Below are 115,343 nucleotides of genomic sequence, written 5' to 3'. Positions count from 1 at the left end.
TACCTTTAATTTTTTCGTAGTTTTCTTCAATAGCATCTAACAGACTAAGGTCGTTTTTAACCTCTTCATTAAGCCAATATCCAATAGCCTCATGATCCATCGAGAATTTAGCGGAGATAGCTCCGGTGATATCTTGGAAAAATTGGTAGTCCATATGCAGTCCCTCTACTCTTGCGTTATTGAACCTAGTATAACGCGAGTCAAACCGCTTTGTTGAGAGGTATTACCAACAGAAAAAATAAAATTGAGTAAAGCACCGATTTCAACACATAAGCTACGTAATTCACTTAATATTAAATAAGAAAATAATTAAAATATTCATAATTAAAACAATAGGAGCTCTAATGATCAATCGCTTAGACCATATAGTGCTAACCACAACTAACCTTGATGCCTGCATTGACTTTTACCAACGGGTGTTAAAAATGGAAGTTATTACCTTTGGTGAACAGCGTTATGCGTTATGTTTTGGACAGCAAAAAATCAATATCCACCAATATGGAAAAGAATTTGAACCCAAAGCCCACTTGCCTGTACCAGGTGCGCTCGATTTATGTTTTATTAGCGATATACCGCTGTGTGATGTGCAAAAGCATATTGAACAACAAGGTGTAAAAATTATCGAAGGGCCAGTTAATCGGACTGGTGCAACTGGAGCAATTAGATCTATTTACTTACGTGATGTCGATTTAAATTTAATCGAAATTTCTGAATATATTTAGCAAATACACCCAATTAAAAAGGCCCCTAACATTAGGAGCCTCCGTTATTAATATTACCTTATTACACCGCTGTTTGGAAAATCACGCCATCCGCTTTTTCGGTATATTGTGATAACTGGTCAAAGTTCAGGTAACGGTATGTATCCGCCGCTGTTTCATCGACCTTATCCATAAACTGCAGATATTCTGCTGGCGTTGGTAAACGACCTAACAAAGAAGCTACCGCTGCCAGTTCTGCTGATGCGAGGTAAACATTCGCACCTGTTCCTAAACGGTTAGGGAAGTTACGCGTTGAAGTGGAAACGACCGTCGCTCCGTCAGCTACACGCGCCTGGTTACCCATACACAATGAACACCCTGGAACTTCAATACGTGCACCACTCTTACCAAACACGCTGTAGTAACCTTCTTCGGTTAATTGCGCTGCGTCCATCTTAGTTGGCGGCGCAACCCATAAACGTGTTGGTAATTGGCCTTTGTGGGAATCCAATAACTTACCTGCTGCACGGAAGTGGCCAATGTTTGTCATACAAGAACCGATGAAGACCTCATCAATTTTCTCGTTTTGCACATCAGACAATAAACGTGCATCATCTGGGTCATTTGGTGCACACAGAATTGGCTCTTTGATATCATTGAGGTTAATTTCAATCACTGCCGCGTATTCCGCATCTGCATCACCTTCCAGCAGTTGTGGGTCCGCTAACCAGCTTTCCATTCCTTTGATACGGCGTTCGATAGTACGGCGATCACCATAACCTTCGGCTATCATCCACTTTAATAGAACGATATTCGATTGCAGGTATTCGATAATTGGCGCTTTATCTAATTTGATAGTACAACCCGCCGCTGAACGCTCTGCTGACGCATCCGCTAATTCAAACGCTTGTTCGACTTTCAGCTCAGGTAAGCCTTCAATTTCTAAGATACGGCCAGAGAAAATGTTTTTCTTACCTTTTTTCTCTACGGTCAATAGGCCGTCTTTGATTGCATATAGTGGAATTGCATGGACGAGGTCACGTAAAGTGATACCCGGCTGCATTTCACCTTTAAAGCGAACCAATACTGACTCAGGCATATCCAGTGGCATAACACCTGTCGCCGCAGCAAATGCGACTAAACCTGAACCCGCAGGGAATGAAATACCAATTGGGAAACGCGTATGTGAGTCACCACCTGTACCAACGGTATCTGGCAGTAACATACGGTTTAACCATGAGTGGATAATACCATCTCCCGGACGAAGAGAAACACCGCCACGGTTCATGATAAAATCAGGTAAGGTATGGTGTGTTGTCACATCAACAGGTTTTGGATACGCTGCTGTATGGCAGAATGACTGCATGACTAAATCTGCTGAGAAACCAAGGCAAGCTAGGTCTTTCAGTTCATCACGGGTCATCGGCCCGGTTGTATCTTGTGAACCTACAGAGGTCATTTTTGGCTCACAATATTCGCCAGGGCGAATACCTGGGCGACCGCAAGCACGACCAACCATTTTTTGTGCTAATGAGAAACCACGATTGCTTTGTGCAACGGATTTCGCGTGACGGAATACATCTGTCGCTTCTAAGCCCAGTGATTCACGTGCTTTATTGGTTAAGCCACGGCCGATAATCAGCGGAATACGACCACCTGCACGCACTTCGTCAATCAACACATCTGTTTTTAATTCAAATGTTTCTAGCAGTTCGCCCGTTTCGTGGTTACGAACTTCACCTTTAAATGGATAGATATCAATCACATCGCCCATATTCAGTTTAGAAACATCCACTTCAATCGGTAATGCGCCCGCATCTTCCATCGTATTAAAGAAGATTGGTGCAATTTTGCCGCCTAATACCACCCCACCGCCACGTTTATTTGGCACAAATGGGATATCGTCACCCATAAACCACAGCACGGAGTTAGTGGCTGATTTACGAGAAGAACCGGTACCGACGACGTCACCCACGTAAGCTAATGGGAAGCCTTTTTTATTTAATGCATCAATTTGCTTGATTGGACCAACATTACCCGCATCGTCTGGTTCAATACCATCGCGTGCGTTTTTCAGCATTGCTAACGCGTGTAATGGGATATCTGGACGTGACCATGCATCAGGCGCTGGCGATAAGTCATCTGTGTTAGTTTCACCCGTAACTTTGAACACAGTTACGGTCATTTTTTCAGCTAACGCAGGACGCTCTTTGAACCACTCGGCATCCGCCCATGATTCAATAACTTGTTTAGCGTGAACATTTCCCGCTTTCGCTTTTTCTTCTACGTCGTAGAAGTTATCAAACATCAGTAAGGTGTGGGAAAGTGCTTTAGCGGCGATTGGCGCCAGTTTTTCGTCATCCAACGCTTCAATTAGTGCGTGAATGTTATATCCACCCTGCATAGTACCTAACAGTTCAATGGCTTTTTCAGGGGAGATAAGAGAAGAGGAAGTTTCGCCTTTAGCTATCGCGGCTAAAAATCCAGCTTTTACGTACGCTGCTTCATCAACACCAGGAGGGACGCGGTTGGTCAGCAGGTCTAACAGGAAATCTTCTTCACCTTTGGGTGGGTTTTTGAGTAACTCTACCAGTGCAGCTACTTGTGACGCATCTAATGGCTTAGGGACAATCCCTTGAGCGGCACGCTCGGCTACGTGCTTACGGTATTCTTCTAGCACGACGTTCTCCTCGCTTCTTTGTTATTTATATACCCGGCTCTCTGCACCATACTGACAAAATTATCATCCGGTGCCAGGTCAGAGGAATTTGCTCGCATAATCTCAATGGCGGTAAAATTATGCCCAGCTTCGGGCGATCAGCATAGCAGAATTTAAACGTAATGTTAATTCATTCACAAGAAAGCAACATTTAACTACTAACTTTACGCCTTAACACTTCATTACTGGCTATTTTTCAGCTTAAGATACTATTAATCATCGTAAAACGCCGAAAAAACCATACGTTTTATAATGCATTTTAAAATTTAAAGCACCCTAATTAGTGCCTTTTTTCATCAGCTATCACAAATTATATTTTTTATCGCAATTTTATTTATATTACTAATTGATAAGGTAAATCATTGCGATTGGTTTTAATTTATTTAAATGTTTTAATGGATTTTACTTCCCTTTTAAACCAATTAAATTGCCAAATGGGTCTTCAAGTTGGCACATTCGATTGTTACCATCTATTAACATTGGCCCGCGATACAGTTTTGCCCCTAGTTGAGTGAAATGCTCAAAAGCCAAATCAAAATCATCGACTTGCCAATACAATACAGTCCCTTTTTTACCCTCACTGACTTTTTTATCCGCTTGCACCACTTCTATCGTGAAGTCTCCGACATGCAGTAAGGTAAAATCAAATTCAGGCAAGTATTCTGCCTTTGCTTGTGGGAAAGCTTGCTGATACCAAGCCAATCCCGCTTGAACATCAGGTACATGAATTAAAATTGCAGTAGGTTTTAGTTCCATAGCGCTTTCTTATTGATATGTATTATTTTGTTTTATCTACACGAATGATTGAAAGTTAGTAGATGTAGATAAGGTGTAAACAATAGCCAAACCAGCGTTTGCTTACACCTTTAGTATCATCAAGTCAGATCATATTGCGTGTTTTTCTGATAAATAACGAAGAATGGCTGATATATTTTTTAAGTTATACTTTATAAGTAATTCATTTTCTTTAGCTTTACATAGCATCTCATAATCAGCTTCTAACTGCCCAATATCTAACTGAGTAGGCTCATTGTAAATATCATAAATAGATTCAGAAGGCACATTCCAATAAAAATCTGCATCTAAGTCTATATTATCCATTCCCTGTACTTTCATCTCTTTGAAAATGGCTACTATAGCCTCTTCCAGTAGACTCAGTTCTATTTTCATATTTTAACCTTTACCATTCTTAATTTCATTTATGTTCTTTTCAAATGTTTTAATTTATATTTCTAAACATTTAGTTAGTCATCAATAATATTAATTTCTTTATCAATTAACCGACCAAAATCTTCACTTTGTGAAATTACTGTGATGGTTTTCTGTATTAATTCCTCAATACTAGCTTGGAGCTGTTCTGGAATTAAACATTCAACATCGTCCAATTCGCAACCTAGGTTAATTATCCCTATTAATTTTTCATCTGAACCCATTTGTTCGAGTAGTTTAGCCAAATAAGGTTTGAAAACAAATCATTCTGCCTCATCAATCGATATCAAATTTTTATCTAATGCAGTTAATACACCTAAAGTTAATAAGCTTATAAATTTGCTCGTCTGTTTATCACTAATACTATAATTAAGCCTAGTCACCTCTTACTCCAACCACATTTAATTTTCACATTAATGACTCTGCCACTTTGGTTCCCCCACGCTAAAAATGGAGGAACCAACCTGCTTATGCGGAAATTAAACTAAAGGTTCTAAACGTAAAAGATGATCTTTAGCTTTCTCTATCAATAATAAAAATTCACTGTAATTAAATTCTAAAAAATCCGAGTCAGGATAAATAATAATTTTTACCTCTTTCTTATCTTCAGACAGTGAAATTTCCCCCCACTGAACATCATTAAAAGAGAGCTCAGCATATAAATCATCTCGGCTTAAAGAACTTCCAACACTGTATTCCAACATAAAATCCCCCCATCAATCATTTGCAAACATTATGGCTCTCTAAAACCAATAAATTTCTTACCATCTATACTAAATCTTAATACCCGACCATCAGGTGATTTAGCATCAATCACTTCAATTCTTTTCCTATTTTCATAAATAGTTCTAGGTCTTATTATTACATTTGGATTATCTAATATTTCATCGATTAATGCTCTAGCTTCCTGATTCAATACTGAAGCTTTTTGGTTGGAATATGAGTATGCAGAGCCTTCCCTACCCCCATGCTTTTGGAGCGTTCTGCCAGCATTTGTTAAACCATTGCGATTGATTTCTGATGCTGCTTGCTTTAGTTCTTCTTTAGAAGGAAGACCATTATTTTTTATAGAGAACTCATCAGGTTCCCACCCCTCCGGTCCTCCTGCCCTAGAGCCCCCTACCTTTACTTTATCTGAATTTGATAACTCTTTTCCAACATTTGGATTTTTTGCTGCTTTATCTAAATCATTTGAGCAGCTCATGCCAAAAGAGCAATCAAACGTTTCCGCTAGGCCATCACGTATTGCCTAAGGTAGCCACTCCCCCTCCAGACTGTTGATTATACGGCTAGCTGAGGGGGAGTAAAGCGGCTAAGGAGATCCCTGCACAGAACTGGACTCTCTCTTTAATTACTTTAAACTACAAAACCATCAACCCAACCATCTCTATCTAGAACTTCTTCACTAATACTAAACCCATCAGGGTAATCTATGAATCCAGGTTGATTAGATACCTTGTCTTGAGCCTTTTGAGCAAGTTCAAAACTTGAATAAATTCCAATGAATTACCTTTTCCGTATTTAGCATCTAGTAACCTTTCGGCAAATTTATTGCCATTTTCACCCACTAATAGTTTTTCTCCTTTAGCCCAACTAGGTACATCTTTAGCTCCTTCTTTACCACTAATTCCCGGTTTAGGTACCTGTGGTTTTTCTGAAAGAAGAGCTATATCGTCTAACTTAAAGGTGTCTATCAAGTCGGTGGCTATTCAGTTTAAATAAATTAAAGATGCCTTACAGGCAGTTGATTATCTGGATAATTAAGCAATTCTTTGTATATGAGAGGAACGAACTTAAACCAGCTCAGATAGAAAATTTAGGATCCCATATATTTTCCGGATTCATCTTTCCATAAAATCGCTGGCATTTCATAAAAATAGAAGTTCAAGTCGTCATCATCTTTTGCTTTAGCATTTTCAGGCCAGTGCTGTTCAAGATAATTAACAATTTCTTGACTATTAGCATTCCAATACGGAACAACTCTACCTAAAGGGTCATCTGGAGAACAAAATTTAATTACTTGCTCATCTAATAACGCTTTTATCATAGAGAAAAATATAATCCTATGTTCATAGAAAGATTTGTTTGGATTCCAACCAACGATTGAACCAAACAACCCTGATAGCCATAGCCCTTTTGCATCACTAATAATTTCATCAAAATGCACAACTTTTTCCATATTAGAGGATAACCTGTTAATTGCAGCCTCAAAACTAGCCTTCCACGACTTTAATTTCTCTATCAACCAGCCGCCCAAAGGTTTCACTTTGTGAAATTACGGTGATGCTTTTCTGTATTAACTCATCAATGCTCGCTTGGAGCCGTTCTGGAATTAAACATTCCATAGATAGAATCTGCCCTTGATGGTTCTACGTCCATTCTACTGTCCCATCTTTAAGTATCCAAACGGCTCCGCCAGGGCATTCTTCATCAAAAAACCAAAACTGATCAATTAATTGCTCTTCTGTTTCTGGAAATGCAGTATAGAAGCACTGTAATTGTTCATCTATTGAACCACTTAAAAATTTACCATACTTAGCTAATTTTAACTTTCCATCACGTAGTAACTTGTCTAAGAACCAAAAAAATATTTTTTTCCTTTCCTGAAAAGGAAAATTATCATACATAGCATGGAGCGAAGGAAGCATATCTGGCGTGAGATACGCCCATAACCCATCAAGGGCTTGGGTTTCAGCGTATTCAGCAATAGTTTTATATTCAATATTTGATATCATCTTATTTATTACCTAAACTTGATCTCTGCGTTTCTTCCAAGACCGTTCTCTACTTGGCGTAAAGTTGGATTATTTCTTATTTGGACTGTCCAGCGAGCACCTGTTTGTGCTGCCGAACTAGATACGCTCCTAAGGGTTATCATTGTACCATCAGTTAGTTTGGCAGTATAAATACCATCTTTTACCTTAGTTAGGGGTTGAGCAGCTAATTGTTCAGCATAATTATATATCTGTTGGCCTGTTAAGTTTTGACTATCATAAATCCTCGTTGAATAACGATTTCCTCCTACACCTTGTTTAATTGTTTGACCGTCAATAGTTATAGTCTGAGAAGGCGAGTCTTTATCATAAACCCTCGCTAATTCTTCAAAATTCTTTTGTTGCTGTTTGCCGTTTGTGTAGCTTGCGTATTTAAACCAACGCCATGAGATAATGTAGGAACATTCGGTGTGGGAACGGCAAATACACTACTTTGGGCTATTTTCAGCTTATTTAATTCATTTAAATTAAACTGAATTTTATCCGTGATACTTTTATGTTGTCTCTTAATTTCGAGCAATTGATTTCTAGCATCACGGTCAGCTCGCTTATTAACCGCATCTATATATAGATCTATATTATCAAAAGGAAATCTCGGTATACCGGGTATATTATCGTCAAAATCCTCTGCGAGGAGCCTGTCCCTATCTTCAATTGTGCGAAATTTAAAGATTGCTGAAATTTTTAAATTTGAGGAGTCTGAAGATTGAAAATGCCATTTGTATGTACAAGGATATTTTTGTGGATCAATGATAAATTTCCAGCCAGGCGATTTTTCAATCTCCGCAATATCCTTTCTTAAGGTAATTAAATTATTTTCAATTGATATTTGTTTAGATTTTAAATCATTTTTAATTGTAGTAGAATAATCTTGAAAAGCATCGATTTTGTGATTATTAACATCATCATGGATATCAGCTAGTTTTATATTATCATAAAGATTTTCATGTAAAATACTTTTTAATTTTTCATACCTCCCAGTTAAATCAATATCTTCATGAGCATTATCATAATTATTAAAACAATCATTGAAATGCGGTCTAGGGTTACTTCCCCATACCGTTATTGTACCTAGGTCTGTCACACCATCCATAAACTAACTTCCTTATTAGTTATAAAAAACAGAATAAAGAAATTAGAATTTAATATTTTTATAGTCAACTAACCGTTATCATTAATAAAGATTCGACCATTTAAAATTAAAAGCGTATTACTTATAAAATGATTAATATCTATTTTAATCAATAATAGAAAAGAAACATGTGACTAATTGTTTATATTCACAAAAACAAAAAAAGCCAATGAGTTTCCACATTGGCTTCAATTCGCTTTAGTGATAAACAGCATACTAGAGATACTATTTATCTATGCGATTAAAGAAAATTATTTTTTCTTTTTCGCTTTTGCGTTTGGTAAATCAGTAATGCTACCTTCGTAAATCTCAGCAGCCATACCGAATATTCCCTAAGGTAGCCACTACCCCTCACGTTCCAAACCAGACAACTAATCATCCCGTTAGCTGACAGCGAGTAAGACCGTTAATTCAGATCCCTGTGTAGAGCAAGGATTTTTACTCATTCAGTAAAAATTCATTGTTTCTTTAATGTATCTCTGGCTTCAATCAATATTGAAATTAGATCATCTAAAGGCATTTTAGCTGTAAAACCGTGGGATAAATCTGAACCAAATAGTTCAATTTCTAAATTATCTACACCTTTATCTTGATTAATTTCTGCAACCCGCTCCCAATTTAATTGAACCTCTAACGTTAGATTCTCATATTCCATTGGACTTGAAAAAAATAGTTCTAATTTATTATCTTTCATTTTATTGCCTTCTTTGGGTCTAGCACAGTATTAAATGAGCCATCCGCATTATATCTAACGCCTTTTCCACTAGGCAAACGATATTCAAACGCACCACCACCTAAATCGTTTCGAACTACTTTAGGATCTTTAAAGATTTCTCGGATGAAATTTTCGGCAGCAGCATTTTTTTGCGCTGGATTACCATTTAAGGGTTCAAAAACGCCACTGGGTCTAGCCGCATGCTTGTCCCATGCTCTCACAGCTGAGGATAAGCACGATTGTAGTGTACTAAAGAAGCAGTGGTCAAAACCAGAAAGTATACAATGGGTTCCCCCCAACCGAGGTAAACCAAACCCCAGCCCACAACTCATGTTAAGCGGCAAGTGATTGAGTGAGTTTGGGTTTAAGGTGAGTAACCACATACCCTCACTCACCAAGCCGGACAGTTGATCATCCGGTTGGCTGAGAGCGAGTAAAATGATTGAGGTAAGAGACTAAAATTTGTTGGCATAGTGGCTCTTTAAATAGCCACTATGCCATTATTTTTTATAGATCTTTGTACCTATCAGGAAGGTATTTTCTATGTTCCATTGATTTCATTAAATTTTTTAGATCTGTCAAGTAATGTGATAACTCTTGTTTATTTGAACATTCCGTTTTTTCATATATTTGCTCATCAGATAAATGAGTTAAAACGTAATTTAAGCAATCTGTATAAATTACAACTTCCGATTCAGATAAACGAATATCAAATAAAGTTACATCCGCTTCTGGTATGTAATTAATTTTTAGTATATCCATCCTACCACCTCACATAATCAGAAAATTTTTCTTTAAATTCATCTGGTTTTTCATTACTAGGTCTATTCCATCGCCCATCTCTAGTACGTTGAGCCGTATTTCTATCACTATTTTTAAATGACGAGACCACTTCTCCATCAGGCTCAATTAGATGTATTCTTCCGTCATTACCTTTTACAACCCAACGACCATCATCTTGTATTAAGATATCTGAAGGCCTCGATTTTTGAACATCATTAATGACTGAACTGACTGGACGCCCCTCTTTATTTCTGATTCCCGCATGTTCACCTTGTGTAATCTTGTTTAAATAGGCGAGGTTATCTAAAGATAGAGTATCAGGAATAGATGTTCCAGGCAGTTTTTCGATCGGTTCTGGAAGCTGGTTTCCACCCGTATCAATTTTTCCTTGTTCGGGTATTTGGTTTCCGCTTGTATCCGTCCGGCCTTGCTCAGGTATTTGGTCGCCACCAGTATGAAATTTCTCAACATTTGAATTATTTGCTGCTTTATCTATATCATTTGAACAACTCATGCCAAAAGAGCAATCAAACGTTTCCGCTAGGCCATCACGAATATTACCTAATGCCTTTTCGATACCTTTTGCAATACTGCTATCTTCTGTTTGTGTTACTTGTGAATTTGAACCAACACCATGAGGTAATGTAGGAACATTCGGAGACGGAATAGCAAATATACTACTTTGAGTAAAGTTGAGTTTATTCAAATTCTCTGTATTAACATCAATGGCATTAATTAATCTGCTATGTAAATATTTAACAGAAGTAATACTTTCTCTTGCCGACTTATCAAGTATCTCTCCATCTCCATCTCCATCTCCATATTTATAATTGTCATTCAAACTGTCTAGATAGGTATTCTCATTATACCCAATTAAAAAGCTATCTAGCTCAGCTGAGGTTTTATACTCTTTGCTGATTAATCTGCCAGATATCATTATCTCTTGTACAAAAGGGTATTTCTCTGGATTATTTAAAAACTTTCATTCATTAAATCCTTCAACTTTTTCCAAAAATAATTTTTGTTTCTCGATATGCTCTTTAATTATTTCCTTTTTAGTCTCAATATTTTCTTTTGATGATAAATCAACCTTTCCATTTTTATCTAATAAAGACTCAATATCTATAGGAGTAGCCATGTATTCACAATATGACATGTAATCCATAAAATCATTTAGAGCGTGATACCATTCAGGTGAAACGTCATGTCTATAACTTTCAAGACAACTATTATATCCTTCATAATATCCATCACCAAAATATAAAGCGGTATTATCCTCAACAGGTAATCGAGTTCCTATTACAGTCATTGAATCCACATGACTCATATTTGTCATAATCTAATTTCCTTATTAGCATTAAAATATTGCAATAAGGAAAATAAAATTTAATTTTTTTATAGTCAACTAAGTGGTATCATTCAAATAATACAAAAAATCAGAATTAAATAATAATATTAAAAAGTATTTAATTACTTAGTTAATGACTAAAAATAAGAATTAGTAGATTAAATAAAGTTCTCCCTTTATTTTTAAATAAATATAAAAAAGCCAACGTGTTTCCACATTGGCTTCAATTCGCTTTGGTGATAAACAGCATACTAGAGATACTGTTTATCTGTGCGATTAAAGAAAATTATTTTTTCTTTTTCGCTTTTGCGTTTGGTAAATCAGTAATGCTACCTTCGTAAATTTCAGCAGCCATACCGATTGATTCATACAGTGTTGGGTGAGCATGGATAGTTAATGCTAAATCTTCAGCATCACAACCCATTTCAATTGCTAGGCCGATTTCGCCCAGTAATTCACCACCGTTCACACCGACAACAGCCCCACCGATAACACGGTTAGATTGTTTGTCGAAAATCAGCTTAGTCATACCTTCGGCGCAATCAGATGCAATTGCACGGCCTGATGCTGCCCATGGGAAAGTCGCAACTTCGTAGCTGATATTTTGTTCTTTCGCTTCTTTCTCAGTTAAACCAACCCATGCAACTTCTGGCTCAGTATAAGCGATTGATGGGATCACTTTCGGGTCAAAGTAATGTTTCAGACCAGAGATAACTTCTGCGGCAACGTGCCCCTCGTGAACACCTTTGTGAGCCAACATTGGCTGGCCAACGATATCACCGATAGCGAAGATATGAGGAACGTTAGTGCGCATTTGCTTATCGACATGGATAAAGCCACGGTCATCAACTTCAACGCCAGCTTTGCCTGCATCCAAGTTTTTACCATTAGGAACACGGCCGATTGCCACTAATACAGCATCGTAACGTTGCGGCTCTGCGGAAGCTTTTTTGCCTTCCATAGAAACGTAGATACCGTCTTCTTTCGCTTCAACGGCTGTTACTTTAGTTTCTAACAGAAGATTGAATTTTTTACTGATTTGTTTGGTGAATACTTTAACCACATCTTTGTCAGCCGCTGGGATGACTTGGTCAAACATTTCAACCACATCGATTTGAGAACCCAGTGCATGATACACAGTTCCCATTTCTAAACCGATGATACCCCCACCCATAACCAGCAGACGCTCAGGAACTTCTTTCAGTTCTAATGCATCGGTTGAGTCCCAAATACGTGGGTCTTCATGTGGAATGAATGGTAATTGAATTGGACGGGAACCCGCAGCAATAATTGCGTTATCGAAATTGATAGTTGTGCTACCGTTTTCACCTTCAACAACCAGCGTGTTGGCACCTGTGAATTTACCGAAGCCGTTAACTACGTTAACTTTACGGCCTTTAGCCATACCAGCCAGACCACCCGTCAGCTGATTAATCACTTTTTCTTTCCATAAGCGAACTTTGGAAATGTCAGTTTTTGGCTCACCAAAAACGATGCCGTGTTCTGCTAAAGCTTTTGCTTCTTCGATCACTTTTGCAACATGGAGTAAAGCTTTAGAAGGAATACAACCAACGTTTAAACAAACACCACCAAGGGTTGAATAACGTTCTACTAAAACAGTTTCTAAACCTAAGTCAGCGCAACGGAAAGCCGCAGAATAGCCTGCAGGGCCTGCACCAAGCACAACGACTTGGGCTTTAATTTCAGTACTCATCATGACCTCTTTTTGTTTTGTCCAGCGGTACTGCTGAATAAACGATCTTCCACTGGAAAAGTACACACCGAGAGCAGTTTACAGAATTGTTAACACCCTGAAAAGGCTCATTTCGTGATGTAACTCCCAACCTTTCGTAGCAGCAGCAAAAAATTCTGCCTCAGCCTAAATAAAACAGACCGGCCTATTCGCCGGTCTTATTATTTACATCACTAAACGGCGAATATCGCTCATTAATTGCCCTACTAGGGTGATGAAGCGAGCTCCATCAGCACCATCGATTACACGATGGTCAAAGGACAGTGACATTGGCAGGATTAGGCGAGGAACAAATTCGCTACCATTCCAAACAGGTTTCATTGAAGAACGTGACAGTCCCATAATTGCAACTTCTGGTGCATTCACGATAGGTGCAAAACCGGTAGTTCCGATACCACCAAGGCTTGAAATCGTGAAGCAACCACCTTGCATATCAGACGCAGTCAGTTTACCTGCACGCGCTTTCTTAGAAACTTCCATCAGTTCGCGAGATAGCTCTAAAATGCCTTTTTTGTTAACGTCTTTGAAGACAGGAACAACTAAGCCATTTGGAGTATCTACGGCAATACCGATGTTAATATATTTTTTCAGGAACAGACGCTGTGCATCTTCAGAAATGGAGCTATTAAAGCGTGGCATTTCTTCCAGAGCACGAGCAACAGCTTTCATGACAAAAACTAATGGTGTGATTTTCACATCCAGTTTTTTCTTCTCAGCTTCTTTGTTTTGTTGCTTACGGAATTCTTCAACTTCAGTGGTATCCACTTCTTCCATCAGCGTAACGTGCGGGATCATTACCCAGTTACGGCTCAGGTTAGCACCAGAGATTTTTTGGATACGACCCAGTTCAACTTCTTCAACTTCACCGAATTTACTGTAATCCACTTTCGGCCATGGCAGCATACCTGGTAAACCACCACCCGCAGCTGCAGGAGCTTCCGCACGTTTTACGGCATCTTTCACGTAAGCTTGAACGTCTTCACGCAGGATACGGCCCTTACGACCTGTACCTTTAACTTTCGCTAAGTTAACACCAAATTCACGCGCTAAGCGGCGAATAACCGGTGTTGCATGGATATATGCGTCGTTTTCAACAAATTCAGTTTTGCTGTCAGTTGCTTTCGCTGGCGCTGCTTGTGCAGGAGCTGCCGCTGGAGCCGGAGCAGACGGTTGAGCTGCTGGAGCCGCTGCAGGCGCTGCACCTGCCACTTCAAAAGTCATGATCAGCGAGCCAGTTTTCACTTTATCGCCAGTCGCAATCTTGATTTCTTTAACTGTTCCAGCAAATGGCGCAGGAACTTCCATTGACGCTTTGTCACCTTCAACGGTAATGATTGATTGCTCAGCAGAAACGGTATCACCCACTTTTACCATGACTTCAGTGACTTCAACTTCATCACCACCGATATCTGGAACGTTAACATCTTTAATTGCTGATGCTGCTGGAGCCGCTGGTGCAGCAGCTTGTGCAGCTGGAGCCGCCGCAGGTGCTGCGCCTGCAACTTCAAAGACCATAATCAATGAGCCGGTTTTAACTTTATCACCGGTTGCAATTTTGATTTCTTTAACCGTTCCAGCAAATGGTGCAGGAACTTCCATTGAAGCTTTGTCACCTTCAACAGTAATTAAAGATTGCTCAGCTTCTACTTTGTCACCGACTTTAACCATAATTTCAGTAACTTCAACTTCATCGCCACCGATATCTGGAACAGCAACATCTTTAGATGCAGCTGCGCTTGGCGCTGCCGCTGGAGCTGTAGGGGCTTCTGCAGGAGCAGGCGCTGCTGCACCCGCCTCCGCTTCGAATACCATGATTAATTTGCCTGTTGTCACTTTATCGCCAACAGCAATTTTAATTTCTTTTACCACACCCGCTTGTGGAGATGGGACTTCCATAGAAGCCTTATCACCTTCAACGGTAATAAGCGATTGCTCAGCTTCTACTTTGTCGCCAACTTTAACCATCACTTCGGTGACTTCAACTTCATCAGCACCGATATCAGGCACTTGGATTTCAATAGACATTGATTTTTACCTCTTATGCCAAACGTGGGTTAACTTTATCTGGGTTGATGTTGTATTTTTTAATCGCTTCTTCAACGACTTTTACATCAATCTCACCACGTTTAGCTAATTCACCTAACGCTGCAACGATCACATAGGATGTATCCACTTCAAAGTGGTGACGCAGGTTTTCACGACTGTCTGAACGACCGAAACCATCTGTACCCAGAACACGGTAATCACTTGCAGGAACATAAGTACGAACTTGTTCTGCAAACAGTTTCATATAGTCAGTTGATGCAACTGCTGGTGCATCATTCATAACTTGAGCAATGTATGGAACACGTGGTGCTTCAGATGGGTGCAGCATGTTCCAACGCTCACAATCTTGGCCATCACGTGCTAATTCAGTGAATGAAGTCACGCTATAGACATCAGAACCGATTCCATACTCAGCAGACAAGATGTCAGCGGCTTCACGCACGTGGCGCATCATTGAACCTGAACCTAACAGCTGAACTTTACCTTTGCTACCTTCAACAGAAGCCAGTTTATAGATACCTTTACGGATACCTTCTTCTACGCCTTCTGGCATTGCTGGCATGTGGTAGTTTTCATTCAGCGTCGTGATGTAGTAGTAAACGTTTTCTTGTTTCTCACCGTACATACGCTCTAAGCCGTCTTGCATGATCACCGCAACTTCGTAAGCGAAAGCTGGGTCATAAGAAATACAGTTAGGGATAGTCAGTGATTGAATATGGCTATGGCCATCTTCATGCTGTAGACCTTCACCATTCAGGGTTGTACGGCCGGAAGTACCACCAATTAAGAAACCGCGTGCTTGTTGGTCACCCGCTGCCCACATCAAGTCACCAATACGTTGGAAACCAAACATTGAGTAGTAGATATAGAATGGGATCATCGGCAAGTTGTTAGTGCTGTATGATGTCGCAGCCGCTAACCAAGAAGAACCTGCTCCCAGCTCATTGATACCTTCTTGCAGAATTTGACCTTTAGAGTCTTCTTTATAGTAAGCAACTTGCTCACGGTCTTGCGGAGTATATTGCTGGCCTTTAGGGCTATAGATACCGATTTGACGGAATAGACCTTCCATACCAAATGTACGTGCTTCATCAGCGATGATTGGTACTAAACGCTCTTTGATCGATTTGTTTTTCAACATAACGTTCAACGCACGAACGAACGCGATAGTTGTTGAAATTTCTTTAGATTGCTCTTCCAATAATTGGCTGAAATCTGCCAGTGCAGGGATATCCAGTTTTTCGTCAAAGGTTGAACGACGAGCTGGCAAATAACCACCTAACGCTTGACGGCGCTCATGCAGATATTTGTACTCTTCGGAATCTTTTTCAAACGTAATGTATGGCAGTTTTTCAATTTGCTCATCAGCAACGGGTACATTGAATTGATCACGGAAATGACGAACGCCATCCATGTTCATTTTCTTCACTTGGTGAGCAATGTTTTTACCTTCTGCAGTTTCGCCCATACCATAACCTTTGATGGTTTGCGCTAAAATAACAGTTGGTTTGCCTTTAGTTTCTTGTGCTTTTTTGAATGCAGCATACACTTTCTTCGGATCGTGACCACCACGGTTCAGTGCCCAAATTTCATCATCAGTCATATCTTTAACTAATGCTGCAGTTTCTGGGTAACGATTAAAGAAGTGTTCACGAACGTATGCACCGTCACGTGATTTAAAGGTTTGGTAGTCGCCGTCTAAGGTTTCGTTCATTAGTTGAACAAGTTTACCACTTGTATCTTTACGCAGTAATTCATCCCAACGGTCGCCCCACATAACTTTGATAACTTGCCAGCCAGCACCATTAAAGATACCTTCTAGTTCATTAACAATTTTACCATTACCTGTAACTGGTCCATCTAAACGTTGCAGGTTACAGTTGATAACAAATACTAAGTTATCTAATTTATCGCGAGTTGCGATAGTAATTGCACCTTTAGACTCTGGCTCATCCATCTCACCATCACCAAGGAATGCATATACGCGCTGAGCTGATGTATCTTTCAGTCCGCGGTTATCAAGGTATTTCAGGAATTTCGCTTGATAAATAGCATTAATTGGACCCAGACCCATTGATACAGTAGGGAACTGCCAGAAATCAGGCATTAATTTAGGGTGTGGATAAGAAGACAGACCATTTCCACCAATTTCTTGACGGAAGTTGTTCATTTGCTCTTCAGTTAAGCGGCCTTCCAAGAACGCACGTGCGTAAATACCTGGAGAGATGTGGCCTTGGAAGAAGACTAAGTCCCCGCCGTCATTGTTATTATGCGCACGGAAGAAGTGGTTAAAGCACACTTCATATAAAGTTGCTGATGACTGGAAAGAAGCCATATGGCCACCCAGTTCTAAGTCTTTTTTGGAAGCGCGTAAAACAGTCATCACTGCGTTCCAACGAATTGCAGAGCGAATACGGCGCTCTAAATCCATGTTACCAGGGTATGCCGGCTCATCTTCAACAGCAATTGTGTTGATGTAATCAGAATGACCAGATGCACCAGCGGCAATATTAACACCGCCTTTACGCGCTTCGCTTAATACCTGTTCGATAATAAACTGAGCACGATCAACACCTTCTTCACGGATGACCGATTCAATCGCCTGTAGCCAGTCGCGAGTTTCAATCGGATCCACGTCATTTTTTAACATATCTGACATGGTGTATTCCTTATCTGTTATCTATTTTATATGTTTATGTGGAGCCTATCTTCCTGCTATTTTCCCAGTCGCTATAAAACAGCGGGAAGATAGGCCCTGATGTAGTTGCCGCTTTAACTCTCAATTAGAGTATTCACAATAATATAGACGCAGCAGTCAGGATCTATATTATCAATTCAAATCAGGATGTTGCTGTAACCGACGTAAAGAACGTTCTCTGCGAGTTTGCTCTCGGCTAATATCCAACAGTAAATCTTCGATAAAGGCTAAATGGCGATGAGAAGCTTCACGTGCTTTTTCTGGTTCTCTTGCCATTATAGCGGCAAAAATTTGTGCTCGATGTTCACTAACTGCTTTATACATTTCTTTACGGGTATATAAGAACTCAAAGTTCTGACGAATATTTTGTTCTAACATCGGGATCATACAACGCAATAGATGTAGCAAAACGACGTTATGAGCAGCTTCAGTGACAATTAATTGATATTGTAATACTGCATCTGACTCTGCTTCTAATCCGCCATTTTCTTGCGCTGTCTTAATTAATTCATAGCTTTGGCGAATCCGTTCGAGATCTTCATCTGTACCACGGAGTGCCGCGTAATACGCAGCAATACCTTCAAGGGCATGACGAGTTTCAAGAAGATCGAATTGAGATTCTGGATTGCCTTCAAGTAGCTGAGCTAAAGGGTCACTAAAGCTTTGCCACATTTTCTTTTGCACGAATGTTCCGCCACCTTGGCGGCGAGATAAAAGGCCTTTCGCCTCTAATGTTTGAATTGCTTCACGCACTGATGGTCGAGATACGTCAAACTGTTTTGCAAGTTCGCGTTCAGGAGGCAGCTTTTCGCCAGGGCGTAATATCCCTTCGAAAATAAGATGTTCGAGACGCTGCTCTATTACATCTGATAACTTTGGTTGGCGAATTTTACCGTAAGTCATAATCTGCCATATTCATGAGTGAGTAATTATTGATTACGTATTACCCAGTGTTAATTGGTAATACCAATTTATTTATGGGTTAATAAAGTAACAAAGTATTCACTATCTGTCCATAAAGACCTTGCGCTAAATCATAAAATCCTGCAAATCTTAACAATTTTTTTTAAAATTTAGCATGAATTGATAACTTAATATGCAATTTGATATGACATATTTTAACATTAAAAACGATTTTTTATGCTAAAATGCAAAAACTGAACCGTTAAAGCAAGCAATATAATGAATTTAAATTTAAAATAAGTGCATTTAAAATCAAATCAACTCATTAATTGCAGTCTCTACTCGTTTGGAACACAACAGCGTTAATGAAATGTTAAAATTGCAAGTGATTTTAAATTTAACTCAAATTTTATTGATTAAATTACACTCAAGCCTATCTATTATTTTAGAATAAAATTGATGTCGAAAATAAAATAGCACTGTAATGTTTCAATTTATAGGTGGCACGGAAAATGCGATAAGGTTTCGAGATTCGATTAGCTAGGAGCTACAAAATATTTCGTTGTAACCCATTAAATAGTTAAATCAATGCCAAAATACAATTTGGTAACGAGTGAGTCAGATGTTAGTCACCTATTTAACGCATTAACGTAAATAGGTGACTAATGTATAGGTCTCATCAATAACACTAAGATTAATGAGCCCAGTTAAGGCACCCTGAGTGTATTAACCGGATCACTTACCTATTCTTATCAATAAAACGCATAGACAAATCCATGGCTTTAATATGTTTGGTTAGCGCCCCAACAGAAATAAAATCAACCCCTGTTTCTGCGAACTCTTTTATCGTTTCTAATGTGACATCGCCAGAAACTTCAAGTGCCGCTTTTTCTGCCGTTAACACTACCGCTTCTTTCATCATAACTGGAGTAAAATTATCCAACATAATGATATCAGCATTCGCTTTTAAAGCTCGTAATAGCTCATCTAAGCTTTCTACTTCAATTTCAATTGGGACATCCGGATGGGCGCTACGCGCTAATTCAACAGCTCGCTCGACTGAACCTGCGGATATAATATGGTTTTCTTTTATTAAGTAAGCATCAGATAAACCTAGACGATGATTAAACCCTCCCCCCATCAATACCGCATATTTTAAAGCGGTTCTTAAACCAGGGATAGTTTTACGGGTATCAAGTAACTTCGCTCTTGTACCTGTGATTTGTTTTACATATTCGGCAGTTATACTTGAAACAGAAGAAAGCGTTTGAATGAAATTCAAAGAGGTGCGTTCACCTGTTAATAAAATTTGTGATGGGCCATGCATCTCACAGAGAACTTGGTTAGGGGTAACGGTTTCACCATCTTGAACTTTCCAATCAATGTTGACTTGCCCACCAAGTTGAAGAAAAACTTCATCTAACCATTGTTTCCCACAGAAAACGCCATGTTCACGAGTAATAATTCGAGCACTCGCTTGTGTGCCTACATTTAACAGCTGACCAGTAATATCTTTTTTATAATCAACAGATTGACCTAAATCTTCTTTCAAAGCAACACTGACCATAAAAGGAATGTCAACCTGCAACCGCTCAAGAAGCATTTTACGTCTTTGTTGTTCATCATATCGCCGTATAGTCATTTTAACTCCAAAATATGCACTCGCTTTGTTTCATCTATGCTAATCTTTTCGTTCGCAGATAACGAGTGTTAACAAAAAAGAAAAGAGAATACTATGGATAACGATATGAAAATACATAATGGTTGGCTAAATAATGTGACTCATATCCCTTCTCCACATCATGATGAGCGCCCCTCTAATACCATACCTTCTCTTCTAATTATTCATAATATCAGCCTTCCTCCAGGACAATTTGGTGGCCCTTATATAAACCAATTATTTACAGGGACTTTAAACCCTGATGAACACCCATTTTTTAATGAAATCAGACATCTTCGAGTTTCAGCTCATTGCCTAATACGCCGTGATGGTGCAATCATTCAATATGTCCCCTTTCATTTACGGGCTTGGCACGCTGGGCAGTCTTCCTACCAAGGCCAAGAAAAATGTAACGACTTTTCTATTGGTATTGAGCTAGAAGGCACTGATTTTGAACCATTTACAGAAGAACAATATCAATCCCTTACTTATTTAACTAATTTACTTATACTTGAATACCCACTAATTAAAAATAATATTACTGGTCATAGTAATATAGCTCCTGGTCGTAAAACGGATCCTGGCCCATTTTTTGATTGGGGATATTATAAGAATAAATTAAACAATTATTAACTTTATAATTATTAGCGGATAATATCTTTATTCAATTTACCCGCTAATGAAAAATATATAAACTTATCTTCTCTTAATTTATAACTGAACTCCAGCTTCTATTTTTTCTTTATTATTTTTTTGCGAAGCTGCTCGAAGAAAAATAAAACCCCACGCACATTTCAATAAAAAATCACAAATCGTTTCGCACTACCTTTTTTAAACTCTAATTTTAACTTAAAAATACAATTATGATGAAACCTCACTTAACAACGGAGGTTTTATTTATGAATCAACAAGGATTTTCACTCATTGAAATTATGGTAGTAATTGCAATTATATCAATTCTAAGTGCTATTGCTATCCCTGGCTATCAAAGCTATATGCAAAAAGCAGCAATTACTGATGTACTCCAGACTGTTATCCCATATAAAAACAGTGTTGAAATATGTAGCTTTAATCGAGGGAGTTTATCACAATGTAATGGAGGTAATGATGATATCCCTACCAATATAACTGGAAAATACATTAGTAAAATAGAAGTTAAATCTGGAGTTATTACATTTTCTACTGACAAATCATTATCAGGCTTAAAAGTCACATTAACACCAACCCTTCCTAGCATAGGCACCCCCTTTAATTGGACAGTTGTTTGCGAAAACAAAGATAATGCCAAATTGAAGTCATTATGTAATAAAACCTTTGTGTTTTAACTGGAAGTATTTATATGAACATGACTAAAAACGAGCAATTTATTTATAAAGAACTTAAGAGTATATGTGATAGAAATTACATTATAATCATCGATTATAATCAAAAACGGTTATCTATAGCTGTTGTTAAAAAACCAGATGACAACTTGATCGCCACATTAAAATTTATTGCTAGTGTCCCTGTATGCTATGATATTTGGCCAAAAGAAAAAATAGACCATTATTTTAATAATACAATACATGAAATAAAGGAGGAAGAAAATAGTTATCAATCTCCAGAACCCGAACTATTAAGCACTTCATCTCCTGCGATTAGTTTTGTTGAGGAGCTATTAAAAACAGCGGTTCATAAACGCTCATCAGATATACACCTTGAGCCGACTAAGCAAGGGTTAAAAATTCGATTACGTGTCGATGGAAAGTTATATTTTATTCCTTCTCCACCTTACGAAATTAATAGTGAAATTATTGCTCGTATAAAAATATTGGCAAAAATGAATATCGCGGAGAAAAGACTTCCACAAGATGGCCAAATGAGTTGGTACTTTGATGGACAAAACTATAGCATCCGTCTTTCGAGTATTCCGACAATTCATGGGGAAAAATTGGTCTTACGTATTTTAAATACACAATTAAAATATTCTTTAGAGCACATAGGGATGTGCTCTTCCCTTCTAGAGTTATTAAAAGAGTATTTAAATCGTCCACAAGGATTAATTTTAGTCACAGGGCCGACAGGAAGCGGTAAAACAGTAACTCTTTATAGCTACTTAGAATATTTAAATCAATCCTCAAGAAATATAACAACCATTGAAGACCCAATTGAAATTCCATTACAAGGAATCAACCAAACTCAAGTCAATGAAAAATATAAACTTAATTTTTCTTCTATTTTAAGGGCGCTACTGCGACAAGACCCTGATGTCATTATGATCGGTGAGATTCGTGATGAAGAAACAGCTAAGATCGCGACTCGAGCAGCGCAAACTGGCCATCTAGTTTTGTCGACATTGCATACCAATTGTACATTCAGTGCAATAGAGAGAATGAACCAATTAGGAGTAGAAAATAGTCAACTTAAATCATGTTTGAAAATGGTTATTGCACAAAGATTAGTAAGAAAACTTTGCCCTCACTGCAAAGAAAAAACACCTAAGAAAACTAAATTACACAATAACTGTGTAATTAATGAATGGTCCTCAAAGGGGTGTGAGCTATGTTTTTCTGGTTTTATGGGAAGAACCGCTGTTTATGAATATATAGATCAAAGCAATATTAGCGAAATACTGACAAAAAATACATTAGAAAATCAAAGTAATTTTGTTAACCTTTTTAATGCAGGAATAGAGCTTGTTGAAATGAGTGAGACAACTCTCCAAGAAATCTATTCTATCATCGGAAATGGAGTAAATTAACATGTTTATTTATTCATATATCGCCATTGATTTTAACAATCAATTAACATGCAGCACATTAATAGCAAAAAGCAAAAAACATGCATTCATCAACATATCTGAAAGAAATTTAATTCCTGTACAAATAAAGTTAAAAACATTATTTTCATTAGACAAAAAGAATATTAATTATCGAATTCATTTCTTCCACCAGTTATCTTTATTATCATCATCAGGTATTAATCTCGTACAATGCTTAAAAATATTACATACCAACTGCCAACTTCCTTTTTGGATTGATATTATTGAAAACTCGATAGTTCATATAGAAAAAGGAGAGAAGTTTTCACAGTATTTGAAGAAGCACCCAACAATATTTAATGATACTATAATAAGCATTGTTACCATTGCCGAAAAAACAGGGCAATACGAACAAAGTTTTAGTACAATCAATTCAATATTGGAACATAATAATAAAGTGTCTTTAATCATCAGTAAATCGATACGATACCCAATAATTCTTTCTTCATTTTCAATAATGTTATTAATCATTATGATGGTCTATGTAGTTCCTCAATTTGAAAACATCTATCAAAATACCAGACACGAATTACCACTCGTTACAAAAATCATAACCTTTATTTCAAGCTTTCTAAGAGAGTACTTAGTTTACTTATTTTCTTTTCTTTTACTTTCTCTCCCTCTCGTATTTAAATTCAAAGAAAAAACATTATCTTTATTAAAAAACACAATAATTCACCTACCGATATTCAAAAAATCATTACAACTCCATAACTTAAGCTTGTATTTTTTAACGATGCACTCAACAATTAACGTAGGGTTATCATTATCCGAATGTTTAAAATGCACAATTCAAACTATCAATAACCATCAATATAAAAAAGACTGTGAACACGTGCATATATCGGTACATAAAGGAGAGTTACTGTCCCATGCTATGAAGAAAACCAAGTTCTTTCCTGATTTATCTGTACAGCTAATGTCTATTGCAGAAGAATCTGGAAAAATACACTACTTTTCAAAGTATTTATTCAAATATTATTCAGAGCAATATATTTTTATTACTGAAAAAAATCTAAAAAATATTGAACCTATTTTACTCCTTTTAATTGCCATCCTAGTAGGTATGATCATGTTAGCAATGTATCTACCGATATTTAATTTAGGTAATGTTATAACTGAACTATAAATAATTTCATGTGGATATGAATATTACATTTTATCCTAACAACTTTATATAATATTTTTTTAAACTATTCACAGTATATTACTTTGGATGAAGACAAATGATTTATTTCAGTGTAATCTATTTTTTTCAACGAGTAAATGAATAATCATATGCCTTATATAGTTGCTTTAACAGGTGGTATTGGAAGTGGTAAAACAACAGTTGCAAACGAGTTTGCTAGACTTGGAGTCCCCCTAGTTGATGCCGATGTGATTGCACGACAGGTTGTTGAGCCTAACAGCCCAGCCCTTGAAAGCATTAGATATCACTTCGGTGAAGATATTATTCTTCCCAACGGGTGCCTAGATAGGCAACGCTTACGAGACATTATTTTTTCTAAGCCCGATGAAAAAAAGTGGCTGAATGCTCTACTTCATCCATTGATTCAACAAGAAACGCAAAAACAATTTCAACAAATAGATTACCCTTATGTATTATGGGTAGTCCCTTTATTAATTGAAAATAATATTCATCATTTGGCTGATAGGGTATTAGTTGTTGATGTTACTGTCGAAGAACAAATTCAACGAACCCTAAAAAGAGATAAGACCAGTTTAGAACAAGTAACTAATATACTTAATGCACAAGTTAGTCGTGAAAAACGACTTAATCATGCCAACGATATAATAACAAACCATACTCATGGCACGGATCTCTCTGACAAGGTAGCAATTCTTCATAACCAGTACTTAACACTAGCAAGAATAAAAAAATAGGAATTAAAATGGGCGAATTAATTACAACAAATTTAATTACTTATGAATACCCAATGAATGAAAAAATTCGTTCGTGGTTGCGCCTTGAAACACTTTTATCTCAAATTTATGAGTTAAGTAATATTACCTCCTACTCTACTGGTATTGCTTTTTTTCGCTCAGTTTCAGAATTAATTGAAATCCTAGATAGAGGAGAGGTTCGTTCTGAGCTTATAAAAGAACTAGAAAAACAACGAACTCGGCTATCTAATTGGGCAGAAGCTCCTAACGCTGATAACCAATTAATATCTACATTACTAAAACAATTATCAGAAACAACATCCAATTTAATGTCCGCAGCACGCTTTGGCCACCATCTACGTACAGATAAAATTATTAGTATGGTACGGCAACGTTTGAGTATTCCTGGTGGCTGTTGTAGTTTCGACCTACCGACTTTACAACTTTGGTTAAATATTCCACAAAATGAACGAGACAAGGTCATTAGTGGCTGGTTGCAAAGCCTCGACCCACTCAATGATGCATTGCAAACTGTTCTAACACTAATTCGGCAAAATGGAATCTTTGAACAAAAAGAGTCTCATAATGGTTTTTATCAAGACAACGTAGAAGGTAAAGAACTGCTACGCATCAAGTTAACTGCAGAACACTTGGTATACCCACAAATCTCTGGCCACAAAACACGATTCGCACTACGTTTTCTACATATCGACAGTGAGAATGGTATACTCCCCGATATTATTAATTTTGAGTTATCCTGTTGCTAGCTAGAGAAATATTTTTATGAGTGAAATCATTGAAGTTAATTGCCCTACATGTAAAAAAATAGTTGTTTGGAATGAAAATAGCCCGTTCCGGCCATTTTGTAGTAAGCGTTGTCAACTTATTGACCTTGGTGAATGGGCTAGTGAAGAAAAACGAATTGCGAGTCAAGGGGATATTTCTGACAGCGATGACTGGAGTGAACAACCAGATAAATAATGTATAAGTCGTGACATCGTAAATTAAGTGGAAAATATATTATTGTGTATTTTCCACTTAATATCATTATCAGCTATTATGTTGTTCACTTCTCTGTGTTAATAAATCAACAATGATACGGTTTGCTGGGGGAAATTCTTCAGCTTTAAGCTCATGCTGAGAAACCCAACACGAATCCTGCCCTTCTCTACCATACGGTTCATTTTCCCATGAAGATACCATAAAAAAATAGAGTGTAATGAAACGGTCATCAAACTCATGGTCAACCCGATGAAATAACTCGTTCTTAGTCACTACAATTCCAACTTCTTCTTCAAGTTCGCGAATTAAAGCGGCTTCAGGTGATTCATTAACTTCAAGTTTCCCACCGGGAAATTCCCAAAAACCAGCCATATGCGTGCCTTCTGGTCGTTTAGTAATAAAAATTTTTTGCTCGGGGTTACGAATAATCCCAGCCGCGATATGCAAATGTTTTTTTTCCATAATTTTTTCGTCAAAAAGGCGGGTTACCCCGCCTTTTTTATATTAATGAGTTAATAGTAAATTAATTTAAACGGCCATGGCATTGCTTGTATTTTTTACCCGAACCACAAGGACAAGGGTCATTACGGCCAATTTTGTGACCTTGGGTTGCAATTTTAGCTTCGGTTTCAGTCATTAAAGATTCAGCGCCCGCTTCATGGCTTAATTGTTGCCTCTTCGCTAAACGCTCAGCTTCTTCACGACGCTGTTGTTCTAATGCTTCAACCTCTTCAGGTAAACGAACTTGTACCTTAGATAAAGTACTAATCACTTCATATTTCAATGCTTCAAGCATGTTAGCAAACATACTGAAAGATTCACGTTTGTATTCTTGCTTAGGATCTTTTTGCGCATAACCACGCAAATGAATACCTTGACGTAAGTAATCCATTGACGCTAAGTGCTCTTTCCATAACGTGTCTAATGTTTGCAACATGACACCTTTTTCGAAATTACGCATCGCTTCCGCGCCAACAATTTCTTCTTTATGATCATAAACTTCAATCGCTTTTGCCATAATACGTTCACGTAATGTTTCTTCGTGTAACTCTGGCTCTTTATCTAACCACTCTTTGATTGGTAAATCGAGGTCAAAATCATTGACTAAACGCTGATGTAGCCCTTCGATATCCCACATTTCTTCAAGTGATTGAGGTGGAATATAGGCATCCATCGTTGTGGTTAATACATCTTCACGAATGCTATCAACCGTTTCTTTAATATCACCGCCATCCAGTAGTTCATTACGCTGAGTATAAATCGCACGACGTTGGTCACTAGCAACATCATCATACTCAAGTAATTGTTTACGGATATCAAAGTTACGGCTTTCAACTTTACGTTGCGCATTAGCAATAGCCTTGGTCACCCATGGGTGTTCAATCGCTTCACCCGGCTTCATACCTAACTTTTTCATCATGCCAGTAACGCGGTCTGAAGCAAAAATACGCATCAGCGCATCTTCCATTGATAAGTAAAAACGAGATGAACCCGCATCCCCTTGACGACCGGCACGACCACGTAACTGGTTATCGATACGACGTGACTCATGACGTTCTGTACCAATAATATGTAAACCACCTGCTGCTAAAACAGCGTCATGACGAACTTTCCAGTTTGCTTTGATTTCATCAATTTGCTCTTGAGTTGGCTCTTCTAATGCAGCAACCTCAGTTTGCCAGCTACCACCTAGCATGATGTCAGTACCACGACCGGCCATATTAGTTGCGATCGTTACAGCTCCAGCTTGACCCGCATTCGCAATGATGTCAGCTTCCATTGCATGGAATTTTGCATTCAAAACATTATGAGCAATTTTAGCTTTTTTCAACGCATTCGAAATCAATTCGGATTTTTCGATTGAAATTGTACCAACAAGAACGGGTTGCCCATTGGCAGTTCTTTCACGAATATCTTCAATAATTGCTGCAAACTTATCAGCTTCGTTCATATAAACGAGGTCAGGTAAATCTTTACGCACCATTGGGCGGTTAGTTGGGATAACAATTGTATCGAGTTTATAAATTGAGCTAAATTCAAAAGCTTCGGTATCCGCAGTCCCCGTCATACCTGCAAGTTTTTCATATAAACGGAAATAGTTCTGGAAAGTAATTGAAGCCAAGGTTTGGTTTTCGTTTTGAATTTCAACGCCTTCTTTCGCTTCTACTGCTTGGTGTAAGCCGTCAGACCAACGACGCCCTTCCATTGTACGGCCAGTGTGTTCATCAACAATAACAATTTGACCGTCTTTTACAATATAATCAACGTCTAAGGTAAATAGCGCATGAGCACGTAAGCCCGCCATCACATGGTGCATTAACATGATGTTAGAAGGTGAATATAAAGACTCTCCTTCATCCATTAAACCTTCTTTTGCTAGAAGCTCTTCGATTAACATCAGTCCACGTTCAGTTATAGTCACTTGACGCGATTTTTCATCGACAGAAAAATGGCCTTCCCCTTGGAAAGTATCTGAATCTTCTTTCTCTTGACGTTGAAGATATGGAATAAGTTTATCAACTTTTTGGTACAGTTCAGAACTGTCTTCTGCAGGACCTGAAATAATCAGTGGTGTACGCGCTTCATCGATAAGAATGGAGTCAACCTCATCCACCAAAGCATAATGCAATTTACGCTGAACACGCTCTTCAGGGCTAAACGCCATGTTGTCACGTAGGTAGTCGAAACCAAATTCATTATTAGTACCGTAAGTAATATCTGCCGCATATGCTTCACGTTTTGCAGGCGGGGCCATACCTGGCAGGTTGATACCCACAGTTAAGCCTAAGAATTCAAATAATGGACGGTTATTTTCAGCATCACGTTTGGCTAAGTAATCATTCACCGTAACTACGTGAACCCCTTTACCACTTAATGCGTTGATATAAGCAGGTAATGTTGCTGTTAAAGTTTTACCTTCCCCTGTACGCATCTCTGCGATACAGCGTTCGTTTAGTACCATTCCACCGATAAGCTGTACATCAAAGTGGCGCATACCAAATACACGTTTACTTGCTTCACGAACAGTTGCAAATGCCTCAGGAATGATACTTTCTAAACTTTCACCTTTCGTTAAACGCTCACGAAATTCCACCGTTTTTGCTTTTAACTCATCATCAGATAACTTTTCGAAATCGGGTTCAAGACGGTTAATTTTTTCAACTTCTTTACGTAAACGGCGCAACGTACGGTCATTACGGCTACCAAAAACCTTGGTCAAAATCTTTGTTAACATATTTTAATCTCTAATAATCAATTAATTACTTTAAATTTTTATAAATTTTATGGCGTAAAACAGCACAGCGATGAGCTGTTTTACCATGAATGAAGATTAAACTGTTAACGGGCCGGCACGAATGCCGTGTACTTGAGCAATCCAAATTGCAGGTTGATAGGCAATAATATGGGGATAGTTATAATGACTAAATTGAATAACACTTTCATCCCACTGAAGTGAACGCTGTGCTAACATGGCATACAGCGTGTCTAACATCAGCTGTGGGGCAATAAGCTGTTCAGTCTCTTCTGTTGCAGCGTTTACATCATCGTCTTCTGTCGCCGAAAAAGCAAAAGTTAGCTGCCGAATAACGTTTCTTACCGCATGTTGCTGCCAGTAATTTACTGAATAAGATGACGATGATGACGAAGAGCGTTGGGAATTCTGTTGAGCAAATAAATTGTCAAAAGCATTCACAGCTTGGCTTTGGCGATTAACTGGGGAAGAGTTAACCTGTGTGTGTTGAGATTCTGATAACGCATTTAAAATTGTAGGCAAGCCGACACCCGTGGCAACCACACCTAATAGCAGGTGGGACCAAAAGTATTTTCTTCCGAGTTGTCGCCAAAAATTTAAAATGCCCATCAAACTCTTATATAATGAATAAGTGACAAAATTATTATTTGTAATTCGTTGTTTCATTCTCAGCCGGAGCTAAAAATGAGAGATAGTCATCCACAAGCACTTTTTGATGTTCTTGAAGGATCATTGGCAACATCATCGAACACTTTACAAACTATTCAACGTAATGCAAAAGCGATTATCAAACTGAATCGTGCTGTAAAAGGGTTACTGCCGGCTGAAATCAAACTCATGTGCCGTGTTGCAAACTATCGTAATAATGTTATGGTCATTGAAGTGGCAAACGCCAGTTGGATGACCCGACTTAATTACGAAAAACTCAATCTTCTTTCTGCATTAAGAACGTCCATTCTACCATCTTTATCTTCTATCGACATCAGAATCAATCCCGATCTTATGCGAAAATCGAGGCAAAATAGCTCAGTAACTAAGCAAACAGTCTCAATAAGTCAAAAAATGAACGAACGCCAGATAAGCACACAAACCGCACAAGCACTTTTGAAATTAGCAGAGAATAGCCCGAAGGGATTAAAAGAAAGATTTGAGCGGCTGGCTGCACTAGCCGGAGAGAGTACTAGTGCAACCAACAGAAAGGGCTAACTTCGATTAGCTTTCGAAGATAGCTGCATAATCACGTCTTATGCAAACACCGCTGAAGGTGCTTTGAATGCGACAGGCAATTGAGCTTCGTCTTCAAATGTGACGAGATCCCAAGCTGATTCTTTCGCTAAAACTGCTTGTAACAGCTTGTTATTCAGTGCGTGGCCTGATTTAAACGCGGTGAAAGCGCCAATAATGTTATGTCCACACATGAATAAATCACCAATTGCATCCAACATTTTGTGACGAACGAATTCATCTTCAAAACGTAAACCATCTTCGTTAAGAACTTTATAGTCATCAACAACGATGGCGCAGTCAAAACTACCGCCTAAGCACAAGCCTTTTGATTGCAGATATTCAATATCACGCATAAAGCCAAAAGTACGCGCACGGCTAATTTGATTTACAAATGATTCCGCTGAGAAATCAAGTGAGTAGCGTTGTGTGCTACTATCAATCGCTGGGTGCTGAAAATCAATTGTGAAATCAAGGCTAAACCCATTATAAGGTCGCATTTCAGCCCATTTATCACCATCTTCAACACGTACTGTTTCTTTTATACGTAAAAATTTCTTAGCACAATTTAATTCTTCAATACCGCCATCAAGCAGTAAGAATACAAATGGTGCGGCACTGCCATCCATAATAGGAATTTCAGGCGCATTGACTTCAATAACAATGTTATCGATACCTAACCCTGCTAAGGCAGCATTCAAATGCTCAACAGTCGAAATACGCACGTTATCTTCGTTAACTAAGCAAGTACATAACATGGTGTCACGAACTGATTTCGCATCTGCCGGAAAATCAACCGGTGGATTAAGGTCAGTACGACGGTAGATGACCCCGGTATTGGCCGGCGCTGGACGTAATGTAAGCGTAACTTTCTTGCCGGTATGTAAACCAACACCAGTCGCTGTAATAATACGTTTTAGTGTCCGTTGTTTGATCATCGTATTTTTCTCGCAATGTTATAAGTCCTACTGATCATCATACAAGATAATCAGTAGGAAATTTTAGCACAAAAAGCGGAGAAACCAATATAAATAAAATTAATCGGCCTGCTTACGCAAGAACGCAGGAATATCAAGATAATCTGGTTCTTTATTTGTTTGCGTATTTTGGTCATTGACCGCTTTAGCCGCTGGCTTCTCTTCTGTTAATGAAGACATGCTATTTTGCATTTGCTGATAGCGCTGTTCCATTGACGCCTGCTGAGACATCTTGTTGCTAACTAGAGTAATTTCTGGACGTTTGTCCATACCAATACCTGTAGCAACAACAGTGACACGCAGTTCTTCGTGCATTTCTGGGTCAAGAGATGTACCGATTACCACAGTTGCATTATCAGATGCGAAGGCACGGATAGTGTTACCCACCGTTTCAAACTCATCCAAGCGCAGGTCGAAACCAGCTGTAATGTTAACCAACACACCACGTGCACCAGACAGGTCGATATCTTCAAGAAGTGGACTAGAAATAGCCATTTCTGCCGCTTCTTCTGCTCTATCTTCACCACGAGCAACACCTGACCCCATCATTGCGTAGCCCATTTCTGACATCACAGTACGTACGTCAGCAAAGTCTACGTTCATTAAACCTGGGCGTGTAATCAGTTCAGCGATACCTTGTACTGCACCTTTTAGTACGTCATTTGCCGCACCAAAAGCATCCAGTAATGAGATACCACGACCAAGTACTTTCAATAATTTATCATTTGGGATAGTGATCAGTGAGTCAACATGTTTTGACAACTCAGTGATACCTGCCTCTGCAAATGCCATGCGCTTTTTACCTTCGAAATTAAAAGGTTTAGTCACGACAGCAACTGTCAGAATACCCAATTCTTTGGCAACCTCGGCAACGACCGGAGCTGCACCAGTCCCTGTACCGCCACCCATACCTGCTGCGATAAAGACCATATCCGCGCCATCTAAAGCATTACGCAGCGCCTCACGGTCTTCTTCAGCGGCATTACGGCCAACTTCAGGGTTTGCACCTGCACCCAGACCTTTGGTAATACCGGTACCGATCTGGATAGTTTGTCCAACTGCGGTTTTACGCAGCGCTTGTGCATCTGTATTGACAGCGAAGAATTCAACGCCTTCAATACGTTCACGCACCATGTGTTCAACGGCGTTACCGCCGCCGCCGCCAACGCCGATGACTTTAATCACCGCATCGTTGGTTAGCTCCATTGGTTCAAACATAATGTCTCTCCGTTTTGTGCTTACTACTTTTGAAGCTAATAATATGCTTCTTTATCAAAATTAAAATTCTTTTCTCAGCCAACTGGTGATTTTACTAAACCATCCACTAACTGATGCACGTTTTTCTACTTCGGTATCATCGCCTAAATGGCTTTCTTTACCGTAATGCAGAAGCCCTACTGCTGTTGAATAATATGGCTCCTGCGCATAATCCGTTAACCCTGTGATGTTGAGCGGTGTACCAATTCGCACTTGCGTATGGAACACTTTTTGCGCACATTCGACTAGACCATCAATTTGTGCGGCCCCACCAGTCAACACGATACCAGCTGCCAAATGGTGTTTGACACCTTGTTGGCGTAACTGTTCCTGTAAATTTAAAATTTCTTCATTTACTAAGTTTAACAGCTCAGTATACCTTGGCTCTATCACTTCTGCTAAGGTTTGACGCTGTAAGCTTCTTGGTGGTCGCCCACCAACACTTGGTACTTCCACGGTCTCGTCTTTACTCACGATAGAACCGACTGCACACCCATGACGCACTTTGATGGCTTCTGCATCACTGGGTGGTGTTCCAAACGCATAAGCGATGTCGCTTGTCACCACATTGCCTGCATACGGGATGACTTTTGTATGGCGCAAAGCTCCGCCAGTGTAAACCGCCATATCCATAGTGCCGCCACCGATATCAACGACACATACACCTAATTCACGCTCATCTTCCGTTAAAACGCTATAACTTGCAGCGAGACCGGCAAAAATAAGCTGGTCAACTTTTAACCCACAACGTTCAACGGCTTTAACAATATTTTTTGCCATATCGTTATGGCAGGTGATCAAATGGACTTTGGCTTGCATACGTACACCGGATAAACCAACCGGGTTTTTAATCCCTTCTTGGTAATCTATTGCAAATTCTTGCGGTATCACGTGCAAAATTCTGTGCTCATCGCGAACACGTACCGATTTTGCTGTATGCACAACACTGTCAACATCTTCTTGCGTCACTTCTTCTTCTGAAACTGGCACCATACCAATCTCATTTTGGCAACTGACGTGCTTACCCGATAGTGCAAGGTAAACTGATGAAATTTGGCAGTCGGCCATGAGTTCTGCCTGGTCAATGGCTCTTTGTACACATTTTACCACTGATTCAAGGTCGTTTACGCCACCTTTGTCCATTCCACGAGATGGACAACTTCCCACCCCAATAATATTAACCATACCATCGGGCAGAATTTCGCCAACAAGGGCTGATACCTTGGAAGTTCCAATTTCAAGGCCTACCACTAATTTTCTGTCCGTTGCTTTAATCATTTTTTCTGCCTAATTTTTGTTATTAGTCATCGTCTTTATTGTAGCTCCGGTGGAGCATCAACCAACAGTGGCGCCCAGCCCACCGCAGCACCACTGGAATAACGTAAGTCAACATAGTCAACGCGTTTATCCGTTGTTTGCTGCAAAAGCGGATACAGTTCAAGGAACCTATTTAACCGCTCTGACACATCTTTCTTACCCAATTCGATTCTAACATCGTTGTCTAAAATAATTTGCCATGCATTTCTGGCTGTCATCGATAGCGATTTTAGCTTTAGATTATGTGCAGCTAATGTGTTCTTAAAGACTGCGAACTCTTTAAGAACCTCTTTTTGGCTACCTTGTGGCCCATAAAGCAACACATAATCGCCTTTACCATTTTCACTAACCGGTAAGTTAAATACCCGACCTTGTTCATCCACCATGTTTTGGTCGTTCCACCTAGCGAATGGGCGGTATTCAACAATATGAATTTTCAATTCATCTGGCCATTGTTTACGCACAGTCACTTGGCGTACCCATGGCATCATGCTTATTTGCTTCTGGATAGCGTTGACATCGACGGTCATAAACGTCCCCGGCTGCCCTAGCGCTAAAATAGCCTTTCTAACATCATCATTTTTGGTGTAATGGCGCTCACCCGTTAACACTAACTTGGACATCGGCAGCCGATCCGCATCTTTCATCCAAGTCATTACCATCCAACCACTCCAGATGATAGTGCCAACCACAAATAGGAAGAAAAATAACCCACCTAAAAATGCACCATTACTAGGTCCTCCTGAACGAGGATCCTCATCGTTCTTTTGATTATGATGCCTAACATTTAGTGCTGCTTGTGACATATCAACGAGCCAATCTCAAAATTTGCACAACTAACTGTGAAAAACTCATACCTGCCTGACGAGCAGCCATCGGTACTAGGCTATGGCTTGTCATACCTGGCGATGTATTAACTTCCAACAGATAAAATTGGCCATCGCTGCCTTGCATTACATCAACTCGCCCCCAGCCTTCACAACCAACAACTTGGTAAGCTTTCAGCGCTAAGTCTGCGAGTTCTGACTCAAGCTGTTCATCTAAACCACTCGGGCAAAAATATTGAGTTTCATCAGATAAATATTTCGCTTCGTAGTCATAAAAAATACCTGGTGGTTGAATACGAATTGACGGTAGAGTGTTGCCTCCTAACACCGCGACCGTGAACTCAGGACCACTCAGCCATTTTTCAATTAACAACGTTTCATCAAATTGAAACGCAAGATCCAGTGCAGCAGGCAATGCCTCTAAGTTATCAACTTTACTCATACCAACACTGGAGCCTTCAAGGCTTGGCTTCACGATAAGAGGTAATCCGAGAAATTGCACTTTAGCGACAATTTGCTCATAAGAAGCCTGCTTATACTGCTGCTTTGTTAAGTAAACATACGGCGATACACTTAACCCTGCACCTTGCCATAATTGTTTTGTTCTCAACTTATCCATGCTAAGTGCTGAAGCCATAACACCACTGCCGGTATAAGGCAGATTTAGTGTTTCTAACAGCCCCTGTAATGTACCGTCTTCACCACCGCGGCCATGTAACGCAATAAAAACTTTATTGAAACCTGCATCTTTCAATGTTTCTACAGGGAAATCTTGAGGGTCGATAGGATGTGCATCAATACCTGCTTGGCGTAGCCCTGCCAGCACAGCATTTCCTGACTGAAGTGAAACTTCACGTTCAGCAGATGAGCCTCCTAATAGAACCGCAACTTTCTCTGTCATTTTTATTCCTCAATCATCGGTGGCTGTAATTTTGCTTCTGCTAGGCTTTTGGCTATTTTACCAATATTTCCTGCGCCTTGAACTAAAATTAAATCATTTTCATCAAGAGTTTGAGCTAAAATATGTGGAATTTGTTCAATATCTGCAACATAAATAGGATCAATCTGACCACGACCACGAATTGAGCGGCACAATGAGCGGCTATCCGCACCCGGCACATGCTTTTCGCCCGCTGAATATACGTCTAACATTAGCAGCACATCAACCTGCCCCAAAACATTCACAAAATCATCGTATAAGTCACGAGTACGGGTATAACGATGCGGTTGGAATACCATAACAATGCGTTTATCTGGCCAACCCGCTCTCGCAGCTTTAATCGTTGCATCCACTTCTGTTGGGTGGTGGCCATAGTCATCGACTAGCATCACTTCACCCTCTTTGCCATTCACATTACGCAGAGGGAAATTCCCTAAGAAATCAAAGCGGCGCCCCGTACCTTGAAACTCAACTAGTGCAGATAAAATATGTAAATCGTCAATACCTTCTTCTGTGGCAACAGCTACTGCGGCTGTCGCATTGAGCGCATTGTGACGTCCCGGTGCATTTAGAACCACAGTCAGCTCTGGCATATTTTCACGAGCAATGGTGAAAAAGCCTTGATTTCCTTTTTGCTCATATTGCGTAATACGCACATCAGCATCTTCACTAAAACCATAAGTAGTAATGTAGCGACCAATTTTAGGTAGCAACGAACGAATGACAGGATCATCAATACACATTACTGCACGCCCGTAGAACGGCAGATTATGCAAGAAATTAATAAATGTATTCGTTAAATTATCGAAGTCGCCTTGGTAAGTATCCATATGGTCAGCTTCGATATTTGTCACGACCGCAACTAACGGTTGCAAATGTAAAAACGATGCATCGCTTTCATCGGCTTCTGCAATCAAGTAACGGCTACTACCTAAACGTGCGTGTGTTCCTGCTGATTTAACTAACCCCCCATTCACAAATGTGGGGTCAAGACCTGCTTGTGCATAAATCCCAGAAATCATTGCTGTAGTGGTCGTTTTCCCGTGGGTACCTGCAACGGCAATACCATGACGGTAACGCATTAATTCAGCCAACATTTCCGCACGACGAATAACAGGAATACGCAATTCTTTGGCGGCTTGAATTTCAGGGTTCTCACTCGAGATAGCCGTTGATACGACAACAACACTCGCGTCTTCAACGTTCTCTGGGCGGTGATTAAAGTAAATCGTTGCCCCTAATGCGGTTAATTGTTGAGTCACTGCATTCGGTGCTAAATCTGAACCACTAATTTCATAGCCTTCATTTGCCAACACTTCAGCGATACCACCCATGCCAGCACCGCCGATGCCGACAAAATGGATGTGCCTAACTCTTCTCATTTCTGGCACTGATGTTCTTAATTTCGCTAATTGTTGTGTATTCACTATATTTCTTCGCTTCTAATTAATTCGATATCAATTATGGCTAATATTATTTAGCCACTTCGCAAATCACGGTAGCAACTCGCTCAGTTGCGTCTGTAATTGCACAGCTATGCGCTTTTTCGGCCATTGAGAGTAATTCGTTTCTATCCCATTGTTCTAATAAGCTCGCCACAGCATCTGCGGTAAATTGTGATTGTTCTAAAATTTTAGCCGCTCCCGCTTTTTCTAGCGGTAATGCATTCCAATATTGTTGACGATCTTTATGTTGAAAAGGCACAAAAATAGCCGGTAAACCTGCGGCTGCAATTTCACTTACGGTTAGTGCGCCAGACCGACAAACAACAATATCTGCCCATGCGTAAGCTTGCGCCATATCATCAATAAATTCAGTAACTTTATACTCAGAATTGACTGAAACTTGCATGTGCTCATTATACAATGCTTCTGTCGATTCCTTACTGCCTTTTCCCGCTTGATGCCAGATATTTAACTGTTTGCCTACTTTTTCAGCAACCAGAGGCATCACTTGATTTAAAATCCGTGCCCCTTGGCTACCACCGACAACCAATACGCGTATAGCGCCTTCTCGGCCTGCTAAACGTTCCTGTGGTGCAGGTAGAGCCAAAACATCTTCCCGTACTGGATTCCCTACAACTGGTGCGTCAGGAAATGCCCCCGGAAAGGCTTGTAATACTCTTTTTGCAATTCGAGATAGCCATTTATTCGTTAACCCTGCAATACCATTTTGTTCATGAAGCACCACGGGTACACCACATTGCCATGCCGCAATACCACCGGGCCCCGAAACATAGCCTCCCATGCCTAATACAGCATCTGGCTGATAACGCTTGATAATTGTTTTTGCTTGGCGAATTGCTTTATAAATACGCCATGGCGCCCCCAGTTGGGCGGCAATGCCTTTACCCCTGAGGCCAGAAATTTGAATAAATTCAATATCGATACCGTGTTTAGGCACTAATGTTGCTTCCATTCGGTCAGCCGTGCCTAACCAACGGATTTCCCACCCTTGAGCCTGCAAATAATGTGCCACGGCTAAACCTGGAAAAACATGTCCTCCAGTTCCACCTGCCATGACGAGTAATTTCTTTGCCTGACTCATTTAGTGCTCCTTACAAACGCCTGCGCTTTTTCAAGGCGTGTTTCAAAATCAATTCTCAGTAATATCGCAATGGCAGCAGCCATTACCAGTAAACTCGAACCACCATAACTAATTAATGGCAATGTTAACCCTTTTGTCGGTAACATACCGGATGCAGCCCCAACGTTAACTAAGGCTTGGAAGGTAAACCAAATACCAATTGAACAAGCTAAATAACCACCGAATAATTGGTTTGACATCAATGCGCGACGGCCAATCATCATTGCTCTAAATGCCAACATAAAGACCATCAGCAGAACCAATACAACGCCAAAGTACCCGAGCTCCTCAGCTAAAACCGAGAAAATAAAGTCTGTGTGTGCTTCTGGCAAATACTCTAATTTTTGTACTGAATTACCAAGCCCTTGCCCAAACACTTCACCACGACCAAAAGCCATTAAAGATTGGGTTAGCTGATAACCACTGCCAAACGGGTCATCCCACGGGTTCAAAAACGATGTAACACGACGTAAGCGGTACGGCTCGAACCAAATCAAAGCCAATACCCCCACTGCGCAAGCGGCAATACCAATAATAAACGGCGCTAACCTTGCGCCCGCTAAAAATAACAATCCCAGAGTGGTAACCACTAATACGATAACGGTCCCTAAGTCAGGCTGTAATAAAAGCAATGACGCCATAACAATCAAAATACACATCGGTTTAATAAAGCCAAGAAAACGGGTTCTGACTTCATCGGATTTACGCACCAAGTAACTGGACACATAGCAAAACAACGTAAATTTCGAAATTTCTGCTGGTTGAATTTTTACCAAACCGATGTCTATCCAGCGTGATGCCCCGTTAACTGAACTTCCTGCAACCAGCACCACCACTAGCATGCCAAGTGAAACCATCAAAAAAATGAAATTGTACTTTTCCCAAACTGCCATCGGGATACGCATGACACCCAACGCTAAAATAAATGCGATAACGATATACACCACATCACGCTTAGCGAAATAGAACGGGTCTTCTGTTAAGCGTTGGCCAACTGGCATGGAAGCGGATGTGACCATGATAAAACCCACTGCGGCTAAACCGAATGCCAACCACACTAATGTACGGTCGTAAAGCGTTGAGCCTGAAATCACGCCATTTTTTTCACCAATGACCCAATTTTTTAAACGCATCGCACCCGGTATCGTCATTAACCTAACTCCTGGGCTAATTGAGCAAAGACAGTTCCACGCTGCTCAAAACTTTTAAACTGATCCAAACTGGCACATGCAGGGGATAACAGCACCATGTCCCCCGCTTTTAATTGTGGCGCAATTTGGCGTAAGCTTTGTTCCATAGTCTCAGTCAATACTGATTTTTCAGGTGCCATATAAGCTAATGTTTTCCCATCGCGACCAAAGCAATATAAGCGGTAGTTATCAGCAGCAATATATTGTTTTAATGGTGAAAAATCAGCTGACTTGCCATCCCCACCTAATAATAAATAGATATTGCCATCCACATGTAACCCATTTAACGCCGCTTCTGTACTTCCAACATTTGTGGCTTTAGAGTCATTAATCCAGCGAACACCGTTATTGAATAACACTAATTCGAAACGATGTGCTAACCCCTTATATTCTTTCAATACTTGAAGGCAAGCTGGACGAGGAATATCCACTGCATCCGCCAATGCTAACGCGGCTAACGCATTAAGGTAATTGTGTTGGCCGGTTAAGTGCATTTCATTGACATCTAATAGCTCTTTTCCTTGGGCCACTAACACCCGTTTTTGGGTATCAAAGAAATAATCACCACTATTTAAGCCAAAGCTAATGCATTCATCCAAAGTATGATTAGCGGGTAAGGTCAGTATATCTTGTACGTTAACAATGCAGTTTTGAGCATTGTGATAAATTTTTAATTTCGCTTCACGGTACTGTTCTAGACCTAATGGATATCTATCCATATGATCTTCACTAATATTTAAGACTGTCGCGGCGGTCGCTTCTAGGCTTGAGGTGGTTTCTAATTGGAAGCTGGAAAGTTCTAAAACGTACAGATTATGCCCTGCATTGAGTAATGAAAGTGCTGGCGTACCAATGTTGCCACCTACACCAACTGAAATACCCGCTGCTTTAGCCATTTCTCCAACCAATGACGTGACAGTGCTTTTACCATTTGAACCTGTAATCGCGACAATCGGTGCATCTGCTTCACGGCAAAATAATTCGATATCACCCACAATTTCGATGCCATTTTCTGCGGCCTGCTGTAATTGAGGGGTCGCTAACGCGATTCCTGGACTAGCAACAATTAAATCGGCGGCCTGTAACCAGCTATTATTCAAACTACCACTATGGCACTCTACATTTTCTGGGAGTTTATCTACACCAGGCGGTACTGCACGGGTATCCATAACGCGAGGCACCACGCCGCGCTCAAGGAAAAAGTGAACGCAAGATAGGCCGGTGATCCCCAGCCCAATAATAACGACGTTCTTACCCTGATAATCAACCATCTTAACGCACCTTCAAGGTTGCCAGCCCAATCAGGACTAGCATTAACGAGATAATCCAGAAACGCACGATAACACGTGGTTCTGGCCAACCCTTCAATTCATAATGGTGGTGAATTGGTGCCATACGGAAAATACGTTGTCCACGCAATTTAAATGAACCGACTTGTAAAATAACTGACAGCGTCTCAACGACGAACACACCGCCCATAATCACTAATAAAAACTCTTGGCGCAGTAATACCGCAATAGTCCCTAGTGCACCGCCAAGCGCCAATGAGCCGACATCGCCCATAAATACTTGCGCTGGGTATGTGTTAAACCATAAGAAGCCTAACCCTGCCCCCACAATGGCAGTACAGACAATCACCAGTTCACCTGCATGGGGTAAAAATGGAATATGTAAGTAACTGGCAAAGTTGACGTTACCTGTTGCCCATGCCACTAATGCAAAACCTGCGGCAACAAATACCGTTGGCATGATAGCTAAGCCATCCAAGCCATCGGTTAGGTTTACTGCGTTACTGGTTCCAACAATCACAAAATAGGTCAGCAAAATATACAACATGCCCAGTTGTGGCATTACGTCTTTAAAAAATGGTACAACTAACTGAGTTGCTGGGGTATCTTTACCAATCGCGTACATGGAAAAGGCAACAATTAACGCAATCACGGATTGCCAGAAATATTTCCAACGCGCGATTAAGCCACGAGTGTCTTTACGAACCACTTTCCGGTAGTCGTCAACAAAACCGACAATGCCATACCCAACTAGCACGAGTAGTACACACCAAACGTAAGGGTTGTCTAATCGAGCCCATAACAATGTTGAAACGGTAATTGAAAATAAGATCAATAACCCGCCCATAGTTGGGGTCCCACGCTTACTAAAGTGAGACTCAGGGCCTTCGTTACGAACGACTTGACCAATTTGCATTTTCTGCAGGTAAGCAATTAAATGAGGCCCCATCCACAGAGCAATGGCGAGTGCCGTCAGCAAACCGACAATGGCCCTGAACGTCAAATAAGAAAAGACGTTCAGAACAGAAAACTTGTGGACTAACATTTCGGCAAGCCAGACTAACATTCGAAGCACTCCTTCAATGCATTCACAACATCTTCCATCGCGGAGCTGCGTGAACCTTTAACTAAAATAGAAACAACGTCCTTCTGCTGCGCTAGCGGAATTAGTCGGGTTAATAAATCTGCTTTCACTGTGAAGTGCTCACCACACTCACTAAATTGGCTGATCAACTCACTTAACTGACCAACACTGAATACCTTATCTAAACCCGCCTGCTTAGCGGCAACACCTACACGTTGGTGGCAATCTTCGGCATAATCACCCAGTTCCCCCATATCCCCTACCACTAAGATGCGGTAACCCGGCATTTTTTCGAGGACCTGAATTGCTGCGATCATTGAGCCATCATTGGCGTTATAAGTGTCATCTAATACCACTTTGTGTTCACTCAAGCGCACAGGGTATAAACGCCCAGGTACCGCTTGCGTTTTTGCTATGCCGTTTTTGATATCTTCTAGGCTAGCGCCGACAGAAATCGCCAATGCACTTGCCGCTAACACATTAGCAATGTTATGCCGCCCTGGTAATGGCAAGGTGATATCGACACTACCAACAGGGGTATGTAACACAAAATCTGTTGTTAGCTGTTTCACTTGAATATCAGAAGGATAGAAATCCGCTTTTGCTTGTGAAGTTAGCGAGTAATACCAAACAGTTTGGCGTGGCTGAAACTGCCATTTTTCACTGTAGCTATCAAGGTTAACAATTGCGGTTCCTTCTTCTGGAACACCTTGGTAAATTTCACCTTTGGCTGTCGCAACCCCTTCCGGTGAACCAAAGCCCGCTAAGTGCGCAGCAAATAAATTGTTAACTAACGCCGCTTCTGGTTTAACAATATTGGTTGTGTAGGCGATTTCATTTGGGTGATTAGCACCCATTTCTATCACAGCGAATTCATCATCATTTGTTAAACGAAATAGTGTCAAAGGCACACCAATATCGTTGTTTAAATTACCGGCGGTATATAAGGTTTTACCGCGCTCAGATAAAATGGATGCGGTCATTTCTTTAACAGATGTTTTGCCCGAAGAGCCCGTCAAGCCAACGATTCGAGCTCTGCTCTGCTGACGAACCCATGCAGCCAATTGGCCCATCGCAATACGCGAGTCTTTCACGATAACTTGAGGGCAATCTACATTCAGCTTGCGCTCAACAAGTAACGCTTTAGCTCCCGCAACCACCACTTGTTGTGCGAAATCATGGGCGTCAAAGCGTTCACCTTTTAAGGCAATAAATAGGCAATTTTCAGCAATTTTGCGGCTATCGGTACTAACAGAGCTAATCAAAACATTGGTATCTGGAGCAGACTCAATCTGCCCTTGGGTAATCTGTGCCAGCTGAGCGAGTGTTAAAGAGATCATGCGATTACCCCCAACAAACGTGCCACCGTTAAACGGTCGGAGTAATCTAGCTTGCGCTGACCAATAATTTGATAATCTTCATGACCTTTGCCGGCAATCACAATCACATCATCAGGAGATGCCTGCAAAATGGTGTTTGTCACTGCTTCTGGACGACCTGGAATGGCCAAGGCACGGCTGGAATCTAATAGTCCAGCCATGATGTCATTAATAATGTCGATAGGGTCTTCGCTGCGCGGGTTGTCATCTGTGATCACGATTTTATCTGCATATTCTTCTGCTGCGGCTCCCATCAGAGGGCGCTTACCTTTGTCACGGTCACCACCGCAACCAAATACACACCATAATTGCCCTTTGCAATGTAAGCGTGCTGCCGCTAAGGCTTTTTCTAAGGCATCAGGAGTATGCGCATAATCAACAACAACTGTCGGTTTATTCGGTGCACTAAACACTTCCATACGGCCGCAAACTGGTGACAATGAAGATGTAGCAGCCAGCAGTTTGTTTAACGGATAATCCATCATCAGCAAAGTTGCCATTGCCACTAATAAGTTGCTGACATTAAATGCTCCCATCAATGGGCTTTCAAAGTCACCATTTCCCCATGAGGAATCAAAATGGATAGTAGCGCCTTTGTCGTGGTATTCCACTTCCGTTGCTTTTAACCATGGACCTTGCCAATCTTGAGGAATTTTGTTTTCCATGGTCACCGCGCACGCTTGTGGTAAACGCTGCAGCCACTTCAAACCAATCGCATCATCCGCATTGATAATTTGCGATTTTGTATTATGTGTGGAAAACAATAGCCATTTCGCGGCTTCATAGCTTTCCATATCGCCGTGATAATCAAGGTGATCACGGCTTAAATTAGTGAACACAGCAGCATCGAACTGTAAGTCTGCGACACGGCCTTGTACTAATCCATGGGAAGAAACTTCCATCGCTGTTAATGTTGCTTTTTGGTTCAATAACTGGGTCAATTCAAGTTGAATATCTACCGCAGAGCCCGTGGTATTTTCGCTTGGTGACACATGGCCTAATAGGCCATTACCCACGGTTCCCATTACTGCACTAGTTTCCCCTAGCCCTTGAGCCCACTGAGCAATTAATTGTGTGGTGGTGGTTTTACCGTTAGTCCCCGTCACACCAACGAGTTTCATTCTTGCAGAAGGTTGGTGGTAAAACTCACCGGCCAGTGCAGATAAACGGTTATTCAGGTCATTCAAATAAATAACAGGTACGCCATGAACGAAACGAATTTCGCCTTCAACGGCTTCACCTTCCGCCTCTGCTATTACAGCGGAAACCCCTTGAGCAATCGCTTGAGGAATATAGTGTCGCCCATCCGATTGATGACCTTTTATTGCAATAAACAGATCGCCCGCGGCAGCCTTTCGACTGTCTAGCGTCATCTCACGCAGTGAGATTGGAGTTGTGCTCACACCAAAGGGTGAGAGTAGATCACAAAGATTACGATCTGCCACTTTTAACCTCTTTTTGACTATTTACGATTTCATTTTGTTCGTCTGGTTGCAATGCGTCGGGTTCAACGTTCATCAACCGCAAGACCCCACCCATGATTGAGCCAAATACGGGGGCAGAAACCGCACCACCATAGTATTTACCTGCACTTGGCTCATTGATAAGCACAACTAACGCATAGCGTGGATTACTCGCAGGCGCAACACCTGCGGCATAAGCTAAATATTTATTAACATAGCGCCCTTCAGGGCCCACTTTTTTTGCTGTACCGGTTTTAATGGCAATGCGATAGCCTTTAATGGCTGCTCGAGCTCCCCCGCCGCCGGGTAGAGCTACACTCTCCATCATATGCACCACAGTACGCATAATTGGCTCAGGAAAAACACGCGTCCCTGGCACGGGAGGGTCAACTTTAGTGATTGATAGAGGCCGGTAAATACCGAAACTCCCTATCGTTGCATAGGCTCGCGCTAACTGTAACGGTGTTACCATTTGCCCGTAGCCAAAAGAAAAGGTGGCCCTTTCTAAATCAGACCACCGTGTTTTTTTACTTGGAAAGATGCCACTACTTTCCCCGACTAACCCCAGATTAGTCGGCTTGCCAAACCCAAAGCGGCTATACACATCCACCAGCTCAGTGGCAGGCATCGCTAACGCAAGTTTTGAAACACCTACGTTACTCGACTTCTGTAAAATCCCAGTAATAGTTAGCTCAGCGTATCGTGCTACGTCTTTGATCTCATGACCACTAATACGATACGGATAAGTATTAATTACTGAGTTTTCTTTAATAATTTTGTTATGTAGCGCACTCATTACCACCATAGGTTTTACTGTTGAGCCCGGCTCAAAAATATCCGTAATGGCGCGGTTACGCATCGCATCCATTGATGTACCCGTTAAATTATTTGGGTTATAGGATGGGCTATTCGCCATTGCTAAAATTTCACCGGTATGAACATCAACTAAAATTGCCACACCCGATTCCGCTTTATTTTCCTGCACGCCACGTGTTAATTCACGGTAAACAATGGATTGAATACGTTCATCAATGCTTAATGTCAGATTATGTGCAGCTTGGCTGTCAATAGACGAAATGGTTTCAATCACTCGCCCATTACGGTCTTTACGGACTGTACGTTCACCCGGCGCACCTTTTAACCAACGGTCAAAGCTTTTTTCGACGCCTTCAATCCCTTCACCATCAATGTTTGTTACCCCCAGTAAGTGAGCGGTAACTGGGCCTGATGGGTAATAACGACGAGATTCTTTGCGTAAGTAAATACCCGGTATTTTTAATTTTTTAACGTAATCACCAATAGATGGGTTAACTTGGCGCGCTAAATACACAAAACGGCCTCTTGGATTGGCCGATATTTTGCTCGTAATTTGTTCTAATGGAATTTCAAGTGCGTCTGCCAGTGCTTTCCAGTGTTCGTCATTGCTTATTCCCCCTTTTTCAAATACCTCTTTGGGGTCTGCCCAGATCGCATTGACTGGCACACTCACGGCAAGTTGCCGCCCTTCTCGGTCGCTAATCATACCTCGTGATGTCGCAACTTCTTGCACTCGTAAAGAGCGCATATCGCCTTCTTTCACCAGTTTCTCTGGCGCAATAATTTGCAGATAAGCCACCCGCGTTAGCAACCCTGCTAACGCTAAGACAATGCATCCGCACAGCAAAATAAAGCGCCAGCGGACAAAGCTGGTACTCTCTTCTTGTTTCTTATTTTTCGCTGTTTTTGGTGCTTTCATTAGGAACCTTTTTATTGCTTAGAAACAATAATTTTTTCTTGTGATGGTTCAACTTGCACCATCTGTAATTTTTCAACCGATAAACGTTCTATTCGGCTATGGCTCGCAAGGGCGTTTTCTTCAAGGATCAAATTACGCCATTCAATATCTAACAAGTCTTTTTCTTCATACAACTTATCTTTTGCGGCCGTTAGTAAACGCGTTTCATGTGCCGTCGTTACCACAAAAACAGCACTGATAATAATTGCCACTAATAAAATCAAAGGAACGATGCCATAACGAAATAAATCACGCCCAATGACGCGAGCTAGGCTGTGCCTTTCTGGAACCATTATTCCGCCGCCTTCTCAGCAAACCGCAACACAGAACTACGTGCGCGTGGATTTTCATCAATTTCGTTTTCCGAAGGTTTCATCTTACCTAGGTCACGTAACTGCGCTGCACCTAACTCTTTAATCTGCGCTTCAGTAAGAGGAATACCTGCTGGCACCGATGGACCTTTACAATTTTTGCGAATAAACCGTTTTACTAACCTGTCTTCCAACGAATGGAAACTGATAACTGATAAACGCCCTTGTGGTGCTAAAACGTTCATTGCGCCTTCTAACGCTTTTTCTATTTCTTCCAATTCACTGTTAATATAAATTCGAATGGCTTGGAAGCTACGCGTCGCTGGGTGCTTATGTCGGTCTTTCATTGGACTAACTTTTGCAATTAATTCAGCAAGATGCCGTGTGCGTGTTAACGGTTCTTCTTCCGGGTTATGATTACGCTCAACAATCGCTCTCGCAATTCGTTTCGCAAAACGCTCTTCACCAAAAGTTTTTAAAACCCAAGCTATGTCATCCGCTTCTGCGTCCATCAACCATTGCTGTGCAGATTGCCCTTTGGTTGGGTCCATCCTCATATCTAACGGCCCGTCACGCATAAAGGAAAAACCGCGTTCAGGGTCATCTAACTGGGGTGAAGAAACGCCTAAATCCAGCAGTACGCCATCAATTTGCCCGACTAACCCTTCTTCTTCCACATACTCTGCAATCGCAGAAAATGGGCCATGTTTAATCTTAAAACGAGGGTCATCAATAGTTTGAGCCGCTTTTATTGCCTCTGGGTCACGGTCTATGGCGATTAAACGACCATTTTCGCCAAGCTGACTTAATATCAACCTTGAATGACCACCACGACCAAATGTGCCATCAATGTAGATACCGTTAGGTTTAATGTTTAAGCCATTAACGGCTTCATCCAGTAATACTGTTACGTGTTTAAATTGCTGTTGCGTCATTATTAAAGTGACAAATCCTGTAAGCGGGCTGAAAGTGGTTCATTGGTAAGGCGCTCAGCGGCAATATCATCTTCCACTTGCTGATACCAAGTTTGTTCATCCCAAAGTTCAAATTTATTAATCTGGCCAACCAACATGACCTCTTTGGTTAGCCCTGCGTGTTGACGCAATGTACTGGCTAACAAAAGACGCCCCGCGTTGTCCATTTGGCATTCACTTGCATGGCCCAATAACAGCCGTTGCACGCGTCGTTCAGCAGGGTTCATCGTCGATAACCGAGAAAGCTTTTCTTCGATAATCTCCCACTCAGGTAAGGTATAAAGCAGCAGACATGGCTGGTGAAGGTCAATGGTACAAACCATTTGCCCTTTCGATTCCTCGTTCAGCATTCCTCGATAACGAGTCGGCACGGTTAGACGCCCTTTGCTGTCGAGATTAACCAGTGTTGCCCCACGAAACATACCCGATTAAACCCCTTTTATTTCCAAGCCACCCACTTTACCCCACAATTCACCACATATAAAGTTTACGAATGGTATGAAAACGTTGTCAAGCCAGTCGCACTCAGCTTTAGCTTTATTTACAGAACAATTCAGAAAAAATAAGGGTAGGTAAAATATGACTTGGAAAGAAAATGTGAAATAACAAGTTGATATAATTAATATATTTTATAAAGTGCAACTTAAATAAGCGAGATCACTCTAGATTGCTGCAAAATCATACAAATCATTATAAATTCAACTTAAGTCTCATTTTTAATCAGTATATCTTGTACCGGTTATTTACTTTTATTGAGTCCCCAAATAATCATTAATATCTAACAATGGTAAAAATACCCCGAAAGAAAAATAAAACCATTAAATATCAACATAATAAATAACTGTTTTAATAAACAGTATTTAATTTTAAATATTTATCGCACAAATCAGTAATACATCTACAATAAATTTATATTAATTTAATCATCCGATTTAGCTTTCATTTTAAAATCAGCAATAAATATCTTAAGATAAATCCTAAAGTTAAATATTTACCTACTTTTAGCTTATAAAAAAAAGCCCCTACAAGATAGGGGCCGTTATATTACTCATTATTGTGACCAACATCACTCATTATCGTGTAAATATTCACTGTTCGATTAAAGTTAAGTCTATTTTACTACTGCTTACGACCTAAACTTCCACGACGGCATAAATCACGGCGAATACGAGTAATACCAGGTTCTGGTTTTTGCTTTTCATCAAGGCTGGCAAGTACTAATTCTAAAATACGTTCAGCGATATCCCTATGGCGTTGTGCAAGGGAAAGCACTGGGCACTCGAGAAAATCTAATAACTCATTATCACCAAATGTGGCAATGACCATGTGTTCAGGTAAACGACCACTACGTTTCAACGCAACATCTAATACACCTTGTAGTAAGGAAAATGATGTTGTAAATAACGCGTCAGGCATCTCGTTACCGCTATCAAGCCAATGTGCAAAAACCTCTGCTGCTGAATCGCGTTCATAGCTATTTGCATACAGATAATCAATCTTGCGCGGGTCTTCATGCCATGCTTTACGGAAACCTTGCTCGCGTAAATAGCTGACAGACAGTTCAGGTAACGCCCCCAAATACAATACGGATTCAGCATTAAACTTGCGTAGTTCTGCTGAAATCATGAAAGCATCTTCTTGGTCATCACCAACGACACTAATAAAATGCTCTTTTTCAAGGGCTCTATCAAGTGCGATAATCGGTAAAGAACGGTTCGCCCAACGCTGATAAAACGGGTGTTCCGGCGGTAAAGCTGTCGAAACAATAATGGCGTCAACTTGTCGTTGCAAAAGGTGCTCAACACAACGAATTTCATTGTCAGGTTGGTCTTCTGAGCATGCTATTAGTAGTTGATAACCACGTTGACGCGCCTGCCTTTCAAGGTAATTTGCTATACGGGTATAGCTGGTATTTTCCAAGTCTGGGATCACTAACCCTATAGAACGGGTACGCCCTGCTCGTAGCCCCGCAGCAACTGCATTTGGATGGTAATTGTGCTCTCTGACGACTGCCATCACTTTTTCTACAGTTTTATCGCTGACTCGATACTGCTTGGCCTTGCCGTTGATCACATAACTAGCCGTTGTGCGGGAAACACCCGCTAGACGGGCTATCTCATCCAGTTTCACGTTAACCTCTTTACAATTTTGGGAATAGCCTCGAATCATTCGGGGCCTTAAACGCGATTATTCTACCTTCGGAAGATAAATTTTTCATCGCATAATTTTATCACCGCGTGAAACTCCGACGATCCCTGAGCGTACAACTTCAACAATTTCAGCAACACCACGCACTGATTCGATAAAAGCATCCAGTTTTTCGCTTGTTCCCGCTAGCTGAACGGTATAAAGCGTTGGGGTTACATCAACAATTTGTCCACGGAAAATATCCGCACAGCGCTTCACTTCATCACGCCCATATCCAGAGGCCTGTAGCTTCACTAACATGATTTCACGTTCAATATGTGCTGACGCCGTCAGCTCACTGACACGCAGCACATCAACCAATTTATGCAATTGTTTCTCAATTTGCTCAAGAACTTTTGCATCCCCTTTAGTTTGGATAGTCATACGTGACAATGTTGGATCGTCCGTTGGCGCCACGGTCAAACTTTCAATATTATAACCACGCTGAGAGAACAGACCTATGACACGGGACAAAGCACCTGATTCATTTTCTAATAAAACGGATAAAATACGACGCATGATCAGGTCCTCTCTGTTTTGCTCAACCACATTTCATCCATTGCGCCGCCACGGATCTGCATTGGATAAACGTGCTCAGTTTCATCAATATTTACGTCAACGAAGACTAATCGCTGATTTTCATTTACTTCAACAAGGGCTTGTTTTAGTTTTTCTTCCAGCTCATCAGGTGTTGTTATCGAAATACCAACGTGGCCATAAGCTTGCGCTAACTTGATGAAATCAGGCAATGATTGCATGTAGGATTGCGAATGGCGGCCTTGATAAATCATATCTTGCCACTGTTTTACCATGCCTAAGAAACCATTGTTTAAGTTGAGTACTAAAACCGGTAAACCATATTGCAGGGCTGTTGAAAGCTCCTGAATGTTCATTTGGATACTGCCGTCTCCGGTCACACAAACAACTGTCGATTTTGGATGCGCTAATTTCACCCCTAATGCAGCAGGTAAACCAAAGCCCATCGTGCCAAGACCTCCAGAATTTATCCAATGACGAGGTTTATCAAAGGGATAATATAATGCGGCAAACATTTGGTGCTGCCCGACGTCAGATGTCACATACGCTTCACCTTTCGTTAAACGGTAAATCATTTCAATAGCTTGTTGTGGCTTAACTTTTGTTGGGCTGGTTTCATAACGTAAACATTGTTTACTACGCCACTGTTCAATTTCTTTCCACCATGCAGTGAGCGCTTGGTTATCTTGTTTTGCTGAAGCCTGGTCTAACTGACCTAACATTTGCTTTAATGTAAGTTTCGCATCACCCACGATTGGGATGTCCGCATTAACCGTTTTTGAGATAGACGTTGGATCAACATCAATTTGGATAACAGTCGCATTTGGGCAGTATTTTTCTAAGTTGTTCGTTGTTCTATCATCAAAACGAACACCAACAGCAAAAATCACATCTGAGTTATGCATAACCTTATTAGCTTCATAGGTTCCATGCATTCCAAGCATCCCGACAGACTGCTTGTGAGTTTCTGGGAAAGCTCCTAACCCCATTAAGGTTGATACTACTGGTAATTGTAGTTTTTCTGCCAACTCAATAAGTTCAGCAGAGCAATTCGCGTTAATCGCTCCCCCGCCAATATAAAAAACCGGTTTTTTTGCCGAAACCAATTTAGTTAACGCCTTTTTGATTTGACCTTTGTGGCCTTGCAACGTTGGGTTATAAGAACGCAAAGAAACATTTTCTGGATAACGATAAGCAAACTTCAAGGCTGGGTTAACGGTGTCTTTAGGGAAATCAATGACTACAGGCCCAGGACGCCCACTTGCCGCAATATAAAAAGCTTTCTTGATGGTTTCAGGAATTTCTTCTGCGCTTTTAATTAAAAAACTGTGCTTTACTATTGGCCTTGAAATCCCAACCATGTCGCATTCCTGAAACGCATCATTACCAATTAGCGAACTGGCAACCTGCCCCGATAACACCACCATCGGTACTGAATCCATATAAGCTGTCGCAATACCCGTAATCGCATTCGTTGCCCCTGGCCCCGATGTAACTAACACGACCCCAACATCTCCTGTTGAACGTGCATAACCATCAGCCATATGCACCGCAGCCTGTTCATGACGCACTAATATGTGTTCTACCCCGCCAACAGTATGAAGTGCATCATAAATATCCAATACGGCACCGCCTGGATAACCAAACACGTGCTTTACTCCTTGGTCAATCAACGATTTGACGACCATTTCCGCTCCCGACAACATCTCCATGAGTTTGCCCCCAGACATTATTTGCAAGTGAAGAGGTATGCTCTACCTCTTTATTTTTATCATTTAAATAGTGAAATTCGTACTATTAACATATCTCTCCGGCTGAAACGAAGCAAACACCATTTCAGTGCAAGGATCACGAAACTTTCACATCATCTTGAACATGGGAATTTGATAGATAAATTGACTGCGTATGAAAATAATAGAAGGAAAAATGACTGGCATGAATGAAAAAACAGTGCAACTTTAATTAGTTGGAACCGTTACAATTTTTAATATTGAGCTATTATTTGAATGAATAAATAAAAACAGAACAAAAACAAGACCTGACTTACCCATAATACAGGTAAGCCAGATAATTAAATGGTAAATTATTCTTTGTACATCGATTCAATTTCTAATTGATAGCGCTCAGAAATGATTTTACGACGTAGCTTTAAAGTCGGCGTTAATTCACCTTTTTCCATTGAAAATGTGGTTGGTAGCAATGTAAAACGCTTAACTTGATGGAAATTTTCGATATTCTTTTGTAAATCTTTTAAGCGACTTTCGAATAATGCCACAATATTCGAGTCTTTTAAGAGTTCTAAACGATCTCGATATTTCAGGTTTATTGAATGGGCATATTCTTCTAAGCTGTCATAGCAAGGCACAATAAGCGCTGAAACAAACTTACGAGCATCAGCAATGACTGCGATGTGTTCAATAAACTTGTCTTGCCCTAATACGCCTTCAATCATCTGCGGTGCAATATATTTTCCATTAGACGTTTTCATTAAATCTTTTAGTCTATCTGTAATATATAAATTACCTTGTTCGTCAATTTTCCCTGCATCACCTGTTTTTAACCAGCCATCCGCTGTAAATGTATCTAAGGTTTCAATCGGGCGGTTGTAATAGCCTTTCATAACCACCGGCCCTTTTACTTGTATTTCATCGTCTTTACCAATACGCACTGAAACAGAAGATAGTGGTGTACCAATCGAGCCTAATGGGTATTTCCCTTCTTCCCAGCAAGATACCGTGGCACAGGTTTCTGACATACCATAGCCGTATTTAATGTTTACCCCTGCAGAAAGGAAAAATGCAATCACATCGTCATCAAGACGGGCACCTGCAGCTGGCATGAACCGAATTCGCCCCCCTAACCCTTCACGAATTTTATTGAGGACCAGTTTGTCGACCATAGGGAAAATAGCGCGGTTAATAAAAGAGGGTTTGCGACCTTTTGCTAAGGCTTTCACTCGGCTTCTGCCAAGGGATAATGCACAGCGAAATAGTGCCCTACGAACTAAAGGTGCTTTTGCCACTTTACTGTGTATTGCTGAATAAACTTTTTCATAAAAACGCGGAACCGCACACATTACTGTCGGTTTTACCTCAGCTAATGCTTCACGAACCTGATTGGTGTCCGTTAAATAAACGTTTAGTGCTCCAACGTGCATAACGTAAAAGCTCCACGCACGTTCAAAAACATGTGAAAGTGGTAAAAAACTTAAAGAAACATCATCAGCGGTGAGTTGTAATCGTTCGTCATGGAGATACAGCTGCGCAGCCATGTTGTAGTAATCCAACATAACGCCTTTGGGTTCTCCGGTAGTACCTGATGTATAGATGATGGTAAATAAATCACTGAGATTATGCGCAGCGATGCGTTCATCCAGTTCTGCTTGGTATGCAGTTTGTGATTGCGCCATAAACGTGGATAAATGCATGGTATTGATTGAAATATCAGCCAACTTAACATTGTCATTCATCACAACAATCGTGGTTAATTGAGGGCAAAGAGCGGGTAACTGGCATGCAACTTGATATTGCGCCTCTTCCCCAACAAATAGCACTTTAATATTTGCGTCGTTAATAATATACGCAGCTTGCTCGACACTGCTAGTCGCATAAAGTGGCACCGTGACCGCCCTAATTTGTAACGCGGCAAAATCCACTAATGACCAATTCATACTGTTGTGGGCAAATAACCCAATATTTTCTTGTGCGATAACGTTTAATGCTAAGAGGTGTCGAGAAATTGCTGAAGTGCGATCGCCAACCTCCCCCCACGTTAATGAGCTACGTTGCCCGTTATCCCATTGACTGAAAGCTATCCGGTTCGCTGATTCTTGTGCAGTAACCCTGCTACGTAAGCGATTAACCAAGTGGTATGGATATAGATTTTCAGTAATCAAAGTTTATTCCCTATAAGTCATTATCGATATAAGCTACTCGGCACATTCACAAGCACTTAACCATTCTTATTATTTCAGCTTACAAGTGTTAGCTGAATATTCGCAGTGTATCGACTAAAGAGATGCGTGAAAAGCATTTATATGTAAATTTTTTGCAAATGTTATGTCTGCTACAAAACTCACCATAGCACCTACGATAATGAGTTAATCAGCTTGTTGGCATGTATATTTTGTTATAAGCACGTTTGCAGAAATATAGAGGTTGTTGGCCTTAAGGGACAATTTCATTTGTTATTTTCCCTTAACAAAATGAGCTATTTCTTTCTCATCAGTTCGAGATAGCCTACAACCTCTAATATTTTAAATAGGCGTGTTATGCCGCAACAGGCTGTTCAGAGAGTTCCTCAATCAATTGATTGAATTGAGACTTCATCCATTGATGGCCTTTATCCCTAACCGTTGATTCATGCCAAGTTAAGTAACAAGGCAGTGTATCCTTAAGCCAAGGTAACGTTAACGTACGTAATTTAAGTTGCCCAAAGTGATGATTAACTAACCATTTTGGCACAATAGCCACGAGATCAGTTTGAGCAACAATACTCAATACACTATTTAAGTCAGTCCCTTGATAACTAACCGTATGCGATAACTCAGTATTATTATAATAAGGTTTACTAAATGACCCCATGTTATCCATTGACATAATAGCGTGGCGTTCATTATTTAGTTCAGTTTCAGAAATTGAATTACCAATACGTGGATGATGATTTGCCACCACTAATACCAATTCGTCATCAAATAAAACCTGATGTTGAAATTCCGTCTTTTCTAATTGATTATAGCCAAGGAAGAAATCCATTTCTTGGTATTTTAATTGATGAGCAATTTTATCACCCATAAAAGAATGAATGATTATATTAATATTAGGCGAAACTACCTTAAATTTTTCGACAATAATAGCAGCTAGGCGAATATCTAACGGTGAACAGATAGATAAATTAAATACCCGATCACTGTTTTGTGGGTTAAAACCTGCGCTAGGTAATTCATTATGAACTAATTGTAATGCTTGCCTAATAGGCCCAAATAATTGTTTAGCACGCGATGTCGGCTGAATACCACGCCCATATCGCACAAATAACTCGTCATTAAACATTGATTTTAAACGTGAAACTGCATTACTTACTGCAGGCTGAGACATCCCTAGAACTTGCGCAGCTTTTGTCACATTTTGCATCTGCATAACCACGTCAAAAACCGTTAATAGGTTAAGATCAACATTACGTAAATGAATATCGCTACTATCTTTTTTAGCTGTTGAAATTGTATCAAAATCAGTCATTTTTTACTCCACTAATATATTTATCATTTTTCATTAACGAAAAGAGTCATTCATCTAAAGAAACCGACGAATATATAAATTCATTAAATATTATTCTTAAAACAACTTATAGATAATAAGCTATTTCGCTTTCCCTGCATTTATTAAAACGACGTTTATATTACTTAACCTATTAATTAAACTTGCAGTATAAATATCATCATAAAGCGTAAATATTCATCAAAACAATGAGTAATAACTACTAATTAGACTTGCAATCACTCACCGTAAAAATAATAAAGCAATTTTTGCAAGAAATCATAATAAATCGTATTTAGAATCAATAAATATCCTCATTATCAGATTATTTTTTAAATACTCATTTATTAGATAATTAACTTAATTAAAAAGCATTGGTGTAGGTGATTCATTCCTTGCGTTGAACTTCAACTCATAGAAAAATAGAAAAACACCATAAAATTCAACACATTAAACCCAATCAATACTTAGACAATGCCTGATTGAAGAATTTTACCCTTATAATTACATAAAAATCCAGACAAAACAGAAGAGTTACACCAAAAAAATAGCAACAACCACCAACTAAAAGCCATAATTCATGATTGGTAAAAATATGCTAAAAATCTATGATTGACATTAACTTTAAGATAACGTATCAATAAATACAGTTTAATTAAGATACTCAAGAGAGACGGTTGCAATGACATTTTCTATTCGCCTACTAAGCCTACTACTACTCGCATTAAATTTGCGCGGTATGCTTATGGACGAAAAATAGAAACAAACTGTCCACAAACATTAAGAACCCGCGCAACCGCGGGTTTTTTTATGCCTGCGGCTTTGGAAGAACATAACACTCAGTAAAAACAAAATTCGATATGAGGAACACAATATGAGCAACCAAGTCATTATCTTTGATACCACCTTACGCGACGGTGAGCAGGCATTACAGGCTAGTTTATCAGTCAAAGAAAAATTACAAATCGCCTTTGCGTTAGAACGTTTAGGCGTTGATATCATTGAAGCCGGTTTCCCAGTCTCTTCACCAGGTGACTTCGAGTCCGTTCAAACCATTGCCAGAGAAATCAAAAATAGCCGAATTTGTGCATTAGCACGTTGTATTGAAAATGATATTGATGTTGCAGCCGAGTCATTAAAGGTCGCTGAAGCCTTTCGTATTCATATTTTCTTAGCCACCTCCAACTTGCATATGGAGAAAAAATTAAATAAATCCTTTGATGGCGTAATGGATATGGCAATCAATTCCATCAAGCGAGCTAGACGCTATACCGACGACGTTGAATTCTCCTGTGAAGACGCCGGCCGTACTGACCCTGACAATTTGTGCCGCATTGTTGAAACAGCTATAAATGCGGGTGCCACCACCATTAATATCCCAGATACTGTAGGTTATACAACGCCTTACCAATTTGGTGGAATTATCACTGATTTGTATAACCGTGTGCCAAATATCGATAAAGCCGTTATTTCTGTTCATTGCCATGATGATTTAGGGATGTCGGTTGCTAACTCAATCAGTGCCGTGCAAGCCGGTGCCCGCCAAGTAGAAGGGACAATTAATGGCTTAGGTGAACGCGCTGGCAACACGGCATTAGAAGAAGTGATTATGGCAATTAAATTGCGCGAGCAAATGTTAAATGTGCATACCAATATTAATCACAAAGAAATTTACCGGACCAGCCAATTAGTTAGCCAATTATGTAATACACCAATTCCAGCGAATAAAGCGGTTGTCGGCAGCAATGCATTTGCTCACTCATCAGGAATTCACCAAGATGGCGTACTGAAAAACCGCGAAACCTATGAAATCATGACGCCTGAGTCCATTGGCTTAAAAGAACAACAACTGAATTTAACCTCACGCTCAGGCCGCGCCGCTGTTAAGCACCGTATGGAGGAAATGGGGTATCACGAAGGTAAAGACTTCAAATTGGATGAATTATATACTGCATTTTTGAATTTAGCCGATAAAAAAGGTCAAGTGTTTGACTATGACTTAGAAGCCTTGGCTTTCTTTACTAAACAACAAGATGAAACTGACCACTTCGTAATGGACTATTTCAGTACGCAATCAGGCTCTAGTATTGTTGCGACAGCAACAGTCAAAATGCAGTGTGGTGATGAAGTGAAATCTGAAGCTGCAACCGGTAATGGCCCCGTTGATGCGATTTACCAAGCTATCAGCAACATTACACAATTCCCTATGAAGTTAGTCTCTTATCAGTTGTCAGCTAAAGGCCACGGTGAAAATGCATTAGGCCAAGTGGATATCGTGGTTGAATGCCATAACCGTAAGTTCCACGGGATGGGGTTAGCGACAGATATCGTTGAATCTTCAGCGAAAGCCATGGTGCATGTCTTGAATAGCATTTGGCGCTCAGAGCAAGTTGAAAAAGAAAAACAAAAAATAAATCAAGAATCACAATCAAACACAAAGGAAGCTGTTTAACAATGTCTAGTTATAAAATTGCCGTATTACCGGGAGATGGCATCGGTCCAGAAGTGATGGCGCAAGCTCACAAGGTTTTAGCTGCTATCAGCAAACGTTTTGCAATAACAATCAACACCACTGAATATGATGTTGGCGGTGCGGCAATCGACAAGCACGGTGAGCCATTACCACAGGCCACAGTAAAAGGTTGTGAGGAAGCTGACGCTGTCTTATTTGGTTCTGTCGGTGGGCCGAAATGGGAACACTTGCCACCCGATAGCCAGCCTGAACGCGGTGCATTATTGCCTTTACGTAAGCATTTTAAATTATTCAGTAATTTACGCCCTGCTCGCTTATATCAAGCATTAGAAGCATTCTGCCCATTACGTGCAGACATCGCAGCTCAAGGCTTTGATATTCTTTGTGTGCGTGAATTAACAGGTGGGATTTACTTCGGTCAACCAAAAGGCCGCAAAGGTGAAGACCAAGAAGAATATGCATTTGATACTGAAGTTTATCACCGCTATGAAATCGAGCGTATCGCACGTATTGCTTTTGAATCAGCCCGCAAACGTAATAACAAAGTCACATCAATCGACAAAGCAAACGTGTTACAAAGCTCGGTCTTATGGCGTGAAGTGGTTAATCAAATCGCAAAAGAATATCCAGATGTTGAAGTCAGCCATATGTATATCGATAACGCAGCCATGCAAATGATCAAAGCCCCATCTCAGTTTGATGTGGTGTTATGTTCTAACTTGTTCGGCGATATCATTTCTGATGAATGTGCGATGATCACCGGTTCCATGGGCATGTTACCTTCTGCGAGCTTAAATGAAGTTGGATTTGGTTTGTATGAACCTGCGGGAGGCTCTGCTCCAGATATTGCTGGAAAAAATATTGCCAACCCAATTGCACAAATTTTATCTGCTTCCATGTTGCTAAGATTTAGCTTAGACCAAGCCGATGCAGCAGATGCAATCGAGCGTGCGGTCAATAAGGCCTTAGAAGAAGGTTATAGAACATCCGACTTAGCAGGTGCAGGTCAGTCAATAAGTACCAGTGAAATGGGCGATATTATTGCTCGTTATATTGCAGAAGGGGTTTAACATGGCCAAGACTTTATATCAAAAATTATATGATGCCCACGTTGTCCGTGAGGTCGAAAATGAAATCCCTTTGATTTATATCGATCGCCATTTGGTACATGAAGTGACATCACCTCAAGCGTTTGATGGTTTGAGAACTAAGAAACGTCCTTTACATCAACCAAGTAAAACTTTTGCCACAATGGATCACAACGTATCAACGCAAACCAAAGATATTAATGCTTGTGGCGATATGGCTCGTATTCAAATGCAAGAGTTAATGAAAAACTGTAAAGAGTTTGGCGTAACTTTATATGATTTGAATCACCCATACCAAGGTATTGTCCATGTGATGGGGCCTGAGCAAGGTATCACTTTACCCGGTATGACCATTGTATGTGGAGACTCCCACACCGCAACACACGGTGCATTTGGCTCATTAGCCTTTGGTATCGGAACATCTGAGGTTGAGCACGTGATGGCGACTCAAACGCTGAAACAAGCACGCGCTAAAACAATGAAAATTGAAGTCGTAGGCAAAGCTCCAGCAGGTATTACCGCAAAAGATATCGTTTTAGCGATTATCGGTACAACGGGCAGCGCAGGCGGTACTGGCTATATTGTTGAGTTTTGTGGTGAAGCTATCGAAAACTTAAGCATGGAAGGCCGCATGACGGTATGCAACATGGCAATTGAATTAGGCGCGAAAGCGGGAATTATCGCACCGGATGAAACCACTTTTGCCTATATGAAAGGTCGCCAATTTGCACCTAAAGGCCAACAATGGGACGATGCGGTTGCTTATTGGAAAACATTAAAAACGGATGATGATGCACAATTTGATAAAGTCATCACTATTCAAGCAAGTAGTATCGCGCCACAAGTCACTTGGGGAACCAACCCTGGGCAGGTGATTGCCATCAACCAGCCGATCCCTGCTCCTGAGTCATTTACAGACCCTGTTGAACGAGCTTCCGCTGAAAAAGCATTAGCTTACATGGGGTTAGAGTCTGGCATTAAATTATCTGATGTCAAAATTGACAAAGTATTTATTGGTTCATGTACGAATTCACGTATTGAAGATTTACGTGCCGCTGCTGCAATTGCAAAAGGTAAAAAAGTGGCTAATGGCGTACAAGCTATTGTTGTTCCGGGATCTGGCCCTGTTAAGGCCCAAGCTGAGCAAGAAGGTTTAGATAAAATTTTCATTGAAGCGGGTTTTGAATGGCGTTTACCGGGTTGCTCTATGTGTTTAGCGATGAATAATGACCGCTTAAACCCTGGCGAACGCTGTGCATCAACCAGTAACCGTAACTTTGAAGGCCGCCAAGGTCGCGCAGGTCGTACTCACTTGGTTAGCCCAGCAATGGCAGCGGCCGCAGCGATTAATGGCCATTTTGCTGATGTACGTGATATTCAAATCTAAGGAGAAAATGATGGAAAAGTTTATTACACACGTCGGGATTGTCGCTCCTTTAGATGCAGCTAATGTGGATACTGATGCCATTATCCCTAAACAGTTTTTGCAAAAAGTGACTCGCACAGGTTTTGGGCAACACTTGTTTAATGACTGGCGCTTTTTAGATGAGAACGGGCAACAACCTAACCCTGATTTCGTCTTAAATAAGCCAGTTTTTAAAGGGGCCAGTATTTTATTAGCTCGCGAAAACTTTGGTTGCGGTTCATCCCGTGAGCACGCACCTTGGGCATTAACTGACTTTGGTATTCAAGTGGTTATCGCCCCAAGCTTTGCTGATATTTTTTATGGTAACTCGTTCAACAACCAATTATTACCAATCAAATTAAGTGAAACTGAAGTGGATGAGCTGTTTAACTATGTTAATAGCCATGAAGGTTGCCAGTTTACGGTAGACTTAGAAGCTCAAACCGTGACTGCTGGTGATAAAACCTATCATTTTGAAATTGATAGCTTCCGCCGCCACTGCATGATGAATGGCTTGGATAGTATTGGTTTGACGTTGCAGCATGTCGACCAGATCACCGATTTTGAAAGCAAGATTCCATCCTTTATGCAGTAAATCCTTTTCTACGCCTACTTTGGTGGGCGTAGTTCCTCTTTTAGCTCTAATTATCCAACTAAACCGCCTACTTCGCACCAAAAATGCGGAATTCATCCATCATTAAAAATTTACAATCCAAAATCACTTCCCCGTTAATATCTTCCTGTATAATTAATAACAAAATAAGATTTTTGCCTTTAACTGAACGATTTTTTCTAAATAGTTCGCACTGTAGCTAGGCGGTGAGAGAAGATATCTTGGGGAGCATACATAAGTATGTGACCCAAGTAGCTGAACGAAACCAACAACGCGACAGTGCGAAATATGACGAAAAAATAAAAAAAAGCCGGTAAAAACCGGCTCGGTGATAAACACCATTACTCTAAATGGGGGAGTCGGCCTGCAACATGCAAACCAAACGAGCTACTTACTGCCTTCTATTATCGTGAGATTTTAGGAAATTAAAATTGATGTATTTTTTGCCGGAGTTCCTCTTTTATGTCTAATTCGCGATTACAAACCCAGTTCATTCGTCTCTGGCAACACTTTCAGGGCCAAGACAGTGAAACAACTCTGCAAGATATCGCTGATACGCTGTTTTGCTCTCGCCGTCATGTTCGGACGCTACTTAATAATATGCAGTCACAAGGTTGGCTCAGTTGGCAGGCTGAGTCTGGTCGAGGAAAACGCTCGGCCCTTATTTTTCATGTTAATGGCTTAGAGCTACAACAGGCACAGGCTGAACAACTACTCAAAGAAGAAAGTATTGAAAAACTTGTCGCCCTAGTGGGTGATAAGGAAACCATTCGCCAAATGGTATTGTCTGAACTGGAACGCAGCTATCGACAAGGTAAGAATTTATTACGGATTATTTATTATCGAGATTTCCCGACTCTTCTTCCTGGCGCCCCCATGCGCCGCTCAGAAATTCACTTGATGAGCCAAATTTTTAATGGTCTTACCCATATAAATGAGGAAAAAGGGGAAGTGGAAGGTGGCCTTGCCCACCATTGGCAACCCATAAGTGATACCCAATGGCGTTTCTATTTACGCCCTGCTATTTATTTCCACCATGGGAGAGAAATGGTTGCCGACGATATTATCTATTCCCTTTTACGCTTAAAAACCTGTTGGCCGCTATTTTCACATATACAATCCGTCAGCTCACCGCAACCTTATGTGATTGATATCACGTTAAGTGAGCCTGATAAACAGCTACCTTGGTTATTAGGCAGTCATCATGCGGCTATTTTACCGAAAGAGTGGGAGAGCCTCGAAAACTTTAGCCGTTGCCCTATCGGCACTGGTCCCTATCAAGTAGAAAAAAACTTGCCACAAAAGCTGACTATCACGGCTTTCGACCGCTATTTTGGCTATCGTGCACTGCTAGATGAAGTGACCATTTGGGTGGTTCCTGAACTTTCAGAACAAATGGTTTGTACGACATTAAAAATGGATGGTGACAAGCACCATAATGATTCACTTGAAAGCCGCATGGAAGAAGGCTGCTATTTCCTCTTAATGGATCAGCGCTCACCGGTTGCTCAGCGTGAAGATGTCCGTAAATGGTTATGTAGCTTTTTAACACCTGTCAACCTACTTGCCCATTGTGAACCGTTTTATCAGCGCCATTGGGCGCCAGCTTATGGCTTATTACTCCATTGGCATCATAGTAAAATGCTAACCTTGTTCCCTAAGCCTGAAGATTTGACTGAGCTGACTGTTACTTTTTATCGCAACCACCATGAGTTCTATGCGATTAGCCAAATTATGAAACGCGTGTTACAGACACAAGGCGTGGAGCTCAAGATTAATATCATTGATTATGATGATTGGTTTAATGGCAATGGGCAAAGTGATATTTGGTTAGCAACAGCTAACTTTTTTAAACCTCTTGAATTTTCTATCTTTGCTACCTTGTACGAAATGCCATTACTGCGCGAATGCCTTAATAACACTCTCCGCGATGAACTTAATCTATGGCGTAATAACCAATTAGATGTAGAAGCCTGGTGTGAAAGCTTAATTGACTCGCAAATTTTCCACCCTATTTTTCATCATTGGCTTGAACTACAAGGCCAAAAAACCATGCGCGGCGTACGGATGAATACCTTTGGCTGGTTTGATTTTAAATCTGCATGGTTTAAACCCTCTGAGGATAACCTAGCAAAATAATGATAGTTATAAACAGATAAAATGAATAATAAGGATGTTATTCACTTTTTCTGTGGATATCCATGTGAACAACCTCATGGTAATCAGGGTATATCCCCAAGCCACTTTTTTATCAAAAAAAAGAATAGTCAAATAATCATTGATAAATCAAAGAAGTAAATAACAAAAAAGCGTTTTATCCACTGGCTATTTTTCTAGCTAAAATACTTAAGACTTTAACTGAGCAAAGATCAAACAACGTTGTATTTATCCACAAGATATGTGCTCAACTTACTCATATTTTGTGATATTCGTCATAAAAACCGTTTAGTCAAGGCTGTAAATACACACAGTAATCTCTATTTTTCACAGTTATCCAGAAATCCTGTGGATAACCTAGTGCATGATCCTGTGATTATCTTGGGATGAACTTGAATAACCTCTGTTATAATTTATGACCTGGATGAATAAATAACATTATATCCCTATATATCAAATAGTTAAAAACATCAAAGAAAAAGTGTTATACTTCTTCAGTTCTATGTATTTTCACTGACTACTTTTTATACATTAATATTCAAACCATGATGCCATTTATTGCGCCACCGCCACCTGATAACGAAGCAACCTTAATGGGTCGAGCGCAAGCCCTTGCTGGCTATACGCTTGGTGAGCTCGCCCAACATGCTGCTATCCCTATCCCTCCTGACCTCAAACGAGATAAAGGCTGGGTTGGTATGCTATTGGAATATTATTTAGGTGCGAGTGCGGGAAGCAAGGCAGAGCAAGATTTCGCTCATATTGGGATTGAATTAAAAACCATTCCTATTGACCGTTATGGTGCTCCACTCGAAACGACCTTTGTTTCTGTAGCGCCATTAACGGGGAATAGTGGCTTAACATGGGAAAATAGCCATGTTCGCCGCAAACTATCCCGCATTTTATGGTTTCCTATCGAAGGGGAAAGGCAAATTCCACTCTCACAACGCAGAGTCGCAAACCCGTTAATCTGGAGCCCATCTCCCTTTGAAGAACAGTTACTAAGACAAGATTGGGAAGAGCTAATGGACCTCATTGTATTAGGCAAAGTGGAAAGTATCACTGCACGCCATGGGCAGGTATTACAGATCCGCCCTAAGGCCGCAAACAATAAGGCACTAACTGAAGCGATTGGTGAGTTCGGTCAACCGATTATGACGCTACCTCGTGGTTTTTATCTCAAAAAAGATTTTACCGCGCCCCTGTTAGCGCGGCATTTTAATCTAAGTTAGTCGCTAACCATCGCCTGTACCAAAGCAGACGATAAATTATTATCACTGTTTAATTTGTTAATTAGAAGGTACTAAGATGTTTGAATGGATACTGGACCCCAATGCTTGGATGGCACTCGCCACACTAACCATATTAGAAATTGTCCTAGGCATCGATAATATTATTTTCCTCAGTATTGTGGTGAGCAAGCTTCCAAGCCACCAGCAAAATAGTGCCAGACGGACAGGCCTTATTGCGGCAATGGTGATGCGCCTTGCGTTATTGGCTTCGATTGCTTGGTTATCACGCCTTACCACGCCGCTTTTCACTGTCGCAGACCATGTTGTATCCGCTCGCGATCTCATATTATGCGCAGGTGGGATCTTCCTTATTTGGAAAGCAAGCCAAGAAATTTTTGATACGATTGAAGGGGAAAGTGAAAATAATCTAGCAAATAAAAAAGTGAGCTCATTTTGGGGCGCTATCGTGCAAATTGCTTTATTAGACATTATCTTCAGTTTAGATTCCGTGATCACCGCAGTGGGGCTATCAGACCACTTATTTATCATGATGGCAGCGGTAGTCATCGCTGTACTCATTATGATGCTTGCGGCCAAACCCATTGGCGACTTTGTTGAGCGCTACCCTTCCGTCAAAATCTTGGCCTTATCATTTTTGATTTTAGTTGGCTTCACATTGCTGCTTGAAAGTGTTCAAGTCCATGTTTCTAAAGGCTACATTTATTTTGCTATGTTTTTTTCTATGGCAGTGCAAGTTCTCAATATCTTGCGCAGCAAAAAATGGAAAACCAGAAACCAAACCGATTAAGATGGCAATCTAACCGCTTGTTTAGCTGCTAAAATAGCCCCCTCTACCGCTTTTTTTGCTTGTGGGCTATTTTTCCAGCAACTTGAGCCTGTTAATGCGGCACCAGAGCTCAAAATTTCATCATAGGAGGCTTCACTCAATTGTGCGAGTGAGCTAAAACCCATTTGTTCCAAGCGGCTAATTACCGTGGGCCCGACACCCTTGACGGCCAATAAAATCTCTTTTTCTGATTCGGAAAATGCCATTTGACGATTCTCTTGTGAATGAATTTATATTTATTAAGCTAATATTTTGCATTTTACCTATTTAATACTTTAAAATTACAATTATAACAATGCCAGTTTTAATAATTATTAACTGACCTATCTTATCACCCCATCTGTACCTGCTTTGTGTTAGGAATTCACCATGTATAACGCACCACTGACTAACCCACATCAACACACGATGCAATTACCTGATAGCCGACAATTTTGCTGGTTTGAATCAGGTCCTAAAACAGGCTTCCCTGTTATTTTTTGTACCGGTGCGGGCATGAGTGGTTCATTAGGATTTGGTTTGGATTTACTCGAACGACTAAACATTCGTTTGATTGTTCCTGAACGTGCGGGGCTTGGTGACTCAACATTTCACCCTGAAAAATCATTAAAAAATTTTGCTCTGGATGTTCAAGCGCTGTTAGATGAGCAATCTATTACTCAATATTCTGTCGTCGGTTTTTCTCAAGGTGCTGTTTTTGCCATGGCTATCGCTCACTATTGCCAACCTATTTCACTGTCTATCGTGTCAGGGCAAGACCAATTTGAATACCCTGCAACTCGCGCAATACTCAGTGCTGATATCGTGAACATGCAAGAGCAAGCCCTTAACAGCCCTGAAACGCTGTCAGATTGGCTATTAAAAAATGTCACCGGCGAGTGGCTGTTGGCATTTATTCTTAATTGCAGCGCAGAAATCGACCAACAACTCTACAATGAAGAACATTTCCTTGAAGCATATAGCCATTGCATGCGACGTGCTTTCGCTCAAGGCAACCAAGGTTATGTTCAAGACTTATTGATTGCATTACAGAACTGGGAATTCACCCCTGAAACGACCCGCGTGCCTGTCTCTTTATGGTATGGCGAACTCGATATGAGCACTGTTCATTCCCCTGATTTTGGCAAAATATTAGCCAGCCGTTTTCCCAATTGCCGACATCATTTGTTAAGTCATGAGGGAGGCTCCCTACTGTGGACACAAGCGGAAGCTATTTTAACCGATATTCAGCAGCACGCCGCATAAACAAAAACCGCGATGAGTTATTCATCGCGGCTATTTATTTACACCCTAAATTCACATAAGTGAATTAACGATAGACAATTCCACCGTCAGTCAAAATAGATTGACCAGTAATATAGTCAGAATCATCGCTTGCTAAGAATGCCACTAGACTCGCGACATCATCAGGGGTTTGAGCACGACCAAGCGCGATCCCTTCAACATATTTTTTGTAAGTCTCGCCTTTTGGTGCACCTGTAATTTCAGCAAAGCGCTCATCAATCTCCACCCACATATCTGTACCAACAATACCAGGGCAATACGCATTTACGGTGATCCCTGAGCTTGCGTATTCTTTGGCTGCGGCTTGGGTTAACGCGCGAACGGCAAATTTCGTGGCAGAATACACACCTAACATCGCAAAACCATCATGCCCTGCAATTGAGGACGCATTGATGATTTTCCCTTTATGTTTACGCTCTTGGAATTTCTCGCTCGCTGCTTGAATACCCCACATGGTGCCATCCACGTTAATTTTGAAGATTAAATCCATATCTTCTTGGCGAACATCAGCGATTGGCTTAACTTGTGCAATCCCTGCGTTATTAATCATTACATCAAAACCACCTAACTCAGCTTCTGCATGAGCCACCGCAGCAAAAACTTGGTCACGTTGACTGATATCTGCGGCAAATGTTGTTACTTTACGGCCTAAAGCTTCAATTTCTTTGGCAACATCTTGAAGCTTGTCTTTTTTCAAATCTACCAGTGCGATATCAGCCCCTTCTTTCGCTAAACGTAGTGCGATACCACGGCCAATCCCTTGAGCTGCACCAGTAACTAAAATAACTTTATTATTTAACGCCATACTTATCTCCTACTGAGTAATAGCCAAATTGACTAGTTCACCTTTAATATTAAGTTAGCAACAATAACAATAAGTTACAAAGCAATGATTTTACTCTAACATTTAATATTTATAAAAAATATTACACTATTAACATGGTGAATATATTTTTTTTACCGTAGAAAAAAGCATATATACGTAAATTACAAGATTATTGTTAATAAAAATCATTCTCAACTCAATAAACAAAAAGTGCGATTCCTTCATTTTCAGTATAAATAATAATCACATAGATAAATTGTGGATATAAAAAAGCCACCAATCGGTGGCTTCTTGATACAGTAAAATATAAATAACTTATTTTTTAGCAGCTTGGATATACAGCATTTCTAATGCAATAGACGCTGCGGCGAGTGCCGTGATTTCAGATTGGTCATAAGCCGGAGCCACTTCGACTAAATCCATACCCACGATGTTTAATGACTGTATTCCACGCAATAATTTCAATGCACGATCTGACGTTAAACCACCAATAACAGGCGTTCCTGTCCCCGGCGCAAACGCTGGATCAAGGCAGTCAATATCGAAAGTCAGGTAAACGGGTAGATCGCCAACAATCTCTTTGATTTGCGCAACCATATCATCCACACTGCGATCATTCACCTGACCTGCATCCAATACAGTAAAGCCATTGTCGCTGTCATGTTCGGTACGAATACCAATTTGTACTGAATGATTTGGGTCGATCAGACCTTCTTTTGGTGCATGATAGAACATGGTTCCGTGGTCAAATTTGCTACCATTGCCATAGGTGTCCGTGTGTGCATCGAAATGAACTAAGGCCATTTTACCAAAGTGTTTCGCATGAGCTCGCAGCAATGGCAGTGTAACGAAATGGTCACCACCAAAGGTCAAGCAACGTTTACCTGATTCAAGTAGTTTTTCAGTGTGTGCTTGCAGCTTGTCACTCATGTCTTGCGCATCACCAAAAGCAAATACCACATCACCACAGTCAACAACATTCAAACGGTCTGTTAACTTGAAATTCCAAGGCCAGCGGTGGCTTTCCCATGCAAGATTTGTAGAAACTTGGCGAATTGCGGCTGGCCCATGACGGCTACCTGCGCGACCTGAAGTTGCCATATCGAAGGGTACACCGGTGATCACCCACTCTGCATCTGAACTATAAGGCTGAAAATTCAGCGGGAAACGTAAGAAACCAAATGCGTTAGAAACCAGTGAGTTATCAACTTGATTGCCTAAAGTACTATTAATCATTTCTGTTCCTCAAAATAGGCCTACCCATTAGCAAGCCCTTTTAATATTCGATTCGAATCGTTTTACCTAAATCAACTTCGCACAGTATAAATAATAAACAAATCATGTTATTTGCACAAAGTTATTATCTGTTCAGTATATTAATGCGCTAAATAGTTCGTGCTGTCGCTAGGCGGCAAAATGAGCCAATCCCTAGGAGCATACACAAGTATGTGACTAGGGTTGGCAAATGCAGCCAACAACGCGACGGTGCGAAATATAACGCGCATTGAGCATTTATTCGTCTTCTAAATAAGTATACCCATACAAACCATTCTCGAACTCAGCGACAAAGTCTTTTTGTAACTGCTCACTCAAGCCTGTCCCTTTTACTTGCTCTGTGAAGCTTTCTAATAGGACTTCTGGGACTAATTTGACGTATTGCAGCATATCTGCGACAGAATCGCCCTCTTCACTTTGCAAGTAACGCAGATTACCTTGGCTATCAACCCAGACATCTATTGCTGCGGTATCACCAAACAGATTATGCATATTACCTAAAATTTCCTGATACGCTCCAATCATAAAGAAACCTATCATAGGCGGGTTTTCAGGGTCGTAGGCAGGCATTGGCATAGTAGTTTCAACACCATCACCATCAACGTAATGGTCAATAATACCATCAGAATCACAGGTGATATCTAACAATACCGCACGACGGTCTAATGGTTTATCTAAACCTTCAATCGGTAATACTGGGAAAACTTGGTCGATTCCCCAAGAGTCTGGCAGCGATTGGAATAAAGAAAAGTTCACATAAAACTTATCAGCCATGCGCTCTTGCAGTTCGTCGATAATTGGACGATGAGCACGGTTACTTGGGTCGAGATCTTGCTGGATACGACGGCAAATATTCAGGTATAGCTCTTCTGCCCATGCACGTTGAGTCAAATCTAACACGCCGTGTGCATACTGAGTATGCGCTTCTTGTAAGTCGAATTGGCTATCATGCAACCATTCGCGTAATGAACGGCTACTGCCCTGATGCTGCATTGACTCCCAGGTTTCCCATAAGGAAATTAATGAACGCGGTGCATCCTCATGAGGTGGTGTGGTTTTGGTAAATTCATTGCGTTCAACCCCAATCACATTGGAGACTAAAACCGTATGATGTGCGGTCAATGCTCGGCCTGACTCCGTGATCACCGTTGGGTGCGGTAAATTAAACTCCTCACACGCATCCCCAATCGCCCAAATGACGTTATTGGCGTATTCATTTAAGCCATAGTTAACGGAGCAATCGGATTGAGAACGTGTACCTTCATAGTCAACACCAAGGCCACCGCCCACATCAAAGCACTGGATATTGACACCTAAGCGATGCAATTCCACATAAAAGCGGGCTGATTCACGAACCCCAGTGGCGATATCGCGAATATTGGCCATCTGAGAGCCTAAATGGAAATGAAGCAACTGCAAACTATCTAGGCGATTTGCATTGCGTAAAATTTCCACTAATTGTAATACTTGGGTTGCAGCCAAACCAAATTTAGATTTTTCACCACCACTGGCTTGCCACTTGCCTGAACCTTGAGAAGCCAAACGGGCGCGAACCCCTAAGCGTGGTGTGACATTCAAGCTTTCCGCTTCTTTTAACACCATCTCAATTTCAGACATTTTTTCGATAACAAGGTAAACCTTGTGGCCTAACTTTTCCCCAATTAACGCTAATCGGATATATTCACGGTCTTTATATCCATTACAAACAATAACGGTTTGTGTTTTGTCTGCGTTCGCTAAAACTGCCATTAACTCCGCTTTTGAGCCAGCTTCAAGCCCTAACGGCTCCCCTGAATTCACTAGCGATTCAATCACTCGACGTTGCTGGTTAACTTTTATTGGATAAACCAGAAAGTAATCGCCTTTATAGCCATAAGACTCACGTGCGCGTCTAAATGCTGCATTTATTGAACGTAAACGATGCTGTAAGATTTGCGGGAAACAAAACAGTGCAGGTAAGCGTAAATGCTCCTGCTCTTCTTTCACTTGATTAACAAGGTCAGCTAAATCAACAAAGGTGTCAGGGTTCTCAGGATTCGGGCAAACACAGACATTTCCGCGCTCATTCACCTGATAGTAACCACCACCCCAATACGCGATGTTGTACGTCTGACGCATTTTGCGAGCGATATTATCATTCATAATAAACTCCTGTATGGAGGGGTGAGTGACGCGTTCTCCTTCCTGATGTATGTCAGTGAAGACATAACACTGCAAGGCAGTTATGTTGGGGAAACGGCAATACTCAGATTTTAATAAAAAGTGCTTAGAACTTCTAAACAGTGACAATATACGACCTTAAGCTGACAGATTAATGACTCAGCCTCGAAGGTGTATTAAAGATGTGACGGTAACTTCGTGATGAAGTAAAGAATGACAGGAAAGTAAATGCCAAAGTCACGCGGCGGTCCGCATATGACGGTTGGATACTGTTATTCAGTAGATTATGGATCATTACCCATTAACCCCCAATATAACTGTTTACCCTTTTAAAATTTCAATGTGGTAGCACTATTTTGGCAGGTTGACCTGTTGATTTAAGCTATATCACCTTATTTTTCATTGAAATTCAAAAGCTTATAAACATTCCTGATAGATAGCAGTCATTTTATATTATCCTGCTGGTATATAACGGGAAATAACAACCATCCGTTACGGTCGCAGTTTATACATCTATTACGCTCAAAAAGCAAAACCAAAATGACTAAATTGCGATAAAACTTTACCTATTGCTGTTTTATGTCTCTATTCGTTTTTTGTATAAATACAGGTAGAAATTTTTACTGTATGAGACTAAAATAGCCGTCTAGATGTTAAAACATCCAATTATAAATTTGCGAATTCTTAAGGTATTAATCTCATGGCTACACATCTCTTTACTTCTGAGTCTGTATCAGAAGGGCATCCAGATAAAATTGCTGATCAAATCTCTGACGCAGTACTTGATGCTATTCTGGAACAAGACCCGAAAGCTCGCGTTGCCTGCGAAACCTACGTCAAAACAGGTATGGTAATGGTCGGGGGAGAAATCACCACCAGCGCTTGGGTTGATATTGAAGAAATCACGCGCAAAACTGTTCGCGAAATTGGCTATACCAGTTCCGAAATGGGCTTCGATGCCAATTCATGTGCCGTTTTAAGTGCGATCGGTAAACAGTCGCCCGATATCAACCAAGGTGTTGACCGTGTTGACCCATCAGAACAAGGCGCGGGTGACCAAGGCCTAATGTTTGGTTATGCAACCAACGAAACTGATGTATTAATGCCTGCTCCTATTACTTATGCACACCGCTTAGTGCAGCGCCAAGCAGATGTTCGTAAAAATGGCACGCTGCCATGGTTACGCCCAGACGCGAAAAGTCAGGTTACATTCCAATACGACAACAATAAAATTGTAGGTATTGATGCCGTTGTTTTATCTACTCAGCATTCTGAAGATATTCAACAAAAAGACCTGCATGAAGCCGTGATGGAAGAGATCATCAAGCCAGTTCTACCTGCAGAATGGTTATCAAAAGAGACAAAATATTTTATTAACCCAACGGGCCGTTTTGTTATCGGTGGGCCGATGGGTGACTGTGGATTAACTGGCCGTAAAATCATTGTAGATACCTACGGTGGTATGGCTCGTCATGGTGGTGGGGCATTCTCTGGTAAAGACCCATCAAAAGTTGACCGTTCAGCAGCCTATGCAGCACGTTACGTGGCAAAAAATATTGTCGCCGCGGGCCTCGCAGACCGTTGTGAAATTCAAGTTTCTTACGCTATCGGCGTGGCAGAACCGACATCGATTATGGTAGAAACCTTTGGAACAGGTAAAGTTGATGAGTCATTATTAATTCAATTAGTTCGTGAATTCTTTGACTTACGCCCTTACGGCTTAATCAAGATGCTTGATTTATTACACCCTATTTACCAACAAACTGCTTCATATGGCCACTTTGGTCGTTCACAGTTCCCATGGGAAAAAACTGACAAAGCTGAAGCATTGCGTGCCGCTGCAGGCTTGTAATCTCTTTAGTCAATAAGTCACATACAAAAACCCATCAAATGATGGGTTTTTTATTGCTCACAATGAACGATTAATTTTTTTGCGTAAACTGGAAGATAGCCATTCCCGCAACCATTGCTAATGTAAATATTATCCCTTGTGTCAATCCCATTCCTGTTAACAATAATGCAGGCCCTGGGCAGATCCCTGCTAACCCCCACCCCACACCAAATAATACACTTCCGGTGACTAGTTTTTTATCTATCGTTTGATTGGTAGGAATTTGCAATGGGCAATTAAGTACACTAACAGAACGTTTTTTAACCCCTAAGAAAGCAATACCACTGATTACCATTCCAACTGCCATCGTAATTAATAAAGAAGGATCCCACGTTCCCGTAATATCTAAAAATGCCAAAATTTTTGCTGGATTTCCCATCCCGGCAATGACCAATCCTAAACCAAACAGTATCCCTGAAATTAATGCGATAAGAATAGGCATTGCTTTATCTCCCTATCCCATAATGGTTGGCTAGTGCGACTGTCGCAAAAGCAACAATCATAAAGACTAATACTGCAACAATTGAACGACGGGATAACCTTGCCATGCCGCAGATCCCATGACCGCTAGTACAGCCACTTCCCAGTCGTGAACCAAAACCGACAAACAACCCAGCTAATACTAAAATAGGTGTGCTGGTCGCAATGTTAACTTCTGGTGTATACGCCAACCAAGTAAACAACGTTGGGGCGCTCATCAAACCAATAATAAATGCCAATTTCCATGCAGTATCCCCCTTAGTTGGTTTCAATAACCCGCCTAAAATACCGCTGATACCTGCAATACGACCGTTAAACACTAATAAAATTGCTGCGGCTAAGCCAATCAACACACCGCCAATCGCGGCAGAAAGTGGCGTAAAATTAGCCCAATCTATGGTCATTTCATTTCTCCTTCACGGGGCAATAAAGCTGATATAACGTATTGAGCAGCGTAAATAATTTCTCATCTGCAATCGCATAGTAAATACGCTTTCCTTCTCGGCGCGTCATCACTAAGCCTTCATTACGCAATACTGTTAATTGTTGAGAGAGTGTCGGTTGTAATATTCCTAACTGCTCTTCTAACTCACTAACGCAGGCTTCACCCTGTGTTAATTGGCATAATAAAATTAAGCGATCTGGATTCCCTAGTGTTTTCAATAATGAAGCCGTTTCTGATGCGGCCTGCTTCATCGCTAACAGTTGCTGTTCAGAGGTATTATTGGGCATATGTTATTTCTAATTAATATTATATAAAAATACAATATATGTTTTGATATAATATTTGTCAATTATTGCTTGTTTATGTCCATTACCTTCACGTATCCTTTACCCCATGAAAACAATCCGTGTTCCACTCTTTTTACAGCAACAAGTCATGCGCACATTGCGAGAAAAACTCGCACTTGCAGAATACAAACTCGAACAGTCATTTTCAGAGCCAACGGTTAATTACAAACAACGGGGGACAACTGCGGGTAGTGCTTACTTAAAAGAATGGGAAATTCGCCTTAACCCCAGTTTACTTATCGAAAATACAGAGCAATTTATTGATGAGGTTGTGCCTCATGAATTAGCGCATTTGTTGGTTTTTCATGTGTTTGGCCGCAAAGGTATCGCACCGCATGGCAAAGAATGGAAGTGGATGATGCAACACGTACTGGAAGTCACGGCGAAACGTACGCACAACTTTGCGGTTACAACAGTAAAAAGTAAAACATTTCTCTACCGTTGTGCCTGTGAAGCGTCCCATGAATTAACCATACGCCGCCACAACAAAGTACTACGTGGTGAAAACCAATATTTATGTCGAAAATGTGGAGAAGTATTGAAACAAGAAGGGATTTCTGTCGCTGCGGCAGAAAATTAGACTTTCTGCCGCATCAAGTTTGAGATGTGCGCTTAAGCAAACTCCGTCATCACTAATTTTGCGATTTCAAAGTAGATAATTAAGCCTGTACCATCAATGAAAGTTGCAATGAACGGGGCAGAAACAACTGCTGGGTCCACTTTCATTTTCTTCAATACCATTGGAATGATTGAAGAAACAATCGCACTCCACATTGTAATGGCAACGATGGTTAAGCTAACCACAATAGTCACTTCGTGGCCAACACCTAAAATCCATGCACGAATTAATGCCGCACCACCAATAGTCACCGCCACTAAAAATGAGGTAGAAACCTCTTTCTTCAGTACGGTACCCAGGTTACGTAAACTCACCTCGCCCAGTGCCATTGCACGGACTAATGTTGATGTAATTTGTGTTCCACTATTACCGCCTGTACCAATCAATAGCGGAATGAAAAACGCTAACGAAATTGCGGCTTCGAGCTGTTCTTCAAATGCTTTTAATACAGTTCCTGTATACGCTTCGGCCACAAATAGCATCAACAACCAAACGACACGTTTACGCCATAAAGTTACAGGGCTTGTCGTTAAGTAGGGCTCATCTAATGGGGTAGTAGCGCCTTGTAGCTGCGCATCGAGTGTATTCTCATCTTCAATCAGTTCGGCGATATCTTGCGGACGCAAAACACCCATTAATTTGCCAAATTGCACCACAGGTATCATATCTAAACCGCTATGATTAATCAGATCATAAACATCATGACGTGATTGTTCTGGGGCAACAGAAAAATAATTGTGTCGCATGATATCAGACACTAATAAATTTTCAGGTGAAGCTAATAATGATTTAACTGAAAGAATGCCATTTAAATAATTGTCATTGTCGACAACAAATAAATAGGTTGGGATTTGCTCGCCATCAAGGTGTTCAATAAGATTTTTTTTCACGCAAGCTATTGAGTCTGCGATAGATACTGGCAAATATGATTGACTCATATAAGCGCTGACTGTTGCATCATCAACTTTTGCTGGCTGTGTGTTATTGTCTTTGAGGCGTGCGCCTTTCATTGCGGATTGAGCAATAGCAACTGCTCCCGCTTTGTTCTGGGTAGTGAATGTCATTTTTTTAGTCCCTATTACTGTTGGTTACTCAAACAGTACTCACATAGGGGCGAAACCAGATGAGAGAATGCGAAAGCTATCTCTTCGTCTCGGTTTTAGCACTATACAACGTATCCTGACTTAGCAGGAAGTTACATGGGGATATACCTTCGGTCGATATATCCTGTCCTAATCTTGGGCGTCTCTCGACGTCGTCAGATCAGTAACCTATGTTTGTATAGGAGCCTCGCCTAACGAGATACTGCACTTTGGATGCGGCGCGAATTATACCCATTGGTGAATTAATTGCCACCCTATATCTACGTTTTTTTACGCATGGAAAACTTATTGTTTAGGTTCCGTTTAAGTTTATATTAAATATATCTTTATAAAGTAACAAAATGTAACTAATAATAAGAATGAATATTAGAATTGAAGTAAATATATTTATTTACTTATCAATAACCAACCCTTTGAGAAATCAAAGTATCATTTGTAATATTATTTAGTAAACCTTACCGATAATTAATCAAAACTTAATTCTCTATTTACCGTACAATACAAAAAAAACAATATAAAGGAGCAAGCCCAATTTAATATAATTAAAACACTTTATTAGAGTACAAGCAATCACTAATATCAGTCATTAGTTGATTTTTTATATTAAAAATAAGCCAGCAAACAAATAATGAAGTAAGAAAATACACTTAAGGCATTATTTAATTCGAAATTATCATTAAAAAGCATTCTTTTAAATTGTTAATATTTAATTGCAGATATCAATTTAGTATTAAATATTACAAGAATTATCTTAGAATATTTTTTATTTTATATAACAGTGAAAGTTTTATTATGGATAAAGTAATTGTTGGAATGTTAACGAAACTAACATTTCGCGTAAACGATGAAATCAAAATTGCTGCCATTTCTGCTTTAGGTGATTTCAAAGCAACGATTGAATATAATGATGCCATCATACGAATCATAGACTTATGTCAGGACCCAAACAAAGAGGTTGCTGTATCAGCGATTAATACATTAAGTAAATTATCTATTTATTTTTTAAATAGCTCACTACCGAAACATTAATTGCACTCTCATTTTGAGTATTGTAAATAATTACTATGATTTATTTTAAATAATACTGTCCCATTAATACTCTAATGAGACAGTTTGCACATGTTATATAATTTTACGCTATTTCAGTGTCACCCTGTAATTGGCAACTACAAGCTAAAACATAGCCCTCAGCTATTTCTGCTTCAGTTAATGTCATTGTGCTTGTTGTTGTGTATTTACCTGATAACACTTTTGTTTTACAGCTTCCACAAACCCCTGCTCGGCAAGCTGCAATAACGGGCTGTTTATTTTGCTCCAGTGCAGATAATAAAGAAGTACCTACAGGGACTTTAAAGTCGACCAATCGTTGACGGATTTTTAATGTAAGAATATCTTCACTATCAACAACCTCTGGTTCATTTGAAAAACGCTCCATAAAGAAATGTTCAGCAGGGACGCCTAAATTAGCAGCAAATTGCTGTGCATTTTTCATGTAAGGCACAGGCCCACACGTCATCACAATTCGTGAATTAATATCGGGTACTAACGCTTTCAATTTCTCTTCGGTTAAACGCCCTTGAGCAATATCGCCATTATCTGGTGTTTCCGCCATGACACACAATTGCAACCGTTCTGGATATAACCGGACGAGCTTTTGCCATTCCTCAGCAAAAATAACTTGCTTATCATCGCGAACATTGAATAGCACTTTTACATGGGAATTTGGGCGATTCACCATCAGCCAACGTGTCATTGACATAATCGGTGTCACCCCACACCCAGCAGCTAACATCAAATACTGCGAGTTTTGTAGACTAGCACAGGTGAATTCCCCTTGTGCTTCTGAAAGCCAAAGGTAGTCACCTTCTTTAACCGAACGTGTTAACCAATTTGACCCTTCACCATCGTCTAACCGCCTGACAGTAATGGAAATAAAACGACTTTGCCCCGGTGATGATGAAAGAGTATAAGCACGCATGACATCATCACTATTTTTAATGCTGACCAAAGCATATTGACCAGGTGAATATGTATAAAAATCATGATTGATAAGGTTGATTGTCCAGACATCTGATGTTTCTTGAATAATAGAATGAACTTGCATTCTATTTGGACATAAACTGCTTGGCATGGTCATCGCGCTACTCCTTTAAAGGGGGTCGCAACCCCCATCTTTCACATCGTTTTTAAGCTTTTTCTATCGGTTTATTGATCATGCAGGTAAAATTTCTGCCAGATCTTGCTCAACTGTCGTAATACTACGCATGCCAAACTTCTCATTTAGCACATTTAATAAGTTTTCAGTTAAGAAACCAGGTGCTGTTGGGCCGGTGTAAATATTTTTCACACCCAACGCTAATAATGTTAAAAGGATGACAATCGCTTTTTGCTCAAACCAAGACAGAATCAGACTCAATGGCAAGTCATTAATACCACAACCAAGTTTCTCTGATAGATTCACCGCAAGCATAATGGCAGAATATGCATCGTTACATTGGCCCACATCCAGTAAGCGTGGTAGCCCTTCTAATGTGCCAAAATCTAATTTATTAAAACGATACTTACCACATGCGAGTGTAAGGATTAAGCAATCTTCAGGTACACTACGGGCAAAATCCGTATAATAGCTACGTTCGCCACGGCTACCATCACAACCACCAACAAGGAATACGTGACGTAGTTTTTTCTGTGAAACTAAATCAATCACCGCGTCTGCCGCGCCTAACAGTGTTTGACGACCGAAACCAACCGTAATTTTGTGCTCGATTTCGGTATACGGGAAACCGGCAAGTGACTGAGCTTGAGCAATCATTGCAGAAAAATCATCACCCACTAAATGTTTTGCACCCGGCCAACCCACAATACTACGCGTCCAGATACGGTCTTTATAATCACCGACATCAGGGTCAATAATACAGTTAGAGGTCATCAAGATAGACCCAGGGAATTTTGCAAATTCCACTTGCTGATTTTGCCAACCGCTACCATAGTTACCGACTAAATGAGGGTATTTTTTCAGTTCTGGGTAACCATGTGCTGGCAGCATTTCGCCGTGGGTATAAACATTGATACCCGTACCTTCAGTTTGTTCTAACAACATTTTTAAGTCTTTCAGGTCATGACCTGAAATTAAAATACATTTCCCTGCGACTGGACGAACGTTGACTTCCGTTGGCGTTGGGTGACCAAATTCGCTCGTTTCACCTACATCCAAAATTTCCATGATCTTGAAATTCATTAGACCAATTGCCATGGCATTATCAAGCAGTTCATTCATATCCGATGGCAATGTTCCAAGCCAAGCCATAATTTCATGATATTGGCCATAAACCTCATTATCATACTGACCTAAAACATGGGCGTGTTCCATATAGGCTGCCGCCCCTTTTAAGCCATATAGGCATAACATACGTAAACCGTGAATGTCTTCGCCGACTTCAGCTTTATCAATATCTAATGAAAATTGAGCCGCTTGTGCCTGTAAGGTTGGAATGTCAGTACCATTTAATTGCAAATTAATTAATGGATGATTGAAAGCCACTACACTATTCACGGATTGGCAATGTTTTATTAATTTATCACGTAAATAAATAGCTTCACGGGCGTAACCGATAATACGCTCTGAATCAAAATTGACGTTGGTTAAAGTAGAGAAAAATGCGCGCGGAGCAAAACTATCAATATCATGGTCAATAATACCCAGTGAGCGGGCAGTGACTGCACTTGCAGATAAGCTTTGCAATACAGCAACTAATAAATCTTGTAGGTCAGAAGTTTCTGCTGTTTTACCGCACATACCCTGCGCGTATGCACAGCCATTACCAGCTGGAGTTCTAATTGTTTGTTCACATTGCACACAGTACATGTTGTTCGCCTCTTAAAGTTGCATTTCAAATACAACATTAAGACTACGCTCTTTATTAGAATAAAAAAGTGGAATTATTCATTATCTAATGGTTTATTGATCTATATTAATATTCATTGCAAATGAGAACTATTCACAGTAATGAAAGTGTGCTATTCGTGCTGTTGGTTTTGTTTTCACTTTTCTTGCTTAAATGCACTATTTTGCATTTTATTTATATCCTGATAACGCTCTTACGATAACTCTTGTTATACTTACCTATAAGTGTTTGTTATTCCATCGTATAAAGAGAATCCAATAAAGATGAGCCAGGTAAATTCAGCTAGTAAATCTATGATAAAAACCCGATTGCGGATTTTTAAACGGCTAAAAGAATCAGATAAAACACCTGTAAAAATCTTACTACTTGCGGCACTCATTGGTGCGGCGGTCGGTCTTATCGGTTCACTATTTGAATTAGGAACAACTTGGATTAGCAACTATCGCGTGCAATCGGTGAGTGAATGGGTTGCCCCAAAATGGCTGATGGTTGTTGGGATGTTTTTTATCTCGGCACTTCTTGCCATGTTAGGCTATTACCTTGTTAAACGGTTCTCTCCTGAATCTGGTGGGTCTGGGATCCCAGAAATTGAAGGTGCATTACAGGATTTACGCCCCGTAAGATGGTGGAGAGTCATCCCAGTTAAGTTTATTGGTGGATTAGGAACATTGGGCTCAGGTATGGTATTAGGCCGTGAAGGACCAACCGTGCAACTTGGTGCGAACCTTAGCCAAATGTTTTATGATTTATTTCGTTTAAAAGATAATGAGTCACGCCACACCTTGCTTGCCTCTGGTGCGGCGGCAGGTTTATCTACAGCATTTAATGCCCCTTTAGCTGGCATCTTGTTTATTATTGAAGAAATGCGTCCGCAATTTAAATACAGTTTAATTTCAATTAAAGCGGTATTTATCGGTGTTGTTACCTCTACCATTGTCTATCGGCTAATCAATGGAGAAGCTATTGTATTAAATATCGGCCAATTTTCTTCTGCACCTATGAATACTTTATGGCTTTATTTAATTTTAGGATTAATGTTTGGTGTTATCGGTATCTGTTTTAATGGTTTTTTATTGTACCTACAAAGTAAATTTTTAGCATTTTACCAAAATAAAATTTCTCGCTTTGTATTGATGGGCGGGTTAATTGGTGGGGCTTGTGGTGCAATTGGCGTTTACCTGCCTGAAATTGTAGGTGGTGGATATTCCGTGATCCACCAGATGGTAGCAGGCCAATTTACCATCACTTTGTTATTCATATTCTTTGCTTTGCGGTTTTTAACTTCGACGATTAGCTTTAGCTCTGGGGCTCCAGGTGGTATTTTCTCTCCTTTACTCGCCCTTGGGACATTATTTGGTGGTGTTTTCGGCTACGCCGCCCTCGAAATATTCCCTAATTACCAAATTGAAGTGGGGACTTTCGCTATTGCAGGCATGGGAGCTTTATTTGCCGCAACCGTCAGAGCCCCATTAACTGGGATAGTCTTAGTTTTAGAAATGACAAATAACTACCAGTTAATCTTACCGATGATTATTACCTGCATTGGCGCCACAATGATGGCCCAATTTTTAGGTGGCAAACCGCTATATTCTGTATTGCTGGAAAAAACTTTAGCCCGTAGCGAAAAAGAAACCGCTCCGCCTGTCACTGACAAACCTTAAATAGTAGAAGCAAAAAGAGTTGCCGACAGCGGCAACTCAGACTGCTGACAAACATATTATGTTTGGCGGCAAGTCGAATAGTTTTTGAAAATAAACTAGGAAAATCAATTTATTGATTTTCGGCTGATAACACAAAGCAGGAAAAACCACGCTTTTATCCCGCTTTGTCAACAACCTCAGTTGCCGACAGCGGCAACTCTTTTATTAAGATAACCTATGCTAATTTCTTACTTACTTCTTCCTTGCAATGAGTGTTGCAAAATTTAATTTAATACGATTACCTTGTGAATCAGTACGGTGTAAATGACCAGGGTTTTCGTTATATTTTAAAATATCCCAATCTTTATAATACCCTTCTAGCTCCCCTGGTTTTAAGAAGCATTTAAATGGCACTAAATCCAGCGGTGCATCTGGCGTTTCAACGGCACACACAATAACGTTAACTCCCCCTGGCAGGGTATGTTCTTGCATATTAGTAATAACATTGGCGATTTTTTCTCGCTGCAAGAACATTAGCACGACAGTGGAAATAATAAGTTCGTAGTTCTCTTGTATTTGGTGACTATTAATATCATAAACAGCCGTATGAATATTCTCTACCCCAGCTTGTTTTTTAACGAAGTCAATTGCTTGGATATGCTGAGGGTTGATATCTACCGAGGTCACGTCATACCCCCGCAAGGCAAGATAAAAACTATTACGCCCTCTTCCCGAACCTAAATCTAATGTTTTACATGGCTTACTCAGGTGATTCTCACACAAATAGCGCACTTCTGAATGTGGAGTCGTTAACCCATGCTCTTTATAAAATTTCAGTTCTGGTTTGCATAAAAATGCCAGTTGGCATTCCATGTCATCACTACAAGCAGAAATACGATGCCAAACTTGAGGTTCAATAATAGGCGGCTGGTTATGAATATCAAAGGTAAAGTGTTGCTCGCTGCCGTCTTCATTAAAAATGATAAAATCTAAAGAGCCTTTTAGCACTTTCAACTGTGCGTATGTATCCTCTTTTGTATTATGGCGCTCTTGGAACATTAACGGCAAAGAAGCTTTATTCCAAACTGGCATAGTTTTGTAACACACGAGATCATTCATATCATCACCAATAAGTTGCATTTTAAATACATCTTATACCGTTCGTTTGCTATCTGCAAAACATTCATAAATTAATTATCGCGGGCTTGATTCATATCAACCCCCTATAGACTAAGAGGGCTGAAATGCTTCATGGGCTCAGTTAATAACCTAACTGTTCCGCACTTAACCCTAAGAATTCAAAAGGTTTTGTAACTACATAACTGTTGGTCGCATCCCCTGAATAGATATGGCTCTGCTCTTCACCGAGGTCCAGCTTTTTCACTTTTCCAGTTTCCGCTGAAAAGTCAATTTTTGCCAAATCAGTCCAAAAAATATTTGGAGTTAATGCTGACTCGAAAAAGTAGAGCTGGCGTTTATGGTCAACTAATGTCCGCCAACGTGTTGACGATATTTCAGGCGAATTTTCAGACGTCAATCCGTAAGGGACAGACACATTACGTACGACACTGAAAACACTGGCGACCGCTTTATTAGGCGTTGTTTTCTGAGGAATTGCATTAATATAAAACTGCGCGCGAGCAAATCTATCAGCGGAGCGGTTAGTCCCCGGTAACATTACAGTGCCGCCAATTCCTTGCCAATATTCCTGCATTGCTAATTGCTTCTCATAAGTCGGCGAGTTAGTCATAACTTGATACTTGCGACTGTGATGAATTACCTGCTTACCATCGATATATTCAATAATCGCGCTATCACCACTCGCATCTGATAATGATAAATGTAAAGTCGCTAACCTATCTTGTCCTGGCACATTATCTGTTGCGACTACGAGTGGATTCTTTTCTAGCTCAGCAACGGCTTCTTCCACTGTCGCATAGTTATCTAGAACATATTGCGCCCATAAAGATATCGACAACGCAGGTTGCTTATTATCTATTTGAGGATATTTTGATTCCGCGAGCCACAGTAAATTGGCAACCAGACCTTCCTCGTTCACTCCGTCCGTTGTTGAAATATCATAACCCGAGGCTATCACGCTGCCGTATTTTGATTTCCATTTTAAAGAGTTAGGCCCTGCAATGCCATCACGCTCCATCCCTCGAGGAAAGATCCATAGATTGGTACCAATATCGTATTTCCAATCCATTGTTCTTCCGGTCATTATTTGTTCATTTTCACCTAAATAAACAACTCGAGTACAAGCTTGGCTAACTGTAATCGGCATTGATATCGCAGCAGTTGCGGCAAGTGCTACGATACTTTTCTTAATAAATTGCATGCCATCTCCAAAATAGTTAAAAATAAATTTACATAATAAGCATACTACATAAATACGAACTATTTATGCTCAAAGAATAATGTATTAAAAAAAGTGCGATTAACACAATGAAATATAATAAATAATGACACAAAATGGCACCCATATTAACCAGTGCCATTTTGCTGGAAAGAATTAATTATTTACTGATGAAAATAAAGAACGTAGTAATGCAGCTTTTTTCTGATTATCAGGCATAGATAATATTTCATTATAGAAACTAATAGAAATACGGCACGCTAATGCAGGTGATTTCTTCCCTGCTTCTAAATTTCCAAGGATTGCGGTATCTTCACCATACTTTGCAGAAAGCCCACTAGCAAGCTGTGTTAATTCCTCAGAATACTCTTTTGGGGACATCAACGCCTGTTTTACACCCGCTTCACTTGAAATTAAGAGCTCATTGGTCGCTTGGATTTGTTTCAACAAAACAGCTTGGCTTTTTTGTGGTGGAATAATTTCCGCTGTTTCTCTTAAGTGCGGAAACAATGAATAAAAACACGTTTTTCCTGTTGGGTCTTCTTCTAATAAGATTTTCAGGTAATCATTCACTCTGCTAGTAAAATTAATTACGGAATCATCAGAAGCATATTCCATACGTTCTAGCACCAGCTTCATGACATTGCCAACAACCTGATCAAACAGTTGACGACGTAAATCTTCATTAGCTGGGTCGTATTGCGTGATTAGATGCTCAAAACTTTGATAGGTTTCAGGGCTTATTTTCTTCACCGTCGCGATAATCGGCAGTTCTTTTTCAACTTGGGCAAGTGCCTCTGAATGAATTGCACTATTATTTTCTGTAGATAACACATTATTATCTTTACTTAACCAATAAAAACCGAATGCGAATGCAATAAAAATAATGCTAACAATTAATGCGGTTTTACGTGAGTTATTTGTATTCAAAGTTACCCTGCCTTTTCTTGGTAAAACGGTTCCCACAAACACTTTCAAGCTACTTATATACTGTAGAACCCATCGCATATAATGTCATGGCATCTAAAAACAATAGTCATCACGGACCTAGACTATTAATACCACGAATTGACCTATAAAAAGTGATAATGTTTATTTTAGCTTGTATCAAAGTCGTCAAGCTATAGGAATAAGGGAAAATGCGAGGCTAAGACGGGAGAATTTGCCATAAATAAACAATTTAGAAAACGCTGGATATAAAAAAACCTTCAAGACTTGAAAGCTTGAAGGTTTATTATGATAAAAATCTTATTTAACTTGAACACCTTCAACTGAAATCAACAGTTGTGCTTCTTGAGATTTAGGACCCAAATCAGATTTGATGTTAAATTCTTTCAGCTTAATATTACCTTCAGCTTCAAAACCTGCACGGTATCCACCCCAAGGATCTTTACCTTCGCCCATTAATTTAGCATCTAATGTAATCGGCTTAGTAACACCATTTAAAGTGAAATCACCTGTGATTTTGTATGTTTCACCGTCTTTCTTCACTTCTGTTGAAACGAATTTTGCTTCAGGGAATTTTGCTGCATTTAAGAAATCACCACTGCGTAAATGTTTATCACGCTCTGCGTGGTTAGTGTCAATGCTGCCTGTCTTAATAGTTACTTCGACTTTATCTTTTGATGGGTCTTTTGCATCATAAGTGAAAGACCCATCAAAGTCTTTAAAACTACCATATACCCAGCTATAACCTAAATGCTGAATACGAAATTCAATAAACGCGTGTTGGCCTTGCTTATCAAATTGGTAAGTTTCTGCTAATGCTGAACCTGCCGTTAAAAAAAGTGCGCCAGTAGCCAGACCAAGAACCGTTTTCTTCAACATAATTATCTCCACGTTACTTATCGGGGTTAAAACCCAACATTCTTTTTAATGTAATATCACGATCAAAAAAGTGATGTTTAAAAGCTGCAAAAGCATGCAACACTGATAATAGAACCACTGCCCAAGCTAAATATAAATGAACTTCACCTGCTGTATCTGCTTGTGTTGCAGCACCAGTAAATAGTGCAGGAACCTCAAACCAATCAAATACACTGATAGGCTGTCCATCAGCGGTTGAGATTAAATAACCACTGATTAAAATACTGAACAAAATAATATAAATCAGAATTTGAACAATAATAGAGCTAGCTTTCGTTAATTTACTGTAGCTTGCTAATGGCTTCGGTGGCGGTGAAATAAATCGCCAAATCACACGAAATGCCATAACAATAAATAATAATATTCCTATACTTTTATGTATCTCAGGAGCTTGATGATACCAACTATCATAATAGCCTAGTGTCACCATCCATAAACCTAAAGCGAACATTCCATATACGACAATTGCGACTAGCCAATGTATGAGCAAAGAGATATGCCCATAACGACTTGCATTATTTTTCCATTGCATGATAAAAACCATTTAGAGAAGAAGGTAATATTTTATTAACTAAGCCGTAATAATCATAAGGTGAAATTAATTTTATTCCTATCCCAAAGTTAAACAAATATTTTGTTGAAGACATTCAAATACGATCAACATAATGAAAAATAGATTACTATTTGATTTTGTCTAGTGTTAATTAGAAAAGTTGAATAAAGATTTTTCCAGTTTTGTAAATGGCCGTAACTAAATACTTAGTTCATTTATTTATTAATTTCAATTAAATCTAGCTTATTCCTAATAGATATAAGCTGTTATTCATAAAATAACATTTGTAGGTCTGCCTTTTTCCCCATACATTGGTATTCTTTCTTTTAACATTGCAAACTGACTGATAGGTTAAATACTATGTATAAACTTTGGATAGCAAATAAAAACTACTCTTCATGGTCACTACGTCCTTGGATTTTACTAAAGGTATTACAGATCCCGTTTGAAGAAAATTTGTGTTTATTTGAAAACGGTAAAAGTAGCCATGAAAAATTCAGTCGTTTTTCACCTACAGGCTTAGTCCCTTGTTTAATCGATGAAAACCAAACAATATGGGATTCATTAGCCATCTGTGAATATGTTGCAGAAGACTACCCTCAAGTCTGGCCAAAAGAGCGAAAAGCCAGAGCATGGGCTCGTAGTGCAAGCGCAGAAATGCACTCGGGTTTTAGTGCATTACGCCAGCAATGTCCAATGGATGGTACTCATAATTCACCACTTAACAATATTTCAATTGAATTACAAACCGACTTAAATCGATTGCAGAAATTATGGCAGGATGGGTTAAACCAATTTGGTGGCCCTTGGCTTGCAGGTAGTGAATTTACGGCTGTAGATGCTTTTTTTGCACCAGTTGCCTTCCGAATTCGCAGTTATCACTTACCTGTAAACCCAGCTGCCAAACAATGGGTTGACCGAATTTTAGTTTTACCCGCAATGAAAGAATGGCATGAAGCAGGTTTACAAGAACCCTATATTGAACACTAAAAATAGGCTAATCGGGAGGCATTATATGCCTCCAGCTTTATTTGATTAGTAAAAAATCACCTGCTCGAACATCAAAATTAATATTTAACCAATTTGTCGGTCATTCAAGCTACATTAGGTTATTTAACAGACAAACAGCGGGCTATAATTTTTCATTCCACGGGTCTGCGGTCATAATATCGCCAAGTGGTGTGTGTAATGTAACCTTTTCATTTTTAAACCACTCAGCTAATGAAAACCCACCTTTAGGGGTTTCGATATGAATATCAATTGGGCAATAAGGAGTGTTCGCCTTAATTGCAAACTCAGCAAAATCTTCTTTTTCTTGACGATGTGGACAGCGAATGACCACATCAAGGTCGCAGTCTGACAACATACTTTGGATATCTGTCGCTAAAGTGTAAGCACAACTCCCTGTTACTCCCCATTGCCAAGGCCATTTAGTCTGTGAAATGATCCATAAAACCTGCACCGGTGGTAAAGCGATAAACATTGAACGTTGTAGTTCCACCGAATTCGCCACCAAGGATTCCACATTCATAATGTGCGTAATTGCAGATTTTTCAATTTGTGTTGTAACGCGTTGGTGTGGCTTAATTCCTCTAATTGCAACAGTCAGTTTATTCTCATCCGCTTTATTTCGGTATACCGTCAACGGTAACTTACTGTTCCACTGTGAGCCGGCCCATTCAGGAAGCGATTCTATCGCGACATCATTATTGCTGCCGACCCAAACAAAATCATGAGGATTGATTATTTGCATTTTATTACCTTTATGATTGCTACAACTGCTCTCCCCTATTATGCCTTTTTTGTCACATAAAAACAGAATATCGCAACCAACAATTCAACACATGCCATTTAATGGTAACTTGTCATAAATACTGAGATCTCACCTTGAAATTTTATACCGTATATTATTTAATTACGTTATTAATTAATAGGTTAAGCCTCTATTTGTGAGCATCGGATTATGAGAACGTTTCCTGCTATCCACGATGGAATTATTTTTACCAGTTGTATGTTTTTTAGCGCCGCAACCGCTTTTGTGATCTTAGATGCACAAGCTGCGATGTGGGCAACATTCTCAACGCTGTATTCCTTTAATTTATTCAATGCAGCAAAAGAATATAAGAATTATGCCTATACCGCTTGTTGTTTATTAATGATTTTAGTCGCTATTTTTATCGGTGATACGTTACGCCTTGGTACCGCATATTATATTTATCTCGCCATTTTTTCGTTCATTTACTACCAATTGTATGGCACAGATCCTGCTATGGATTTAACCATGAAATTTATGATTATCATGTCGACAATTGGTACCATCTTACCTGATATATCCAAAAGCTTAGCGTTAGGGTTTATTATTGGTAGTGGAGTAACGTTAATTACGTATTATGTCCTTAGCCATAAAATGACACGCCATAGTGTAATAACGAGCGCTTTAGTTGAACAAAATTTGTTTACGTTGAGAAAAAATATTATCCCACGCTCAATGATTTATGCTTTGGGGCTATTACTCGCGCTCGCTATTCCTCGCAGTATAGATCTAGGGCACTTTTATTGGACATTACTGACCTTCGTTTTTGTATTGCATCCAAAATCACAAAGTATCGTTAAAATTACTTTGCAGAGGGTCTTAGGCAGTCTTATTTCTGTCTTATTATTGTATTTTTTATTCAATTTACCCTTTATGCCGTATATCGGTTTAATTGCAGTCGTGGTGTTCGCCTTTTTAATGCCGATGAGCTTTCATTACGGATATACGTTTATGACGTTTGTCGTGACAAGCTTAATTTTGTCCATTCTTGAGCTCGTTATATATTGGCGTCACCCAACCTATGAATTATTGTTTGACCGCGTTCTTGAAACCGCCTTAGGAGGAACCATCGCCATTATGACGAGTATTATTTTAAAGTTATTTAGAGAAACGAAATAAAATTAAGCATATTCCCCAATAAGAACGTTTGTTCTATACTCAAAAAGAACACATTGGGAAAACAAGTCTTAGTCCTAAAGCCTAGCCCTATCAGTATCATTATTCTTGAGTGAGGCACTCAAGCAAAGAGGAACTGAAGATGAAAATATCGATTATTGGCGCAACGGGTTTTGTCGGCAGAGCATTAGTCGCTGAAGCGTTGCTTCGGCACCACCAAGTGACGGCTATTTCTCGTCATAGTAATCAATTATTTCAGCACGCTCTTTTAATCACCGCCGCAGGTGATATTACAGATATCCCATGGTTAACCTCTCGGCTTAAAGGACAGGATGTCATCATCAGCGCGTTTAATGGTGGCTGGCAAAATCCGAATTTGTATCAAGATACCGTGGCAGGAAACCAGGCCATTTTACAAGCAGTACAAAAATCGATGGTAAAACGATTTATTGTGGTCGGTGGTGCAGGAAGCCTAAAAATTGCTTCAGGTATTGATTTAATTGATTCCCCCGATTTTCCTGCCGAAATAAAATCAGGCGCTCAAGCAATGAGGGAATTTAAGAACCAATTACAATCCATTGATTCATTGGATTGGACCTACATTTCCCCAGCCGCAATACTCGAGGAAGGAGAAAGAACAGAAACCTTCCGTCTTGGAGGCGAACAATTGCTGATGAATGGCAACGTTCCTGCGAAAATATCAGTTGAAGATTTTGCGGTAGCTATACTTGATGAGGTAAATAATAGGCAGTTCATTCGCCAACAATTTACTGCAGCATATTAAGTTTAATCGAAAAAAAGCCGGTAAATATTTACCGGCAAAGATAGATAACAGAACTTAATTCACATATTTCTGCTTTAACTTACTTTTCACTATGTTTCGCTGCATAGATTTCACTATTCACCCAGTTATGGTCTTTTTCCCATGTAAATAACCACTTACGGGTTGGCCCTGCCATCACATTAAGGTAATAGTTATCATAACCAGCCACTGTCGCCATTGGGTGATACCCTTTTGGTACCATAACGACATCTTTGTTATACACCGCCATACATTCATCTAGCTCGCGATCATCCGTGTAAACGCGCTGCATACAGAAACCTTGGGAAGGATTTAAACGATGATAATAGGTTTCTTCTAGATAAGTTTCATTGGGTTCATTATCGGTATCATGTTTATGGCTTGGATAAGAGCTAGTGCATCCTTCATCTGTAAAGACCTCCACGACTAATAAGCTATCAGCGGCTTTATCATCCGGCAAAATATTATGCACATAGCGTTTGTTATAACCATGGCCACGTTGTTCCGCACCAATATCATCAGGGCCAATTAAACGAGTTGGGTAAGTTCCTTTTCCTTTTGCCCTGCAAACTGCCAATTCAAGGTCGGTATCCGCCATGACCTCAGCAAACTCTTGCGCTGTAACATACACCGCATACGGCTTTTTACGCTCGAAAGGATCCATACGGTCACCAACATTTTCAAACGCTTGATTCGGTGTTTTAATTGTCGCTTTACCTGCCACCAGCACTAAGCACATTTCATTTTCAGAGGCAGGCAAGGAGATAGACTCGCCTTGTTTTAATTCATAAACATCAAAGTGAACATATCTCCAGTTAGCGATTTTCGGAGTGATATGCTGAGTTCGCTTATGTGCATCTGGAGCATGGTATTTCGACAATAATTTTGACATAACTTTCCTCTGACACTTTTTAGGTTCTAGATATGTAATTCTTTTCAGTTACTAACCGTTTCACCAATTAAACAGTTCAGTTTGTGGCTAGAGTCAGCAAACAAAGCTAACAACGCCACAGACTGAAATATGACGACGACGATTTAGATCAAACCCGCATCCTTAGCAAATTTAGACAAATTGTTGTAACCCAATGTGGCATAAGTCAATGGATGTGCGATCGCAGGGTCTTGCTCTGCTTCGACCACTAACCAGCCATTTTCATATTGGCTATTTTTCAATACTTTAAACACTTCTGGATAGTTAACGCAGCCATCACCAGGTACCGTGAACACCCCTGCTAATACTGCATTTAAGAAACTGGTTTTACGGTTTTTAACATCTTTTAGAACATCTGCACGGACATCTTTGCAATGCACATGATTGATACGTTTTGCCCAGCGTTTTGCCACTTCAACTGGGTCTGCACCGGCAAAGGTTAAATGCCCTGTATCCAGTAATAAACCGACCTCATCCCCTGTATGTTTCATTAAATTATCCACATCTTCTGCGGACTCGATCACTGTCCCCATATGATGATGATAGGCAATCTTAACCCCTTGAGATAAAGTATATTTTGCGAATTCGGTCAATTTTTTACCGTATTCTTCCCATTGATCAGCTGGGAACAATGGGCGCATATGAACCGGTTTGTTTTGATCGCCATGAATACAGTGAGTCACTTCCGCGAAAACCATCACTTTAGCGCCTAAATCACGTAGCAATGCTAAGTGCTCTTGTACCGCTTCAATTTCTTCTTCCACACTGCGAGATAATAATTCTCCCGAATACCAGCCTGAAACCAATTGTAAGTCATGCTGCTTTAAGATCGGCCCTAAGATTTCCGCTTTACGTGGAAATTTATTACCTAGTTCAAAACCAGCGAAACCCGCTTGACGACCTTCAGTTAAACATGTTTCTAGAGACGTTTCTGCCCCTAAAGTGGGTAAATCATCATTCGTCCATGTCAACGGGTTGATACCAAGTTGGATTGCCATGATGAAGCTCCTGTGTAGGTAAAAGTAATATTATTTACGCTGACGCCATAAGGCTATCAGGTTTAAGTAATTGGTTTTGATTTTCTGCACCAGCTCATCGTCATTGATTTCACCTTTCATCCACTCCAACGAAGGCTTACCAAATAAAGTGCGGCCAACAGCAAATCCTTTGACGATTGATTTCCCAGCGGCTGCGTTGAAGCCTGCTTGTAGCTCAGCTTGTGGTGCGTCAAGTCCTAAGAGCACGACACCGCGGCAATAAGGGTCACGTTCTTGAATTAATTGATCAACTGCATCCCAGTTTTGCGCTTGTAGTGGTGGTAATTTCCACCAATCTGGTTTTATACCTAAGTTATAGAAGCGTTTGATTGCGCGTAAATACAGCTCATCGTTGCGTTCCATATCTGCAGGCAATATCACCTCGAGCAACAATTCATGCCCTGATTGGCAGCAAGCGCTATACACTTCTTGAACCGTTTTTTCTTGCTCTAAGCGCAGTGGATGGTTGTCTTCTGGGTGAAAAAATACCAAACATTTGACAATATGCTCTTTTGGCCAGCTAATCAGCTGAGAGCCAATATTCCCATGCTCTAAGCATAATGGTCTTGACGCAGGTAGCTCAATTGGGCGGCCTATCCACCAACCACGGCCGGTTACATCATTCAATACGTCTTGGCCAAATGTACTATCACAGAGTAACCCTGCTTTCCCCTGCAGATCTGCCTCTTCGGCCACTTCACTACTAGCGCGGTAAATCAATTTTTTCAGGGTTGGAATGCAAGAGATATCAACCCCTGCGAGGCGTGCCATATCAACAAATTGAATGCGGTGGTCAAATGCCATCACACAAAGTTCATTCCATTGTGTGCTACGTGAAGTCACACGGTGCAAATGGTTAAGCATCGGGTCAAGATCTGGGCGTGGAACTGCAGCTGCACGCTCAAGGTAATTATCCAACTCGATTTTTGTTGGCATTGCAGGCGCACAGCCATGGCGCGAAACCACTAAAGCCCCACAAGCATTCGCATAAGCGCAGGCTTTTTCCCAACCATCGCCGTTTAGATAACCGCGAAGTAGGCCAGACATAAATGCATCACCGGCACCTAATACGTTGAGAACTTCAACTCTCACACCATGAACAGTGATCCCTTCGTCCAACGTTTCTGGGATCTCACCACTAAATACCGAGCAGCCAAGAGAGCCGCGTTTACACACCAGCTCCGCATCCGTTAATTGGCGAATGTTCTTAAGTGCTTGTACGGTATCCGTCGTCCCGCCTGCAATATGAAATTCTTCTTCTGTACCGACAATCAAATCGAACATCGATAATACGTCTTGCAGTTGTTGCGTGACACTCTCGGAAGCAATAAAACGCGTTTCACCATCACCCAAAGAGGTCAGTCCCCATAAGACCGGGCGATAATCAATATCAATGGCTGTTTTGACATTATTACGTTTAGCATATTCCAACGCTTTTAGTACTGCCGCGCGAGTTTTCGGGTTAGATAAATGCGTTCCTGTAATTGCCAAGCAGCGTGCAGATGCAATATATTCTTCAGAGAAATCGTCTGGCGTAATCGCCATATCTGCGCAGTTATCACGATAGAAAATTAATGGGAAAGTATCCTGATCTTTAATCCCTAAGATAACTAATGCCGTTAATCTGTCTTTGTCTGTAATAAGATGGCTAGTATCACAGCCTACACGCTGTAACTCCTCACGTAAAAAGCGCCCCATGTGTTCATCCCCCACACGGGCAAGCATTGATGATTTCAATCCTTGTATTGCAGTGCCGAATGCAACGTTTCCTGAAGAGCCGCCTAAATATTTGGCAAACGAGCTCACATCTTCTAAACGAGAACCTATCTGTTGTCCGTACAGGTCAACGGCAATACGGCCCATACAGATAACATCTAACTTCTTCTGCTTATCCATTAATTACCCCTTAACTACAACAGAATTAATTGATTTCTTTAACGTTAACCCAACGTTGTTCGTCATATGAACGTGCTATCGCGTCTAATATTCGTGATACTTTCCAGCCTTCTTCAAAATCAGGCCACATTGGCTGCCCTGTTGCAACGCCATCAATTAAATCACGCACTTCAACTGTTTTTTGGTCATTGAAGCCAATACCATGACCTGCAGCATTACAAAATGGTGCATAATCCGGGTGTTCTGGCCCAACAAAAATTGTTTTAAAACCTTGGCGGTTGCTAGGTTCATCATGGCGATAGAGCTTTAGCTCTGCCATTCTTTCTTGAGTGAAAGACAACGTTCCTTTGGTGCCGGTCACCACATAGGTTAGCCCCATTTTACGGCCAGCTGCGATTCGTGAAGTTTCAATGACGCCCATTGCGCCACCAGCAAAACGTACCATGGCATGCGCTTGGTCTTCATTTTCAACCGTAACCATAACGGTTGATCCCGTTTTTTCAGGGCGCTGTTTAATCACAATTTCCATATCACCACAGACGGTTTCAATATCCCCTACTAGGAATTGCGCCATATTGATAATGTGTGCAGACAAGTCCCCCAAAGCACCTAACCCTGCTTTTTCTTTAAAGCAATGCCAGTGAATTGGGGCGCTAGGGTCAGCCATATAATCTTCATTATGGGTGCCATAAAAATGGATAACTTCCCCGATTTCGCCATTTGCAATGATTTCTTTGGCTAGCTGCGAAGTTGGGTTTTTCATATAGTTAAAACCCACTAACGTTAAGACGCCGGCTTGTTTAGCCGCTTCGACCATTTCTTTGGCATCTTCAGAATTGAGTGCTAATGGTTTTTCACAATAAACATGTTTACCATGCTTAATTGCCTCCATTGCCATTTCTTTATGTAGGAAATTAGGCGAGCAAATATCCACTACATCAATATTTGGATCTGCAACTAATTTGCGCCAGTCATCCGTTGCACGATTAAAACCCATTTCCTGAGCTCGGGTTTGTGCTAGCTCAGGGGTAATTTCTGCAATCATTTCGCGAACCAATTTCCCCTGCAATGGAAAAACGGTTGGTGCTTGTGCATAAGCAATGGCATGAGCTCGTCCTATATAGCCAGTACCTATCATCCCGATACGGATCTCTTTCATCTGTTCTACCTCTCGCTCATTTCTTGTAGTGCAATAGCTGGCCCAATATTCGTTCCAGATTTTATTTCAATAATGATGTTATACGGAACATTCGTTTCATTTTCAATATTATTAGAAACATTAATTTCATTATGTGATCTAACGTTAATTTTTAGTGTAATTAATTAATTTATAAGAAAATAAATATTAAATTTAAAGAAAGGAAAAATAATAGAGTCGTGATAAGATGAAATAAAATGAAATAGAATAACTAAAAATGAAATTTATTGAGTATAGGATCTGGCAAGATCCCATACTCTCTTCAGAACTAAAAATTAACGATGAAGAATACTTAAAAACTCTTCTTTACTTGAGGTCAGAGACAATGCATTGGCAATAAATTCGTCACTAAAAATCAACGCAATTTCCCTAAGTACATCAATATGTTCCCTTGATTTTGCAATCACGCCTATGGCAATAAACATCACATTGGTTCTGTCCCAAATAACACCGTCAGGAAATTGAAAAATTTCAACACCGGTATGCAAGATAATATCATTGGCGGACTTAGGTAGATGTGGCAACGTGATGCCATTCCCCAAGAATGTTGATATCTGTTGCTCCCTTTCCGTTAAGAAATGTACACAATCCCTATCAACATAACCTTTATTTTTAAATTCCGTACCAACCATTTTGAGTACTTCAGCTTTATTTCTTGCCTGACAACCTAAATGCAAATTACTTGTGGTTAGTTGTTCTATCATATCCAACCCTCGATTAAGTTAATTAGGTATATTCACACCACCAATAAGTAATAATTACATTGATGAGAGCTCTTCTTCTAATTGCTCTAATGATTTGTTTGATGTTTCTGGCAATAACTTCACGACAAAAACGATAGCTAAGTAGTTTATTACCGCAAAAATTAAGAATACCGGACCTAAACCAAGTTCTGCTTGTAATACAGGGAATAAATAACTCACAATCGCATTCATAATCCACATAAAAAAGACCGAGATCCCCATGGATAACCCGCGAATTTTAAGTGGGAATAGCTCAGCAAGTACCACCCACGTTAAAAAGCCCATCGTTCCTTGCATAACCCCAACAAACACCGCGCCAAGTAACCAAATTAATGTTGCTTTAACATCCCCGGTTAAAAAGTAGTCTGTAGCTGCAATTAATAAGTGTAACGATGCCATTAGCGCAAAACCACCAACAATCAGTGTCTTACGTTTAAATCGGTCAACAAGGAATAACACCCCTATCACCATACCACCAACAGAAAAAACACCATTTAATACGTTGAAAACTAAAGATGTTTGCTCAGAAAAACCCGCTGTTTTGAGAATTTCTGTGCCATAATACATAATAACGTTAACCCCAGTTGTTTGCTGTAATGCCGCCCACACCATCCCAATTAAAACCAATTTAAAAATCCAAGGTGTATTAAAAATTAACGCTAAATTTTGTTTATTGGCATTCGGATGACGTTTAGCTTCCGCAGCTTCAACATCTAATAACGTCACGATATCTTCATATTCTTGAATTGCACGTTTTTCAGGACGAATTTGCTTCAGTATTTTCAAGGCTTCTTCACGACGGTTTTTACTCATTAACCAACGTGGGCTTTCAGGCGCTTTCCACATACCAAATAGCAAACACAATGCGGGCACGGCTTGTACTAACAGCATATAACGCCAAACATCAGGAAGATGGCCCCAAATTGAACCGATAATCGCATTAATAGCAAATGCTGCTAGCTGCCCGATAACAATAGCAACTTCATTTAACCCAGTGAGTTTCCCCCGCATTTCAGTCGGAGCCACTTCAGAAATAAATGTCGGTGCCGTCACAGAGGCTCCACCCACCGCAAAGCCCAATATAAACCGAGCAATAAGAAGAACTTCAATATTTGGGGCTGCCGCAGATAAAAATGCCCCAAATAAAAACAGAAATGAGAGGTAAAGCAAATAAGTACGGCGCCCGACAAAGTCTGCTACACGTCCGCCACAAACACTACCTAATGCTGCGCCCACTAATAGGACACTCATTACCAGCCCTTCCGTGGTTGGCGTTAATCCCATGTTTTCTTTCAGTGATGAAAATGCACCGTTAATGACACCAGTATCATAACCAAATAGTAATCCACCAAAGGTTGCAACCAAGGTTATTTGGTGCAACCTTTTTCTCTGTTGTTGATTGAGATTCATGATTAATGACATATTATTACCTTATTATTTGAATCATTATGTCTTACCAAAAAAACAATTTTTCAATATTTAAATAAATGTTTAATGTTAAATATTAAATAATGAAATAAGTTTCTGGCACTCTGGTTTGAATCGCTACTTTGCTAGCTTTAGGCCTGTTCGATAAACTCTTTGAAAATAGTTTTCGCAAATTTAAAACGATAAATACATCAGTTAAATTAAAGAAAGTAAGATTATAAAAAGCCTCAATTAATCTCGGAATATTGAAAGCCTAAAGAGTATTAAATAAAATGTAAGGTCAGTATTTTATATACTCATTGATAAATGAATATATTTACTATTGCGGCCAAAAATTAATTTTTAACCGCAAGTCTATAATCAAGTTAAATATTATTACCGCATTAATTACAATTTAACTTCTTTACCTGTTTTGAGTGACTCCAGTGCTTTGTCTGCAAGATATAAAGCCAATTCACCATCGGTCCCTGTCGTTTCAGACTCCGCACGACCAGCTAAGATATCAACAAAATGCTGCCACTCCGCTTGGTATGCTTCGTGGTAACGTTGTAAGAAGAAATACTCTGGCTTGGCCGATAAGCACCCAACTTCACTTAACAGCGCAACACTATTCTCTTTAATATTTCCAGCCGTTAATAATCCTTTTTCACCATGTAATTCAATGCGTTGGTCATAGCCATAACCTGAACGACGGCTGTTAGAGATGGTCGCCATTGCGCCTGATGGGAATTTTAAGATAATAAACGCGGTATCAATATCACCAGCTTGGCCGATCGCAGGATCAACAACATTGCTGCCTTGTGCGTAGACAGAGCAAGGCTCCTCGCCAATCATAAAGCGCGCCATATCAAAGTCATGAATAGTCATATCTCTGAACATACCACCGGAGACTTTAACATATTCTGCAGGTGGTGGTGACGGGTCACGAGATGTGATAATTAAAGATTCTGCTTTACCAATAGCGCCTTGTTGGAATAAATTTTTCAAGTGGCGAAATTGAGGATCATAGCGACGGTTAAAACCAATAAACAGTGGAACGTTATGTTCTTTTACGCTTTTTAAACACTGCTTCACACGCTCAAGGTCGAGGTGAACAGGTTTTTCACAGAAAATCACTTTTTTATGTTTGGCTGCTAGTTCGATTAGATCAGCGTGAGTATCTGTGGCTGAAGCGATTAAAACACCCTGTATATTAGGGTCTTGCATTGCTTCTTCTGTTGTCTGAACTTTGGCTTGGTATTTTTCAGCCAAGGCAACCGCATTGGGTTGGTAAGGGTCGATAACAGAGTAAAGTTTGGTTTCTTTATGGCCGGCAATATTAACAGCATGAACCTGTCCGATACGTCCTGCGCCGAATAGTGCTATATTGAACATTCAAATGCTCCTTGATACCTTAAATCCACTATTTGGATATTACGAAATATACCAAATAAAACATTCATTTCAATTTATAATTTTTTGAAAATTATATTTTTGGGCTCTAGATAACAAATGTTATATTAAAGTGTATTTTTAGTGTTATTCAGATCACAAATTGACAATGTAAGCGAACAGCATTTAACAATAAAGTCTGTGTTTGCTGGCACATTAGTTCTCCATAACTTCTTTTTTTGCTCTTCCTTCCTCTCGAAATAAAACATATATTTCAATTAAATTATTTTTAAACTATTAAAACCATAAAAAAACCCAGCCTAAGCTGGGTATATAATCCAAATGATTCGAGTTGCGTGGGTGGGTAGCGCAGAGCATTCCCCATACAACTTGAAGTATGACGAATATAGAGCCACAAGTGGTAACCACTATGTAAATTAACACCAAAGCAATCCTTGCTAAATTTCCAGTAACTACCCTACTTAATTACATCTGACTCATTAAGAAAACGAAGAACATTCCTCGACGGTAAAAACACCGTCGAGTTATTACGATAATACAAAGCACTACCCCAACACGTTGATTAATAAAGACGAACTTTATTTTCAACCATCTGTTTAATTTTTTCAGCGGAAGCAACTATTTGAGGCTTTTTAGAAACTTGTGCCGTGCCTGTGCGCCACCAAGCTTCATAACCATCGGTCATTGTTTTCGGAAGTACTTTAATATCAATCAATACACAGCCCGAATGGGACTTCGCGTCTTTCAGTGCGGCAATCAATTGTTCCTCATCATGTACCCGATAACTTTTACAGCCATAGCTTTCTGCGTTTTTAGCAAAATCGACCTTCACTAACGGCCCATCCATCAACCCCGTCTGTGGGTTTCGATGTCGGTTCTCTGTACCAAAACTTCCCATGCCTTGGCTCATCTGCAGGTTATTAATACAACCAAATCCCGCGTTATCAAACAATAAGATGGTGATCTTAATGTTCTCTTGAATCGCGGTTTGTAATTCACTGTGTAGCATTAAATAAGAACCATCTCCGACCATCGCATAAACTGGTTGTTTCGGCGCTGCAATTTTAGCACCAACAGCGGCGGCAATTTCGTACCCCATGCATGAATAACCATATTCAAGATGATAAGTATCTCGCTGTTTTGGTAGCCAAATACGTTGTAAATCTCCCGGTAATGAACCTGCTGCCCCCACAATAATGGCATCGTCTTCCATGTATTGCTGCATCAAGCCTAGTACCCGTGTTTGTGCCAGTTCTGTACCTAGCGTTTTACGGTATTCTTCAAGCTTATCATCAAGATGGCCTGCAATTTCAGGGACAAAATCTAATGGCCGATACTGTATACTAAACAAGCGCTCCAGCTCATTTTTCCACTGTTGTTTAGACTGCTGAATTTCATCCCCCCACTGAGCTTTATAGTGAGAATCTTTCAGCTTTATATCCAGTGCTTGAAGTGCTTCTTTGGCATCTGCAACAACTTTCAAAGCATCTAACTTACTTGCATCGAATTCCGCAACATTGATATTTAAGAAGGTTACATTTGGATGACTAAATAAAGATTTAGATGCGGTGGTAAAATCAGTAAAGCGGGTGCCAACACCAATAACTAAATCAGCCTCTTTAGCTAACAAGTTTGCGGCTAACCCACCTGTAGTGCCAATTCCACCCATATTCAAGGGATGACTGGCAACGACGGCACTTTTACCCGCTTGAGTTTCACCAAATGGAATCTGGTAATCTTCAGCAAACTGTAAAAATGCCTCGTGAGCTTCGGAATAACGTACGCCACCGCCACAGATGAGCAATGGTTTTTTCTTACTGCGGATCAGATGAACGGCTTCTTCGATACTCACCGTTGTCGGTGGTCTACGTTCAATACGATGGATGCGTTTTTGGAAAAAATAATCGGGGTAATCCCACGCCTCGCCTTGAACATCTTGAGGTAGGCAAATGGTTACCGCGCCAGTATCCGCAGGGTCAGTTAACACCCGCATGGCATTAACCATCGCCGCCATCAGTTGTTCAGGCCGTGAAACCCTATCCCAATAACGTGAAACTGGGCGAAAACAATCATTAGTACTGATAGTCCCATCACCGTATTGTTCGACTTGCTGCAATACTGGGTCGGGCTGACGTGTTGCAAAAGTATCGCCAGGTAGTAATAACAGTGGAATGCGATTCGCCGTAGCTGTTGCGGCAGCTGTGATCATATTCGCAGCACCTGGGCCAACAGAGGACGTAACCGCAAAAATTTGTTTACGTTTTTTTTGTTTGGCAAAGCCTGTCGCAATATGTGCCATGCCTTGCTCGTTGCAACCTTGATAAACACGTAGATGCCCAGGCGCCTCTTCGAGCGCCTGACCTAAACCTACAACATTACCATGGCCAAAAATCGTAAATACTCCCTGAATAAACGGATACTGCTCACCATCGACATCAACATATTGTTGGTTTAGAAATTTAACCAACGCCTGAGCGGTCGTCATTTTCTGCTTATTCATACGGGTCTCCGTTTATTCCATGGTTGGCATTGTGAAACTACTTTCATGGTGTTCTAAGCGAACACTTGCAGGCCAGCGACTAGTGACTGTTTTCATGCGAGTATAGAAGCGAACACCATCATTTCCATGTACATTTAATGGACCAAAAATAGAACGTTTCCAACCACCAAAACTGTGGAATGCCATCGGTACTGGAATCGGTATGTTGATCCCAACCATTCCAGCTTGGACATTTTCTTGGAATTCACGAGCCGTTTCACCATCACGGGTGAAAATAGCCGTTCCATTTCCATATTCATGTTGGTTAATTAGTTTCAAACCCGTTTCGAAGTCTGGAACACGCACTACGGCTAAGACAGGTCCAAAAATTTCTTCTTTATAAATGTCCATCTCAGGAGTGACATTATCAAATAATGTTGGTCCTACAAAATAACCATTTTCGAAGCCTTTCACTTTAAAATCACGGCCATCAACTAATAACGTCGCACCTTGTTTTTCACCGCTAGTAATATAGTCACAGATTTTAGCTTTGTGCTGTGCTGAAATGACGGGACCCATATCATTTTCTTTGCCTTGCGTAATACCTGGCCCGACGGACATTTTAGCAATTTGACCTTTCAGGTTAGCAATGAGCGCATCTGCTGTTTCATCACCGACGGCTAAGACTACAGATAATGCCATACAACGTTCGCCCGCTGCACCAAATGCCGCGCCCATAATGGCATTAGCCGCCTGCCCCATGTCCGCATCCGGCATTAAAATACAATGGTTTTTTGCACCACCGAGTGCTTGACAGCGTTTGCCATGAGCAGATGCCGTCGTGTAAATATATTCAGCAATAGGTGTTGAACCAACAAAACTAACGGCTTGGACTTCTGGCGCGGTTAAGAGCACATCGACAGATTCTTTGTCCCCTTGAACAACGTTAAATACGCCATCAGGTAAACCTGCTTCTTTTAATAATTTAGCTAATCCTAATGCTAAAGAAGGGTCTTTTTCTGATGGTTTTAAAACAAAGGTATTGCCTGTTGCAATAGCCACTGGGAACATCCACATCGGTACCATTGCTGGGAAATTAAATGGTGTAATTCCCGCACATACCCCCAGAGGTTGCATTAATGAGTGGCTATCAACACCGGTAGCAACATTGGCTGAGTGCTCACCTTTTTGTAAGTGAGGGATACCACATGCAAATTCAACGACTTCCAAACCACGCGTTAATTCACCTACCGCATCAGAAAAAACTTTACCATGTTCTCTTGAAATTAAACGAGCCAGTTCATCCATATTCTCTTCCAGCAATGCTTTAAATTTGAATAAGATCCGGGAACGTTTCAAAGGGGAAAGTTTTGACCACTTAGGGAATGCTTTATTCGCAATCTCAATTGCTTTTTTTGTTTCATCGGCACTGCTAAGTACAACCTGAGCAATTTGCTCACCCGTTGCTGGGTTGAATACCGGTGCAAAACGCCCACTTTTGCTGGATACTATCTCACCACCAATGAAATTATGAATCTGTTCCATGTTGCCTCTCTTTAGCTGACAGAGTTACCTTGTTACTCAATGTATATGAAATATTTGTTTCATTTACAACTAAATTTGAAATAACATTCAATTTATGTGATCTAGACAAAGTTTTTATGAAATTTTTAATCGCGGCTAAAAAACACCTATTTTAAACTTATGTCCATCACTTATTTATTGGCTATTTTTCCTTTGTATTGGGCTAAACATGGCTTTCTTTCCATCAAGAAAATAAGAGAAAAAATTGATGTAAGCTGTTCAATTTATTATCCCAAATTCAAATTATTTTAAGATCCTAAAAAAAGAAAATTTTTAAATATGAACTAAGTGTTTCAAAAAGATTCGACTAACGCCGTAAAACAACTACAATTAGAGCCAAATTCTGGAGGGTATATGTCAAGTGCATCAAATTTAAATGAGTTTCAAGAGCAAGTTCGCTCAAGGTATGACGAATTAAGTAAACGGCTACAGCAAGTAGCACGCTATGTGTTAGATAATACGAATAGTGTCGCATTTGATACAGTTGCCGTCATTGCGAAAGAGGCTAAGGTTCCGCCTTCGACTCTGATCCGCTTTGCAAATGCGTTTAATTTCAGTGGGTTTAATGAAATGAAACAATTGTTTCGTATGAACCTCGTTGAAGAAACGGCCAGCTACACAGATAGAGCCCGCATGTTTCGTGAAATGGACGGCTCCCAAGAACTGGGAGATGACCCTTCCCAAATTTTGAAGGAGTTCGCTCATTCTAACGCCCAAGCTTTACAACAAATGGCAGCCAGAACCCCTGCTGAAGATATCGAAAAAGCCGTATCGTTATTAGCAAATGCACAAAATATCTATATTATCGGTTTGCGTCGCTCATTCAGCGTTGCAACGTATTTAAGTTACGCTCTTAGCCATTTGGAATGTCGCCCAGTACTTATTGATGGGCTTGGCGGAATGTTCAAGGAACAGATCAGCAGGATCAGTGAAAATGACGTCGTTATTTCAATCAGTTTCACGCCTTACGCCTCGGAAACTGTCATGGTAAGTGAGAAGGCGGCCCAAGCAGGTGCGCAGCAAATCGTTATTACTGACAGCCAAATCAGCCCTTTGGCAAGTTTTAGCGATGTTTGTTTTGTTATCAAAGAAGCCCAAGTAGATGCATTTCGTTCGCAATCAGCCACCTTATGTTTAGCACAATCACTGACCGTTGCATTAGCCTACCGTCAGGGTAGCAGCTTAGTCTAAGTTATACGGCTCTGTAATTAAACACCTCCATTAATTCAGAGCCTCTTCCAATCCTCTCCCTCATTAACATAAACGTATTTATTGAATGTTAATTAAGTTTCATCTTTTTCTTGGATTTGTGAATCTCATCAGAAAATACAAATTCCAAAAATACAATCAAATGAAATTATTATTTCGTCCTGCTATGTTGGGATTATTTCTCGTGTCAGATAAAACCATAATAAGGGCTAAGCATGTTAAATACACACTTTCTTTATTTACTCGGGCATCTTCGCTTACTTGAGGAACAACATTCTGTCACGTCCCTTAATCGCTCTGGTATAGGCTTAATCGGTACAACACCTTATAACCAACTTTATATCGATGCGATAAAATGTTGCGCTCATCATAGTGAGCTAAAGTCAATTTGCCAGTTGTCCCCATCACTCCCTTCTATGACTGACTTTATGTGCCAAAAGAAAAAGATAGAAGAGTTGATCAACCATGATGATGTCGATTGCATCATCATGACATCCACTTGCAGTGATGAGTTACTCAAATTTGCGATTCATACTGCTGTAATTGCAGGAAAAGATATCCTATTAAATGACATCCCCAACTATAATGAAATCAAACTAAAGGAAGTGCTAGAGGAAGCGGCGCGGCATGGTGTATTCATTGGTTATAACCAACCTTTTAGCTTTGATAACCAGTTCAGTCAAATAAAAACCGCTTTAATGTCTAAACATGGCTTAGAAACAGGGTTATTACGTCTCACAACTCATAGAATATGTGAGACTGAAAATCAATTACCATTCAATATATTACGAAACACTATCACAAAAAATATAGAATTATTGTTATCTTTAATGCCTGATGTTCTACTTTCAAACCCGGCAATTCAATACTCACATCCTTTTATGAAAAGAGCTGATGGCGATGTGTTGATGATCAATTTTCGCCAAGATGGCGGGTTATTGATTTCATTTGAAATCTTTTTCAATACAGGAAAGATCTCAGACAAATTGTCTTTAAAACAATGCAATAACCGATATGAAGTAGCGAAAAAAATCTCTTTTAATGAGAAAAATCAAGAGATTAATCAAAATAATTTTATTGTAGAGCAACTCGACCAATTTATTTTAAAACTCGCTAGCAACACAAAGTTAGCTAAGATTAATCAATGGAGTCGCGCTAATAAACTAACTGATAAAGTCATAAAACAGCTGAATACCTATGGATATATTTGATTACTGAAAATATAAAGATAATTCTAATAGTAACATGCAATATTATTTTACTGGTGAATAATACAATGATGTTTGTAACACACTTAATTCACTTATAATCAATGTAATGAGCTATATGTACCACCATTTATATTAACAACGCCATATAAAAAAGACGTAGGGTCAACATTGAAAAGATAAGCAAATTGAAATAATGAATCAACATCAATACAACTTTCTCCAGTCTCGAATCGATTCATTTCTTCTTCTGTTACACCGATTAAGCTGGCCATTCTTTCTATCGATATTTTATGGTTTTCTCGTTGTTTTCGGATTTTTATCCCTAGCATTTTAGCAATGCTTTCCTTGCCCATAATAACCTCTACTAAATATTAAAATGAATATTATTAACCGGTGCGTAAATTATCACCAACCATAAATTTATAAATTGACTTAAAATAATAAAATCCTAATTAAACAAGTCAATTTAAGATAATCCAACAATGAAATTAAAATAAAAAATTAGATAACCAGATGATATAACTAGATTAAATCAGTTTCATTATTTCATTTTCGTTGTGACGCTCATCACATAAAATGTAAAATTTAAGCGATATAGAAACTAGATTATCGTCTATCAACGACTAAAAAATTGTATTTCCAGTTTAACTAGATTTTAGCTTACATTTTCATTTTGATAAAATCATATTACCAAATTTAATGTTATAACCTTAGGAAATTCGTGACATTTTGTATTCATGCGTATCAATAAGTTTCCATAACGCAATTATAATAAAGAAAAAATTTCCCCATCATAAAAAAAGACGTTTTTTTTTATTTATTAGTCGAAGTTACAAGATTAGTTTTAGATTATAAAAATAAGATGATTTATAATACACTTATAGGGGAAAAGTACTTTTCAAGGTTAGTAAGTTACATTATATCACTCTTATTTTGAATCTCTAAAATAGATTGCTATAACAGTTTGTTTTAGATGTAAATAAAATCATTCCTCTACATTTATGCCATATTCATTACTTTCAGTCTATACACAGCATGTAAAAATTAGACAAATTATGTAAACGCCAAATAGGTGTATTTTAGTATTCACTCCCTCACCCTCTCAAAACTTACTTAACTTCACATCTTTTTAATAAAATTGTCAGTTAGCATGCTATCCTATTACGAGCACCTATGAATACTTGCCACTCATCGCACAAAGTTATTATATGGCTTCTTATTTTTATTGGTAAGTAAAGAGACCTGAAAGGATAATCATGCTACAAGAAAGCGTTATCAGGGAAATTATTCTCTGGATAGAACAAAATTTAGAATCACGCCTATCCCTAGATACTGTTGCCGATAAATCAGGATACACAAAATGGCACTTTCAGCGCCTATTTAAAAACCAAACAGGGCTCGCTCTTGGCTCCTATATCCGAGCAAGACGTCTTTCTTGTTCTGCTGTCGCATTACGACTAACAAATGACAGCATAATGGATATTTCTCTAAGATACCGTTTTGACTCACAACAAACTTTTTGTCGTGCATTTAAAAAGCAATTTAATCTGACACCTTCTGAATATAGAAAACGAGAAGGCTGGAAAGTTGAAGGGTTCTGTTTACCGCTACGAGAGAGTAAAGAACTCAACGTGAGTGTTAAATTGACCCAGTTACCGGCAATCAATTTACTTGGCACTAAACATCGTTACACTAAAGATATTAATGAATGGAACCTAAAAACGGATGAGTTGCGTCGGTACTATTGGATGGCTTTTTTTGATAAAAACCCTTATGTCACTCAGCATCTATATGCTATCCATGGTATTGACCAAAGCGCTAACGCAGAAGGGCACTTCCTATATACCACGGCTCTAGATGAACAAGATGTAGACATCGAACTTCCGCAAGCAACAAACTTACAGTTACCCTCTGGAAATTACTTAGAAATCAAAATTACTAGTAGCCTTCATGGTATAGATTATAATGATATTATCTATACTGCTTATGGAAAAGTACTTGCTGAAATGGATATCGTCCGTGGAGAAGGGCCTGATGTGGAACAATATGTCCTAAAATCTAAACCCTCTTATGAGGCATTCATTAATGATTCACGCAACTTCATTCAAGAACTAAATTATTATATTCCCGTTATTATTTAACAAGCGCCTATTTAATAACCAGCCAGCATCCCATACAAAATTGCATGGGATGCTAGTCTAATAATCAAAAAGTCACATTTATTTTTGCCCAGAAGTTTCTTCCTGGTTCGTTCACTGGCACATTGGATGAATAACCAAAACCACTATTCCCCGCTAAATTAAGGTGCTCGCTATAGGTTTTGTCAAAAAGATTATCAACACCTGCGCTTAATTTCATGTTTTCATTAATTTTATACGCTGTATTTAATGAAAAAATCGTGAAACCCGCACTTTTGCTGAAATCTTTACCCACTACATTTCCATCATTAATGGCAACACGATTTTGGCGGCTCACAACACGCACTAAGCCTGTCGTGGTCCAATCGCCTTTTTCCCACGATAAACCAAATCGGCTTTCCAACGGTGGCATTTGCGGTAATGCCTTTCCATCTGTACGGTTTTCCCCCCATGAATAAGCAAGGCTTGCATCCGCTTTCCACTCATCACTGAGCTTTTGGGCAACACCAAGTTCTCCGCCCATAATTAACGCATCCACATTTTCCACCTGACTCATTCGTGGATTTACTGCGCTATAACGGAAGAGAATAAAATCATCAACACGCCCCACATATGCAGAAACCCATGCATTAGTATCTTCATGGCTATATTTAGCACCAATATCTAACTGAGTCGTTTTTTCAGTTTTTAACTTATCAAATACATTATTGCTACCATCTGGTCCGAGTTTAGGCGAAAACAACTCCCAATAATCAGGAAAACGTTCGGTATAGCCGACACCGGCATATACCATAACAGGTGTATCAGATAAAGAATGCTCATAACGCGCAAAGCCCGCTGGCATCACCGTATTACGCCCTGAAGAGCCTACGCCTGTATTATTTTCAACTATCACACGATCTAAACGAGCCCCACTAACAACTTTACCTTGCTCAGTCGCATGCCAAGTTAGCTCACTAAAGACACCATAATCTTGGAATTGTGCATCTTTTTTCCAGCTATTATTATTGTTTTTACGATGTTTATTGGTCTGCATGTCAGCCCCTGCACGCAGTTCATAGTCTTTCCATAACCATGTTCCCATGGTACGGCCGCCCATGGTTTCACGGTCAACTCGCATTTTCATTGGCATATTCATCATACCGTGGCCTCCATGCCCCATATGCCCGCCCCCCATTCCACCGCCTGATGGAGTACGAAGCGAGTAATTATCCATAATATGATCGGCGTAATTGTAGTAAACATTTGCTTCAACTTTATCTAAAACATCACCGATATTACTCTTTTCAAAGCGTAAGCCTAAGCTTTCACGTTTAAACTGAGAGCCATCCATTCCCCTCCCTGCATAACGAGCTTCGCCGTCGCCTTTACCAGCGGTTAATTCTAATAATGTATATTCATCTGGCGTCCAGCCGATAGCAATATCAGCGTTCCACTTATCCCATTTAGAGGGAACCTTATCACCATTGCCATCTTTATAATCATTTGAACGTGATTTATTACCAATAACACGAACATAACCCGTTTCATTACCTAAGCTAATATCAGCATTACCATCCCAACGCTCATTAGATGCCGTTAAGGCACTTGCGTTGCCTTTAATACCTGCTTCAGTAAATAGCGGTTTTTCGCGCTCAAACCGGATTGTTCCTGCTGAATTCCCAGGCCCCCATAAAACAGTTTGTGGCCCTTTAATCATATTTAATACATCAAAGTTTTCCGGTGAAATATAAGAAGTCGGTGCATCCATACGAGAAGGGCATGCACCCAACATTTCACTATCATTGGTTAAAATACGCAAACGAGACCCAAACATGCCACGAAAAACCGGATCTCCGTTAGTTCCACCGTTACGTATCTGTGAAAAGCCTGGGATCGTTTTAAGGTAATCAGAACCATCACTCGCAGGGACGGGCTGCCTTGGTGTTTTAGGGGATGTCGTAATAGTCAATGGTGAATCGACTGGCGCAGTAACAATCATCACTGAGTTATTTGAGATTGGACTTTGGTTGATTTCAGTTTTAGCGACTGTAGGCGCTGTAAAAATCGCACTAATAACCAGCGTTGCAATAGGAGCCACTTTAAAAACGTGTGTGTTCATTTTTTACCTGTTTCTTAGAATATAGGTACGCTGCTTTCGCCTCTTAGCTTGCAAATACATTTTCAGCACCCATGGGTGAACCTCTTAAAAATCAAAGAAATTCAAGATGAACGAAAACGCTTTGGACAATAAAGGCAAGAATAGCAATTAAATTAATTTGTAAGATTTATCATGCTAAGACATCAGTAAATAGGCGGGGCTCTAGCGAGATGTAATGACCATGGTCTAAATAACCAAATGTGAACGTAGCGCTCAAAAGGAACAAATAGAGTCAGCGTGGCGAGTTGTCGAATAACCGCAGCAATAAATAAGATAAGAAATGGAAAGTGGACCAATAACTGACAGTAACCACATGCAATGTCTTCCATCGGAGACTGCCCCATCCCCGTCATTAACATATGATTCATTGGTGTAGAAACGTCACAATTTTCAGGCATTGGCATACTATGATGCGAATGCCTCGATTGGTCTGCCATTGATAAATGCTCAACTACACTATTAGAGCTAGGGCTCACGCAGTGTTCCATCAGCCTCATCGATTTAGAGAACAATGGAGCAATAAACAGCATAGCCACAGCCAATAATGCAAGGTAGGCAGCAAATTGTCTGATTGAAGTGTGCAGGTGCAACGTTTTTCCGTCATCTGAGTACGAATTTTATAGCGCGAAATTGTATCTTATTTGGAGGATGGATGTTATTAATTTTCACCATTAATGTTAAGTAGGACCTACCTCTACATGTAATGAACTAAAAAACAAACAATTACCAATAAAAATCAATCTATTGATTAAATCTCTACTCTTACGACAATAGACTGAAATTAAAGCAAATAATAAGCTAATTATTTATCTATAAACCATCTAGACCTAACGATTTAGATGAGACCATTTTGTGTTAGCCACTATTTTAGTTATCTCTTCTTTAGTTGGAATTAATATGAGTTTATCCAATTCAATCCAAACCGTTTTGGTAAATTGAAATCGGTTATCCGGTGTAAAACCGCTCAATTTGTTCTGTTGATATTCCTCCTTTTCTTTATCGCTGACGCCTTGTCTGAACTCTTCATAGGCGACCATGAATTGTTTTGTTTCCTTACCATCTAGCCCTTTTTTGAAGGTTACCAAAATTTTATAGCTGAGTTTTCCTCTGAGAAAACTTTTAGTCGTATCGGATAGTGATTGATATGCAGCAATTTTGTCGTCTTTTGCTTTTTGAATATATTGTAGACTTCTTGGTGTCTGATTTATTTGGTAATTTGGTTGAGCTCTAGCTAACGCACCCTTTTTAACTGGCGTTCTGTGGACGCGATTTAGATTGCTTGGTTCCGAATTCGAACGATTTAATACCAATGCCCCTGATATATTTTTTTGATGAATCTTTGAAGGTTCTGAATAGGCATGCCTTAACGTGGGTAGCCGAATGGGAATTTTTGACCCTGTCAGGTCAATCTGTTTTTTTTGTTTAATATTATCAACAAATCGACCTAATTTTTGCTGCTGATTCACAAGCTTAGCTTTAACTTCCTTATCTAATATAAGTCGATTCAAATTTGAAATGATTGGATGAGAGATATTCGTTAGATGAGAATTACGCATTGGTTGAGTTGACATATTGCTTCCTTTTATCTAGTTATAAACTCAAACTATGTTAAAAGAATTAGTATCAATATTCTTTAATAAACCGAAGCAATTCAAACTGTAGATTTATATTTTGAAGAGTCGCGTTATACAGGAGAACACCTGTATAACGCGATTAGAGAAAAAAATTACTTATCCGCTGGCAGCCCTTTCTTTTCGTGTACCATCATCAGTGCCTGTTCAACACTACGCTCGATAATAGGACGACGTTGGTCATTCTCAGGCAGTAGTTTTAACATCATTTGCCAAGCCGAGATGGCCTCTGCATAACGCTCTTGCTCAAATGCATTGAATGCAAAAATACTTAATGCTTTTACATTGGTACGGTCTTCAGCAATGACCTTTTTAAGTAGCTCTGCACCTTGGCGGTTATCTTCTGGGTCAGAAGAACGCGTCAAAACCTCCGCATATCCCATCACTACATTTTCATTTTTAGGGGCTAGGCGATAAGCGCGGCCATAGGCATCGGTTGCCATAGTCGCATTTCCCAACACCATACCAATACGGCCTAGCATTTCCCACGCTTCGACATTTTGCGGGTCTTCCTGCAATCGAGTGCGTAACCCTAAAGCAAGGTGTTCCATTTCCGCATTATTGAGTGGCGGCTCAGATGGATCTAGCGCTCTATCTAACAAAGCAGGAGCTTGCTGGTAGGCATTATTCCAATCTGCCACTTTCTCGTAACTGCCTACCTGATAATAAGCCCCACCCGCAACACCTAATGCGATGATAAACCCGGGTAAATAAACCCAATTGCTGGTACGAGAGGCCTCAGGCAATGCTTCCTCATCACCCTGCTCAACCTGTTTTAATCTAACGCGTTTTTTAGAACGGGCAAAAATGATCCAGCCGCCTACCGCTATCGCAACAAACGGTAACCCCCATAGCATCACCGTGAGCGGTGTCAGTGGTGGGTTATAAGTGACGAAGTAACCATAGCGAGCAACCATATAATCAACGATTTCATCGCGGTTTTTGCCTTCTTTCATTAACTCATACACTTTTTGGCGCAAATCCAGTGCAATCATTGAGTTAGAATCCGCAATACTGTTGTTTTGGCATTTAGGACAACGTAGCTCTTCCGTTAATTTACGAAATTGCTGCTCTTGCTGTTCATTATCGAAAGTAAACACTTCTGTCGATGCATATGTCACCGTTGCGCTTAACGCTAACATCAATAAACCCAATAAATACCTCATTGGTTCGCCTCCTGATTATAGCGCTCCCAAAGGGGTTTAAATTCTTTTTCCCAAACGCGCTCGTCCATTGCCCCTGCGTGACGATAACGGATCACACCATTGCCATCAATTAAGAAGGTTTCAGGTGCACCATATACCCCTAAATCAAGGCCTAACATACCTTCACCATCAAATAAGCTTAGGGCATAAGGGTTGCCTAACTCACGCAACCACACAATGGCTTTATCTCGTTTATCTTTATAATTCAGCCCGACCACTCGAACACCTTGTGCAGACAATTTATTCAAATATTGATGTTCTGCACGGCATGTTGGGCACCATGTCGCCCAAACATTCAACAAAATAGGTTGCCCTTGTGTTAATACATCGGATTCGTAGTGCTGCCCCGGATTTTCAAGTGATTCAAGGCGAAAAACAGGCACTGGCTTACCAATTAAAGCAGACTCTAATAAACGGGGATCATCCCCTTCCGCATTGCGCATCAATTGCCATAACAGGACCGCAGCAATTCCTGCAAAAATAATAAAAGGAATTAAGAAGACTTTGCGGTTCATGCTGTTTCCCCTTGTAATTTACGACGACGATAACGTGGGTCAAACAAACAAAATAACGCACCGATAGCCATTAACACACCACCAGACCAGATCCAACGAACAAACGGTTTATAATACAAACGCATCGTCCACGTATCTTTCGCGACTTCCTCACCCAATGCCGCATATAAATCGCGAGTAAAACCGCCATCAATCGCAGCTTCAGTCATAACAGCTCGGCTTACGCTATAAAAACGTTTTTCAGGCATTAAAACACCGATGACTTTGTCTTTCTCTTTCACTGAAATACTACCAATAACGCCTTGATAATTAGGGCCATCAGCCTCTTTTACGCCATTAAATACAAAGGTATAAGCACGAATTGAAATGCTATCGCCCGGTTTCATTTTCACATCACGCTCAATACTGTAATTTTGGCTAAAGGCAATACCGACGATAGTTACCGCTAAACCTAAGTGAGCCAGTACCATACCCCAGTAACTTGGCGTGAGCTTGATTTTCTTACTGATGCGCACTCGCATTTCCGCAAATGCAAGAATGGCTATCCAACACGCCATCATTAAGCCGACAACCGTCAGCGCTTCTACCCTATCTTCCATCAGTAATGGCAGGGCAAAAGAGAGAATAACGGTTAATACCGTTGCAATGATTAATAATTTTTTGATAGCGGCAGGACGGTCACGCCCCCAACGTACAAGTGGACCAATCCCCAGTAACAAGGCAAATGGCACCATCAATGCTATAAACATGGTATTAAAGAATGGTTCACCAATAGAAATTGTACCAAGGCCAATTTGTTTATGAACCAAGGGTAGCAATGTACCGAGTAACACGACTAACATCGCTGCTGTTAGGATAACGTTATTACCCAATAACATGGATTCACGCGACCATAAGGCATTGTTCACCCTTGAGCGTACCTTGTGCCCACGCAGTGCAAACACCAGTAAAGAGCCGCCAATCACTAACACCATGAAGGCTAAGATGAATAACCCTCGAGATGGGTCTGAGGCGAAGGCGTGTACAGAAACTAATACCCCCGAGCGAACCAAGAACGTCCCGAGTAAACACAATGAGAAAGCAAAAATCGATAATAATAGTGACCATGCTTTAAACGTGGCTCGCTGTTCAGTGACGGAGAGTGAGTGGATCAATGCCGTTCCCACTAACCATGGCATAAAGGAGGCGTTTTCTACTGGATCCCAGAACCACCAACCTCCCCAGCCTAATTCATAATAGGCCCATGCGGAACCTAGCATGATCCCTAGCGTTAAAAAGAACCATGCTGCCATCGTCCAAGGGCGAGCGAAGCGCGTGAAGGAGCTATCTAACCGACCACTTAATAATGCTGCAATCGCAAAGGCAAATGCCACTGAGAAGCCGACATAGCCCATATATAACAATGGTGGATGGAAAATCAGCCCAGGGTCTTGCAGTAATGGATTGAGGTCACGCCCTTCAATCGGAAAGGCGGGCAGCGTGCGAGAAAATGGATTTGACGTAAAGATGATAAACAGTAAAAAACCAACGCTAACCATCCCCATGACCGCTAAAACACGGGCGACAATGTCGAGAGGCATTCGGTAACTGCAAATTGCCACCGCAAATGTCCAGCCGCTCATTAATAATACCCAAAGTAATAATGAGCCTTCATGAGCTCCCCATGTTGCCGCAACACGGTACCAAATCGGCAATTGCGTATTAGAGTTATTGGCAACATAAGTGACTGAGAAATCATTAACAACAAAGGCATTCACTAATACTAGGAATGCCCCTGTTACACAGAGAAAAAGTAACCATGCTAATGGACGTGATGATGCCATTAAACGTGCATCATTACGTGCTACTCCCCAAAGCGGGTAAAAAGACAGCAAAACAGCGAGACCTAACGCCAAGCACAGTAAAACGCTACCAATTTCCGGGATCATGATGCATTGTCCTTATAGGCAGCAGCTGGCCTGCGGTGGTTTTCCTGCATCGCTTTTTCAACTTCTGGCGGCGTGTAGTTTTCATCATGTTTCGCAAGGACTTCTTTCGCTAAAATATGATTATTCTCTTGTAATTCGCCTTGAACAACGACACCTTGCCCTTCTTTGAATAAGTCAGGCAAAATTCCGTGATAGCTGACGTCCACTTCACCTTCGGCATCATAAACCGTAAAAGTGATATTGACAGCATTAGAGACAGGGTCAGAATCGCGTACCACACTGCCTGGCATCACCATGCCGCCAACGCGCAAACGTTGCCCAACTTCAGGGATTTGTTGAGTTTCTCGCTTACCATAGATGATTTCACCGGGGGTATAAAACAAGTCAATACTTGAGCGCAATGCGTAGAGAATCAATGCGAGGGTTAA

The 115,343-nt window shown here is 40.2% G+C and carries 106 protein-coding genes, 1 pseudogene and 1 riboswitch (2 of these 108 only partly in view); of the genes and pseudogenes, 27 read left to right on the top strand and 80 right to left on the bottom strand.

Features of this window, described 5'->3' with window-relative positions:
- Nucleotides 1–154, bottom strand: partial view of a YacL family protein gene (locus M1F26_RS06180; RefSeq protein WP_140171001.1) — the 5' end (the start) only. 212 nt of this gene lie to the left of the window's left edge; only the first 154 of its 366 coding nucleotides appear in the window; it begins with the start codon at nucleotides 152–154; the stop codon falls past the left edge of the window.
- A 190-nt stretch (nucleotides 155–344) separates the two neighbouring features.
- Here M1F26_RS06180 and M1F26_RS06175 point away from each other — a divergent pair, with 190 nt between their 5' ends.
- Nucleotides 345–722, top strand: coding sequence for a VOC family protein (locus M1F26_RS06175; RefSeq protein WP_140171003.1), 378 nt, complete (start codon nucleotides 345–347; stop codon nucleotides 720–722).
- Between the two features lie 61 nt (nucleotides 723–783).
- On the opposite strand, the gene acnB is transcribed toward M1F26_RS06175, so the two are convergent.
- The 22 genes and pseudogenes from acnB to nadC all read right to left on the bottom strand — a co-directional run bounded on the left by acnB (nucleotide 784) and on the right by nadC (nucleotide 20,423).
- Nucleotides 784–3,381: a bifunctional aconitate hydratase 2/2-methylisocitrate dehydratase gene (gene acnB / locus M1F26_RS06170; protein WP_140171005.1), complete on the bottom strand. Its 2,598-nt coding sequence runs from the start codon at nucleotides 3,379–3,381 to the stop codon at nucleotides 784–786.
- 441 nt (nucleotides 3,382–3,822) lie between these two features.
- Nucleotides 3,823–4,176 carry a VOC family protein gene (locus M1F26_RS06165; protein ID WP_140171007.1) on the bottom strand — a complete coding sequence of 118 codons (354 nt, stop codon included), beginning with the start codon at nucleotides 4,174–4,176 and terminating at the stop codon, nucleotides 3,823–3,825.
- 129 nt (nucleotides 4,177–4,305) lie between these two features.
- The gene (locus M1F26_RS06160) at nucleotides 4,306–4,590 is read right to left on the bottom strand and encodes a hypothetical protein (RefSeq protein ID WP_094962985.1); all 285 of its coding nucleotides are present in this window, start codon (nucleotides 4,588–4,590) and stop codon (nucleotides 4,306–4,308) included.
- A 74-nt stretch (nucleotides 4,591–4,664) separates the two neighbouring features.
- Entirely contained in the window at nucleotides 4,665–4,853 is a 189-nt protein-coding gene (locus M1F26_RS06155) for a DUF3969 family protein (RefSeq protein WP_237451585.1), read from the bottom strand.
- Nucleotides 4,854–5,108: 255 nt separating this feature from the next.
- Complete coding sequence (locus tag M1F26_RS06150) at nucleotides 5,109–5,333, bottom strand: hypothetical protein (protein WP_004261965.1); 225 nt, start codon at nucleotides 5,331–5,333, stop codon at nucleotides 5,109–5,111.
- 29 nt (nucleotides 5,334–5,362) lie between these two features.
- The gene (locus tag M1F26_RS06145; protein ID WP_140171010.1) at nucleotides 5,363–5,833 is read right to left on the bottom strand and encodes a hypothetical protein; all 471 of its coding nucleotides are present in this window, start codon (nucleotides 5,831–5,833) and stop codon (nucleotides 5,363–5,365) included.
- Nucleotides 5,834–6,059: 226 nt separating this feature from the next.
- A complete protein-coding gene (locus M1F26_RS06140) occupies nucleotides 6,060–6,326 on the bottom strand; it encodes a hypothetical protein (RefSeq protein WP_094962982.1) in 267 nt (88 codons plus the stop codon).
- Between the two features lie 119 nt (nucleotides 6,327–6,445).
- Nucleotides 6,446–6,808, bottom strand: coding sequence for a hypothetical protein (locus M1F26_RS06135; RefSeq protein WP_094962981.1), 363 nt, complete (start codon nucleotides 6,806–6,808; stop codon nucleotides 6,446–6,448).
- A gap of 34 nt (nucleotides 6,809–6,842) precedes the next feature.
- Nucleotides 6,843–6,974: a hypothetical protein gene (locus tag M1F26_RS06130; protein WP_255254425.1), complete on the bottom strand. Its 132-nt coding sequence runs from the start codon at nucleotides 6,972–6,974 to the stop codon at nucleotides 6,843–6,845.
- Between the two features lie 24 nt (nucleotides 6,975–6,998).
- Complete coding sequence (locus M1F26_RS06125; RefSeq protein ID WP_094962980.1) at nucleotides 6,999–7,364, bottom strand: DUF596 domain-containing protein; 366 nt, start codon at nucleotides 7,362–7,364, stop codon at nucleotides 6,999–7,001.
- Between the two features lie 358 nt (nucleotides 7,365–7,722).
- Nucleotides 7,723–8,496, bottom strand: coding sequence for a hypothetical protein (locus M1F26_RS06120; protein ID WP_140171012.1), 774 nt, complete (start codon nucleotides 8,494–8,496; stop codon nucleotides 7,723–7,725).
- Between the two features lie 290 nt (nucleotides 8,497–8,786).
- A pseudogene (locus M1F26_RS19995) lies at nucleotides 8,787–8,858 on the bottom strand (dihydrolipoamide dehydrogenase); the annotation flags it as partial.
- A 134-nt stretch (nucleotides 8,859–8,992) separates the two neighbouring features.
- Nucleotides 8,993–9,229 (bottom strand): hypothetical protein, encoded by a 237-nt coding sequence (locus M1F26_RS06115; protein ID WP_004265618.1) that lies wholly within the window; start codon nucleotides 9,227–9,229, stop codon nucleotides 8,993–8,995.
- Nucleotides 9,226–9,633, bottom strand: a complete 408-nt coding sequence (locus M1F26_RS06110; RefSeq protein WP_180359478.1) for a hypothetical protein — start codon at nucleotides 9,631–9,633, stop codon at nucleotides 9,226–9,228. The genes M1F26_RS06115 and M1F26_RS06110 overlap by 4 nt, the downstream gene beginning before the upstream one ends.
- Before the next feature lie 124 nt (nucleotides 9,634–9,757).
- Nucleotides 9,758–10,012: a hypothetical protein gene (locus M1F26_RS06105; RefSeq protein ID WP_004265621.1), complete on the bottom strand. Its 255-nt coding sequence runs from the start codon at nucleotides 10,010–10,012 to the stop codon at nucleotides 9,758–9,760.
- Between the two features lies 1 nt (nucleotide 10,013).
- A complete protein-coding gene (locus tag M1F26_RS06100) occupies nucleotides 10,014–10,970 on the bottom strand; it encodes a hypothetical protein (protein ID WP_318837659.1) in 957 nt (318 codons plus the stop codon).
- A gap of 45 nt (nucleotides 10,971–11,015) precedes the next feature.
- Nucleotides 11,016–11,369 carry a hypothetical protein gene (locus M1F26_RS06095; RefSeq protein WP_140171013.1) on the bottom strand — a complete coding sequence of 118 codons (354 nt, stop codon included), beginning with the start codon at nucleotides 11,367–11,369 and terminating at the stop codon, nucleotides 11,016–11,018.
- A 298-nt stretch (nucleotides 11,370–11,667) separates the two neighbouring features.
- On the bottom strand, nucleotides 11,668–13,095 hold the full coding sequence (gene lpdA / locus M1F26_RS06090) for a dihydrolipoyl dehydrogenase (protein WP_094961375.1): 1,428 nt from the start codon (nucleotides 13,093–13,095) through the stop codon (nucleotides 11,668–11,670).
- A 204-nt stretch (nucleotides 13,096–13,299) separates the two neighbouring features.
- Nucleotides 13,300–15,159, bottom strand: coding sequence for a pyruvate dehydrogenase complex dihydrolipoyllysine-residue acetyltransferase (aceF, locus tag M1F26_RS06085; RefSeq protein ID WP_004261981.1), 1,860 nt, complete (start codon nucleotides 15,157–15,159; stop codon nucleotides 13,300–13,302).
- Between the two features lie 13 nt (nucleotides 15,160–15,172).
- On the bottom strand, nucleotides 15,173–17,839 hold the full coding sequence (aceE, locus tag M1F26_RS06080) for a pyruvate dehydrogenase (acetyl-transferring), homodimeric type (protein WP_004261984.1): 2,667 nt from the start codon (nucleotides 17,837–17,839) through the stop codon (nucleotides 15,173–15,175).
- 171 nt (nucleotides 17,840–18,010) lie between these two features.
- On the bottom strand, nucleotides 18,011–18,781 hold the full coding sequence (gene pdhR, locus M1F26_RS06075) for a pyruvate dehydrogenase complex transcriptional repressor PdhR (protein WP_140171015.1): 771 nt from the start codon (nucleotides 18,779–18,781) through the stop codon (nucleotides 18,011–18,013).
- Nucleotides 18,782–19,520: 739 nt separating this feature from the next.
- Complete coding sequence (gene nadC / locus M1F26_RS06070) at nucleotides 19,521–20,423, bottom strand: carboxylating nicotinate-nucleotide diphosphorylase (RefSeq protein WP_140171017.1); 903 nt, start codon at nucleotides 20,421–20,423, stop codon at nucleotides 19,521–19,523.
- A 105-nt stretch (nucleotides 20,424–20,528) separates the two neighbouring features.
- Here nadC and ampD point away from each other — a divergent pair, with 105 nt between their 5' ends.
- The 7 genes from ampD (at nucleotide 20,529) to yacG (ending at nucleotide 26,106) form a co-directional block, all read left to right on the top strand.
- Entirely contained in the window at nucleotides 20,529–21,074 is a 546-nt protein-coding gene (gene ampD, locus M1F26_RS06065) for a 1,6-anhydro-N-acetylmuramyl-L-alanine amidase AmpD (RefSeq protein WP_140171349.1), read from the top strand.
- A 266-nt stretch (nucleotides 21,075–21,340) separates the two neighbouring features.
- On the top strand, nucleotides 21,341–21,766 hold the full coding sequence (ppdD, locus tag M1F26_RS06060) for a prepilin peptidase-dependent pilin (protein ID WP_112307201.1): 426 nt from the start codon (nucleotides 21,341–21,343) through the stop codon (nucleotides 21,764–21,766).
- Between the two features lie 14 nt (nucleotides 21,767–21,780).
- Nucleotides 21,781–23,181: an ATPase, T2SS/T4P/T4SS family gene (locus M1F26_RS06055; RefSeq protein WP_140171019.1), complete on the top strand. Its 1,401-nt coding sequence runs from the start codon at nucleotides 21,781–21,783 to the stop codon at nucleotides 23,179–23,181.
- Nucleotide 23,182: 1 nt separating this feature from the next.
- Nucleotides 23,183–24,370, top strand: coding sequence for a type II secretion system F family protein (locus tag M1F26_RS06050; RefSeq protein ID WP_140171020.1), 1,188 nt, complete (start codon nucleotides 23,183–23,185; stop codon nucleotides 24,368–24,370).
- A gap of 149 nt (nucleotides 24,371–24,519) precedes the next feature.
- Nucleotides 24,520–25,125: a dephospho-CoA kinase gene (coaE, locus tag M1F26_RS06045; protein ID WP_112307199.1), complete on the top strand. Its 606-nt coding sequence runs from the start codon at nucleotides 24,520–24,522 to the stop codon at nucleotides 25,123–25,125.
- A gap of 8 nt (nucleotides 25,126–25,133) precedes the next feature.
- On the top strand, nucleotides 25,134–25,892 hold the full coding sequence (gene zapD, locus M1F26_RS06040; RefSeq protein WP_140171022.1) for a cell division protein ZapD: 759 nt from the start codon (nucleotides 25,134–25,136) through the stop codon (nucleotides 25,890–25,892).
- Nucleotides 25,893–25,908: 16 nt separating this feature from the next.
- Nucleotides 25,909–26,106 carry a DNA gyrase inhibitor YacG gene (yacG, locus tag M1F26_RS06035; protein WP_004262008.1) on the top strand — a complete coding sequence of 66 codons (198 nt, stop codon included), beginning with the start codon at nucleotides 25,909–25,911 and terminating at the stop codon, nucleotides 26,104–26,106.
- Between the two features lie 69 nt (nucleotides 26,107–26,175).
- Here yacG and mutT read toward each other — a convergent pair whose 3' ends face one another.
- From mutT to secM, 3 genes are all read right to left on the bottom strand, one after another.
- On the bottom strand, nucleotides 26,176–26,589 hold the full coding sequence (mutT, locus tag M1F26_RS06030; RefSeq protein WP_140171024.1) for an 8-oxo-dGTP diphosphatase MutT: 414 nt from the start codon (nucleotides 26,587–26,589) through the stop codon (nucleotides 26,176–26,178).
- Between the two features lie 61 nt (nucleotides 26,590–26,650).
- Nucleotides 26,651–29,362, bottom strand: coding sequence for a preprotein translocase subunit SecA (secA, locus tag M1F26_RS06025; protein WP_140171026.1), 2,712 nt, complete (start codon nucleotides 29,360–29,362; stop codon nucleotides 26,651–26,653).
- A 96-nt stretch (nucleotides 29,363–29,458) separates the two neighbouring features.
- Nucleotides 29,459–29,989, bottom strand: a complete 531-nt coding sequence (gene secM / locus M1F26_RS06020; protein WP_140171027.1) for a secA translation cis-regulator SecM — start codon at nucleotides 29,987–29,989, stop codon at nucleotides 29,459–29,461.
- Between the two features lie 75 nt (nucleotides 29,990–30,064).
- Here secM and M1F26_RS06015 point away from each other — a divergent pair, with 75 nt between their 5' ends.
- Nucleotides 30,065–30,586, top strand: a complete 522-nt coding sequence (locus tag M1F26_RS06015; RefSeq protein WP_140171029.1) for a DUF721 domain-containing protein — start codon at nucleotides 30,065–30,067, stop codon at nucleotides 30,584–30,586.
- Nucleotides 30,587–30,624: 38 nt separating this feature from the next.
- Here the strand turns inward: M1F26_RS06015 and lpxC are convergent, their stop codons facing one another.
- From lpxC to leuO, 21 genes are all read right to left on the bottom strand, one after another.
- A complete protein-coding gene (gene lpxC, locus M1F26_RS06010; protein ID WP_004913165.1) occupies nucleotides 30,625–31,542 on the bottom strand; it encodes a UDP-3-O-acyl-N-acetylglucosamine deacetylase in 918 nt (305 codons plus the stop codon).
- Nucleotides 31,543–31,641: 99 nt separating this feature from the next.
- Nucleotides 31,642–32,799 (bottom strand): cell division protein FtsZ, encoded by a 1,158-nt coding sequence (gene ftsZ / locus M1F26_RS06005; RefSeq protein WP_004262022.1) that lies wholly within the window; start codon nucleotides 32,797–32,799, stop codon nucleotides 31,642–31,644.
- A gap of 60 nt (nucleotides 32,800–32,859) precedes the next feature.
- Nucleotides 32,860–34,116, bottom strand: a complete 1,257-nt coding sequence (gene ftsA / locus M1F26_RS06000) for a cell division protein FtsA (RefSeq protein WP_004262024.1) — start codon at nucleotides 34,114–34,116, stop codon at nucleotides 32,860–32,862.
- A gap of 35 nt (nucleotides 34,117–34,151) precedes the next feature.
- The gene (gene ftsQ, locus M1F26_RS05995) at nucleotides 34,152–34,961 is read right to left on the bottom strand and encodes a cell division protein FtsQ (RefSeq protein WP_094961367.1); all 810 of its coding nucleotides are present in this window, start codon (nucleotides 34,959–34,961) and stop codon (nucleotides 34,152–34,154) included.
- A 1-nt stretch (nucleotide 34,962) separates the two neighbouring features.
- Nucleotides 34,963–35,883 carry a D-alanine--D-alanine ligase gene (locus M1F26_RS05990; protein ID WP_096863184.1) on the bottom strand — a complete coding sequence of 307 codons (921 nt, stop codon included), beginning with the start codon at nucleotides 35,881–35,883 and terminating at the stop codon, nucleotides 34,963–34,965.
- 2 nt (nucleotides 35,884–35,885) lie between these two features.
- On the bottom strand, nucleotides 35,886–37,349 hold the full coding sequence (gene murC / locus M1F26_RS05985; protein ID WP_140171031.1) for a UDP-N-acetylmuramate--L-alanine ligase: 1,464 nt from the start codon (nucleotides 37,347–37,349) through the stop codon (nucleotides 35,886–35,888).
- 46 nt (nucleotides 37,350–37,395) lie between these two features.
- Nucleotides 37,396–38,469: an undecaprenyldiphospho-muramoylpentapeptide beta-N-acetylglucosaminyltransferase gene (gene murG, locus M1F26_RS05980; protein ID WP_140171033.1), complete on the bottom strand. Its 1,074-nt coding sequence runs from the start codon at nucleotides 38,467–38,469 to the stop codon at nucleotides 37,396–37,398.
- A complete protein-coding gene (ftsW, locus tag M1F26_RS05975) occupies nucleotides 38,466–39,659 on the bottom strand; it encodes a cell division protein FtsW (protein ID WP_140171035.1) in 1,194 nt (397 codons plus the stop codon). The genes murG and ftsW overlap by 4 nt, the downstream gene beginning before the upstream one ends.
- Nucleotides 39,659–40,969: a UDP-N-acetylmuramoyl-L-alanine--D-glutamate ligase gene (gene murD / locus M1F26_RS05970; RefSeq protein WP_140171037.1), complete on the bottom strand. Its 1,311-nt coding sequence runs from the start codon at nucleotides 40,967–40,969 to the stop codon at nucleotides 39,659–39,661. Before murD ends, ftsW begins: the two co-directional genes overlap by 1 nt.
- A 1-nt stretch (nucleotide 40,970) precedes the next feature.
- On the bottom strand, nucleotides 40,971–42,053 hold the full coding sequence (gene mraY, locus M1F26_RS05965) for a phospho-N-acetylmuramoyl-pentapeptide-transferase (RefSeq protein ID WP_004262035.1): 1,083 nt from the start codon (nucleotides 42,051–42,053) through the stop codon (nucleotides 40,971–40,973).
- Nucleotides 42,047–43,411 (bottom strand): UDP-N-acetylmuramoyl-tripeptide--D-alanyl-D-alanine ligase, encoded by a 1,365-nt coding sequence (gene murF, locus M1F26_RS05960; RefSeq protein ID WP_136134543.1) that lies wholly within the window; start codon nucleotides 43,409–43,411, stop codon nucleotides 42,047–42,049. The genes mraY and murF overlap by 7 nt, the downstream gene beginning before the upstream one ends.
- Complete coding sequence (gene murE / locus M1F26_RS05955; protein WP_140171039.1) at nucleotides 43,408–44,895, bottom strand: UDP-N-acetylmuramoyl-L-alanyl-D-glutamate--2,6-diaminopimelate ligase; 1,488 nt, start codon at nucleotides 44,893–44,895, stop codon at nucleotides 43,408–43,410. Before murE ends, murF begins: the two co-directional genes overlap by 4 nt.
- Nucleotides 44,882–46,648 (bottom strand): peptidoglycan glycosyltransferase FtsI, encoded by a 1,767-nt coding sequence (gene ftsI, locus M1F26_RS05950; protein ID WP_140171041.1) that lies wholly within the window; start codon nucleotides 46,646–46,648, stop codon nucleotides 44,882–44,884. Before ftsI ends, murE begins: the two co-directional genes overlap by 14 nt.
- Before the next feature lie 11 nt (nucleotides 46,649–46,659).
- On the bottom strand, nucleotides 46,660–46,980 hold the full coding sequence (ftsL, locus tag M1F26_RS05945) for a cell division protein FtsL (RefSeq protein WP_004262041.1): 321 nt from the start codon (nucleotides 46,978–46,980) through the stop codon (nucleotides 46,660–46,662).
- On the bottom strand, nucleotides 46,980–47,933 hold the full coding sequence (gene rsmH, locus M1F26_RS05940; RefSeq protein ID WP_140171043.1) for a 16S rRNA (cytosine(1402)-N(4))-methyltransferase RsmH: 954 nt from the start codon (nucleotides 47,931–47,933) through the stop codon (nucleotides 46,980–46,982). Before rsmH ends, ftsL begins: the two co-directional genes overlap by 1 nt.
- A 2-nt stretch (nucleotides 47,934–47,935) precedes the next feature.
- Nucleotides 47,936–48,394 (bottom strand): division/cell wall cluster transcriptional repressor MraZ, encoded by a 459-nt coding sequence (gene mraZ / locus M1F26_RS05935; RefSeq protein WP_004262043.1) that lies wholly within the window; start codon nucleotides 48,392–48,394, stop codon nucleotides 47,936–47,938.
- 697 nt (nucleotides 48,395–49,091) lie between these two features.
- A complete protein-coding gene (cra, locus tag M1F26_RS05930; protein WP_094961381.1) occupies nucleotides 49,092–50,102 on the bottom strand; it encodes a catabolite repressor/activator in 1,011 nt (336 codons plus the stop codon).
- Between the two features lie 84 nt (nucleotides 50,103–50,186).
- Nucleotides 50,187–50,678 carry an acetolactate synthase small subunit gene (gene ilvN / locus M1F26_RS05925; protein WP_004262045.1) on the bottom strand — a complete coding sequence of 164 codons (492 nt, stop codon included), beginning with the start codon at nucleotides 50,676–50,678 and terminating at the stop codon, nucleotides 50,187–50,189.
- A 2-nt stretch (nucleotides 50,679–50,680) separates the two neighbouring features.
- Nucleotides 50,681–52,408: an acetolactate synthase 3 large subunit gene (gene ilvI / locus M1F26_RS05920; RefSeq protein WP_036958468.1), complete on the bottom strand. Its 1,728-nt coding sequence runs from the start codon at nucleotides 52,406–52,408 to the stop codon at nucleotides 50,681–50,683.
- A gap of 371 nt (nucleotides 52,409–52,779) precedes the next feature.
- Nucleotides 52,780–54,591 carry an AMP-dependent synthetase/ligase gene (locus M1F26_RS05915; RefSeq protein WP_036958469.1) on the bottom strand — a complete coding sequence of 604 codons (1,812 nt, stop codon included), beginning with the start codon at nucleotides 54,589–54,591 and terminating at the stop codon, nucleotides 52,780–52,782.
- A 373-nt stretch (nucleotides 54,592–54,964) separates the two neighbouring features.
- Nucleotides 54,965–55,933, bottom strand: coding sequence for a transcriptional regulator LeuO (leuO, locus tag M1F26_RS05910; protein WP_140171045.1), 969 nt, complete (start codon nucleotides 55,931–55,933; stop codon nucleotides 54,965–54,967).
- Nucleotides 55,934–56,825: 892 nt separating this feature from the next.
- On the opposite strand from leuO, the gene leuA reads away from it, so the two are divergent.
- The 7 genes from leuA to M1F26_RS05875 all read left to right on the top strand — a co-directional run bounded on the left by leuA (nucleotide 56,826) and on the right by M1F26_RS05875 (nucleotide 65,727).
- Nucleotides 56,826–58,403 (top strand): 2-isopropylmalate synthase, encoded by a 1,578-nt coding sequence (leuA, locus tag M1F26_RS05905; RefSeq protein ID WP_004262054.1) that lies wholly within the window; start codon nucleotides 56,826–56,828, stop codon nucleotides 58,401–58,403.
- Nucleotides 58,404–58,405: 2 nt separating this feature from the next.
- Nucleotides 58,406–59,494, top strand: coding sequence for a 3-isopropylmalate dehydrogenase (leuB, locus tag M1F26_RS05900; RefSeq protein ID WP_140171046.1), 1,089 nt, complete (start codon nucleotides 58,406–58,408; stop codon nucleotides 59,492–59,494).
- Between the two features lies 1 nt (nucleotide 59,495).
- The gene (gene leuC, locus M1F26_RS05895; protein WP_140171048.1) at nucleotides 59,496–60,899 is read left to right on the top strand and encodes a 3-isopropylmalate dehydratase large subunit; all 1,404 of its coding nucleotides are present in this window, start codon (nucleotides 59,496–59,498) and stop codon (nucleotides 60,897–60,899) included.
- Nucleotides 60,900–60,906: 7 nt separating this feature from the next.
- Nucleotides 60,907–61,512: a 3-isopropylmalate dehydratase small subunit gene (gene leuD / locus M1F26_RS05890; RefSeq protein WP_094961358.1), complete on the top strand. Its 606-nt coding sequence runs from the start codon at nucleotides 60,907–60,909 to the stop codon at nucleotides 61,510–61,512.
- A 480-nt stretch (nucleotides 61,513–61,992) separates the two neighbouring features.
- Nucleotides 61,993–63,669 carry an HTH-type transcriptional regulator SgrR gene (gene sgrR / locus M1F26_RS05885; protein ID WP_140171050.1) on the top strand — a complete coding sequence of 559 codons (1,677 nt, stop codon included), beginning with the start codon at nucleotides 61,993–61,995 and terminating at the stop codon, nucleotides 63,667–63,669.
- 566 nt (nucleotides 63,670–64,235) lie between these two features.
- Nucleotides 64,236–64,919: a DNA mismatch repair endonuclease MutH gene (mutH, locus tag M1F26_RS05880; protein ID WP_036958529.1), complete on the top strand. Its 684-nt coding sequence runs from the start codon at nucleotides 64,236–64,238 to the stop codon at nucleotides 64,917–64,919.
- A gap of 76 nt (nucleotides 64,920–64,995) precedes the next feature.
- Nucleotides 64,996–65,727 carry a TerC family protein gene (locus tag M1F26_RS05875; RefSeq protein WP_140171052.1) on the top strand — a complete coding sequence of 244 codons (732 nt, stop codon included), beginning with the start codon at nucleotides 64,996–64,998 and terminating at the stop codon, nucleotides 65,725–65,727.
- Here M1F26_RS05875 and M1F26_RS05870 read toward each other — a convergent pair.
- The gene (locus tag M1F26_RS05870; RefSeq protein WP_140171053.1) at nucleotides 65,724–65,972 is read right to left on the bottom strand and encodes a helix-hairpin-helix domain-containing protein; all 249 of its coding nucleotides are present in this window, start codon (nucleotides 65,970–65,972) and stop codon (nucleotides 65,724–65,726) included. The genes M1F26_RS05875 and M1F26_RS05870 overlap by 4 nt on opposite strands.
- Nucleotides 65,973–66,135: 163 nt before the next feature.
- On the opposite strand from M1F26_RS05870, the gene M1F26_RS05865 reads away from it, so the two are divergent.
- The gene (locus M1F26_RS05865; RefSeq protein WP_140171055.1) at nucleotides 66,136–67,011 is read left to right on the top strand and encodes an alpha/beta fold hydrolase; all 876 of its coding nucleotides are present in this window, start codon (nucleotides 66,136–66,138) and stop codon (nucleotides 67,009–67,011) included.
- Between the two features lie 64 nt (nucleotides 67,012–67,075).
- Here the strand turns inward: M1F26_RS05865 and M1F26_RS05860 are convergent, their stop codons facing one another.
- From M1F26_RS05860 to speA, 3 genes are all read right to left on the bottom strand, one after another.
- Entirely contained in the window at nucleotides 67,076–67,855 is a 780-nt protein-coding gene (locus M1F26_RS05860; RefSeq protein WP_140171057.1) for an acetoin reductase, read from the bottom strand.
- A 336-nt stretch (nucleotides 67,856–68,191) separates the two neighbouring features.
- Nucleotides 68,192–69,112: an agmatinase gene (speB, locus tag M1F26_RS05855; protein ID WP_094961355.1), complete on the bottom strand. Its 921-nt coding sequence runs from the start codon at nucleotides 69,110–69,112 to the stop codon at nucleotides 68,192–68,194.
- Nucleotides 69,113–69,388: 276 nt separating this feature from the next.
- Nucleotides 69,389–71,293: a biosynthetic arginine decarboxylase gene (speA, locus tag M1F26_RS05850; protein WP_140171059.1), complete on the bottom strand. Its 1,905-nt coding sequence runs from the start codon at nucleotides 71,291–71,293 to the stop codon at nucleotides 69,389–69,391.
- 718 nt (nucleotides 71,294–72,011) lie between these two features.
- On the opposite strand from speA, the gene metK reads away from it, so the two are divergent.
- Nucleotides 72,012–73,163 (top strand): methionine adenosyltransferase, encoded by a 1,152-nt coding sequence (gene metK, locus M1F26_RS05845; protein ID WP_047755768.1) that lies wholly within the window; start codon nucleotides 72,012–72,014, stop codon nucleotides 73,161–73,163.
- A 70-nt stretch (nucleotides 73,164–73,233) separates the two neighbouring features.
- Here the strand turns inward: metK and M1F26_RS05840 are convergent, their stop codons facing one another.
- From M1F26_RS05840 to M1F26_RS05830, 3 genes are read right to left on the bottom strand one after another with little or no spacing between them, the layout of a single operon-like run.
- Nucleotides 73,234–73,644, bottom strand: coding sequence for a DUF6691 family protein (locus M1F26_RS05840; RefSeq protein WP_004262080.1), 411 nt, complete (start codon nucleotides 73,642–73,644; stop codon nucleotides 73,234–73,236).
- A gap of 4 nt (nucleotides 73,645–73,648) precedes the next feature.
- Nucleotides 73,649–74,086 carry a YeeE/YedE family protein gene (locus M1F26_RS05835; RefSeq protein WP_004262082.1) on the bottom strand — a complete coding sequence of 146 codons (438 nt, stop codon included), beginning with the start codon at nucleotides 74,084–74,086 and terminating at the stop codon, nucleotides 73,649–73,651.
- Nucleotide 74,087: 1 nt separating this feature from the next.
- Nucleotides 74,088–74,414, bottom strand: a complete 327-nt coding sequence (locus M1F26_RS05830) for an ArsR/SmtB family transcription factor (protein WP_004262083.1) — start codon at nucleotides 74,412–74,414, stop codon at nucleotides 74,088–74,090.
- A 106-nt stretch (nucleotides 74,415–74,520) separates the two neighbouring features.
- Between M1F26_RS05830 and M1F26_RS05825 the strand changes: the two genes are divergently transcribed.
- Nucleotides 74,521–75,054, top strand: a complete 534-nt coding sequence (locus M1F26_RS05825; protein ID WP_140171061.1) for a SprT family zinc-dependent metalloprotease — start codon at nucleotides 74,521–74,523, stop codon at nucleotides 75,052–75,054.
- Between the two features lie 32 nt (nucleotides 75,055–75,086).
- On the opposite strand, the gene M1F26_RS05820 is transcribed toward M1F26_RS05825, so the two are convergent.
- Nucleotides 75,087–76,157 (bottom strand): magnesium transporter, encoded by a 1,071-nt coding sequence (locus tag M1F26_RS05820; protein ID WP_140171063.1) that lies wholly within the window; start codon nucleotides 76,155–76,157, stop codon nucleotides 75,087–75,089.
- A gap of 73 nt (nucleotides 76,158–76,230) precedes the next feature.
- Nucleotides 76,231–76,402, bottom strand: a riboswitch (M-box (ykoK) riboswitch).
- 586 nt (nucleotides 76,403–76,988) lie between these two features.
- Here M1F26_RS05820 and M1F26_RS05815 point away from each other — a divergent pair.
- Nucleotides 76,989–77,225 (top strand): HEAT repeat domain-containing protein, encoded by a 237-nt coding sequence (locus M1F26_RS05815; RefSeq protein WP_047756882.1) that lies wholly within the window; start codon nucleotides 76,989–76,991, stop codon nucleotides 77,223–77,225.
- 103 nt (nucleotides 77,226–77,328) lie between these two features.
- Here M1F26_RS05815 and hcr read toward each other — a convergent pair whose 3' ends face one another.
- Together hcr and hcp are read right to left on the bottom strand one after the other, a co-directional pair.
- Nucleotides 77,329–78,333 (bottom strand): NADH oxidoreductase, encoded by a 1,005-nt coding sequence (hcr, locus tag M1F26_RS05810; RefSeq protein ID WP_140171065.1) that lies wholly within the window; start codon nucleotides 78,331–78,333, stop codon nucleotides 77,329–77,331.
- A 75-nt stretch (nucleotides 78,334–78,408) separates the two neighbouring features.
- The gene (gene hcp, locus M1F26_RS05805; RefSeq protein WP_140171067.1) at nucleotides 78,409–80,061 is read right to left on the bottom strand and encodes a hydroxylamine reductase; all 1,653 of its coding nucleotides are present in this window, start codon (nucleotides 80,059–80,061) and stop codon (nucleotides 78,409–78,411) included.
- Between the two features lie 303 nt (nucleotides 80,062–80,364).
- Between hcp and clcA the strand changes: the two genes are divergently transcribed.
- On the top strand, nucleotides 80,365–81,762 hold the full coding sequence (gene clcA, locus M1F26_RS05800; protein WP_094961349.1) for a H(+)/Cl(-) exchange transporter ClcA: 1,398 nt from the start codon (nucleotides 80,365–80,367) through the stop codon (nucleotides 81,760–81,762).
- Nucleotides 81,763–81,993: 231 nt separating this feature from the next.
- On the opposite strand, the gene tehB is transcribed toward clcA, so the two are convergent.
- From tehB to M1F26_RS05775, 5 genes are all read right to left on the bottom strand, one after another.
- On the bottom strand, nucleotides 81,994–82,881 hold the full coding sequence (tehB, locus tag M1F26_RS05795) for an SAM-dependent methyltransferase TehB (RefSeq protein ID WP_140171069.1): 888 nt from the start codon (nucleotides 82,879–82,881) through the stop codon (nucleotides 81,994–81,996).
- Nucleotides 82,882–83,002: 121 nt separating this feature from the next.
- Nucleotides 83,003–84,082 (bottom strand): linear amide C-N hydrolase, encoded by a 1,080-nt coding sequence (locus tag M1F26_RS05790; RefSeq protein ID WP_004262105.1) that lies wholly within the window; start codon nucleotides 84,080–84,082, stop codon nucleotides 83,003–83,005.
- A 174-nt stretch (nucleotides 84,083–84,256) separates the two neighbouring features.
- A complete protein-coding gene (locus tag M1F26_RS05785; protein WP_036958473.1) occupies nucleotides 84,257–85,030 on the bottom strand; it encodes a hypothetical protein in 774 nt (257 codons plus the stop codon).
- Nucleotides 85,031–85,348: 318 nt separating this feature from the next.
- A complete protein-coding gene (locus M1F26_RS05780; RefSeq protein WP_004262112.1) occupies nucleotides 85,349–85,927 on the bottom strand; it encodes a YceI family protein in 579 nt (192 codons plus the stop codon).
- Nucleotides 85,928–85,940: 13 nt separating this feature from the next.
- Nucleotides 85,941–86,498, bottom strand: coding sequence for a cytochrome b (locus tag M1F26_RS05775; protein WP_094961347.1), 558 nt, complete (start codon nucleotides 86,496–86,498; stop codon nucleotides 85,941–85,943).
- Nucleotides 86,499–86,879: 381 nt separating this feature from the next.
- Here M1F26_RS05775 and M1F26_RS05770 point away from each other — a divergent pair, with 381 nt between their 5' ends.
- Nucleotides 86,880–87,509, top strand: a complete 630-nt coding sequence (locus M1F26_RS05770; RefSeq protein WP_140171071.1) for a glutathione S-transferase family protein — start codon at nucleotides 86,880–86,882, stop codon at nucleotides 87,507–87,509.
- Nucleotides 87,510–87,651: 142 nt separating this feature from the next.
- On the opposite strand, the gene M1F26_RS05765 is transcribed toward M1F26_RS05770, so the two are convergent.
- Nucleotides 87,652–88,272: a malonate decarboxylase holo-ACP synthase gene (locus M1F26_RS05765; protein WP_140171073.1), complete on the bottom strand. Its 621-nt coding sequence runs from the start codon at nucleotides 88,270–88,272 to the stop codon at nucleotides 87,652–87,654.
- A gap of 210 nt (nucleotides 88,273–88,482) precedes the next feature.
- Here M1F26_RS05765 and M1F26_RS05760 point away from each other — a divergent pair, with 210 nt between their 5' ends.
- Together M1F26_RS05760 and M1F26_RS05755 are read left to right on the top strand one after the other, a co-directional pair.
- Entirely contained in the window at nucleotides 88,483–89,451 is a 969-nt protein-coding gene (locus M1F26_RS05760) for an FUSC family protein (protein ID WP_110592172.1), read from the top strand.
- Nucleotides 89,452–89,590: 139 nt separating this feature from the next.
- Complete coding sequence (locus M1F26_RS05755) at nucleotides 89,591–90,232, top strand: NAD(P)-dependent oxidoreductase (protein WP_140171075.1); 642 nt, start codon at nucleotides 89,591–89,593, stop codon at nucleotides 90,230–90,232.
- Nucleotides 90,233–90,311: 79 nt separating this feature from the next.
- On the opposite strand, the gene iolB is transcribed toward M1F26_RS05755, so the two are convergent.
- From iolB to M1F26_RS05710, 9 genes are all read right to left on the bottom strand, one after another.
- Entirely contained in the window at nucleotides 90,312–91,142 is an 831-nt protein-coding gene (gene iolB, locus M1F26_RS05750; protein WP_140171077.1) for a 5-deoxy-glucuronate isomerase, read from the bottom strand.
- Nucleotides 91,143–91,285: 143 nt separating this feature from the next.
- Nucleotides 91,286–92,179 (bottom strand): myo-inosose-2 dehydratase, encoded by an 894-nt coding sequence (gene iolE, locus M1F26_RS05745; protein ID WP_004262122.1) that lies wholly within the window; start codon nucleotides 92,177–92,179, stop codon nucleotides 91,286–91,288.
- Nucleotides 92,180–92,209: 30 nt separating this feature from the next.
- Nucleotides 92,210–94,114 (bottom strand): bifunctional 5-dehydro-2-deoxygluconokinase/5-dehydro-2-deoxyphosphogluconate aldolase, encoded by a 1,905-nt coding sequence (locus tag M1F26_RS05740; RefSeq protein WP_140171078.1) that lies wholly within the window; start codon nucleotides 94,112–94,114, stop codon nucleotides 92,210–92,212.
- A 25-nt stretch (nucleotides 94,115–94,139) separates the two neighbouring features.
- Nucleotides 94,140–95,273 (bottom strand): Gfo/Idh/MocA family protein, encoded by a 1,134-nt coding sequence (locus M1F26_RS05735; RefSeq protein ID WP_004262126.1) that lies wholly within the window; start codon nucleotides 95,271–95,273, stop codon nucleotides 94,140–94,142.
- A gap of 314 nt (nucleotides 95,274–95,587) precedes the next feature.
- Complete coding sequence (locus tag M1F26_RS05730) at nucleotides 95,588–96,016, bottom strand: PTS sugar transporter subunit IIA (RefSeq protein WP_004262128.1); 429 nt, start codon at nucleotides 96,014–96,016, stop codon at nucleotides 95,588–95,590.
- A gap of 54 nt (nucleotides 96,017–96,070) precedes the next feature.
- Entirely contained in the window at nucleotides 96,071–97,477 is a 1,407-nt protein-coding gene (locus M1F26_RS05725; RefSeq protein ID WP_004913304.1) for a sugar porter family MFS transporter, read from the bottom strand.
- 393 nt (nucleotides 97,478–97,870) lie between these two features.
- Nucleotides 97,871–98,857, bottom strand: coding sequence for an inositol 2-dehydrogenase (gene iolG / locus M1F26_RS05720; RefSeq protein ID WP_004262138.1), 987 nt, complete (start codon nucleotides 98,855–98,857; stop codon nucleotides 97,871–97,873).
- Nucleotides 98,858–99,437: 580 nt separating this feature from the next.
- On the bottom strand, nucleotides 99,438–101,375 hold the full coding sequence (gene iolD, locus M1F26_RS05715) for a 3D-(3,5/4)-trihydroxycyclohexane-1,2-dione acylhydrolase (decyclizing) (protein WP_140171083.1): 1,938 nt from the start codon (nucleotides 101,373–101,375) through the stop codon (nucleotides 99,438–99,440).
- Between the two features lie 12 nt (nucleotides 101,376–101,387).
- On the bottom strand, nucleotides 101,388–102,899 hold the full coding sequence (locus M1F26_RS05710; protein ID WP_004262148.1) for a CoA-acylating methylmalonate-semialdehyde dehydrogenase: 1,512 nt from the start codon (nucleotides 102,897–102,899) through the stop codon (nucleotides 101,388–101,390).
- 393 nt (nucleotides 102,900–103,292) lie between these two features.
- Here M1F26_RS05710 and M1F26_RS05705 point away from each other — a divergent pair, with 393 nt between their 5' ends.
- A complete protein-coding gene (locus M1F26_RS05705; RefSeq protein ID WP_036958475.1) occupies nucleotides 103,293–104,129 on the top strand; it encodes a MurR/RpiR family transcriptional regulator in 837 nt (278 codons plus the stop codon).
- A gap of 233 nt (nucleotides 104,130–104,362) precedes the next feature.
- Complete coding sequence (locus M1F26_RS05700) at nucleotides 104,363–105,358, top strand: hypothetical protein (protein WP_227528914.1); 996 nt, start codon at nucleotides 104,363–104,365, stop codon at nucleotides 105,356–105,358.
- Between the two features lie 98 nt (nucleotides 105,359–105,456).
- Here the strand turns inward: M1F26_RS05700 and M1F26_RS05695 are convergent, their stop codons facing one another.
- Entirely contained in the window at nucleotides 105,457–105,711 is a 255-nt protein-coding gene (locus M1F26_RS05695; protein ID WP_125891463.1) for a helix-turn-helix domain-containing protein, read from the bottom strand.
- Nucleotides 105,712–106,614: 903 nt separating this feature from the next.
- Between M1F26_RS05695 and M1F26_RS05690 the strand changes: the two genes are divergently transcribed.
- Nucleotides 106,615–107,499 (top strand): helix-turn-helix domain-containing protein, encoded by an 885-nt coding sequence (locus tag M1F26_RS05690; protein ID WP_125891464.1) that lies wholly within the window; start codon nucleotides 106,615–106,617, stop codon nucleotides 107,497–107,499.
- Nucleotides 107,500–107,563: 64 nt separating this feature from the next.
- Here M1F26_RS05690 and M1F26_RS05685 read toward each other — a convergent pair whose 3' ends face one another.
- The 7 genes from M1F26_RS05685 to ccmE form a co-directional block, all read right to left on the bottom strand.
- On the bottom strand, nucleotides 107,564–109,597 hold the full coding sequence (locus M1F26_RS05685; RefSeq protein ID WP_140171085.1) for a TonB-dependent copper receptor: 2,034 nt from the start codon (nucleotides 109,595–109,597) through the stop codon (nucleotides 107,564–107,566).
- Nucleotides 109,598–109,779: 182 nt separating this feature from the next.
- Entirely contained in the window at nucleotides 109,780–110,133 is a 354-nt protein-coding gene (locus M1F26_RS05680; protein WP_252728661.1) for a DUF2946 domain-containing protein, read from the bottom strand.
- A gap of 330 nt (nucleotides 110,134–110,463) precedes the next feature.
- Nucleotides 110,464–111,207 carry a hypothetical protein gene (locus M1F26_RS05675; RefSeq protein WP_140171089.1) on the bottom strand — a complete coding sequence of 248 codons (744 nt, stop codon included), beginning with the start codon at nucleotides 111,205–111,207 and terminating at the stop codon, nucleotides 110,464–110,466.
- Between the two features lie 155 nt (nucleotides 111,208–111,362).
- Nucleotides 111,363–112,433 (bottom strand): cytochrome c-type biogenesis protein CcmH, encoded by a 1,071-nt coding sequence (locus tag M1F26_RS05670; protein ID WP_140171091.1) that lies wholly within the window; start codon nucleotides 112,431–112,433, stop codon nucleotides 111,363–111,365.
- Nucleotides 112,430–112,987, bottom strand: a complete 558-nt coding sequence (dsbE, locus tag M1F26_RS05665) for a thiol:disulfide interchange protein DsbE (RefSeq protein ID WP_004262204.1) — start codon at nucleotides 112,985–112,987, stop codon at nucleotides 112,430–112,432. Before dsbE ends, M1F26_RS05670 begins: the two co-directional genes overlap by 4 nt.
- Nucleotides 112,984–114,915, bottom strand: coding sequence for a heme lyase CcmF/NrfE family subunit (locus M1F26_RS05660; protein WP_140171092.1), 1,932 nt, complete (start codon nucleotides 114,913–114,915; stop codon nucleotides 112,984–112,986). The genes dsbE and M1F26_RS05660 overlap by 4 nt, the downstream gene beginning before the upstream one ends.
- On the bottom strand, nucleotides 114,912–115,343 hold the 3' portion of the coding sequence (gene ccmE, locus M1F26_RS05655; RefSeq protein ID WP_036958480.1) for a cytochrome c maturation protein CcmE. 60 nt of this gene lie beyond the right edge of the window; the window shows 432 of its 492 coding nt (coding positions 61–492); its start codon lies beyond the right edge, outside the window; its stop codon occupies nucleotides 114,912–114,914. Before ccmE ends, M1F26_RS05660 begins: the two co-directional genes overlap by 4 nt.

Origin of the sequence: Providencia sp. PROV048 (assembly GCF_033688165.1) — a bacterium.
GTDB lineage: Bacteria > Pseudomonadota > Gammaproteobacteria > Enterobacterales > Enterobacteriaceae > Providencia > Providencia hangzhouensis.
The sequence above is the reverse complement of the archived record's forward strand: the minus strand, read 5'-3'. Positions and strand labels throughout refer to the sequence as shown.

Excerpts from the sequence above, each read along its gene's own strand:
- secA (WP_140171026.1), bottom strand. The coding sequence starts at position 29,362 with ATGTTAACAAAGATTTTGACCAAGGTTTTTGGTAGCCGTAATGACCGT.
- M1F26_RS06015 (WP_140171029.1), top strand. The coding sequence starts at position 30,065 with ATGAGAGATAGTCATCCACAAGCACTTTTTGATGTTCTTGAAGGATCA.
- aceF (WP_004261981.1), bottom strand. The coding sequence starts at position 15,159 with ATGTCTATTGAAATCCAAGTGCCTGATATCGGTGCTGATGAAGTTGAA.
- M1F26_RS05695 (WP_125891463.1), bottom strand. The coding sequence starts at position 105,711 with ATGGGCAAGGAAAGCATTGCTAAAATGCTAGGGATAAAAATCCGAAAA.
- M1F26_RS06125 (WP_094962980.1), bottom strand. The coding sequence starts at position 7,364 with ATGATATCAAATATTGAATATAAAACTATTGCTGAATACGCTGAAACC.
- M1F26_RS05820 (WP_140171063.1), bottom strand. The coding sequence starts at position 76,157 with ATGACATTCACTACCCAGAACAAAGCGGGAGCAGTTGCTATTGCTCAA.
- leuO (WP_140171045.1), bottom strand. The coding sequence starts at position 55,933 with ATGACTGATTTTGATACAATTTCAACAGCTAAAAAAGATAGTAGCGAT.
- M1F26_RS05680 (WP_252728661.1), bottom strand. The coding sequence starts at position 110,133 with ATGAGGCTGATGGAACACTGCGTGAGCCCTAGCTCTAATAGTGTAGTT.
- zapD (WP_140171022.1), top strand. The coding sequence starts at position 25,134 with ATGGGCGAATTAATTACAACAAATTTAATTACTTATGAATACCCAATG.
- M1F26_RS05765 (WP_140171073.1), bottom strand. The coding sequence starts at position 88,272 with ATGCAAATAATCAATCCTCATGATTTTGTTTGGGTCGGCAGCAATAAT.
- M1F26_RS05760 (WP_110592172.1), top strand. The coding sequence starts at position 88,483 with ATGAGAACGTTTCCTGCTATCCACGATGGAATTATTTTTACCAGTTGT.
- M1F26_RS05775 (WP_094961347.1), bottom strand. The coding sequence starts at position 86,498 with ATGCAATGGAAAAATAATGCAAGTCGTTATGGGCATATCTCTTTGCTC.
- ftsQ (WP_094961367.1), bottom strand. The coding sequence starts at position 34,961 with ATGTCACAAGCAGCACTAAATGTTAGGCATCATAATCAAAAGAACGAT.
- M1F26_RS05840 (WP_004262080.1), bottom strand. The coding sequence starts at position 73,644 with ATGCCTATTCTTATCGCATTAATTTCAGGGATACTGTTTGGTTTAGGA.
- M1F26_RS05675 (WP_140171089.1), bottom strand. The coding sequence starts at position 111,207 with ATGTCAACTCAACCAATGCGTAATTCTCATCTAACGAATATCTCTCAT.
- mraY (WP_004262035.1), bottom strand. The coding sequence starts at position 42,053 with ATGTTAGTCTGGCTTGCCGAAATGTTAGTCCACAAGTTTTCTGTTCTG.
- M1F26_RS06115 (WP_004265618.1), bottom strand. The coding sequence starts at position 9,229 with ATGAAAGATAATAAATTAGAACTATTTTTTTCAAGTCCAATGGAATAT.
- ilvN (WP_004262045.1), bottom strand. The coding sequence starts at position 50,678 with ATGCGTCGTATTTTATCCGTTTTATTAGAAAATGAATCAGGTGCTTTG.
- M1F26_RS05740 (WP_140171078.1), bottom strand. The coding sequence starts at position 94,114 with ATGGATAAGCAGAAGAAGTTAGATGTTATCTGTATGGGCCGTATTGCC.
- iolE (WP_004262122.1), bottom strand. The coding sequence starts at position 92,179 with ATGGCAATCCAACTTGGTATCAACCCGTTGACATGGACGAATGATGAT.
- M1F26_RS06130 (WP_255254425.1), bottom strand. The coding sequence starts at position 6,974 with ATGGAATGTTTAATTCCAGAACGGCTCCAAGCGAGCATTGATGAGTTA.
- leuB (WP_140171046.1), top strand. The coding sequence starts at position 58,406 with ATGTCTAGTTATAAAATTGCCGTATTACCGGGAGATGGCATCGGTCCA.
- M1F26_RS05815 (WP_047756882.1), top strand. The coding sequence starts at position 76,989 with ATGGATAAAGTAATTGTTGGAATGTTAACGAAACTAACATTTCGCGTA.
- M1F26_RS05755 (WP_140171075.1), top strand. The coding sequence starts at position 89,591 with ATGAAAATATCGATTATTGGCGCAACGGGTTTTGTCGGCAGAGCATTA.
- M1F26_RS05725 (WP_004913304.1), bottom strand. The coding sequence starts at position 97,477 with ATGTCATTAATCATGAATCTCAATCAACAACAGAGAAAAAGGTTGCAC.
- M1F26_RS05705 (WP_036958475.1), top strand. The coding sequence starts at position 103,293 with ATGTCAAGTGCATCAAATTTAAATGAGTTTCAAGAGCAAGTTCGCTCA.
- M1F26_RS05865 (WP_140171055.1), top strand. The coding sequence starts at position 66,136 with ATGTATAACGCACCACTGACTAACCCACATCAACACACGATGCAATTA.
- M1F26_RS05860 (WP_140171057.1), bottom strand. The coding sequence starts at position 67,855 with ATGGCGTTAAATAATAAAGTTATTTTAGTTACTGGTGCAGCTCAAGGG.
- speA (WP_140171059.1), bottom strand. The coding sequence starts at position 71,293 with ATGAATGATAATATCGCTCGCAAAATGCGTCAGACGTACAACATCGCG.
- M1F26_RS05835 (WP_004262082.1), bottom strand. The coding sequence starts at position 74,086 with ATGACCATAGATTGGGCTAATTTTACGCCACTTTCTGCCGCGATTGGC.
- leuC (WP_140171048.1), top strand. The coding sequence starts at position 59,496 with ATGGCCAAGACTTTATATCAAAAATTATATGATGCCCACGTTGTCCGT.
- M1F26_RS05730 (WP_004262128.1), bottom strand. The coding sequence starts at position 96,016 with ATGATAGAACAACTAACCACAAGTAATTTGCATTTAGGTTGTCAGGCA.
- M1F26_RS06055 (WP_140171019.1), top strand. The coding sequence starts at position 21,781 with ATGAACATGACTAAAAACGAGCAATTTATTTATAAAGAACTTAAGAGT.
- M1F26_RS05825 (WP_140171061.1), top strand. The coding sequence starts at position 74,521 with ATGAAAACAATCCGTGTTCCACTCTTTTTACAGCAACAAGTCATGCGC.
- hcr (WP_140171065.1), bottom strand. The coding sequence starts at position 78,333 with ATGACCATGCCAAGCAGTTTATGTCCAAATAGAATGCAAGTTCATTCT.
- M1F26_RS05780 (WP_004262112.1), bottom strand. The coding sequence starts at position 85,927 with ATGTTGAAGAAAACGGTTCTTGGTCTGGCTACTGGCGCACTTTTTTTA.
- ftsA (WP_004262024.1), bottom strand. The coding sequence starts at position 34,116 with ATGATTAAAGCAACGGACAGAAAATTAGTGGTAGGCCTTGAAATTGGA.
- ftsZ (WP_004262022.1), bottom strand. The coding sequence starts at position 32,799 with ATGTTTGAACCAATGGAGCTAACCAACGATGCGGTGATTAAAGTCATC.
- hcp (WP_140171067.1), bottom strand. The coding sequence starts at position 80,061 with ATGTACTGTGTGCAATGTGAACAAACAATTAGAACTCCAGCTGGTAAT.
- ftsI (WP_140171041.1), bottom strand. The coding sequence starts at position 46,648 with ATGAAAGCACCAAAAACAGCGAAAAATAAGAAACAAGAAGAGAGTACC.
- M1F26_RS05700 (WP_227528914.1), top strand. The coding sequence starts at position 104,363 with ATGTTAAATACACACTTTCTTTATTTACTCGGGCATCTTCGCTTACTT.
- aceE (WP_004261984.1), bottom strand. The coding sequence starts at position 17,839 with ATGTCAGATATGTTAAAAAATGACGTGGATCCGATTGAAACTCGCGAC.
- M1F26_RS05710 (WP_004262148.1), bottom strand. The coding sequence starts at position 102,899 with ATGGAACAGATTCATAATTTCATTGGTGGTGAGATAGTATCCAGCAAA.
- speB (WP_094961355.1), bottom strand. The coding sequence starts at position 69,112 with ATGATTAATAGTACTTTAGGCAATCAAGTTGATAACTCACTGGTTTCT.
- M1F26_RS06095 (WP_140171013.1), bottom strand. The coding sequence starts at position 11,369 with ATGACAAATATGAGTCATGTGGATTCAATGACTGTAATAGGAACTCGA.
- leuA (WP_004262054.1), top strand. The coding sequence starts at position 56,826 with ATGAGCAACCAAGTCATTATCTTTGATACCACCTTACGCGACGGTGAG.
- iolB (WP_140171077.1), bottom strand. The coding sequence starts at position 91,142 with ATGTCAAAATTATTGTCGAAATACCATGCTCCAGATGCACATAAGCGA.
- mraZ (WP_004262043.1), bottom strand. The coding sequence starts at position 48,394 with ATGTTTCGTGGGGCAACACTGGTTAATCTCGACAGCAAAGGGCGTCTA.
- murD (WP_140171037.1), bottom strand. The coding sequence starts at position 40,969 with ATGGTTGATTATCAGGGTAAGAACGTCGTTATTATTGGGCTGGGGATC.
- iolD (WP_140171083.1), bottom strand. The coding sequence starts at position 101,375 with ATGAATAAGCAGAAAATGACGACCGCTCAGGCGTTGGTTAAATTTCTA.
- pdhR (WP_140171015.1), bottom strand. The coding sequence starts at position 18,781 with ATGACTTACGGTAAAATTCGCCAACCAAAGTTATCAGATGTAATAGAG.
- murG (WP_140171033.1), bottom strand. The coding sequence starts at position 38,469 with ATGAGTCAGGCAAAGAAATTACTCGTCATGGCAGGTGGAACTGGAGGA.
- ftsL (WP_004262041.1), bottom strand. The coding sequence starts at position 46,980 with ATGGTTCCAGAAAGGCACAGCCTAGCTCGCGTCATTGGGCGTGATTTA.
- M1F26_RS06145 (WP_140171010.1), bottom strand. The coding sequence starts at position 5,833 with ATGAGCTGCTCAAATGATTTAGATAAAGCAGCAAAAAATCCAAATGTT.
- ilvI (WP_036958468.1), bottom strand. The coding sequence starts at position 52,408 with ATGGAGATGTTGTCGGGAGCGGAAATGGTCGTCAAATCGTTGATTGAC.
- rsmH (WP_140171043.1), bottom strand. The coding sequence starts at position 47,933 with ATGACGCAACAGCAATTTAAACACGTAACAGTATTACTGGATGAAGCC.
- M1F26_RS06150 (WP_004261965.1), bottom strand. The coding sequence starts at position 5,333 with ATGTTGGAATACAGTGTTGGAAGTTCTTTAAGCCGAGATGATTTATAT.
- M1F26_RS05685 (WP_140171085.1), bottom strand. The coding sequence starts at position 109,597 with ATGAACACACACGTTTTTAAAGTGGCTCCTATTGCAACGCTGGTTATT.
- ampD (WP_140171349.1), top strand. The coding sequence starts at position 20,529 with ATGAAAATACATAATGGTTGGCTAAATAATGTGACTCATATCCCTTCT.
- M1F26_RS06105 (WP_004265621.1), bottom strand. The coding sequence starts at position 10,012 with ATGGATATACTAAAAATTAATTACATACCAGAAGCGGATGTAACTTTA.
- M1F26_RS05990 (WP_096863184.1), bottom strand. The coding sequence starts at position 35,883 with ATGACAGAGAAAGTTGCGGTTCTATTAGGAGGCTCATCTGCTGAACGT.
- murF (WP_136134543.1), bottom strand. The coding sequence starts at position 43,411 with ATGATCTCTTTAACACTCGCTCAGCTGGCACAGATTACCCAAGGGCAG.
- M1F26_RS06155 (WP_237451585.1), bottom strand. The coding sequence starts at position 4,853 with ATGGGTTCAGATGAAAAATTAATAGGGATAATTAACCTAGGTTGCGAA.
- M1F26_RS05830 (WP_004262083.1), bottom strand. The coding sequence starts at position 74,414 with ATGCCCAATAATACCTCTGAACAGCAACTGTTAGCGATGAAGCAGGCC.
- ftsW (WP_140171035.1), bottom strand. The coding sequence starts at position 39,659 with ATGACGATACCGGGTGCGATGCGTTTAAAAAATTGGGTCATTGGTGAA.
- clcA (WP_094961349.1), top strand. The coding sequence starts at position 80,365 with ATGAGCCAGGTAAATTCAGCTAGTAAATCTATGATAAAAACCCGATTG.
- mutH (WP_036958529.1), top strand. The coding sequence starts at position 64,236 with ATGCCATTTATTGCGCCACCGCCACCTGATAACGAAGCAACCTTAATG.
- M1F26_RS05670 (WP_140171091.1), bottom strand. The coding sequence starts at position 112,433 with ATGAGGTATTTATTGGGTTTATTGATGTTAGCGTTAAGCGCAACGGTG.
- M1F26_RS05790 (WP_004262105.1), bottom strand. The coding sequence starts at position 84,082 with ATGCAATTTATTAAGAAAAGTATCGTAGCACTTGCCGCAACTGCTGCG.
- M1F26_RS06120 (WP_140171012.1), bottom strand. The coding sequence starts at position 8,496 with ATGGATGGTGTGACAGACCTAGGTACAATAACGGTATGGGGAAGTAAC.
- lpdA (WP_094961375.1), bottom strand. The coding sequence starts at position 13,095 with ATGAGTACTGAAATTAAAGCCCAAGTCGTTGTGCTTGGTGCAGGCCCT.
- yacG (WP_004262008.1), top strand. The coding sequence starts at position 25,909 with ATGAGTGAAATCATTGAAGTTAATTGCCCTACATGTAAAAAAATAGTT.
- M1F26_RS05770 (WP_140171071.1), top strand. The coding sequence starts at position 86,880 with ATGTATAAACTTTGGATAGCAAATAAAAACTACTCTTCATGGTCACTA.
- leuD (WP_094961358.1), top strand. The coding sequence starts at position 60,907 with ATGATGGAAAAGTTTATTACACACGTCGGGATTGTCGCTCCTTTAGAT.
- ppdD (WP_112307201.1), top strand. The coding sequence starts at position 21,341 with ATGAATCAACAAGGATTTTCACTCATTGAAATTATGGTAGTAATTGCA.
- lpxC (WP_004913165.1), bottom strand. The coding sequence starts at position 31,542 with ATGATCAAACAACGGACACTAAAACGTATTATTACAGCGACTGGTGTT.
- M1F26_RS06050 (WP_140171020.1), top strand. The coding sequence starts at position 23,183 with ATGTTTATTTATTCATATATCGCCATTGATTTTAACAATCAATTAACA.
- tehB (WP_140171069.1), bottom strand. The coding sequence starts at position 82,881 with ATGCAACTTATTGGTGATGATATGAATGATCTCGTGTGTTACAAAACT.
- metK (WP_047755768.1), top strand. The coding sequence starts at position 72,012 with ATGGCTACACATCTCTTTACTTCTGAGTCTGTATCAGAAGGGCATCCA.
- M1F26_RS06100 (WP_318837659.1), bottom strand. The coding sequence starts at position 10,970 with ATGATATCTGGCAGATTAATCAGCAAAGAGTATAAAACCTCAGCTGAG.
- iolG (WP_004262138.1), bottom strand. The coding sequence starts at position 98,857 with ATGTTCAATATAGCACTATTCGGCGCAGGACGTATCGGACAGGTTCAT.
- M1F26_RS06165 (WP_140171007.1), bottom strand. The coding sequence starts at position 4,176 with ATGGAACTAAAACCTACTGCAATTTTAATTCATGTACCTGATGTTCAA.
- M1F26_RS05735 (WP_004262126.1), bottom strand. The coding sequence starts at position 95,273 with ATGAAAGAGATCCGTATCGGGATGATAGGTACTGGCTATATAGGACGA.
- M1F26_RS05690 (WP_125891464.1), top strand. The coding sequence starts at position 106,615 with ATGCTACAAGAAAGCGTTATCAGGGAAATTATTCTCTGGATAGAACAA.
- M1F26_RS06175 (WP_140171003.1), top strand. The coding sequence starts at position 345 with ATGATCAATCGCTTAGACCATATAGTGCTAACCACAACTAACCTTGAT.
- mutT (WP_140171024.1), bottom strand. The coding sequence starts at position 26,589 with ATGGAAAAAAAACATTTGCATATCGCGGCTGGGATTATTCGTAACCCC.
- M1F26_RS05660 (WP_140171092.1), bottom strand. The coding sequence starts at position 114,915 with ATGATCCCGGAAATTGGTAGCGTTTTACTGTGCTTGGCGTTAGGTCTC.
- M1F26_RS06160 (WP_094962985.1), bottom strand. The coding sequence starts at position 4,590 with ATGAAAATAGAACTGAGTCTACTGGAAGAGGCTATAGTAGCCATTTTC.
- M1F26_RS05870 (WP_140171053.1), bottom strand. The coding sequence starts at position 65,972 with ATGGCATTTTCCGAATCAGAAAAAGAGATTTTATTGGCCGTCAAGGGT.
- nadC (WP_140171017.1), bottom strand. The coding sequence starts at position 20,423 with ATGACTATACGGCGATATGATGAACAACAAAGACGTAAAATGCTTCTT.
- coaE (WP_112307199.1), top strand. The coding sequence starts at position 24,520 with ATGCCTTATATAGTTGCTTTAACAGGTGGTATTGGAAGTGGTAAAACA.
- M1F26_RS06110 (WP_180359478.1), bottom strand. The coding sequence starts at position 9,633 with ATGTGGTTACTCACCTTAAACCCAAACTCACTCAATCACTTGCCGCTT.
- M1F26_RS06135 (WP_094962981.1), bottom strand. The coding sequence starts at position 6,808 with ATGGAAAAAGTTGTGCATTTTGATGAAATTATTAGTGATGCAAAAGGG.
- dsbE (WP_004262204.1), bottom strand. The coding sequence starts at position 112,987 with ATGAACCGCAAAGTCTTCTTAATTCCTTTTATTATTTTTGCAGGAATT.
- secM (WP_140171027.1), bottom strand. The coding sequence starts at position 29,989 with ATGGGCATTTTAAATTTTTGGCGACAACTCGGAAGAAAATACTTTTGG.
- sgrR (WP_140171050.1), top strand. The coding sequence starts at position 61,993 with ATGTCTAATTCGCGATTACAAACCCAGTTCATTCGTCTCTGGCAACAC.
- M1F26_RS05875 (WP_140171052.1), top strand. The coding sequence starts at position 64,996 with ATGTTTGAATGGATACTGGACCCCAATGCTTGGATGGCACTCGCCACA.